This window comes from Ardenticatenales bacterium (assembly GCA_020634515.1).
Classification (GTDB): domain Bacteria; phylum Chloroflexota; class Anaerolineae; order Promineifilales; family Promineifilaceae; genus JAGVTM01.
Genome location: JACKBL010000002.1, coordinates 576,715 through 692,057 on the forward strand (window position 1 = coordinate 576,715; position 115,343 = coordinate 692,057).

Sequence of the window (115,343 nt, forward strand, 5' to 3'; positions counted from 1 at the left end):
GTAGGTCTTGTTCGTGACCGGGATGTGAATGCGCGCGTCTCCGTGCGTTCCCGCCTGGATTTCGTAGGGGACCATTTTCATGGTGCGTTTGGTTTCTTGTTCTTCAAACCGCCGCCCCATCAATCGTTTCACGGAATAGACGGTGTTTTCCGGGTTTACGACCGCCTGGCGCTTGGCTGTCTGACCGATCAGGCGTTCCTTCTTTTTGCTGAAGGCTACAATTGAAGGGCACAATTCCCCACCCTCAGCCGTGGGGATGACAACGGGGTCGCCCCCTTCCATCACGGCTACGACGGAGTTGGTTGTGCCCAAGTCAATTCCAATGATTTTAGACATTTTATCCTCCTCGGAGAATCAGGATTGTTCGTCCTGTTGGTTGACATTCTTCGCAGCAGGCTGGATGCGGGGGGGATTGTGCCGGCATTTGCGCTGCCTCTTCTCTTGTACTCTACTCATCCTATGCCAGGCGCGTAAAAAACATATATGACCCGTGTTAGCGTTGCGTATGAAATGGAGAAGTAGCGAGTGGCTGCCGCAGAAGCGGATTTGAGAAAAGAGAGACGGCTCTCCCAACGTTGTAGCAGGAGAGCCGTCTTTACCGGGCGATGTTGTCGCCGTTATCAAACTCGTGCAGCCGTTAGCTCGTTGCCGTTTCCGCCTTGAATACACTTTTGTGGCCGTTGGTCTTAATGGTAATCCGCTTCGGTTTCGCTTCCTCCGCTTTGGGGATGAAGAGAGAGAGGATGCCGTTGGTGTAGCTGGCTTCCACGGCGTCCGTGTTCACCAACTGCGGCAGCGTCAGGCTGCGGCTGAACGTCCCATAGCGGCGCTCACGCACATGATAGCGAGTCCCCTCGGCCAGTTCGTCCTTCTCTACCTGACCCTTGATGGTGAGGATGTTTTCATTAACGGTGATGTCGATCTGTTCGGCATCGACGCCGGGCAGCGAGGCTTTCACCATGTAACCGTCTTTGTTTTCCACCACGTCCAGCGCCAGCGGCCATTCGGCGGCGTCGTTCCAGCGCATCGCGGGGGGTTCCAGCGTGTCTTCGAAAGCGCGATCCATCGCTTCGCGCAGGGCCATCATTTCGCGTACCGGGTTCCAACGAGTTAAAGTAGCCATGTTTACGACCTCCATGATTTGTCGTTTGGTGAATGTCTTTTTTGAGGATGATGTTTTTGCTTTCACATGTGTTTGTTTGTGAATACGTCCCTAATTAAACTGAATGAGTGTAAGAGCAACGTATGACGAAAGTTAGAAATACGTCGGAATTTTCGGGGGGTGCGAGACGATGCGGGAGGGAAAATGCCGGCAGCAAAAAAGCCCCGGCTCAATGTGAACCGGGGCTTTCGAGCGACTCGTGAGGGTCAAATAGCTCTGTGCGCCTATTTGTTTGCCTTCGCCGTAATCACTTTGTGACCATCGGACTTGATGGCGATTCGCTTGGGTTTCACTTCTTCCGCCTTCGGGATACGTAGCTCCAGCACCCCTTTGGCATAGACCGCCTCAATTTTGTCCGCATTGATGAGGGTTGGCAGCGTTACGCTGCGCATGAAACTGCCAAACCGGCGCTCACGAACATGATATTGCTCCTCGTGAACCAGATTCTCGCCTTCTACTTCTCCCTTGATGGTGAGGATGTTGTCATTCACGGTGACGTCAATATCCTCCGGGTTCAGACCAGGCAGTGATGCCTTGACGATGTAATTGTCACCGTCTTCAATCACATCTAGAGCCACGGACCACATTTTCGCTTCCGGCCAACGAAAGCTGGGAAAATCAAAGGTGTCTTCGAACATACGATCAACGGCGTCGCGCAGACTCAACATCTCACGAACCGGATTCCAGCGTACAAGTGTAGACATAGTAGACCTCCTCGAAAGAAGTTTATGGTTGGTTGTTGCCAGTTAGTGGCTGCCCGCAATTAAATTAGCGGAAATGTGCGGGCAGCTTGACAGTAACCGCCCGTAAAAAGTGTGAAGTTGTTTTCGGGCGGTTACTTAGTGGCGCTCCCGGTGTTTGGTGAGTACGTTAAATATCTCACCTATGCGAGAATGGATTGTTCACCTTTAGGGAACGCCTTTCGCTTTGGCGGGATTTCTCAGGTGTGTTCCGCTCCCGAGACCCAGAATCTACCGGTAATTTAAGCACGGCAATGTAAGAGGCGTGTATGATCAAGATTAGAAATACGTAGGACAGCGCGCGTCGGTAGGACTACAACCAGCGCGGAGTGCCGCGGGCGGATGATCAATGACTCATCGTTTCATCGTCTGTAGCCGTTTGTTCTGGGGAGCAGGTGCGATGTTCGGATAGATCGCTGTACCGAATAGGGTTGCATAGTATTCCCGCTCATTTCGTCGGATTTGGACTTTGCCCCTACATCGCTTATAATCCCTTTCTGGCTCGGTAGCCTGACGTTCATTCGGCACGACGACTACCTGGCTCATCACAACCAATTACATCGGAGGATAAATAGATGTTGACTCAGACGGAAAAAGCCGAACTGATCACGAAATTCGGCCAACATGAAGGCGATTCTGGTTCGGCGGAAGTGCAGATCGCCATTTTTGACGCACGAATCCGCCAGTTGCAGGAGCACCTGCGGATGCACCGCCACGATGAAAGCTCCCGCCGCGGCCTGCTTAAGCTCGTGGGTAAGCGTCGTCGATTGCTTGCTTATTTGCGCAAGAATCACCCGGAACGCTACCAGAGCATTTTGGCGGAGCTGCAATTGCGTCGTTAGTAGAAGTTTCCGTAGGGGCATGGCGACTGCCATGCCTCTGCGCTTGCTTCTGAATTAACAGATAATAAACGTATAACGTCTGCGCGGCGGAACCAGGGTTTAGGAGTTGGGCATTGTCCCGTACTCGCCGGTACGGGCCAATGCCCAATCCCTAAACGTTCTTGCCCCAGACGAAGAATTAGCACGTAGCCTTGTTAACCACAGCCCATTTCTTGGGTCTGTGCTTTGTTGCGTTTGCGCGCAGGTAGGCCGAAGCCGCGCCAAAGCGAAACAGGTTACGCTATCATACCCTGGAGGTATAGAACAGTATGTCCGAAGAAAGAACTTTTACCACGCGAGTGGGCGCGCATGACGTTCACGTTGCCACGGGCCGGTTGGCTCCGCAGGCGGGGGGGGCCATTACCCTGACGATTGGGGATTCCATGCTGCTGGCGACGGCGACGATGTCGCGCTTTGCCCGCGAAGGACTGGATTTTTTCCCGCTTTCGGTTGATTTTGAGGAGAAGATGTACGCTGCCGGCAAAATTCCGGGCAGCTTCTTCCGTCGTGAGGGCAGACCTACGACCGAGGCCATCCTCACAGCGCGCCTCACGGACCGCCCCCTGCGCCCGCTTTTCCCCAAGAACATGCGCAACGAAGTCCAGGTCATTGTTACCACGCTTTCCTCTGACAGCGTGCACCACCTCGACATCATGTCCGTCAACGCCGCCAGCATGGCCCTGACGATTTCCGACATCCCCTGGAATGGTCCGGTGGGCGCGGTGCGCGTGGCGCGTATTGATGACCAGTTTGTCGTCAATCCCACGATTCAGGAAATGGCAAACAGCACGCTTGACCTGCGAATTGCCGGCACGCGTGATGCCATCATCATGGTAGAAGCCGGAGCGAAGGAAGTCCCCGAATCGCTGCTGGTGGAAGCACTGGCCTTTGGGCACGACGCTCTCCAGCCGTTGATTAATCTGCAACTGGAGATGCAACAGGCCGTTGGCAAACCCAAAGCCACGCCCATAACGGACGACACCGATCCGGAACTGGCAAAGGCCGTCGCGGACCGCCTCGGTAGCCGCGTGCGCGATCTGGTGCGCGAATATGAAGATCGCCATGAGCGCAATGAAGAAATGGATGAGATCCGCGAGGATACCGTCAACAGTTTCCTTGCCGAAGATGAAACGCTGGACCCGCGTCTTATTCGTGGCGTCATTGCCGATGAGCTGAAATACGCCGTGCGCGACCGCATTCTCTACGAAGGCATTCGCCCCGATGGACGTAACTACATTACCATTCGCCCGCTCTCGTCCGCGGTCGGCCTTAGCCCGCGCGCGCATGGGTCTGGTCTGTTTAAGCGGGGTGAAACCCAGGTACTCTCCATTGTGGCATTGGGCACGCCGCGCGAGGCGCAAAAACTGGACGGTTTGTACCCGGAAGACACGCGCCGCTTCATTCATCATTACAACTTCCCACCCTTTTCCACCGGCGAGACGTGGCCCTTGCGTGGCCCCAAACGGCGCGAGATTGGGCATGGGGCGCTGGCGCAGACGGCGCTGGAGCCGGTAATTCCGTCGGAAGAGTCCTTCCCGTACACGATTCGCGTGGTTTCGGAAGTGTTATCGTCGAATGGCAGTACGAGCCAGGCGAGCGTCTGCGCCGCCAGTCTGGCGCTGATGGATTGTGGTGTGCCTGTTAAACGTCCGGTGGCGGGCGTGGCGATGGGCCTGGTGACGGACGGGACCAAGTACGCGATTCTCACGGATATTCAGGGCGTGGAGGATCATCTGGGCGACATGGACTTCAAAGTTGCCGGCACTTCTCAGGGCGTCACGGCGCTGCAAATGGACATCAAGATCAGCGGTATCTCCAAAGAAATGATGGCCGAAGCGCTGGAGCAGGCGCGCCAGGGCCGCATGACTATCCTGGACTCCATGACGGCTACGTTGGCCGGGCCGCGCTCCGAGTTGAGCAAGTGGGCCCCGCGCATGGAAAGCATCAAGATCGACCCCAGCAAGATTGGCGCCGTCATCGGAAAGGGTGGGGCGACCATTCGTAGCCTGGAAGAAAACTATGATGTTTCCATTGACATTCAGGACGACGGAACCATTTACATTGCCGGCGTTGATGGTCTCAAGACAGATGAAGCCATTGATTACATCAACACCCTTACGCGCGGCCCAGAGCTGGGGCAAATCTACACGGGCAAGGTCGTGCGTATCGAGAGCTTTGGCGCGTTCGTCGAACTGCTGCCGGGGACAGACGGGATGGTCCACATCTCCCAACTGGCTTCGCAGCGGCTGGAACGTGTCGAGGACGCCGTGAAGTTGGGTGACGAAGTGATGGTGATGGTCACGGACGTTGACGAAAGCTCAGGAAAGATACGGCTCTCGCGCCAGGCCGTCCTCGAAGGTTGGACGCTGGAAGAAGCGCGTGACCGCGACATGCCAGGTGGCGGCAAACGCCCCAACGGCAGCGGTGGTCGCGGTGGTCGCAGCAGCGGTGGAGAACGCGGCGGACGGGGCGGCAGTCGTCCTCGTCGCGGCGGTGATCGCCGCGGCTAGTCGCCGCACCATGACAGTGCATGTAGTCGCCCCAGTCACCCGCGTGGCTGGGGCGTTTTTTGTGTCGAGACAGAGCGAGGTGGCGTGGCGTGTCTTTTTGCACCTTTTTTGCGTCAACTTGCCTGCACACAGCACGCGCCGGCTTTGGTATAATTTGCAAGAAGAAGTTTCTGGTTGCCACTGAGGAAATACAATATGAAAGGGAACCAAAAAGCAAAACAGCAAGAGCAGGACGGATTGCCTGATTTTGGCCCTTCGCCGCCGTGGAGTAGTCGCGGTAAACGGGCGGTTGCTTCTGGCCTGATCATTGTCCTGCTGCTGTTTATTTACCAGCTTCGCGGCGTCTTGCTACCCGTGATCATGGCTGTGGTGGTGGCGTACGTGGTCTTGCCAATCGTCAATTTGCTGCATCAGCGCACACGCCTGAACCGCAACCTTTCCATCGCCATTGTGTATCTCCTTTTTTTGGCGATTTTGCTGGCGATCCCCATCACCGCGATCCCATCCATCATCAATCAGGCGAATGCACTGATAGAACGCACCCCAGAATATCTGCAGAGCGCGGGCGAGTTTCTCAGCCGCCCCATTCACATTGCCGGCTTCACGATTCCCCTGGATCAGTATCCGGTATTGGACCAGATTTACGTTAACCTGGCGGATAACCTGGTGCAGATTGCCCAATCGATAGGGCGGGAATCGGTGAATGTCTTGGGCAACGTGGCCGGAGCCACGCTTTCGACCATCGCCTGGATTATTATCGTGCTGGTGTTGTCCTTCTATATGGTGAAGGATTTTCGGCAGCTTTTCGACTCGGCGGTGCATTTGATTCCGCAGCCGTATCAGGCGGATATGTACCGCCTGGGGTATGAGATCAGCGTGACGTGGAATGCGTTTCTGCGCGGACAGCTTCTGCTGTGCCTGGTGGTGGGGATTGCCACGTTTTGCGTGGCGCTGCTGGCCGGGCTGCCGAATGCGCTGGTGTTGGCGATTATTGCCGGCATTGCCGAATTCGTACCCAATCTTGGACCCACGCTGGCCGCTATCCCCGCCGTCCTGGTCGCCCTCTTCCAGAGCCACGGAAGCTGGCTGGGGGCCAATATGTCGCCACTGCTGTACGCGGCCATCATTTTGGGGCTGTATATCCTTATTCAACAGGTCGAGAACATCGTCCTGGTTCCCCGCATCATTGGTCGTAGCCTGAATCTGCACCCGTTTGTCGTTTTCCTGGGTGCGATCATCGGCGCCAACGTGGCCGGCATCCTGGGTATCCTCCTGGCCGCGCCCATCCTGGCCACGATGCGGCTGCTGCTGATTTATATGTTCCGCAAAATCTCCGATTTACCCCCTTTTCCCTTGAGCGAGCCGGCCGGGCGGCCACAATCCGAACCGGAGCCTGTGCCGGCATTATCCGCCGATACACCCGCTGGCGGCACATTAGGGGAGCAGGGATGAACGACCTGAACATTCGCCTGGCTTGCCTGGCGGACGAGGCCGCCGTGCGTGAACTCTCCTCCCACATTTGGGAGGGAGAAGATTACATCCCGGAAACCTTCGCCGATTGGGTAGCGGACCCCGTGGGGCGGTTCTATCTGGTGTTGGACGGGACGCGATTGGCGGGCTTTGGCAAATTGAGCCGCCTGACCGCGGGCGAGTGGTGGCTGGAGGGGCTGCGCGTGCATCCCGATTTTCGTGGGCGGGGCGTGGCGCGTGTGCTGCACGATTATGCCGTCGCGCTGGCCGACGAAATTGGCGCGGGCGTGCTGCGTTTTGCCACGGCTTCCACGAATCAGGCGACGCATCATCTGGCGACGTCTACCGGGTTTGCGCTGGTTTCTCGTTATTTGCTGGCGCGAGGGCCGGCGCTGCCGGCATTTTCGCCGCCACCGCTGCAAAGGGTCAAAATTGCGGAGACGGCCGCCGCGGCGGCATGGCTGGCGCAAACGGATGTGCGCCAGTGGACGGCGGATTTGTATGAGGATGGTTGGCAGTGGTTTTCGCTGCTGCCGGCATTGCCCCGACTGGTCGCGGCGGAAAGAGTATATTGGTGGAGGGGAAATGCCGGCATGACCATCACCGACACCACCCACGACCCCGAAGAACCGGAACGCGCCTGGATGAACCTGGCCGTTACCCGGCACGAAGCCGACATGCCCGCCCTGCTCGCCGATCTGCGCCGCCTCACCGCCCGCCTGGGCAAAGAAACCATGCACGGCAAACCCCCGGCCACGCCCCTCATGCACGAGTGGCTGGATGCCGCTGGCTGGTCACTCAGTGATGACATCGAAATGTTCGTGTTCGCCCGTCCTCTCCCAAACGCGGCGGCCACAACCTCAACTTCAGGAGTGTAAAATGGACCATGATCACAACGACGATACGTTAGCCCAGACTGACAACTTCATTGTCTGGCGCAGCCAGGAAGATGGCGATACTTTTTATCATGTTGAATTGGGCGGCATTACCCTCCATTTCCTGGGCGATGAGTGGGACGAGTTTATCGTCCTTATGCGGGAAGCCAGCGCCTCCAAACGACCCGCGAACAAGCGTTAGGCCCGCTGTCCGCGACAAAATCGGTAGCCATAGGTAGCACGCCGCCGGATTGGCGTTTGCATGGATAATCCGCCCGGCGCGACAGACTGTTGTTCTCGTGTGTCGCGCCGGCAAACGCTGCCGGCAGAATGCCAGGAGAGGAGCACCCTATTGTGTCTGAAAATGAAACCACACCGGCATATGTCCCCATGATCCGCGACCTGCCGGCGGAAGAACGACCGCGCGAGCGGCTCATGCACGCCGGCGCGCGTGCGGTCTCTTCGGCGGAACTGCTGGCCATCATCTTACGCACCGGCGTGGATGGCGAAAACGTGCTGCGGCTGGCGGAACGGCTGTTGGCGCAAATGAATGGCCTGCCCGGCCTGGCGCAGGCCACCGTGGCCGAAATCACGCAGGTGAAGGGTATTGGTCCGGCCAAAGCGGTGCAGATCAAGGCCGCCCTGGAGATGGGCCGCCGCCTGATGGCCGCCGCGCCGCAAGAGCGTCCTCGCGTGACTTCCCCCGGCGACGCCGCCAATTTGCTGATGTCGGAGATGACTTTTCTGGAGCAGGAGCATCTGCGCGTGATTTTGCTGAACACGCGCAACCACGTGCTGCGAATTGTCACGGTCTATATTGGCAGCCTGAACACATCCGTGGTGCGTATTGGGGAGCTATTTCGCCCGGCCATCAAAGAAAACGCCGCCGCCATCATCGTAGCGCACAATCACCCATCGGGCGACCCCACGCCTTCACCGGAGGACGTGCGCGTCACGCGGGAGATGGTGAAGGCGGGGAAGCTGTTGAGTATCGATGTGCTGGATCACATCGTTATTGGGCGGCAGCGGTTTGTGTCGTTAAAGGAAAGGGGGTTGGGCTTCGACAACTGACGGCGCGATGCCCTGATGCGCCAGGGCATCGCGCCGATGGTGACGTTATTTGGGGAGTTCGGAGCGGCGCAGCTTGATGGGGGCGGAGGCTTTGCGCACGCGCATGTTGACCAGCTCAACGGCAAAGGAGAAGGCCATCGCAAAATAGGCGTAATTTTTCAGGTGGAGTTCGTGCGCCAGTTCGGGGGACCAGCCTTCAATGACCAGCAACGTGCCGATGAGGATGAGGAAGGAGAGGGCCAGTATCTTCATGGTGGGGTGGGCTTCCACAAAATGGCTGACGGTTCCGGCAAACGTCATCATGATGATGGCGGCAATGAGGATGGCCGGAATCATGACGGCCAGGTTGCCGGAGATGCCCACCGCCGTGATAACGGAGTCGAGGGAGAAGACCACATCTATGATCATGATTTGCGCCACGACGCCCCAAAGGGAGACGGCTTGGCGGGCGGTGGTCGCCGGTTCTTCCAGCGATTCCAGTTTCTCGTGGATTTCGTAGGTGCTTTTGCCGATGAGGAAAGCGCCGCCCACGAGCAGGATCAGGTCGCGCCCGCTGAAGCCTTTGTCGGCAATTGCAAACAAATCCGCTGTCAGTCCCATCACCCAGGTTATGCTCAGCAGCAGCAAAATGCGCGTGACCACGGCCATGCCGATTCCTATTTGGCGGGCGCGTCCTTGCTCCGGTGCCGGCAATTTGCCGGCAATAATGGCAATGAAAATCACATTATCAATGCCCAAAACAATCTCCAGCGCCGTCAGCGTCAGCAGCGCCACCAGGTTTTGTGCGGTAAATAAATCGGACATGGTTTCCTCGGAAGATGGTTGATAGTTTTGATTGGTTCATGCTCCAAAAAAGAACCAATCTTAGGGAGAGTTGCCGGTCGTTTGCAAAACAAGGTCAGTACGGTAAACCGGGTTGGGGGTTGTGCCGCCGGACGGCTCAGCCGGGCAAATCACGCGGCTGCCAGAGCGCCAGCAGTTGGCCGATTGTCTCCTCGTTCACGTCCGCCCAATGGTCAATGGGCAGCGCCACATGCGCCACTGCCGCCGTGGGCATCTGCTCCCAGGCTTCCGTCAACTGTCCGACCAGTTCCGCAATGCCCGGATTATGCCCGACCATCATCACCCGCTGCACGGCGTCTGGAACCGCCGCCAGCAGCGCCAGATAATCCTCCGGGTCGCCGTGGTAGAGGGTACGGAACACCTGGATCTCCTTCTCGTAGCCGCAGGCCAGGGCCACGGCCTCCGCCGTCGCCAGCGCCCGCTCCGCCGAGGAGGAGATTATCAGGTCTGGAACCAGTTCTTGTTGGGCCAGCCATTGCCCCATGCGCGGGGCATTCACCTGGCCCCGTTTGTTTAGCGGGCGGTCGTAGTCGGATAGGTGGGCGTTGTCCCAACTGGATTTTGCGTGACGCATTAGAAGCAGGTTTTTCATGTGGCAGGACTCCAATGACGAGACGTCGCTTCGAGTGTCGCGGGCGTGAGGTCCGGGGCGGCCAGTTCGGGGGAGGTAACGCACATGCCGGCAGCCGCCGCGCCCAGGCGCAGGCTGTGCTGGAGGGTGTGGCCGTGGGCGATGCCGTAGTAGGTTCCCGCGAAGAAGGCATCCCCGGCTCCGTTGGTGTCCACCAGGCTCGTGACCGGCATGGCGGCGGTTTCCACCCATTCGCCGGTGGCGGTGAGGGCGGTGGCGCCTTGCTTGCCGTGGGTGCAGACGACAAGCTGCTTGCCCTGGGCGATTAGGCGCTGCATGAAGTCACGATAGGCCGGCATATTGGCGGAACTCATGAAGATGTAGTCGGCGGCGTTGATGAAGGCGTGGTGGTAGGGGTTCTGGCCGTCGTAGTCGTGGATGTCGCACCAGAGGGGTTTGTGGTGGGCGCGGATGAGGGGGATGAAATGCCGGCAATAATTCGTGATATTCAGCACCACATGATCGCGCGCGGCCACCAACCCATCCACTTCATCCAGGTCCAGCGGCGGCTCAAATGTGCCATCGGCAATGAAGATGGAAATACGCTCGCCCGCTTCGTCCATCAAGTTCACGTGGCGGCGTGTGCCGCCGGGGTCCAGCCCGGCGCAAAAGCGCACGCCCTGCTGCCGGAAGAATGTCTGCGCCTGTTCTCCCGCCGCGTCGTCCCCAATGAGGGCGTAGAGGGTCACGTTCAGCCCCAGCTTGTGCAGGTTGAGGGCCTTGCCCGCGCCGGAGGAGCCGACTGTTTCGTGGTAGCCGTGGCTAAAAATGGTTTGCGCGCGTGGTTGGGGAAATGCCGGCACATAAATCATCATATTGTAAGAAACGCCACCGAGGACGAGTACGCGTTGCATGATGTTCGCCGCCTCTCATGATTCCAAGACGCGCCAGCCACGCGCCAGCGCCGTCTCGCGCAGCGTCTCGTCAGGGTAGACGGCTACAGGGTGGCGGCTCATGGACAGCATAGGGATATCCCGCTTTGTATCGCCATAGGCGGCCTCGATCAGGCCATCGTCCGCGGCAAACGCCCGCAGTCGCGCGACCTTGCGCTCCCCTACATTCAGCCCGTCGCGGATTTCGCCGGTGAAGGTGTCGCCATCAAAGACGATGGATGTACCCATCGCCTCCATTTGCCCCAACTGGCGCACGAAAACATCCAGAATCGGTTCAAAAAGACCAGAAATGATGATGACGCGGCAGCCGCTTTGCTGGTAGCGGCGTAGTTCCGTTACCACGGCCTGCCGCCGCTGCGGCCAAAGTTCATTGGCGACCACCCATTCCGCCATGTCTTGGAACGCGGCCCGGCTAAATCCTCGGTAAAGGCGCAGGAGTTCGGTGAGCCACTGTTCTTTGAAGGCGCGTTCGTCAACCAGCCGCAGGCGATAGCGCAGCAGTTGTGGCAGGCGGGGCCAAAAAAAGGCGCGGTAGCGGCGGGCGTAGCCATGCGTGGTCAGATAGTTGCGCATGGCTCGCCAGATAATGCCGGCAGTTAACGTCCCCTCTAGATCAGAAGCCACCGCCGGCCCCGCTCCACCAGCCTGCTCAGCCATTCTGTTGCATCCGCGCCCACGTATCGCGCAGCCCTACCGTGCGATTAAACACCGGATTGCCCGGTGTACTGTCCGAATCGACCACAAAGTACCCCTGCCGCATAAACTGGAAACGGCTGCCCACTTCCGCCGCCGCCAGCGCCGGCTCCACCATCGCCGGATTAATCACCACCAGCGAATCAGGATTCAGGTTTACCGTAAAATCCTCGTCTTCGAGCGTCTCTTCGGGAAACTCGCGCAAGAAAAGGTGATCGTAGAGGCGTACTTCCACGGGAACCGCGTGCGCCGCCGATACCCAATGAATCGTGCCGCGCACCTTGCGTCCGTCCGACGTGGAACCGCCCCGCGACTCTGGATCGTAAGTGCAGCGTAGCTCCACCACATCCCCGGTTTCCTCATCCTTCACCACGCCGACACACGTGATGTAATACCCCTGGTTCAGGCGCACTTCTCGGCCTGGCGCGAGGCGGTAGTATTTGCGCGGCGGGTCTTCCATGAAGTCATCTCGTTCAATGTACAGCGTGCGCGAAAAGGGAACCAGCCGTGTGCCCATTGTCGGGTCCTGGGGATGATTGGCAACCTCCATCTGTTCCACCAGGTCTTCGGGATAGTTCTCGATCACCACGCGCAGGGGATTGAGGACGGTCATGGCGCGTGGCGCGGTCCGGTTTAGCTCGTCGCGGATGAAGAATTCCAACATGGCAATATCCGCCACGCTGTTGCTCTTGGACACACCCGTGCGTTCCGCGAATGTGCGGATGGCCACTGGCGGGTAGCCGCGACGACGCATCCCAGAGAGGGTGGGCATGCGCGGGTCATCCCAACCGCGTACGTACCCTTCGCCAACGAGTTTCCGCAGTTTGCGTTTGCTCATCACGGTGTAATTGATGTTGAGGCGGGCGAATTCAATCTGCTGTGGGTGGTAGATGCCTAACTGATCAATGAACCAGTCGTAGAGGGGGCGGTGGTCCTCGAACTCCAGCGTGCAGATGGAGTGGGTGATCCTCTCGATGGAATCGCACTGCCCGTGCGCCCAATCGTACATCGGGTAGATGCACCATTTGTCGCCGGTGCGGTGGTGGGATTCGTGCAGGATGCGGTACATGACCGGGTCGCGCATGTTCAGGTTGGGCGAACTCATGTCAATTTTGGCTCGCAGCACGCGCGCGCCATTGGGAAACTCGCCGGCGCGCATCCGCTCAAACAGGTCCAGGTTTTCGGCGACGGAGCGGTCACGGTAGGGGCTGTTGCGCCCCGGTTCCGTGAGCGTGCCCCGATAAGCGCGAATCTCCTCCGCGCTGAGGTCGTCCACGTACGCTTTGCCGGCCTTGATCAACTGCACGGCAAAATCATACAACTGGTCGAAATAGTCCGAGGCGAAAAAGAGGCGATCTTCCCAATCGAAGCCCAGCCAGCGGATGTCCTCGATGATGGCGTCCACGAATTCCTGCTCTTCTTTGGTGGGATTGGTGTCGTCGAAGCGCAGATTGTAAAGGCCGCCAAACTCCTCGGCGATGCCAAAGTTCAGGCAGATGGACTTGGCGTGGCCGATGTGCAGGTAGCCGTTTGGTTCTGGGGGAAAGCGGGTGTGGACGCGCCCGTCATACTTGCCCGTGGCGTTGTCGTCAACAATCATGTTGCGAATAAAATCGCTGGAAATCGTCGCTGCCTTGTCAGAGTTGTTGTCGTTGCTATTCATGGTGCTATTTGCGTCTCAGTTTATGTCGCATCGTGCGACAGTCCGTTCGTTGCGGTAGGGTGGGTACTCTGCCCGTTATGTTACCAGTAGAGGGGGGCAAGTGACAAACATTGTCCGATTTCTTCAAGGAATGGACACGGCTGGCAGTAGCAGTGGCGCGCCTAATGGTTCGCCTGTGGCTTGATTATAGAGGCCGACGCGAATCTGGTAGTGGCCGGCGGGGAGTTCCGTCAGGGGCAGGGTGTGTTCATCGGGGATGATGTCGCCGGTTTGCCAGCAGGTGGTGGGCAGGCGGCCTGCCTGGGGCATCACGTCTTGTTGCCGGGCGATGTTGCCTTGCGCGTTCAGGAGGTGGAGGAAAACGGTGTAGGCCGTTTGTGGCTGGCTATGTGCTTGCCAGTAGAGGGTGAGGTTGAGCGCGTCGTCCGTTTGCAGGTCGTAGCCGCGCAAGGTGATGTCCGGGCCAAAATCGGCCTGGAGGGGATGGGAGCCGGGGGGAGGGGCGGCGAGGGTGGCGTGTGGTGTGGGTGGAGGCCATTCGAGGGGGTTGACTTGCCAGCGTAGACCCATGGCCCAGGTGAGGCAAAGAAGGCTGAGGAGGAGCCAGCGGCGGGTGTGGTTGGTTTGGGGGCGGGCGGCGGCGAGGAGGGGGGGGATGCCGGCAATGATCAACCAAATCCGCCCCACTTCCGCCCGAATCTGCCCGGTGAGATTGAAGCCCAGCAGCGTTACCCAAAACGCCAATGCCAGCGGCAGCCAGGCGCGTCGTTTCCCCGGCGTGGGCCACGGCGCTGCCAGCCAGATCAGTGGCAGTCCCACAAACAGGGCGAAATCCACCAGATTCCAGCCCAGCCATAGGCCATAACCGCGGCGCAGATCGTTGCGTGCGGGCGCGGCGGCGTGGTAAATCGCCAGCGGCGACACGCCAAACCGCAGACCATACGCCGCCCATATGACCGCGCTGCCCAGGCCCAATGCCAGCCCATGAAGGAGGAGGAATCGCCGCCAGCGGGGCGATTTGATGGTTGCCCACCATGATTGTGCCGCGCTCTCGGTGGTGGTTTCCTGGTGATTCGACCAGGCGGCGAAGAACAGCAGGAACAGTCCCGCCAGCAATCCGGCCATGCCCGTCACCAGGCTGAAGAATGTTTCCAGGGAAAGGATCATGCCGGCAAAAAACGTCCAGACAACACGGCGGCGGCGCACTCCCGTATCCAGCAAATAGAGCGCCAGCAGCGTGAGCATGAGGTAAACGGTGTCGAAGTTGGGCGTGAAGAGGAAGCGTCCGGGGAGGATGGCCGTCAAGCCCGCCGCCAGCCAGCCCGCCGCCGCGCCCCAGCGCCGCGCCGCCAGGCCATAGGCGGGCCACAAAGCCAGCGCGGACAACAGGGGCGTGAGGACGCCGACGACGACTGCGCTGCTGAGGGCGACGTTCGATTGCGCCGCCAGCCAGAGGTCGCCGCAGCGGATGCCGCGCGCCCACGCGCCCAGTTGTTGCGCGAGGGTGGGGGATTTTGCTAAAGCCTGCTGCACGCCCCAGATGAAGAGGACGATGCCGGGTGGTTTGCTGCGTGGGTGCGGGTCGGCGGTGAAGGTGGGCATGCGCCATGGATAGTCGCGCAGGGCGGCGTCGATGGGGCCGAGTTCCTGGGCGGCGGTCCAGTAGCCGCTGACCTGGTTGGAGACGACGTATTCGTATTGCAGGGCCAGGGGGTTGGCGCGAAAGAGGCCGAGGTAGGCGGTTTGCAGGAGGGTAATGAGGAGGAAGAGGCCGGAGAGGGCGAGCCAGGCGCGCGCGCGCGTGGGGTGGTTGGCGAGCCAACGTCCCAGCCCCCACCAACCGAGGCCAAACAGGGCGGCGACGGCGGTGAAGCGCAGCAGGCGGTCGGCGGGGACCGGGTCTGCGAGCCACCAATGCCATTCCGCGGGTCCGCGTAATGCCGGCATCCAATCTCCCAGCACCACGCCTGCCAGCAAAAACCCCAACAGGCACGCCCACCAGACCCATCGTTCATTCCTCATCATGGCGCGATTCTACTGGACTCCACGAGCAAAGAAAAGCCACCCGCGGACCATGATCTGTTTTTTGGCGACTGGTATGACTTTCAGTACAATGAACCAGTTTGCCCTTTACCTTGCGCTCACGCAAACAGCAATCTGGCAACCCTTAGCCAGTCCCGTTCGCGGCCTTCCGTGGGACTCGTTTCAGGCTGCGTCGGCAGCCGTCGGCGGGAGCGCCAACACCCAAAAAACTGGAGATCAAACAAAAAGTTATGTCCACAGGAAAATTGCACCACGCTGCGAAACTTTCCTCCCTTCTACTTCTCATTTTACTCCTCAGTGGCGCGTTCTGGGTGCGACAGGCGCGCTCCGAAGTGCGTAACTTCGAGTTCGTCAGCATTGGCAACGGCGGTGTTGCCGCCAATGGCGACTCCTTCTCGCCTACGCTTTCCTACGACGGGCGCTACATTGCCTTCATGTCCTGGGATACGGGCTGGTTCCCGGAAGACGGCAACAACGCCTTGTGTTTGCCGGCCATCAACTGCATGGACATCTTCATGCGTGACCGGGTAACGGGCGAAACGCGCAAAGTGACTTTTGCCTATGATGGCGGCATGACTACCGACGACAGCGGCGAACCCAGCATCAGTTTCGATGGCAGCCGCCTCATTTACACCTCCTACGCCACCAACATCGTCCCCAACGACTCCAACCGCGAGGAATTTATCCGCGACGGCAACGATGTCTTCCTGTACGAATGGGGGAGCAACACGAATGTGCGCATCAGCGTGGACGTGTTCGGCCAGCAGGTGATTGGCAACAGCTTTGGCGGTGTCATTTCCGGCAACGGTCGGTACGCCTATTTTGTTTCCGAAGCGCCCAACCTCATTCCCGGTATTTCGCCCGACCCGACCAGTTGCAGCGACCCCATCCTCGTGGGCATTCACTGCGGCCTCATTTATCGCAAAGACCTGGACACCGGCGCGCTGGAAGTTCTGGACAATGACGCCTACGATGGCCTCCCCTCCAACGGTGTTCACGTCATGGGTAACGTCGATTACAGTGGTCGCTACCTCGTCTTCTACTCCTACGCCACCAATCTGGCTCCGGGGGCGCTGGGCGGCGGCGAATTCTACAACGTCTACCTCTACGATCACCAAACGGACAGCTTTACGTTGGTGAGCAAGAACCCCAACGGCGGCGGCGGTGGCAATGCGGACAGCGGGCAGACGCGCATCAGCCCTGATGGGAAATACATCATCTTCAAATCGGACGCCACCAATCTCGTCGCCGGTGACACCAACGACCAGCCCGACGCTTTCCTTTACGAGGTGGCAACGGGGCAAATTCGCCGCGTCAATATGACGCAGAGCGGTGATCAGACCAATGGCCTTTCGCGCGAGCTGTCCATTTGTGAGGGCGGGCGCATTGTCACTTTTAGCACGGACGCGAACAACGTGATCCCCAATGACACCAACGGCGTGCGCGACATCTTCTTCTATGACATGGTCAGCGACCAGGTGCGCGTCGTCAGTCAGGCTCCTGGCGGGCAGCTAGGCGATCTGGCTTCGCACAAGGCGGTGGTTTCCCCTGACTGCCACGGCATGGCGATTTCCTCGGAAGCGACCAACTTCATTCCCGGCGACGGCAACGGGAAACGGGACATCTTCTGGGCGGAGATTGTGCGTCCGGCCACGTTCCTGGCCTCCACGCTCACGGCGCCACCTTCCGCCGTGCCGGGCGAGACGATCAAGTACAAATTGCATGTGGTCAACAGCGGTGATGAGGCGGGCGCGGCGACGGTTTATGTGCCCATTCCTGCCGGTGCGACGTATGTTGCCGGCAGCGTGTCGTTGGGCGGCAGCTACAATGCGGCGCAGAATCGCATCGAATGGAGCGGTAGTCTGGATGGCGGCCTCAGCCTGACCATCTCCTACGACGTAGTGATAGACCCCGGATTGACGGCGTTTACGTTGGTGCGCAGCAGCGGCAGCGTCACCAGTGGCTCCGTCACGGGCAACGTCAGCAACACGGTTGCCGTGAATGCGACGAATTGGACTTTTCTGCCTGTGTCGGCGCAGTCAAGCGTTGTTTATCCTTGATGGATTTGTACTCGAGTGGTGAAATCCACTGATGGTGATTGGAGTCGAGGCTTTAGCCGGGTCAACCCTTATATCTGGGCCGGCTGAAGCTTCCACGCCAAAAACGCCAGAGTCCAGTTGCGTAAACGATTACATAAACGATTGCCTAAGGGTGTGTTTCATTTCAATTGACTGTTGCTTGCTGTAGGACAATTCGCTGAATTGTCCTCCGCCGTGAAGGGACAATTTAGGCAAATTGTCCTACGGCGCGGGCAGCCTGAGCAACCCATTTGAAACACACCCATTGCCTAAACCATTGCGAACCATTCGCCAGTTTGCCCATTCGCGCTCACTGCGCCAGGGAATGGTGCTCATCTTGGGCACAACCCTGGCCTACGGCCTCGACTACCTCTTTAACCTTGTCGCCGGGCGCATCCTCGCACCGCCCCAGTTCGGCACCCTTGTCGCCCTGGCGGGGGCCGGTCAGGTGCTGGTCGTGGCCTCCCGCGTCATCCAGACCGTCATCACCCGCTACGTCACCGAATTCCAGTCCGGGCCAGATGGCGCGACGCGCACCGCCGCCTTCTTTCGCCGCATCTTTCCCGCCGCCTGGGCGTGGGGCGGGGGCGTCACGGTGCTGTTGCTGCTATTGAGCGTACCATTTGCCCGTTTCCTGCGCACCGACGACGTACCCGCCGTGATGGCCCTGGTGATTGCCGCCGTGTTGATGGCCGTGCGCCCGGTGGTGGGGGGCGTGCTGCAAGGGACACAGCGATTTGCCGCTCTGGGCAGCGTGCAGATTGTGCAGGCGGGGCTGCGTCTGGTGGCGGGCGTTCTCTTGATGCTGGCGGGGTGGGGCGCGTTTGGGGCGATGGCGGCGCTGCCGGTTGCCAGCGGCGCGGCGCTGCTGTTTGGCCTGTGGCTGCTGGGCAAGGATGTGTGGCGACCCACGCCGGGCGCGCGTCATCAGGTGGCTTTCGCGGATCTGCTGCGCTACGGTTCCTACGCCGGCGCGGGCTTGATCGGGTACGCACTGCTGGCGAATATGGATGCGATCCTGGCGCGGCGCTTCTTTACGCCGGAGATGGCCGGCAATTATGGCGCGGCGGTGACGCTGGGGAAGGTGGTGCAGTTCTTCCCGCTGGCGATTGTGATGATCTTGTTCCCGAAGGCGGCGCAACGACGGGCGGAAAAACGGGATCCTGCCGGCATTCTCCTCCCGGCGATGTTGATTGTGGGCTTGCTCTGCGGCGGCGTGGCCCTCGTCTACTTTCTCTTTCCCGACGCCATCGTGCGCCTCACCCTCGGCAGCGAATATCAGGTGTCCGGGTTGCTTTTGGGGCTGCTGGGCGTGGCGATGACGCTGCTCTCCCTGGCGAATGTGTGGCTCAACTACTTCCTCTCGCTCAACCTGACCGGGTATGTGTACCTGGTGTGGGTGGCGATTGTGCTGCAGGCGGTGTTGATGGCGTTGTTTCATGGCGCGTTGTGGCATTTGCCGGCCATTGCCACCGGAACGGGGTTGTGGTTGACGCTGGCCGGGGGCGTGATGTTCTGGCGGGCGCGGCGGCGGGGGTTGGCGGGGATGGGGGACTGACGTGCATCCCAAGTTGCTCACTTTTCGCTATAAGTTGTTTCGTTATCGGGCGGTGGAGCGGGCGTTAGTTGCCGGCATTGGCGCGGGACGACTGCTGGACATTGGCTGTGGCGATGGCGAAAATCTGTTGCGTTTTGCCGGCCTGCCCGCCCGCCGCGTGGGCTTGGAGGTTTCCGGGCCGCGGCTGCGCCAGGCGCGCGCCCACGGCCTGGACGTGCTGCAAGCGACGGGCACGCGGCTACCCTTCCCGGACGCCGCCTTCGACATGATTTACGTGGCGCACGTGCTGCACCACGTCGCCGACTACCCCGCCGTCCTCGCGGAAATTCGCCGCTGCCTGGCCCCCGGCGGCGTGTTGTTCCTGGTGGAAACCGTCACCGACCACCCGCTGCTGCGCCTGGCGCGCCGCCTATATCCCGTCTGGCGCGGTGACGCGGTGGAGGCCGACTGGCGCTACGCGGACCTGGTGCAAATACTGGAGCGGGCCGGCTTCCAGGTGCGGCAAAGCGGGCGCTACAATCTGCTGTTCTTCCTCTGGGAGATGTTCCCCCTTGCCTTTTGGCCGCTGGAAATCTTCACGCCCATCTTCGTTTACCTGGACCTGCTGCTGGCGAAATTCCTCTCCCGCTATGCCGTACACTGCTATTTTGTCGCGGCGGTCAGCTAAAGAAAAGTCTGCATAGACAATAGACGGGTTGCAAGACGGATTGAAATCAGTATGATTGAGCCGAATTTAGGACTTGCGTTCCATAAAATGAGGAAATCATCATGACTTTACCCCTTTTCAGTGGCCCGGTAGAGGTTTCCGCGAAGTATGACGAAAGTGCGGACGTGGTCTTGTTTGGCGGCGACGTCAACGCATTTGTTGATACACTCCCCGCCGACTCCGTCAAACTCATTGTCACCTCACCGCCCTATAATCTGGGCAAGGCTTATGAGGATCGCGTTTCTATTGAGGCTTATCTCGACAAACAAGCGGAGACGATTGAGAAACTCTACCACGTATTGCATCCGCGAGGGAGCATTTGCTGGCAGGTCGGAAATTTCGTGGAGGATGGGGAAGTGTTCCCCCTGGACATTTACTACTATCCGATCTTTAAGCGTCTTGGGCTATACCTGCGCAACCGCATCGTCTGGCACTTTGGGCATGGCCTGCATACGAGCAAGCGGTTTTCGGGCCGTTATGAAACGATCCTCTGGTTCACAAAAGGGAAGGCGTATACGTTTAACCTCGACCCGGTGCGCGTGCCGTCCAAGTATCCGGGGAAACGGCATTATAAGGGGCGAAATAAGGGGAAGCCTTCCGGAAATCCCAAAGGGAAGAACCCGTCTGATGTCTGGCAAGGTTTGGCCGCGGAATGGGAGGGAGGGTTTTGGGAGATACCCAATGTGAAATCCAATCATCCTGAGAAAACGGTCCACCCGTGCCAGTTTCCGGTGGAATTGGTGGAACGGTGTGTGTTGGCGCTGACGGATGAGGGTGACTGGGTTTTTGACCCCTACGCCGGAGTGGGTTCGGCACTAATTGCGGCGATTAAGCAGGGGCGCAAGGCCATGGGAAGTGGAAAGGAACCGGCGTATGCGGAGATTGCCAGGGAACGAATTGCCGCTTACTACGGTGGCGCGTTGCGGTTGCGACCGATGGGGAAGCCGGTACACAAACCTTCCGGGAATGAAAAAGTGGCGCAGATTCCACCGGAATGGGATGCGGGCGAACAGCAGTGGCTTTTCGAGAAGAAGGAGTGGTATCAGTGAGAATTGGCGGTATCTATTCTTTCAAAGGCGGTAGGGAGACAATTGAAGCCCATTTCGCCGGGGAATTGCAAGAGATTGAGCAAACTATTGCTGATCTTGGGAGTCACAGTATGATCTTATTCGCAAAGCGATCATGATGCTGCTGCAAGTTGAACGATGACAAGATTACTTTTGATTGCCCTGGACGGAGCGACGTGGGATTTGTTGCGGCCGTGGATGAATGCCGGCAGATGCAAAAACCCCCGTTAGCGGAAATTGTCTAGCAAGGCGCGGATGCCGGCAAGATTGTCGTTCCAATCCGCGTCCGTATAACTGGGCAGTAGCACGGAGATGGCGGGGATGCCCTGATCGTCGAGCCAGTTGGTGTTGTCTCTCTGAGGCGCACGCTTCTCCAAGAACCACGGCGACCGGATTCCGCGCCAGGATGAAATCGCGCAATGTGGTGGTTTCCGGTTCGGAAAAGGTCTCCGCGCCGCCAGCCCCGGTAACGATCTGATTGTGCCATGTGGGATTGGCGGTCCAGCGACAGCCCCAGTTCCGATTCAGGTCTACGCCGCGGGCGTTGAAGCGACCGCGTAGTTCTCCGGGCGCGGAGGGACTGTTGACTGGCAGTTGGTAACTGCTAAGCCAGATTGGACCAATTTTCTCAGGGAGCGGGGGTGAATAGTTACCAAATATCCACCAGACGACCCAGAGACCGGGGAATACATGGAGTCGGTGGACAAGGTGGCGTTCGGTATATTGCCAGGTGAGCTTACAAGAATCAGCCGATGCAGAAGGGGGGGGGGATGAAGGCCATTGCGGCTTGTTTTTCGAGCCATATTCGGAGCCAAGAAGTAGGCAACTCAACCGATTGTTGGTACGGTTTTTGAGGAAGCCTGTGTCAGGTCTAATAGCGCCGCATCATACGTCGGGGCCACATGTCGCCAGTCGTAGTGCGCGGCGCTGCCGGCATTTTCCCCCGCCATCCCCCGAACATCATCCAGGTGCGTCAGCGCCCAGGTCAGTTTTTCCACCAACTGCGCCTGCGTATCATACAGGCACGCCTCGTGTGCCGTGGGCGGGAGCAGTTCCGGGTAGCTGAGGCGGCGCGGCAGCAGGGGGAATGTGTGGCAGTAGATGGCTTCCAGGATACTGATGCCGAAGAATTCATGATGGGCAGTGGAGATGGTGACGTCCGCCTGCCACAACAGGCGACGATAGTCGTCAGACTTCGCGTAGCCAAAATGAATGATGCGGGGGGCCAGCCGGGATCGGGCTTCATCAAACTCGGCGGGGCGGCGGCGGAAGTTTTCACCACAGAGGGCAAGGCGGAAGGGAATGCCGGCATCCACCACCCCATACAACGCCGCAAAAAAATCCGCCGGATTCTTGTCATACTCCCACCGCTGATTCCACAAAATCAGCGGCGGTTCGGCGGCGGACCGCGGCGCGGCAGGCGGCTGCAAACGCGCCAGATCAATCCCCACCGGCAGCACGCGGCTCTTATCGTGGATCGTCCCCACGGACGCCAACTCGTTCGCCTCTGGGAAATGCTTGAGGAAGTCGGGCAGCGCCGCGAGGAAGGCGTCGTGGTGATAATGGGAGTTGAACCAGACCTGATCGGCGGCCAGGGCGGAGGCGTAGTTGATGAAGGCGTAATGCTGGTCTCGCTGCCCCAACTGCCGCCGCCAGGGGCCGTCCTTGCCCGGACGTGGGGTGGGGTAGGTGAGTTGGTTTTCGTGGCAGTAGAGGATGGTGGGAATGCCGGCATTTCTCACCCGTGTCAGCGCCAGAAAAGTCGTCAGATCAAGCATGTCCGTTGCCATAAGAACGTCCGGCTGCCAGCTATGCGCCAGGAACCGGCGCGCCAGGGTGATGGCACCGCCATGCATGCGCCACTTCCAGTATCGTGCCGGCATCGTCAACAACCGCACCTCATGCCCACTGTGCCGCTGATACCCCTCCGCCCACGCCCGATGACTGCCGCCATGATACGGCGAAATGAGCATCACCTTCATAGCCGCCGCATCTTTTCGGCATTTCCGTCAAAATGATGATATAAATAGGGAAAATGCGGAATCGACTGCCGTGCTTCACTCGCACAAAGTGATATGCCGGCATTTGTGAAAATTATCATAAGACTAGCCACCATGCCCATTCTGTTGTATCATACCGCCGATTTGTGCTGTCTGAAGACACGCATCGTGCCACAAACCGCTTTGTTCACAAATGGAACATGAACTGTACTGGGATGCAACATACGCCATCGCCCGCGCGCTCATGCAACAGCACCCCAATCTCTCTCCCGAGGACGTCGGCCTGGAAGAACTCACGGACCTGGTCATCAAATTGCCCGGATTCGCCGATGATGAAGCCCTCGTCAACGAACAAATTCTACTCGACATCATCAAAGTCTGGTACGAGGAGGAAACAGAGTAAATGACAACAACCACTGGCATGTTAGCCCCCGATATGCCCATTCCAGACGAAGTGGCTAACAACATCTTCATCACCAGCCTGGACAAAATCTACAACTGGTCGCGGCGCAATTCCGTCTGGCCCATGGTTTTTGGCCTGGCCTGCTGCGCCATCGAAATGATCTGCACCGCTTCCAGCCGCTTTGACCTGGCCCGCTTTGGCATGGAGGTCTTCCGCGCCACGCCGCGCCAATCCGACCTGATGATCGTCTCCGGCACGGTGACGAAAAAGATGGTCCCCACCATCGTTCGCCTCTACAACCAGATGCCGGAACCGCGCTACGTCCTCAGCATGGGCGCGTGCGCCAGCGGCGGCGGTCCCTTCAAGGAAGGATACAACGTCGTGGACGGCATCGACAAATTCATTCCCGTAGACGTCTACGTGCCCGGCTGCCCGCCCACGCCGCAAGCCCTCATTAACGGCTTGATCGCCCTGCAAGAGAAGATTGACCAACAGTCGGTGACGACCGTACCCTGGTATCGTCGTGACACCCCCGCCGAATTCGTTCCCATCCCCGTGCTTGGCCCTGACCTGGTTGATGTGCGCCAACTGGAGATTATTCGGGAGCAAGCCCGGCAAGAAAGTTAACGGAGAAAGGTTTCAACATGAGCGATTCGGTGATGGAAGCAGAAGCAGTGGCCGTCGATCCGGTTGCGGATGCCATTGCTGCCTTAAAAGAGAAGTACGCGGATGTTTTGATGGATGATCCGCGTCAGAACTATACGGGTTTGATTGTGCCGGCAGATCACCTCCTGGACGTAGCTCAAACCCTGCGCGAAGACCTGGGATTTAACTACCTTTCCAGCGTCACCGGCGTGGACCTCATCGACGACAACAAAATGGAAGTCGTCTACCACACCTACAGCATCGACAAGGGCGGTAGCGCCGTCGTCCTCAAAGTCCAGGTAGACCGCGATGACCCCGTCGTCCCCTCCCTCACACCCGCCTGGCCCGGCGCTGATTTCCAGGAACGCGAGGCATGGGACCTGCTGGGCATTCGCTTTGACGGCCATCCCTACCTGAAGCGCATCCTCATGTGGGATGGCTTTGCCGGGCATCCGCTGCGCAAGGATTGGAAAGAAGCCTTCTACGAGGAAGAGAAAAAGCCCTTTGGCTCCCGCTGGCCCGGTGGTGACGTCTACCGCGCGGAAACCCTTAACCCCTACGGCAGAAACGTCAAATACCCCGGCGGATGGCTCCCCGATGACCTCGCCATCGACACGGACGCCGAAGTGTACGCCGGCCTCACCGTTTCTCATCCCTCCTACATGAAGACGGACACTGTCACCGTGAACCTGGGGCCGCAGCACCCTTCCACCCACGGCGTGTTCCGCATGGTCGTCACCCTGGACGGCGAGACCATCGTGGACCTCAAGCCCGTCATGGGGTATTTGCACCGCAACCACGAGAAAATCGGCGAACGAAACACCTGGCTGCAAAACATCCCCTACACGGACCGGCTCGACTACCTCGCCTCTATGTGCAACAACCACGGCTATGTCTTGGCCGTGGAGAAACTCCTCGGTTCTAGCGTGCCAGAGCGCGTCGAATGGATCCGCATCCTCATGGCGGAGTTGACGCGAATCGCCAACCATCTGTGGGCGTTGGGCTTCCTCCTCAACGACCTGGGCGCGCTGCAAACCCCCATGCTCTACTTCTACATTGAGCGCGAATTGATTCTGGACTTCTTTGAAGCTGCCGCCGGTTCACGCATGATGTGCAACTACATGCGCTTTGGCGGCCTCGCCTTTGACCTACCCAAAGTGGTGCGCGAACAGGAAACGATGTCTTTCTTGCGCGAACTGGTCGATGAGCGGCTGCCACGCGCAATGGAAGAGTGGCGTCGGTTGGTTGAAGGAAACGAGATCGTCCGCGCCCGCAGCATTGGCGTCGGCTACCTCTCGCCTGAGGATGCCATCGCCATGAGTTGCGCCGGTCCGCTGCTGCGCGCCAGCGGCGTCCCCTACGACGTGCGTCGCGCCGAACCGTATTCCTACTACGACAAACTCGATTGGGACGTGGCCGTTCGCTACAATGGCGACGTGTATGATCGACTGCTGGTGCGCCTGGATGAAATGGAGCAGAGTCTGCGTATTCTGCGCCAGGTGCTGCCCCACCTGCAAGCAACCGCCGGCGGCCCGATTTTCGATGGCAAGCCGCAATACTCTATTCGCGTTCCCAAAGGGGGCGATGCCTATGGTCGCGTGGAGAATCCCAAAGGGGAACTCGGCTACTACGTCACCGCCACGCCCAAGGGCAGCAACCCGGAGCGTTACCACATTCGCGCCCCATCTTTCATCAACCTGACAGCGCTGGGGCCGATGTGCTTGAATCACAAAGTGGCCGATGTTGTCACCATTTTGGGCAGCATCGACATCGTGTTGGGCGAAGTGGACAGGTGATTTGAAGGCGGAAACGAGAAGGCGGAAATTGGCAGGTGACTCGCGCAAATCCTTCACCCTTCCGCCCTCGTCCTTCTACCTATTTAGTAACCACTAACGCTCTCTGGAGATTGGACCAATTTCACCAGAAAAATTGGTCCAATCCGGCTTAGCAGTTACCCTTTTTAAGGAGTTTGTATGTACGGATCAGGAATTCTTAAGGGAATGGCGGTAACGATCAAGCACTTCGTGAATACATACCGCGAGGACCTGGCCTGGTATTTCAAAGGTGGCCGTTATTACAATGACGAGGCACTGAAAGTGCGGCAGAGTTTGAAGGGCACGGGCGCCATTACGGTGAATTACCCCGAAGAGAAACTGCCCGTGCCAGAGCGTTTCCGCTTCGTTCCCTTTCTTGTGTCTGACGATCCGGCTCCGGGTCAGCAGTGGGGGCATGATTGGTGTACGTCCTGTGGCATTTGCGCCAAGGTGTGCCCGCCCCAGTGCATCTGGATCAAGCGCGGGACGCTGCCGAATGGGCGACCGAAGCCGGAACCGGAAGAGTTTTACATTGACATTGACATTTGCATGAACTGCGGCTTTTGCGCCGAGTATTGCCCGTTCGACGCGATTAAGATGGACCACGACTATGAACTGGCCAGCTATGATCGCACGTCCGCGCACATTCATGACAAAGAGCGCCTGAGCAAGCCGCTCAGTTACTGGCAGTCGATTGCGCCGGAGCGGGCGCGTATGGAAGCGGAAGTCCGCGATGCGGAGAAGGCCGCCAAAGAAAAGAAAAAGGCTGAACGCGGGCGCTAGCGTTGTTTTGAGTTTGGCTCAATCAATGGGAACGAGCCAAATGCCGGCATGATATTCAGGGGTGGCTTATACAAGTCACCCTTTTGCTTTGCCCACCCACCAACCAACACAACGGTGCGTCGGGCAAATGGAGGCGTATTGGGATGTTCAAAAAGAACCCGGTGACCGAAGAGGCCGTGAAGGCGGCTTTGTCTACCGTGATTGAGCCGGAGCTTCATCGGGACCTCGTCTCGCTCAACATGATCCGGAATTTGCAGGTGAGTGGTGGAGATGTGACGTTCACGATTATGCTGACCACGCCGGCTTGCCCCCTGCGCGGCAAGATGGAGGCGGACGCGCGCGCGGCGCTGTCGCACGTGGCGGGCATCACCAACGTAACCATCAACTGGGATGCCAACGTGCCCCGCGACCGCCGCATTGGGGAGCAGGTAGGGCAGCAGTTCCGCAACACGATTGCCGTCACCAGCGGCAAGGGCGGCGTAGGGAAATCAACGGTGTCCGTGAATCTGGCGGTGGCATTGGCGCAGAAAGGGGCGCGTGTGGGGCTGCTGGATGCGGATATTTTGGGGCCGAATGTGCCTATGATGATGGGGGTGGACCATCTGCCGCCGCCACGTAATCGCAAACTGGTGCCGGCAGAAAAATACGGCGTCAAATTCATCTCCATGGCCTTTCTCGTCAAACCGGACCAGCCCCTCATCTGGCGTGGCCCCATGTTGCACAGCGCCATCAACCAACTCCTCACCGACGTGGAGTGGGGCGAACTGGACTACCTGGTCGTGGACCTGCCACCGGGCACGGGTGACGCGCAGTTGACGCTGGCGCAGGTGTTGCCCGTCACCGGCGCGCTAATCGTGACGCAGCCGATGGCCGTGGCCGCCGCCGATGCCCTGCGCAGCTATAAGATGTTCGAGAAGCTGGATGTCTCCATTATTGGCGTGGTGGAGAACATGAGCGGCGAGTTTTTTGGCACGGGTGCCGGCAAAAAACTGGCCGACGACCACAACCTCCCCTATCTGGGTAGCATTCCCCTGGACATGAACGTGCGTGTTGGTGGCGACAGCGGCGAACCCGTCGTGGCTGCCCATCCCGACTCCCCGGCGGCGCAGGCGCTGCGCGAAATCAGCCAGCAAGTGGCCGCCCGCGTCAGTGTCCTCACGCTGGCGAATCAGTCCGACTTCATTCCCATCCAGTTGATTGGTTGACCCACATCCATCCCAGAGGATGCCGCGGAATGAGGTTCCGCCACGGAACCTCATTCCGGCTCAATTCGTGTCATTGCGCGCTCGTGAGAAGATGCGGCCAGGAAGGCCAGCGAGAGGGCCATCATCGCCAGGCTGAGGCTGGCGGGGTTGAAGGGCGCGGCATAAAGATGTGGCTGCACGAGCAAGGGGGCCATTCCCAACCCGATCAGCACCGCGATGTTCAGCCAGTGTAGGGGGCGCGCCAGGCGCGGCCAGAGGAACAACAGGCCGAAGAGAATTTCCAGCCAGCCGAAGATGGTGACGTATGTTTCTGGGGCGATAAATGCCGGCATCATCGCCCCCACCAACGCCGTTTCCCCCATCTGCGGAAACATCAGCTTCGGTACCAGCCCCTGGTAAAGCCACAGCAGCGCCAGCGCCCCATGAATCACCGCCTGAAAAGGCGACAACACATCCTCGTCAGCCATGATCGGAGCCATCCCCGCCGGAAAACGGTAAGCATACGTCCCCATCGTCCCTTGCCCCCAACCCTCATCCTCCTCACGCTCGCCGCCACGGAGGGCCTGCTGCCTGTCCAGAAAACGTTCCGCCAACCTCAAGCCCACCTGCGCCTCCCGGTCCAGCGCCAGCGCATGAACCGTAAAAGCCGCCCGCGACGCTTGCCGCCGGGCGAACGCGCGCCGCAGCCGCTCATGCGCCTGCCAGCCCCGCCACCACTGCCGCGCCGCATGGAGGAAGGCCGCCGCCAGGCCCAACGTCAGCCCCACCAGCGGGGGCGCGTCGCGCAGGGCGGCCATCAGCACGGTGAAGATAAACAACGCCGCCACAATGGCTACGATTTCCAAACGATTCCGACAGGAGCCGGGAGGAGGATTGGTCTGCTGCATGGCTGGCGAACTCCACGGCTGGAGGTTGGCGTCGAACGGGATGCCAGCCCCTCAGTTTCTTGCCTTCCGGCGCGAGTGATAACGGTAACAGCGCGAACAAACGCCAGTATAACAATGACCTTCTCTTTTCTCCAGGTTCAATTGCCGGCATTACGCGAACCCAAGATTGAGTTCACTGAAAAAACCGGGTTTTTTGATTGTCCGGCTGAAATTACCAGAGTGGTTCATGTGTAAAAACCCGGTTTTTGACCTTTTTTCAGTAGAGCCAAGATTATTCGCGCGTGATTTCTGCTTTACGTAATACGATTCACACATTACAATAGACCCATGAGCCTGGATAATCCTTTCTTTCATCGTGGCGCCATCCGGCGGGCGCAAGAATTTCATGGCCGGGGCAAGGAGATTGCCCAGATTTTGGGTTTGCTGCGCAACGGACAGAGTGTCTCTCTCATTGGTCCGCGCCGTATTGGCAAAAGCTCACTGCTACTGCACCTGATGCGGGCGCGCACGCGGGCGGCGTTTCAACTCGCCCCGCCAGAGGCGTTGTTTGTGATGGTGGATTGCCAGGAACTGGGCGGTTCGCCGCCGGAGGAGGTGTACGAGGCGCTGTTGATGGGATTGTTGGATGCGGCGGAAGATGCCGGCATTCACCTCGAAAACGCCTCACATACCGGCAGCTACCGCACCCTTGACCGCACCCTCAGCCGCATCTACCGCCAGGACGTCCGCGTCGTCGTCCTCCTCGACGAATTCGAACTCCTTGCCGCCAACCCCCATCTCACCCCCTACTTCTTCGCTCGCCTGCGCGGCCTCACCACCAAATACGGCCTGGCCTACCTCACCGCCAGCCAGCGTCCCCTCTTCGACATCACCGCCGACGAGCAAATCCTCAGCTCCCCCTTCTTCAATATCTTCGTTACCCTCCCCCTCGGCCTCTACAGCGACGAAGAAGCGCGCAACCTGTTGCATGTGCGTCTGCAAGACAGCGGCATCACCCTTTCCCCGCGCCTTACCGACCATTTGCTCTACCTGGTGGGGCCGCATCCCTTCTTCTTGCACATCGCCGGTTACCACGCCGTACAAGCCCTCTCCCTCGGCGTCGATCTGAACCAGAACCCCGCCCTCGTTGACGAAGCCATCGAAGTGGAAGCCGATTCCCACCTCGGCTACCTCTGGCAAAACCTGGGACGCGAAGACCGTTACGCCCTGGCCATCGCCCACGGCCCCGTGGATAGTATGCGCCTGCTGGAACAACAATGCCTCATCCGTCCCGAAAACGGCAGCGGCTTTATTTACACCAGCGAGATTCTGCGCCGCTTTGTGCGTCGCCAGGAGGTTTCTGGTCTTGTGCAAGCCGGACCCTTTGTGATTGACCAGCAGCGGCATCAAGTCTGGGCCAACGGCCTGGAACTCAGCCTGACCACTTCCCAGTTTCAGCTTTTGTCTTGTCTCTGTGCCCAGGCGGGGCAGGTTGTGTCCAGTGATGACCTGGAAACCGTGGTTTGGGGAGAAGCATTGGTGGACGACCCGGACCGGCTCAAGACAATGATCAAGCGCTTGCGCCGCGCGATAGAACCATTTGACAACTGGATTGTCAGTGAACGTGGCGTTGGTTATGCTTTACGCTCACCTGATTAAAAAAACGACACCCTTTTCCCCAGGTCCGCGCCGCCTCCTCTGGCTCTTCTTCCTCCTCGGACTGCTGCTGTTCCCTGCCCACGCTCTGGCGCAATCTTCCCCCATCTACTGGCGTTACGAAGCATTTGGCAGTCTTGACTTGCTCGAAGTGGCCGATGTGAACCACGATGGTATGGATGAGTTTGTCCTCGTTGCCGAAAGCCTGAACGTGGCCCTGGTGCTATCCGATGGTAGCGAGGCGTGGACCTATCGCGCCCAATCCCCCATTTTGCAGCTCACCACCGCTGATATAGATGGCGCGGTCAATGCTGACCGCGAGATCGCCCTGGCCACGGCCTCCCACCTGATTTTGCTGGACAGCCACGGTAGTGTCCGCTGGGAGCAGCCCATCCCCGTGGAACCCGTCGCCCTGGCCGCCTTCCGCGTGGGGGGCAGCGAAGCGGAACAGGTGTTGCTGGCCGGGCGTGACGGTCGCCTTATTCTTTTTAACGCTGAGGGGGGCACTGTCTGGGAATATACCGTTAGCGGGGCCGTCTCCACGGATGTGCTGCCGCGCATCGTCGTTGATGACATCAATCAGGACGGTAATAGCGAAGTGACGCTAGGATATTTCCTCGCGCGGGGATTCAGCCAGCTTGCGACCATTGATAGCGGGGGGACCGAAATTTGGAAGCGCAGCGTGACAGGACGCATCACGGCCATGACTCATGTGCATTTCGACCCGGATGCCCCGCCTTTGATTGCCGTAGGGACGGTGCTGCAAACCAATCGCACCTTTGTTTACGTCTACGATGCCCTGGAGGGAGCGGAGCAATGGTATCGTACGCCCACGAAAACGGTGACCAGCCTGACGCCGGCGCAGCTTCCTGAGGGTCCGGCGCTGTTGGTGGGAACCAGTGTGGGGACGATTGTTGCCTATGATTTTCAGGGACGCCGTTACTGGACGCGCGCCTATGCCGCTCAACCTAATCGCCGCATCTCCACAATTTCGGCGCTGGCGGAGGGATTGCCCGTAGCCGGGGAGCCGGACGACGAGATTGGCGCGCCGCAGCGGTTTTCGCTGGCCGTGACCCTGGCCCCGGAGCCAGGGAGCACGACGGCCGATGTGCTGGTGTTGAATGGGGACGGACGGGTGCTGGAGACTTTCTCTTCCGCCATTTCCAGTGGCCTGACGCGCCTGACGGATGTGAATCGGGATAGCAAGGGGGAATTGCTGCTGGTCCGATTTGCGGCATTGGAACTATTGGACCCCGGCATTGGCACGCGGCAAAATCTGCCCGGCTGGAATTATAGCCTGGATGCGCAGCCGCAAGCGGCGCTGGTGGCCGATGTGGATGGCAGCGGGCAGGATGAGTTGTTGATTGGCGCGAATGATGGGCGGCTGCATATTCTCAGCAACGATGCCGGCAACAACACCCCCACCAGCCGCGTCGAAAACCTGGGCGGCGTCATCACCCAGATCGCCCTGGCGGACACCGGCCTCGACGGCCCCGCCGACATCGTCGTCGTCCACAACACCATCATTACGGACGAGGAGCAGCGCGAACGATCCGAAGGAGGCATCATGGTGTTGCGACCCGATGGCCGCCTCATCTGGCAGCAAACCTTGCCCACCATCATCAGCAGCCTCCTGGTCGCGGACATCAACAACAGCCGCCGCTCCGAAATCATCATCGGCACGAACGACGGCCAGATTTTGACCTACTCCCTGGCGGGAGAAGAGTTCTGGCGTGTCACCATTAACGGCAGCGTGGAGCATCTGGTGGCGCTGGATGGGCAGCGGGTGGGGCGGATTGAAATCGTAGCCACCACCAGCGCCGGCGAGCTGTATAAAATCAACAACAAGGGCACGGTCGTCACCCAGGAGATTACTTATCTGGCGGACATCACCAGTCTGCATCGGATTGACCAGACGGGCGAACTGCAGGCGCAGCTTTTGCTCACGGTGGATGATGGCACGGTGCGCGGATTGAACTGGCGCGGCATTGAGCTGCCCAACTGGGTGCGCCGGATGGATGGGCTGCCGACTTTGAGCGTGCCTGCCGGCAATTCGTTCCTCATAGCCACCGACGAAGCCCGCCTCATTCGCCTGGATTTTGACAACACCCTCCTCTGGCAGCTAGACGACCTGGGGCTGGTGAAGAGCCTTTACTGGGGCGACCTGGACGGAGACGTGCGCCCGGATATTGCCGTGGGCAATCGAGATGGCGACGTGCTGCTGTACACGGGCGATGGCAGCGGCCCCTGGGATCGCCTCTCCCTGGGTAGCGGTGTCTACTTCGTGGGGGCGCTGCGCACCGCCGTCGGCGACCAGGGCGAGCTGATCGTCGTTAATGACAATGGAGAGGTGCATCAGTTTCGGGCGCAGGTGAATCGCCCCCCCCTGCTTTCCAACCCGCAGACGGAAGCGGGGCAAAGCCAGTACAGCGTCTATGTCTCCGTGAAGGACGTGGAAAACGACCTTGTGCGCGTGCGATTGGACGTGTACGATGCGCAGACGGATGCCTGGCTGGACCAGGGAACGCGCACGGTCAACGGCGTGGGAACGATGTTTTGGAGCGTTGATCCGCTGTTGGCGACCAACGGGCTGCGCTACCGTTTCTCTTACACCGATGGCTCGCAGACGGGCGAGGTAGGGCCGCTGCCGGGGGTGGTTTCGTTGCCCCCGGAGGCGTCCTCGAACGTAGCCGCGGCTACGGTACTGCTGGGGACGCTCGTTATCTCCGGCGGCTTCATTTACCTGCGCTACAATCGCTCCGCTTCCTGGCAGGCGCGCCGCGTTTATCAACGATTGAAACAGCGCCCGCAGAAGACGCTGGACTTGCTGGCGGCGGAGTATAGCCATAGCAAGGGGTCGCCTGATTTCCTGCTCAATGTGGGCAATCAGGCGCGCCAGGATAGCAACCGCCTGGTTGCCAGTCTGGCGGATGGCTTGTTCTTGCTGGCGGACCGCCCGGAGGCGGCGTTGGCGATCATTAACGCGGCGCTGGAGGAGGCGGCGGCGCTGGACATGCGCTGGGATAATCTGCCGCTGTGGACGCAGAATTGCCGGCACGGACTCGCCCTCCTCGAAGCTCCCTCCATCACCGAAAGCAGCCTGCTGCGCCCGCAGTTGGTGCAGCTTTTGGAAATGCAGATGGACGCCAGCGAAAGCTCCCCCGACATGGCCGCCCTGCTGCCCATCCTCACGGCACTGCGCGACAGCGAACGGGTGGACCTCGCCGAAGACAGGCTCGTCTACCTGCACGAAGCGCAGGCCCTCATCCGCCAACTCCAGGAACAGTTGCTTGGCTCCCCCGTGCGCATTTCCACCCTCATCGCCGGCGCCATTGCCAACCGCTGGGATGGTCTCGTCAGCGCGGCCATTGAGGAACTGCGCGGGCAGGCGCGCATTTCCATTACATTGAAGACAAAACGGTTGGCGCCACAGCCCAGCGGCATTGTCGTGGCCCTGGAAGTGGGCAATTATGGCCGCGCCTCCGCCGAGAACATTACGCTGGCGCTGGCGGAAGACCCGGCTTACGAGTCACTAAACGGGGAGATTCACATCTCCATTCTGCCGCCTGGTCGCACGCGGCAGGTGGAGGTTGGCATCCGACCGCGTGTCGAAGACCGTTTCCGCGCTTTGTTTCGCGTTACTTACGATGACCGCCACCAGCAAGGCAAGTCAATCGCCTTTGGCGACATGGTGTATCTGTTGGCTCCGGCGCGCCCGTTCACGCCTATTTCCAACCCGTACTTGCCGGGTACGCCGTTGCGCCGTCATAGCGCCCTGTTTTTTGGGCGGGAAGACTTGTTCCAGTTTGTGGCGGAAAATGCCGGCAAACTCGTACAGCGCAACGTCCTCATCCTCATGGGGCAGCGGCGCACGGGCAAAACCTCCGCCCTGCTGCGGCTGGAGGCGTATTTGCCGCCGCACGTGCTACCTGTGTACATTGATTGCCAATCGTTGGGGGTGACGCCGGGCATGCCGGCATTTTTCCACGACATCGCCTGGTTGGTTTCCGACGCCCTGGCCGCGCGGGGGATCGATTTGCCCGTCCCCGAACCGGAAGCGTGGCAAGCCAATCCCACCGGCATGTTTGAGCGCCAGTTCTTGCCGGCGGCGCGCGCCGCCGTGCCTCCCCACACCACGTTTCTGATGGTGTTTGACGAGTTCGAGGCGTTTGAGAATCTGGTCGGCGATGGCCTGCTGCCGCCAACGTTATTCACGTATTTGCGTCATTTGATGCAGCATGGGGAAGGGATGGGGTTTGTTTTTGCCGGCACGCGCCGCCTGGAAGAGATGACCACCGACTACTGGTCCGTCCTCTTCAACATCGCCCTCTACCGCCAGATCGACTTCCTCGACCGCGACGCCGCCATCCGCCTGATCACCGAACCCGTGGCCCCCAACCTGATATACGACGACCTGGCCCTGGAAAAAATTCTGCGCGTTACCGCCGGGCATCCCTACTTCTTGCAGCTTGTCTGCTACACGCTGGTCAACCGCGCCAACGCCGAAGGCAGCGGCTACGTCACCATCAACGACGTCAACGCCGGGTTGGAAGAGATGCTGCGCCTGGGCGAAGTCCACTTTGCTTACATCTGGCAGCGTTCTACTCCCGTGGAACGCGCCCTCCTCACCGCCGTCGCTCACCTGATGGACCGCGATCTCCCCTTCCGCCCCGCCGAATTGCAGCAATACCTGGCCGATTACGGCATCCATCTGGCCCCGACGGAGGTGATCGCCGGGCTAAACCGGCTGGTGGAGCGAGACATCATGCGCCAGTTCAGCAGTGAGGCGACCACGCTCTATGAGCTAAAAATCGGTCTGGTGGGGTTGTGGACGGCGCAGAACAAGAGTTTGAGCAAACTCCTCGAAGAAAAAGCGTTCCGCGCCGCCGCGTGACCGGAAGTGAGGCGAGGTGCGACGCACTTCGAGCGTGCGTCGCACCTGTTACGCGCTACCGCGCCGCGTTGGCATTCATTGTGCTGTTGCGGCTGGCGTCTGTTGTCTGCCCGGGATCGCGCATCACCCAGGAGTCAATGTGGCACCAGCCCTCCTTGTGCCCCATATTGTGCGCGCCGGAGAGCTGCCCTGCCCACTTCTCCACCACGCCGTCGTCCGGGTCATCCAGGAAAATGGTCGTGACGGGATTACAGAAATCCCAACGCCACCACACGTCCTTATCCGATGTGGTGTAGTAGTATACGTCGCTGCGCGCCCAGGAGGGGATGCCCGACAGCCACCACGCCGAACCATCATACGTCAGGTCGAAATTCGTGCCGCAACCAACCCCAAAAATCTCGCCCAGCAATGCCAGATTCCCCGCCAACGCCGTGCCTTGATAAGGCGTGCCCACGCTCTGGATCAGGCGCGGCCCGGTGGCGTTGTCCAGGCCGCTCCAATAGTACGTGTACAGGTGCAGCGACGCATCGCCTCCCTGGCTGTGCGCCACCACGCCGAAGGAATCGTACTGTGCCCCAAAGTTGCCGATAAGCTGCGCGAATTCGTCATGTGTGCGGTTTTGGTTGAGGTCCAGGAACAGCGTGTAGTTGGTGAAATTGGCCGTCGGCCAGACGGAAGTGGAACAGTATCCGTGCACCAGCATGAGGACGCTGCCGGAGTCAGGGCTGGCAGGTAACGCTGCCGGGCGCGACCCCATAAGCATGTCGTTGGTGATGGCGGGGGCGATTTCGTAGGCGGATGCCGGCATTTCACGCGCCATCAGAGGGAGTACAGCAACCTGCGCCAGCGGGATGTGCGTGTTCAGGTCTTGCACGCGCACCTGGCGCAGTTCAAATGGCGCGCGCGCGCCGGCGCGGGCGATCCACCGTCCATCCAGCGCCAGGGATAACGATAACTGCGTGCCCGCGCTGCTGATGGTGGGATTGACGACGCCACCAATCCAGACTACGGGAACCATCTCGCCATCCGCTCCCGTGCCCCACACTTCCGCGAACGCTTTAACGCTGCTGACCGTGCCTGTGGCCGTCGCCGCCAGATCAATGCGCCACTGGTTGCTGTTGATGACGTGCGCCTGGGCGGGCGTGTTGTCAAGGGTGAGCATGGGCGCGACGATGGGGAAGGTGTGTTCGCTGGTGCGCGCGAAGGGGCGACCGGCGGGGGTGACGCCGCGGGCCAGCACCTGGGCGGTGTAGCTGCCCGTTTGCGCGGCGGTGAAGAGGCCGCCATAGACGCCGTCTTGCGCCGCGCCATCCGCGTGTCGGCCATCGTCGAACATGGCGATGGTTTGCCGGCCGCCATCAGGCAGGCGCAGCGTCATGGCGACTTCCTGCAGCAGGCCATTCAGCGGCGCGGGGCGTTCCGTGCCGGCGTTTTCGCGGAAGGCGTAGCTCACCAGCCCCACCTGTTCGCCCTGGATCAGATTGTAGCTGCTCAGGTGCGTGTAGAGGCGGTAGGCGCTGTCGCTGCTAACAGCAATGTAACCATGCGGCTGGCTGCCGTTGGTGGTGGGCGCGACGCTGGCGGCGATGCGCAGGCGGTAGGTTCCCGCCTGGATGCGGTCAAAGTGGTAAACGGTGGCCGGGAATTGCAGCTCGTTGATGCCCATGCTGCCGGATTGGCCGGAGCCGGTGAGCGATTGGGCTGTAGTCGCGCCTGGGGCTTGCCAGGAGAGGGTCCAGGCGGCGCTGTTCGGAGCGAAGAGGGCGAGGGTGACGTTGCGCCCGCTGTCCAGAGGGATGTCGGTTTGCCAGGACCAGCCACCGTCGGCATTTGGGGTGAGGTGGATGGGGAGCATGGCCGCGTGGGAGCGAATGCCGGCATCCGCCGCATTCGGCGGCGCCACGGTTCCATTGAGAATGTCCGCGGGAATGCCGGCAAGTTGCTTCGTCGGTAGTTGCTGCGTTGTGTCCGCCGTCGCCTGGCGGCTTGTAAAGGAAATAAGCATGACAATGAGAGCCAATAAGAGGGGGAAAGCGTGCTTTTTCATGATACTCCTGGTTGTGGTGGGAACGCCGCGGCAGCGCAGATGGCCGATTGTCCCGCTGTGCGCGCCCGTGTGGGGAATGTATCTAAAAATAGAAGAGAAACTGGCAACAAACGACAGACATTTGTAAGTATAAGCAACTCCGACGTCAGTTACAAGCGTGTCGAGAGGGAAAATAGTCCAGGATTGGGCACATCTGGACACAATAGCGCGAATTAATCGTCTATTCTGTGAGCGCGGTTTGAATTATCCGGTAAGTGGCTGTCCGCAATTAAGTTAGTGGAAATGTGCGGACATCGGCTATCCATGAGAGATAGCTTGTCAGTAACCGTCCGTAAAAACTCCGCGCCCCCAATCTATCAGGAGCATTTGCCTGCCACGGCAACCCATGATATGATCTTTACACTGTTATGGCGGGTATAGTGTAGTGGTTAACACGTCTGGTTGTGGCCCAGAAGATCGTGGGTTCGAGTCCCACTACTCGCCCCTCACTGAAAAGAACCAGCAGAGCGATGAGACTTGAAAAGCCACCTCATCGCTCGTTTTGTCTTTTCATCCTGCGCCCGTAGCTCAATGGACAGAGTAGCTGGCTTCGAACCAGTTGGTTGGGAGTTCGAGTCTCTCCGGGCGTATGCCGGCAAAGGCCATTCGTGAACGCGGATGGCCTTTTTTCTTGCAATGCCGGCATAACGCGCTTCCAGGTGTATCGTGTCTGTGCCGGCAGTCTGCTATAATCCCAGCCGAGATCTGACACCACGAGGGCCTTATGCACAAAGTTATTTCCGTATTTGGCGGCTCCTCCCCCCGCGCGGGAGAGCCGGCCTACGAACAGGCGCGGCAGGTGGGGCGGCTGCTGGCGCGGGCGGGACTGGCCGTGGCGACCGGCGGCTACAGCGGCACGATGTCCGCCGTTAGCCAGGGCGCGGCGGAAGCCAACGGCCACGTCATTGGCGTCACCAGCGCCCAGATTGAGCGGTTCCGCCCGCTGGCCGCCAATCCGTGGGTGCGCGAGGAAATTCGCTACGAAACGCTGCGCGACCGCCTGCTGCACCTGGTGACGCAAAACGACGGCATGATCGTGCTGCCCGGCGGCATTGGCACGCTCTCGGAAATGACGCTTGCCTGGAGCTTCTTGCAAGTCGGCGAAATCTCGCCGCGTCCGTTGGTGCTCCTGGGTGACTTGTGGCGGGCGACGATTGCCAGTTTCCACCAGCCGGAATATGTGCGCGAACCCCATTTGCACTTGCTGCAATTTGCGATGACGCCGGCGGAAGCGGTGCGGGCGGTGATGGAGGCTTGAAGCCGGCGATGGATGAAACGGTCTTTCTGAAACTGGGTGGCTCGCTGCTTACGGATAAGACGGGGGTGGAGGTGGTGCGCGCGGATGTGCTGGCGCGGCTGGCGGTGGAGATCGCGGCGGCGCGTCAAGCCCGGCCCGGCCTGCGCCTGGTGCTGGGGCATGGCAGTGGCTCTTTTGGTCACGTGGCGGCGGCGCGGTATGGGACGCGCCAGGGGGTGCATACGGCGGCGGAGTGGCATGGCTTTGCCGATGTGGCCCGGGCCGCGGCTGCGCTCAACCATCTCGTGATTTTGGCGTTGGTGGATGCCGGCATTCCCGCCATCCCCTTTCCTCCCTCAGCCTCTACACATTGCCGCGATGGCCGCATCCTCTCCCTGGCCGCCGCCCCCGTGCGCCGGGCGCTGGACGCCGGTCTGCTCCCCGTCGTCTACGGCGACGTAGCCTTCGACGACGTGCGCGGCGGCACCATCGTTTCCACCGAAGAAGTCATGGGCTACCTGGCGACCTACCTGGAACCACGCCGTTTTCTGCTCGCCGGCGAAGTGCCGGGCGTGCTGGACGCGCAGGGAAACGTCGTGCCCGTGATTACGCCGGCCAATGTGGACGACCTGCGGGCAGCTTTGGGCGGCTCGCGGGGCACGGACGTCACCGGCGGAATGGCCAGCAAGGTGCAAGAAATGCTGGACCTGACGCAGCGGATTTCGGGGCTGTCTGTGCGCATCTTTTCCGGGCTGGAGCCGGGTTTGTTGCAAGGGGTCTTGTTGGACCACATTATGGCCGGGACGATTATCCGAGGGGTGTCCTGAGGCGCGGCCACTGAATGGACTGGCGATGAGACAAGATGTGGGTTGCATCGCCAGTTTGACGGAGCGGGAAGGAAATGACTTCGTCATTGTATTGAATTTCCGCTCCGAAGTGCGGCGCACTTGAGACGTGCGGCGATCGTTGCCGGCTGGCTATTGGGGTGGAAAAAGGACGGCGGAAGTTCCCAGAAGCGCGTCCCAGACATCGCCCATGCTGTCGGCAAGGGCAACGGGGCGGCCAAGCCGGTTGGCAACATCCGCCGGGGAGAGGTCGTCCAGAGCGATCACGTCAGGGTGGTCAAACATGATGCGCGGCAGGATGATGAGGTCGCCGTACCCCTGAGCCTGCAACTGCGCCACCACGTCCCCGGCCATGAGCAGCCCGGCGACGGTGATGGTGTCACCCAGGCGTTGGTTGACCACGGGCAGCACTTCCAACGTGACGCCCGTGAGGGCGGCGAACGCCGCCGCCGTTTGGGCGAGGATGGGGGCAAAGAGCGTGCCCGTCACCAGCGTACAGGTGTGGCCTGTGGGTCGTGGGGTTTGATGGGGGTGGTTAGCCTGCCAGGCGCGGATTTCCGTTTGCAGTTCGGCCCAATCGTCCAGGAAACGGCGCACCATTCCCAGACCGTTTTCGTGCAGTTCCAGGTCGTCATAGAACGAGTGCGGCGGCGTTTCTCGTCCCGCTACCAGGAACCATTCGTCCGTAGGATAGACGAAGCGGCTGCCGAACTCCCGTAGATAATGGTTTTGCAGCGTTAGCACATCATCCAGCGTGGCCGCCGCTTCCGCCGGCGTGTGGACGCGCATCTGGTATTTGTGATGGCGGGTGAGGCCGACGGGGACGACGCTGATGCTCTGCACGGCGGGCCAGAGGGTGGCGAGGTCGCTAATGGAGCGCCGCAGCCAGGGGCCATCATTGAAATCGGGCACAGTGACCAGTTGGGTGTGCATGTCGATACCGCGTTGAGCCAGCCAGCGAAGCTGCGTCATGATGTCTGGGGCGGTGGGGTTGCGCAGGAATTGCCGCCGTTTTTCCAGGTCGGTGACGTGGACGGAGATGTACAGCGGGGAGAGGCGCATTTGTTCGATGCGCTGCCAGTCGTGGTCGTTGAGGTTTGTGAGGGTGACGAAGTGGCCGAAGAGGAAGGAATAGCGGTAGTCGTCGTCCTTGATGTACAGGGTGCGGCGAAAACGGGGGGCCATTTGCAGCACGAAGCAGAATTCGCACAGGTTGTTGCAACGGCGAATGTCGGTGTCGAAGGTGGGATGAACGAAGGTCAGGCCGAGTTCTTGCCCATAGTCGCGTTCCGCTTCCAGGAGGTGGTACGCTTCTCCACGACGAATGAGGAGTTCCAGGGATTCGTCAGCGCCGTGGTACTGGACGTCGATGACATCCTGCACGGGGTTGTTGTTGATCGCCAGGAGTTCGTCGCCCGCTTGCAGGCCAATGCCGGCAGCGACGGAGCGGGCGGCGACGGCGGCAATTATCCCGCCTGTGCGGGTGGTCCAATCAATTTCCGCGTACAGTGTCATGTGTCCAACCCGTCTTTGTGCGCCGAGGCACTCTCTGGGTCTCTTTTTTCATAGCAGAGGCCGAGGATCTTTTGTACCACGGACTCCGGGGAGTGCGTGGTCGTATCTAGCAAGATGGCGTCGGTGGCGGCGCGAAGTGGGGAGTATTCGCGGCTGCTGTCGATGCGGTCGCGCCGTTTCATGTCCGCCAGCACCGCTTCGTAGCTGTCCTGGCTGCCACGTCCCTGGCGTTCCTGCCAGCGGCGGCGGGCGCGTTCGTTAACGGAGGCGGTGACGTATAATTTTAGCGGGGCATCGGGGACGACGACGGTGCCGATGTCGCGCCCGACCATGACGATTCTCCCCTGGCGCGCCAGCAGCCGCTGCTGCCGTACCATCTCCTCGCGCACTTCTCTGTAGGCGGAGACTTGGGAGACATGGGCATCCACGGCGGCGGTGCGCAGTTCCCAGGTAACGTCGCGGCCATCAAGCAGTACGGTGAAGAGACGGCCATCCTGGTGGGGGAATGCCGGCATTACCTCCACCACCACCGCGCGCGCCAATGCCACCACCGCCGCCTCATCATCAATATGAACCCGCTGCTGCAAAGCCGCCAGCGTCACCGCCCGGTACATCGAACCCGTATCTAGCAAGAGAAAACCCAGCGCCTCGGCCAACAGTCGTCCCACTGTCGTTTTGCCCGATGCCGCTGGGCCGTCAATAGCGATCACCTGCGGAGGATTTATGGCACTCAATCCGTTCTCCTTCGTTTGAGGTTAGCATTTTCCCGTCGTTTGTCGTGCCAGGGTTTGCCGTGCCGTCGTTTCTTCTCCTGCCGCCGTACGTCGCGGCGCAGCGCCGCCACCTCGCCCGCCGTCAGTCGCCGCCATTCTCCAGGCTTCAGGTCACCCAGGTGCAGGGGGCCAATCGCCGTGCGGTGCAGGCTGCGCACTTCCAGCCCCAGCAGCGCGGCCACGCGCCGGATTTGCCGCTTGCGCCCCTCGCGCATGACGATGCGCAGCCGCGCGCCATCTTCTGTTTGCCGCCGCACCTTGATCTCCGCCGGGGCTGTCATTTCGCCGTCCAGTAGCATACCTTGCTGCCATTGCGCCAATCCTTCTGGCGTTAACTGGCCCACCACCTGCACGGAGTACACTTTGGGATGTTCGTAGCGCGGGTGGGTGAGGCGGTTTGCCAGCTCGCCGTCGTTGGTGAGCAGAATCAGGCCCGTGCTGTTGCGGTCCAGCCGCCCCACGGGATAGAGGTGACCGGGCAGGTCAACAAGATCGCGCACGGTGCGCCGTCCTTCGCTCAACTCGTCTTCGGTGGAGGAGAGGACATTGCGCGGTTTGTGCAACATGATGTAGATGGGCTTTTGCGGTTCGATGATCTGCCCATCTACTTCTATTTTGTCCGTTTCCGGGTCGGCGCTTTCCCCCAACTGGGCGATTCTGCCGTTGACGCGCACTCTGCCGGCACGGATTAGTTCTTCGTTATGGCGGCGGGAGCCGAGGCCAGCCTGGGCCATGAGTTTTTGCAATCGTTCGTTCATTCTTCTTCGTCGGGCGTGAGTGCCGGCATTTCCGCCAGCGAACCCAATCCAAAATACTGTAAAAACGCCAGCGTCGTACCGTACAAAATGGGACGGCCCGGCGTTTCCTGCCGTCCCACCTCCTCAATCAATCCCTTGCTCAGCAGCGTGCGCAGCGCCCCATCTGAATTCACGCCGCGAATCTGGTCCACCTGTGGGCGCGTCGTCGGCTGCAAATAGGCCACAATCGCCAGCACCTCCAGCGCCGCCTGGCTCAACCGCGAAGTCACCTCCAGGCCCAAAAAACGCTCCACCACGCCGCTGGTGGCCGGCGCGGTCGTCAACTGCACGGCGTCATCCGTCCACTGCAAGCGCAGCCCACGCCGCCGATAATCCACTTCCAGGTCGCGCAGCAGCGTGCGCGTTGCCTCTGGGCTTATCTCCAGCGCACCGGCCAGGCGGGAGACGCTGGATGGTCCGCTGGCGACGAACAAGATGCTTTCCAGCAGGTTGGTCGCATCCGGCATTTCATTTGTCAGGGCAGCATTCGCGTCTGGCGTCATGACTTCCTAATCATCAACATCAGATGGGTGACATGCCGGCATGGCACGTCGCGCCACAGAAAATCGAGTATAATCACGGCGGCGGGCAGACCAGCCCGCCTCACGTAAAAACCAATCGATTATACCTGAAAAACCAGGTCGTCGAGATTAAAATTTTCCGCGCCTGCAAAAAACCTATGAAACCCTAAAGGTCTTCATGGCCCATAGGGTTTGCCCAAAAGGAGTCGCCAACCCATGAACCAACCCGTCATCGATCTTTCCGCCGTACTCGCCTATGCGCGCGCGCAAAATGATGCCTCTCTGGCGGAACTGGATGCGTTTCTGCGCATTCCCAGTGTCAGCACCCAGCGGGAACACGACAGCGACACCCGCGCCGCGGCGGCGTGGCTGGCGACGGCTATGCGCGACGCTGGCCTGGAAAACGTGCGCTTGTTTGAAACGCCCCGGCATCCGCTCGTCTATGGCGACTGGCTGCATGCCGGCCCCGACGCCCCCACGGTCCTCATTTACGGCCATTACGACGTACAGCCGCCCGATCCCCTGGAGGAGTGGCAATCCCCTCCCTTCGCGCCAACGCGCCGGGGCGACTACCTGTACGCGCGTGGGGCGTGCGACGACAAGGGGCAGACGTACATTCACGTGAAGGCGATTGCCGCTTACCTGGCGCAGGCGGGGCGGTTGCCCGTCAATGTCAAGTTCCTCTCCGAAGGAGAAGAGGAAATTGGCGGCCCCAGCTTGACGGCGTTCATTCCCGCGCATACAGATTTGCTGGCGGCGGATGTGGCCGTGGTGTCTGATACGGCCATTCTCGGCCCGGAGCAGCCGGCCATTGTTTATGGGCTGCGCGGCATGTGCTATGTGCTGATGGACATTACGGGGCCGGATCATGACCTGCATTCGGGCGGTTTTGGTGGGGCGATTGACAATCCGTTTAACGTGCTGGCGCACATTATTGCTCGTTTGAAGGATATGGATGGGCACATTCTCATTCCGGGCTTTTATGATAAGGTGCGCCCGTTGTCGGCGGAGGAGCGGGAGATGCTGGCGCAACTGCCGCTGACGGAGGAGCGTGTGCTGGCGGAAACGGGTGCGCCACAGGTGTGGGGCGAGCCGGGTTATACGCTGGCGGAGCGGTTGGGGGCGCGCCCGACGTTGGATGTGCATGGGATTGTCGGAGGGTATATGCTGCCTGGTCGCAAGACGGTGCTGCCGGCAAAAGCGCACGCCAAAATCTCCATGCGACTCGTGCCAGACCAGGACCCGCAAGAAATCGGCGAGTTGTTCCGCCAATATGTGACGCAGATTGCCCCGCCCACGGTGAAGATTAGCATGACCTTTGAGGGTGCGCCGGCCAGTATCACGAATTGGAAAATGCCGGCCATGCAGGCAGCGATTGCCGCGTATCGTGATGTCTTTGGCCGCGAACCGATTTTCATGCGCGAAGGCGGCTCCATCCCTGTCGTCGGGCAGTTTCAGGCGCACCTGGGCATCGAAACCGTCCTGATGGGTTTTGGCCTCCATGACGACCGCATCCATTCCCCAAATGAGCGCTTCTACCTGCCCAACTTCTTCCGTGGCATCGAGACCGCCATCCGCTTCCTCGCCTACTACGGCGGGGGTGAGACGGGAGCATGATCCGGCGGGTGGTGGTTGGCTTGGGCAGCGTGCTGCTGCCGCTGTTGCTGCTGGTGGGCGTATTATCCGCCTGGCTCCCCGCCGCCCCCGTGGACGCGCCGCTGACGGAGTTTGCCTGGAGCGGCGCGATCAGCGTCGGCAGCGTCACCATCGTCACGCGCATGGTGGCCGATGGCTGCGACGTGCGCGTTGTCCTCAGCACCAGCGCCGACTACAGCAATCCCATCTACTCGCCGACCCAGGTCGCCAATACGGCCACCAACAATCGCGTGCTGCGCTTCGTCATGAGCGGCCTGCAACCCGACACGCTGTACTATTACGTGCTGGAATGCATGGGACAGCGGGACAGCGCCCATCCCGGCCAGTTTCGTACGTTCAACAGCGTGCCTTTCCCCTTCACGTTTGCCGTGGGTTGCTGCGTGGAAAGCAACTTCGAGAACCAGGTCTTTACGACGATTGGCAGCCGTGGTCCTCGCTTTTTCCTCATGCTGGGAGACATTTACCGCAACCTCGTGAACGAAAACGATCCGGACCTGTTCCGCGGCGCGTATGACAATCTGCTTGGCTCTCCCACGCAGGCGGCGCTTTACAACCATACGCCCGTCGTTTACGTGTGGGACGACGCGGACTATGGCGTGATAGGTGGCGACCGTACCGCGCCGGGGCGAGAGGCGGCCCGCCGGGTGTACCAGGAGTATGTACCGCATTATGCGCTGCCTGCCGGCAGTGGCGACGTGCCCATCTACCAGGCGTTTAGCGTTGGGCGCGTGCGTTTCATTGTCACCGACCTGCGTTCGGAGCGGGACCCGAACGGCGACCCGGACGACGCGGATAAGAGCATGATGGGGGAGGCGCAGAAGCAGTGGTTTTTCCAGCAGCTTTTGGCGGCGAAGGAGCGGTATCCGGCTATCATTTGGGTCAGCAGCGTGCCCTGGATTGACGACAGCGGCGTCAGCAATGATACATGGTATGGTTTTCGTCATGAACGGGCGGAGATTGCCAACTTCATTGCTGGCAATGGCATTAAGGGGGTGATCATGCTCATGGGGCACGCGCGCATGTTGGCAATTGATGATGGGCGTAATAACCGGTATGCGAGCGGCGGCGGCAACGGCTTCCCGGTGATGAGCGTCGGGTCGTTGGAGCAGCCGGGGGAAATTTTGGGCGGACCTTATAGCGAAGGGGTGTTCCCTGGCAGCGGGCAATTCGGGCTGATTTCAGTCATTGACAGCGGCGGATCGCAGATAACGGTGACGTTGAGCGGGCGTTCGGTGAGCAATCAGGAGTTGGTGCGTCTGGATGTGCCCATCGTGGCGGCGTCTACGGTCGATTACGGGGATTTGCCGGACAGTTACCAGATGACGACGCTGGCGCAAAATGGCGCGGGGCACGTGCTGGGAACGGTGTATCTGGGCAGCCGCATTGACGCCGAGGATGACGGTCAGCCCTCAGAGGCGGCGGCGGGGGATGATTTGTGGGGGCAGGGGGATGAGGACGGGGTTTTGCCGTCGGGACGCTGGCGGGATGGCGTGGATGGGGGCGAGGTGGAGGTGCTGGCGCACGGGCGAGGCTACTTGAATGCGTGGGTGGACTGGAACCACGACAATCTCTTCCAGCCGTCTGAGCATGTGATCTCGAACACGCTATTGAACAATGGGGTACAGACCATCACCATGGATTTGCCGGCAGGAACTATTCCCACCGGCGATCAAGCCAACACCTTCTACGCCCGCTTTCGTTATTTCCAGCAACCGGCCACCAATCCCGCCGCCGCTTATCGCGGCATCGTAGACAACGGTGAAGTGGAAGATTATCGTTGGGCCATCACCCGTTCCGCCGTCGGCTTCAGCCGTATAGCGGCGGGCACGCATTCTCCCTGGTGGGCATGGGCGCTGGCGGCGGGGCTGCTGGGCCTGGGGACGGGGCTGCATCTCTGGAGTCGGCGCGCTACCGCCCGACCGTGACGCCCCCGCTGCCAACCGTGTAGGCGTAGGGCATGGCGTCCGTGTTGAAGGCGATGCCGATTTGCCCCTGGCGGTCCACGGCGACCAGCCCGCCACGACCATCGACCCGCCGCGCCAATACGTCCAGGGCCGCCTGACAGGCGGCGGCGGCGTTCATGCCCGCGCCGACGAAATCGCACACCTGCTTGCTCAATAGTACCTTCATAATGGCTTCCCCGTATCCGGTGGCGCTGACGGCGGCGGTGGTGTTGTCGGCGTAGCCACCGGCGCCGGGGATGGGGCTGTCGCCGACGCGCCCCGGCAGCTTTTGCCGTGTGCCGCCGGTGGAAGTGGCGCAGGCCAGATTGCCGGCATTGTCCAAAGCAACCGCGCCGACCGTGTCCCCCATGGCCCCCGGTTCCACGAAGATGGAGACGGTCTGGTAGTCAGGGACCTGGCTAAGTTCGTCGTGGCGGGTCAACTCTTCGTTGACGAGGAGTTCTTCCTGGGGGCAGCGAGGAAAGCCGATGTCGTCGGCGAAGGCGTCCGCGCCCGCGCCGACGAGGAAGGCGTGTTCGGAGTCGGTCATGACGTGGCGGGCGAGGCTGATGGGGTGGCGCATTTGCCGCACGGCTCCCACGGCGCCGAGGTCGAGGGTGCGCCCGTCCATGATGAGGGCGTCCATTTCGATGTCGCCATGGGTGTTGAGGTAGCTGCCAATGCCGGCATCCAGCGCCGGGCAATCCTCCAAAATCCACACCGCCTGCTCCACCGCATCCAAAGCCGTCCCCCCGGCTTGCAAGATCGCCTGCCCCCTGGCGGCGGCGGCGGCGCAGGCCTCCATGCCCGCCGCCAACCGCCGTGAATCCAGTTTCCACGCTCCCGCCCCGCCGTGAACGATGATGACCGTGTCCATGATGCCGCCTCCGTGAGAAGTTTGTGGGATCAAAACCGTGTTTCCAGACGAAACGCGGACGCGGCGAATTGTATCCGTTTTGCAGGAAGCGGCGATGGGCGAACGTATGAGACGGTCAATGGGTGTCGGCGTGGGGGAAGGGGGATCACGTTTTGTGGGGGAATTTGCCGGCAACGTCTCGAAAAATCGCGCGCAAATCCTCTATATCCCCTTCCAGGTCGCCGGTGGGGATAAACACGGGGTGCAGATTGACACGTCTCTTCGCGTAGTCAAGAGAGATGGGGCAGATAGGCACGCCGGCTCCGTGGGCGATGTGGTAGAAACCCGTCTTCCAGCGCGTCACCTTCTGGCGCGTTCCTTCCGGGGACACGACCAGAACCAGGCCATCGCGCTTCGTGAATTCGGCGATGGTTTGGGCGACGGTTCCCTGCGCGACGTTGCGTTTGATGGGCATGCCCCCGAACCAGCGCATGATGGGGGCCACTGGGCCACGAAACAGGGCGTCCTTGCCCATCCAGGCGATGCGGATGCTGAGGGCGAACATGCTCATCATGCCGAGGACCCAATCCCAGTTTGAGGTGTGCGGGGCGAAGATGACGACGACTTTGGCGGTGTCGGGGAGTTCGCCGGTTAGTTGCCAACGGCTGAGGCGGAAGGCGGTACGGCCAAGCGCGGCGGTGAACCGGTTGCCGCGACGAGGGAGAGGGCTGCCAGGGGGTACAGTGATCATGTGGGCTGTCCTTGTGGTGGTAGAGGGAGGGGTTGGAAATATGCCGGCACTTTCAGCGCCGCCGCCAGCCGTTGATGATAAGCCCGGCGGGGAATCTCTATTGCACCTAAACGTCGGAGATGCTCCGTCATAAACTGCACATCAAATAGCGTAAAGCCGCGCTCGCGCAAATGAGAAACGAGGTGAACCAACGCCACCTTGCTCGCGTCGCGTTCCGCGCTAAACATGCTTTCCCCCGCAAACAGGCCATGTATCGCCACGCCGTAGAGTCCCCCAACGAGGCGTTCCTCCTGCCACACTTCCACGCTGTGCGCCAGCCCCCAGCGATGCAGTTCGCTGTAGGCCGTCACAAAATCTTCGCTGATCCACGTGCTTTCCCGTCCGGGCGCGGGACGGGCGCAGGCACGCATTACGGCGGCGAACGCGGCATTCCGGCTGAGGGTGAACGTCCCCTTTTTTATCGTGCGCTGCAAGGAGCGTGACACGTGCAGGGCTTCCAGGGGCAAGATGGCGCGGGGATGGGGGTCGTGCCAGTAGACCCTGCCGTTGTGGGCCATGGGGAAAATGCCACGGGTGTAGGCGTGGAGGAGTTGGTGTGGATCCAGGTGCATCAGGTTCTTTACATAATGAGATAGGTGGCGCGATGCTGGTTGCCGGCATCAGGTGTCTTGCCGAGGTTTCCTGCGCCGATTCCGACATGTTTTTAACCCAATTAGCCCGACCTGGCAACCGCATCCGCCAACGGACGCGAAACGCCAAGAACCCGCAAAACCGCGGCAGTTTTCATCTTAGCGCTTCTTGTGGTGGCATCTGGGGGAGACAGCGGCGGAGGAGAAGCCGCGTGTTTGGCGACAGGGATTTCACGGCGAGATTTGCCGGCAAACCGCCGCTTGACAGTAAAATCGGCTTTGATATAATCTGCAACGCTTCACAAAACGAACATTCCTCAGTAGCTCAATGGCAGAGCATGCGGCTGTTAACCGCAGGGTTGTTGGTTCGAGTCCAACCTGAGGAGCCTTTTTTGTATCTTTTCAATAAAGTGGTGCGAAGTTGGTTGAGCCTGTCGAAACCAATGGCCTTCAACAAGCTCAGGCTGCGGTTTCCCCAAAATATTGAGAAGTTACCCTTTTAGTAACTATTCACGTCTCCGAGAGATTGGACCAATTTTGTAGACATCAATAAGATTCAACCAGAGCAAATTGGTCTAATCTGGGCAGATGACCTGTATAGTCACCCCTTTTTTTCCTAAAATCTGAGAGCCTTGTGCGTGCTTTGCCGTTGCAAAAGTGCGTTTGGATATGAGGCCCTGCCCGTCATTTCGAGTGAGCGCGGCAGGGCCTCGCCTTTTTCCCCTGCCCGACAACTCCTAACCCTGACGATTTTCCGGTGTCTTCATGGCGAAGAAGACGGTCCGTGTCAGTCCTTAGCCGGCATTTCGTACCCCCCACCGCGCCAGCCGCAACAAACCAGCCTGCGCCGGTCCCGTCAAGGAAAGCGCCCACAGCAGCCAGCCGGCGCGGCTGCCCAACGCAATCAACCGGCGGATTTTGGGTCGCGCCGCACGTCCCTGACCCGCCGCCAGCAGCGTGAGAATATCGTCGCGCAGCAGATGGGCCTGGCGCTGGGGCACATTCGCCGCCAACCAGGGAAACTGAGCCGCCATCATCTCCATTCCTTGCCACAATCCCTGGTTTCTTTCTAATCGTTGCCGCGCGGACACGTTTTCGCCGTGTAGCCGTCGGTCCACCAGTGGCTGCGCCAGATGCGCGAAGCCATACCCTGCCGCCGCCAGCCGCACCCACAAGCCCCAATCCTCGGCGCCAAATGGCAACCCCGTGAACCCTTCTACCTGCATGAATGCTTCCCGCCGCACCGCTGCGGACACGAGGCGGATAGAATTGCGCAGGAACAGGTGTTGGGTGAGGGTTTGTGCCGGCATTTCCTCATACAAAATCGTCGCCCGAAACGCATTCTCCCGCCGCGCCGCGCCCGCCAGCACCTGCCCCGCGCCATCAATGTGCCGCACATCCGTATGTACTAACTGCACCGTCGGCGCGGCCCGCAAGCGCGCCACCTGTCGCGCCAACTTCTCCCGATGCCACACGTCATCCTGGTCCAGGAAGGCAACCACCTCCCCCCGCGCCAGCGCCAGCCCCGCCATGCGCGCACCGGGCGCGCGCCGGCCAGCCGCCAGTCGCAAAAAGCTGACCCGCTCTTCCGCGCCCGCCGTCAGCGCCCGCGCGTAAGCAAGCGTATCGTCCGGGGAGGCGTCATCGACCACGATCAAGTGCCACCCGTCATACGTCTGCGCCCGCACGGAATCTATCGCTTCTCGCAGCCACCGTTTTCCTTGATATGCCGGCAGAATCACGTCAACCAGCATCACCCTTTCTCCCCCGGCGCAGCGTGCGGCGCGCCAGCGCCATTTCCGGAAAGCGGAAAAGCGCCGCGCCCCCCACGTACACCACCAGCCCCACCAACCCGGTCACGACCACCAGCAGCCAATCCTGCCGCACGCCAACCGCCGCCAGCAGCCACTGTGCCCCATATGCACCGCCGGCCATCACCAGGGACAGCAGCGTATACCGCGCAAACGCGCCGCCCAGACTGACCAGCCCCAGCCTTCCCAGCCGCCGCCGCAGGTAAAGCAGATGCCAGGGCCAGGTGAGGTTGACGGAATCCGCCAGGGCGATCCCCAAATAGCCGAAGCGGGGCATGAACAGGCGGGAGAGCAGCACCAACCCCACGATATTGATGATGGAGAGGAACGCCAGAAACCAGACCGCCTTCAACGAGTAGAGGGCTTTGGACGTGACCGTGCCCACCATGGAGTTGATCAGCAGCCCGCTGGAGAAAAGCAGGGCCAGGGAAACCTGCGCCGTGTTTTCCGGAGAGAACGCGCCCCGTTGCAACAGCAGCCGCACCACCGGTTCGCGCACGACGGCAATGCCAAACACGGCGGGAATAATTATGAAGGCGTTCAGGCGCACGGCCAGCATCAGGTTGTTTTTGGCGCTTTCGCGGTCCCCCACGGAGATGTCGCGGGCAATGGTCGGGAACAGCACCGTGGCCACGCTGTTGAGGAGAAGCTGATCAATTGCCCGCACCATCTGGCTGCCGTAGGAGAGATAGGAGACGCTGCCCGCGCCCGTTTGCGAGGCTAGCGCCCGCTGCACGGCGGGGTTGAGGCGGCGGAAAATGCTGGTGGAGAACAAAACGCTCCACAAGCCCAGCAGCTTGCGGAAGCGTGCGTCGGCGAAGCCGAAGCGGGGCCGCCACAGAGGCAGCTTGTCGCGCAGGGCGAAGAGGACGCCGATGCAAATGAATACGTGGTTGAGAACGAGGGCGACCGCCAGCCCGTCAACGCCAAATCCGCGCGCCAGAAAAATGAGGCTGACGATGTAGGCGGCATTGCCGAACGCCAGCCCGGCCACGGCGGCATTGAAGCGGTCCAACGCTTGCAGCAGACTGGTGGCGATGGTCCAGATGGCGTTAAAGAGGATCATGGGCGTGAGAAGCTGGTTCAGGCGGGCGGCGAGGGCTTGCGTGGGGGCATCGTAGCCGTATCCCACCAGGCGAACGATGGCCGGGGAGAAGGCGTACAGCCCCAGCGAGAGCAGCAGGAGCAGGGTAATCAAGTTGGTGGAGAGGTAGCTGACCATGCGCCAGGCCACTTCTTCGCCGTGCTGCTCGCGGGCGTCGATGAAGACGGGTATGAAGATGAGATTGAGGCTGACGAGGAAGATGCTGACGAGGGTGCTGGGGATGACGAGGGCGGTGAAATAGGCGTCCACCGCCGGTCCCGCGCCAAACTGGGCGGCAATGACGGCTTGGGCGACCAGACCGACGATGAGGTTGGTCAGGGAGCCGATGCTGACGATGATGGTGGATTTGAGTTTGCTTTGCCTGGGCATCGGTTTACCAACCCGGATCGTACCCCAGCAGGTGCGCAAGCTGCCGGTTATGGGAGGCGAAATAGGCTTCTAACTGGTGGCGCAGGGCGGGGGGGATGTCCTCGTAGTTCCCGTGGAAGTTGCGCCGGGCAAATTGCGCGGGCCGCCAATCTGGGTCGGGCGCGCCCAAAAAAGCCAGCGCCGCCGCCAACGTCGTCGCCGGCTGCGCGAAAAACGATTCGCTGATGATAATCAACATTTGCGCGGGCGCAAAATGTTGCCGCCACGCTTGTAGTTGCGTTGCGTAGTGGCCGCGTTGCAGGTAGCTGAAATGGTGATGGGCGGGGTCGTAGGCGGCGGGGTCGGCGAGGGTGGCAGGAGCGATGTTGACGCGCTCGCGCTCGCGGGCAACCGCCGCGGCAAAGGGAAGCGTTTCATGTCCGCGACGGACTTCGTGTAGATAGTGGGAGTAGGCGCGGTCCACGGGGTTCCGCAGCATGACGATGAGGCGGGCGCGGGGCAGCGTGGCCGCCAGGCGGGCGGGCGTGTGGGGATGGAAGAGGTAGTAGGGGGTGGCTTCGCCGGTGAGGCAGGGGCGGAAGGGGCGGCGCAGGGCGGCGGGGTAGAAGAAGGCGCGATACCAGGCGGGGCTGCGGTCAAAATGGTTGTCGAAGTAGTGGATTTCCTTGCGTAGGGCGGGTTGGATGGACGGGTGTTGGCTCAGGTAGTCATACAACGACGTGGTGCCGCACCGCTGCGCGCCGATGATGATGAAATCAGGCCAGGCGCCCAGGTGGGCGGCCTGGGCGGCCCGCTGGCGCAGCATGAGCAGCCGTGTCTGCCAGTTGCTGTCGCGCCAGGTGGTCATGGTAGTTGGTAGCCGCTGGCTTTCAGGGTGGGATGGTTGCCGATGGCTGCGTCGAAAGCCGGCGGCGGCGATTGGCGGCGATGGGCGAAGGCGCGGGTGGGATCGGCGGCGGCGATGGCGCGGGCCACGGCGGCGGGGGGGAAGGGGTGGCGCAAGAATTGCCGCAGGCGGTCGAGGTGGGCGGCGGGTTCGTGCAGGAAGTCTTCGTAGCGCAGCGCGAATTGGCGGTCTGGGGGGAGCGTTTGGGCGAGCTGTTGGCTTCTGGTTTCGTATTCCAACCAGAGGGAGAGGGCGCCGTTGAGGTCCAGGCAGCGGAGGGAGAGGAGGGGGTTGTGCAGGGGATCGCGGCGGTTTTGTTCCCGTTTTTGCAGGCTGAGGGCGACGTCGAGGGGATGCCGGCATACGCGCACCACCCGCGCCTCTGGAAACACCTCCAACCAGAGCGGCAGCGTGAACAGCGTGCGGGGGTCTTTCCAACCCCAGGCGCCGGTCAGCCGCCGCCCGCCGGTGAAGGACCAGGCGCGCCAGGAGCGCACCACGTGCCGCAGTTCGGCCACGACCTGGGGACGGAGGGAGTCGTTTTGGGGGAGGGCCAGCGCGGGGGCGGGTTGGTCCCAGGCGGCGTGCGCCAGGCGAAAGAGCTTTTCGTTTTGGTTCAGGAAGAAGAGGGATTCGTCGTGGACGTTGCGCCGCCAGCCCATGAAAATGCCGGCATCGTGCAACACGCGCGCCAGCAGACTTGTACCGGAACGGTGCATACCGAGGATGATGACGGGTGGGGGATCAGGAGGCAACATGAGGCGGCTTGCGGAAGAAGGGCCGTTGGTTATGGGTGAGGGTGTGGGCGGTGAAGAGGAGGAGGAGGGGGATGAAGGGGAGGGTGTAGCGGGGCAGGGGGCGGCGCAGGAAGAGGCCAATGCCGGTGATGATGAGGAGGGTGAGGAGGTGGAGGAGAATGCCGGCATTTCGCCGCCCCGCCAACGCCGCCATCCCCCACGCCGCCAATCCTACCAGAACCGCATGAAACGCCACGTACCCCCCTTGCAAGACCAACACATGCGGCAGTGACTCCAGGCCAACTGGGTGCAGCCAGAACTCCGCCAGCCTGCGCCCCAAAAACGTGACATAATCGCCCGGATGCGCCAGCAAGTAAGCGGGGCTGCGCATATCGGCGGCCCGGCCATAGTACAGCAGATAAGCGTAATTGCGCGCGTCCTCCGCCAGTGGCGCTTCGTTTTCCCGCACCCACGTCTGGAACTCCGACGAGAGGTAACCCGCGCCGGTCAGGGAGAAGCGCAGCGCGTCCGTGCGCTCCGTGAAGAACACCACGCCAAACGTGCGCGCATTCCGCGCCAGCCACGGCGTGAGGCACAGCAGCGCCACGCCCGTGAAGACGAGCAGGAAACGCAGCCCGGCGCGCCAGCCGATGCGCCCCCACCAAAAGAGCAGCGGGAAGGCCAGCGGCAGGATGATCAACGTCTCCCGCGTGAGCAGGGCCAGGGCAAAGCCGGCTCCCGCCAGCGCCGCCAGCCGCGCGCGCGGCTGCGCGAACCAGCGGGCGCAGCCGTAGAAAAAGAGGAGGGCGCAGCAGGTGTACAGCGTTTCCGTGAGGTAAAAGGTGACGTACAGCACCAGCGGCGGATAAATGGCCGCCAGCCCCGCCGCCAGCAATCCTTCTCGTTCGGACAGGAGTTCGCGGGTGAGGCGGTAGGTGAGCCAGACGACGCCCACGCCCAGGAGCGCCTGCGCCAGGCGCACGGCCAGCAGGCTGCCGCCGGTGGCCGCGAAGATGGCTGCCAGGAATGCGGGGAAAGCGGGGGGGATGACGGCGTAGGGAATGCCGGCATTTTCGCCAAACACCCCCGTTTGCAACCAGTTCTGCGCCACGGCGATGTACTCCGCCGCGTCCGCGCGCATGCCAAAGCTATCCGGCACGGCCAGCGCCAACCCCAGGCGCAGCGCCGCCGCCAGCAGCAGGATGCCCCACAGCCCATACTTCGCTTTCATGATTCCGCCCCCTCGCTCGGTTGTGCGGCCACGGCGGCGCGGCTGAGCAGATAACTGTAGATGACGCCCACAATGATCACGACCAGGGTGGACACGAGTCGCTCCAGCCCGACGGCGACCACGCTGGCCCCGACGTCGAATCCCAGGATGGCGGCCATGCCGCCGACGATGCCCTCGCGTACGCCCAACCCGCCCGGTGCCAAACTCACGAGGCGGCTGAGAACGGTAGCGGCGGCAAAGAGCAGGCAATCGGCGTAGGAGACGGGTTGTGATAGCATGTGGAAGGCGAGCCAGAAACGGGCGGCGAATAGGGCCGTCATCACGATTTGCAGCCCGGTCAGTTGCCGCACCAGTTGGCCGTTTCGTCCCAGAATGCCCCAACCCTCGACCAATTGCGCCGACCGTTGTCGCCAGCGGGTGGGAATCCAGCCGGGGCGCGGCGGCAGCCAGAGCGTCGCCAGCACCGCCGTCATCAGGGCGAAGCCGGCCCAGAGGATGGCGGGGACCGTTGCGCCGCGCCACTGCATATAGCCCAGGACGAACAGGCCCAGCGCGCCGTTGGCGGCGACGAAGCAGACGTACAGGGCGGCGGTGGCGCTCAGGTAGCGGGCATAGGTTAGGCGATACCGCTGCTTCAGGTAGATGCCTTTGGCGACCAACCCGCCGGCGAAGGGGAGTTGGTTGGCCAGGGTGTTCACGGCGGCCAGTCCCAGCCCTTCGTGCAGGGTGACGGGGGTGTTCAGGCCACGGTAGAAGAGGGTGTTGATGAGGCCGTTGACGACCCAGAAGAGGAGGGAGAGGAGGATGAGGTAGAAAATGCCGGCAACGGACAAATCCAGCAGCGCGCGATAACGGTCGGCATTCGCGGCCAGATAGAGGCCGAAAATGACCAGCGCCGCCAGCAGGATCAGATAAGGGAGAAGCCGCCTCGCTCTAGCCATGCCGCGCCTCCATGTCGTACCCCAATTGGGCCATCAAGGGGCCGCAAATCTGGCGAAACCGCGCCTGCCGCGGGGCGGTCCAGCCCGACCAGGCGGGAAAGCTGCCCGCGCTGGCGTGAATGGGACGCTCCAACCAGCCGGCGAACGAGGTGGCGGGCCGCGCGCCGGGCAGGTCCGTGGCGAAGGCGACGAGGTCCGCCAGATGTTCGTCGCGGTCGGCGGCGCGGAAAATTTGCTCGAAATGGAAGACGCGGGCGTGGGGGTTGGCGGTCACTGTTTGCAGCGCATACGCATTGAGGCGGCTCCAGGCCCAACAGACGCGCTCAAACCGCGTCATGCGCGCCCATTGGTCCACATAGGGATCGCCAGGGAGTTCGGGCGCGGTGGGCCATTGACGCGCCCATCGCCCGCGCCAGCCGCGATTTCCATACAACTCGCCCCAGTTCATGTGTGAGCGCACCCAGTCGCGCCCATCCCGCACCAGATAGATGAGCCGATGGTGGGCGAATGCGCTGGCGGCAACGTCGATCAGTCCGTAAAAGGCGACGTTGGCCTCCACGTAAACGGGGCCAGGGCGCGTGGCGATGAAGCGGGCGCGCTGCCGCCGTAGTTCCTGGGCGGCGCTGGCGTAGGCGAGATGGCCGCGTAGACGGGCGTCCGCCACCTGGGCCAGCCCCCAGTGGCCGCTGGCCTTGCCCACGGTCATGTTCCAGAGGCCCGATTCGGCCAACTGCCGCCGGATCTGGCGCAGCCGTTCCCCCATGTGGGGGTACTGCATCACGTTCCACACGTCTGGCTCGTGCAGCGCGGTGGCCGCCGGCAGCAGGTGGGCGAAAAGCTGGCTGAAGAACTGCGTGCCGGTGCGCCCCAGGGAGGTGACGAGGATGGTGGGCTTGTCGATCACGCGATGACCTCCTGGTAGACATCGAGAATCTGGCGTGCCTTGACTTCCCAGGCGAAATGGGTGATGACGCGCTGTCGCCCTTTGCGCCCCATTTCGCGCCGCTGCCGCGGATCGTCCAGCAGCCGCCTGATTTGCGTGGCCAGGTCGGCGGGGTCGGCGGGGCGGGCGAGATAGCCGTTTTCGCCATCAACGATCACGTCCACGATGCCGCCGATGGCGGAAGCGACGCAGGGGGTTTCGCAGGCGTTGGCCTCCAGCAGCACCATGCCCAACCCTTCCGTGTCTCCCTGGCTGTCGATGACGGAGGGGGAGACGAAGATGTCCGCCAGGGTGTAGTAGGCGGGCAGGTCGGCGTCGGGGATGTAGTCGAGGAAGAAGACGCGGTCGGCGATGCCCAGGTCGGCGGCTTGTTGGCGCAGGGTGTCTTTCAAGGGGCCGCGCCCGCCGATCATGAGCTGCGCGGGATGCTGTTTTTGCAGGGTGGCGATGGCCGTGATCAGGTGGGCAAACCCTTTGCGCTCGATGAATTTGCCCAGCGCCATGATGAGGGGGCGGGAAAAGTCAATGCCACGGGCGGCAAGTTGGGCGCGGATGGCGCTGACGTCGGCGGCGGGGTGGAAGCGGTGGATGTCCAGGCCGGGGGGGATGAGGGTGTAGGCGCGGGGTTGATGTACGGCGAGGGTTTTGTCCAGGGTGTATTGGCTGATGGCGATGACGTGGTCGGCGTGGCGCAGGATGAATTTGAGCAGGGGGTTGCGCCCGAGGACGAAGATTTCCGCGCCGTACATGACGAGGACGAGGGGTTTGCGCAGGAGTTTGCCGAGGAAGATGCCGGCAAAACCGGCAATAGACCAGTTTGCTTGAATCACATCACAGTGGCGGGCGTGGCGAATGCCGGCAAAAAAGAAAGCGGCGACGAGGAAAGGCAATTGCAGCCGCGCCCACCAGCTACGGCGCAAATTCGTGGGGATGCCCGCGCCGTAGCAGAGCGTTTGCGCCGGGGCGGGCCACATGTAGCGGAAACGGCGCACGCGGATGCCGTCTATCGTTTCGGCGGCGGGCGCGCCCTGGTGGTGCGGGGCCAACACCGTCACGTCCTGGCCGAGTTTGACGAGGTGGCGCGCCTGTTCAATGACGTGGATGCCCACGGCAATGCCTTCGTAGAGGGGGAATGAGGTGGTGAGGATACAAACACGCATGAGATGAATGGGCGGAATTCAGCGGACGGCAGGCAGGTAGCCATACCGTTGCATCAGGTCACCGCAGAGGGTGAGTAGTTGCTGTTGGCGTTTTGGCGGCCAATCGGGCCAGGTAGGGAAGGCGTCGCGGCGGCTCTGGTTTTTGGGTTGGCGCATGATGTTGGCGTAGTGTGGTTGGTAGGGAATGCCGGCATTCGCCAACACCAACTCTAACACGCCCGCGCCATTCGAGCCAAACAGCGCCTCGAAATGGACCTGCTGGTAGCCGGGATAGTCGTAGAACAGCGACGCCAGCAACTCATTCTTGTACGTCCAGTGCCAGCAGATGCGCTGGAAAGTGTCCATGCGCAGCCACTCCCCCGGCGGGATTTCGCCCGTCCACAAGCCGGACGGATGCCAGCCCACAATCAGCCGATTGGCGATTGCGCTTTGCCAGCGCGTGTGCATCCAATTTACATAAGAAGGGACCCAGGTGCGCGGGTCGCGGATGATGTGCAGGACATGCACGTGCGGCAGGCGTTGGGAGAGGATGTAGGCCGGCCAATAGTCGAGCGAGAAGACCTGGATGTAGTAGCGGCAGGGAGCGTTCGTGATTTGCGGGGCGCGCCAGCGCATGGCGGCGGCCTCCAGGGCGCGGCGTGGCAGCCAGCCGTGCAGGTGAAAATTGCCCAAAATCGTCAAAATGCGCGAATTGGGTGGCTGGTGCGGGCTGAGAACGTCGCCGCCGGCCAACCCTTCCGCCAGGGCTTTTGTGCCGGTGCGGGCTGTGGAGAGGATGAAGAGAATGCGGTCGGGCATGGGGAGGGGCGGGGGGATCAGGGGCGGAAGAGGGCGCGGTAGAGGAGGGCGAGCAGGAATTTGGCGCTGTTGGCGGTCCAGTCGGTGAGGAGGCTGGCGAACCAGGCGCGGTCGGTGTGCGCCCAGCGGTTGGGGTGGGCGTTGATGATGACGGGAGCGGCGGGGCGCGTGCGCAGGAAGGCGATCAGGTCCGGCGTGCCGTGAACGGGGTCCGGCGGGCGGCGGCAGACGACACGGTCCCGAATGTTAAAACGGTGGGCGTCCCACCCGCGCCCCGTGTCCGTGAAATAGTAGACGCGGCGGTAATCCACGCTCAAGTAGGCTTCTCCCAGCAGCCCATAATCCGACCAGTCAAGCGTTTGCCACAGTTCCAGGTTGTGCCAGGGCAGCAGGGGACTGCCGTGCATGCTGATGGTGTCCACGGGGGCCATCTGGCGAAAGACGTTGAGTTCGTGTTGGAAGAGGATGGCGGCCCGCCGCCGGTCGCCGCGCGCTTTGCTCAGCACTTCGTAGTGGTAGCCGACTTCGTGGTTGAGGAGCCGCACGCGCTGGATGGCGTCCCGTTGAAAGACGGCGGGCGTGGTGCGGAAGTAGTAGGTGGCGGAGAAGCCATAGTCGGCTTCCAGGGCGGCCAGGCGCAGGGCACTGTCCAGATTGCGGTCTACGTCGTGCCGCAGGATGATGGCGAATCCGGGCGGCTGACCGAGGCGCAGATAATCGCGCAGCGGCCAGACGGGGCAGCGCAGTTCCTGGATGGCGGCGCAAAGCCGATTATACGTGCCGATGGTGAAGTCTCGCACGGTTCAGCGCAGCTCCTTGTTGTAGTCCATGTCGAACCACATGGCGAAGAGGATGAATTGCAGCCCCATGATGGCCAGGAAGGCGGCGAAGAGGGCGCTTGTGCCGGCAACTGGCCCCACCATCACTCGCTTGATCACCAGATACAGGCCAAACAACACCCCGCCGGGGAACAGGACGCCGCCGAGGGCGTAGAAGAACAGCAGCGGGTGAAAATCGCGGATGACGTACTTCTCCTTCATGCGGAACAGGAACAGCTTCCACAGCAGCCAGGAGAGGCGGGGGATCATGCGCAACGGCTTGATGCCCGACTGTTCGCCGATATTGTAGACGGGGCGCACGGGCACGTCGCGCACGCGAAAATTGTACACGTTCAGGCGCACCAGCAGGTCATTGGGTTGGCCGTATCGCCGGTACATGGCGTCCCAATCCAGCGTGTGCAGTGCCTTGCGGTTGATGGCCGTGTACCCGCTTTGGGAGTCCGCCACGTGCCAGTAGCCGGAAGCGATCTTGGTGAGGAGCGACATCATGGAGTTGCCCAGGTAGCGTACGCGGGGGATGATGTTCCAGGCGTCGCCGGTGAAAAGCCTGTTTCCTTTCGTATAGTCAACATCGCCAAGAACCACGGGATCGAGGACGGTAGGCAGGTCGTCCGGGTCCATTTGCGCGTCGCCGGCCATGACCACGGCCACGTCCACCTCATGGTCGCGGCACCACTTGTAGCCGGTGGCAATGGCTCCGCCGACGCCCTGGTTGGTCTGGTGGGGCAGGAGGACGAGGCCGGGCCGCCGCGCCAGGCGTTCTTGTACGTGGGCGATGGTCTGGTCGCGGCTGCAATCGTCCACAACGACGATGTCGTCCACGAAGTCGGGCATGGTGTCAATGGTGATGCCGATGAGGGTTTCTTCGTTAAATGCCGGCACAACCACGGCAACGCGCTTTCCTTTGTACATCAGCCTCCTGAGTCACAATCAACCAATAACGGAAAACGAAAAACGGCCATACTCAGCCGATGCCGACGCCGCGGAAGATGAGGCCGGCGTCTCGCGCCGCTTGCGGGTCAAAGATGTGCCGCCCATCTACCAGCACAGGCGCGCGCAGCGTGGTCGCCAGCCGCGCCGGAGAGAGGGCGCGGTATTCATCGTGGGCGACCATGAGGACGGCGGCGTCGCTGCCGGCCAGGGCGTCCCACACGTCCCCCTGGTAGGGAGCCACCCAGGGATCGTGAATGATGACGCGCGCGCCCTGGGCCTGCAAGTGGGGGGCAAGGACGCTGCTGGGGCTGTTGCGGGTGTCGTCGCTGTTTTCCAGGTAGGCGTAGCCGAGAATGGTGACGCGGGCGGTGGAGAGGGAAATGCCGGCATCCGCCAACGCCGCCGCCAACAATTCCGCCATATGGTAGGGCATCGCCTCGTTCACCGCGCGCGCCGCGGGCAGCAGTCGCGCCGTCACCCGCTCCCGCCCGCCATACGCCAGCAGCCACGGGTCTTTGGGAATGCAGTGGCCGCCCACCCCCGCGCCCGGCAGCAGCATGTGCCGCCCCGGACTCTTGTTCACCAGCTCGCGCACGCGCCACACATCCGCCCCCACCGCCGCGCAAATCAAGGCCACCTCGTTGGCGAAGGCGATCTGCACGTCGCGGTACGCATTTTCCGCCGTCTTCACCAGTTCCGCCGTTACCATGTCCGCCTCATCCAGGTCCGCGTCCACGATGTGGCGATAGAGCGCGACCATGGTGGCCGCCGTGGCCGGGGAATCGCCGCCGCAGACGCGGCTCATCTCCCGCAGATTCGCCAGCAGTTTGCCGGGCATGACGCGCTCCGGGCAGGTTCCGAGGAAGAAGTCCACGCCCATCTTGCGCCCCGAGGTGGCTTCCAACAGCGGGCGCACTACGCTTGCCATTGTTCCGGGGGCAATGGTGGATTCCACGATGACGAGCGCGCCTGGTTGCAGCACGGCCCCGAGGCTGTGGCAGGCGGCTTTGAGCGCCGTGTAGCGGGGTTGATGGTTGGCGTCCACGGGGGTTTCCACGTTGATCAGGACCACGTCGGCGGCGGTCAGGGGGGCGTAGTCGGTGGTGGCCTGCAGTTGGCCTGCGCGCACGACTTGCGCGAGCAATTCAGCCAGGCCGGGTTCGTGGCCGTGGATGGGGCAAATGCCGGCATTGATCAATCCCACCCGCTCTTTCTGCAAATCCACCCCCGTCACCGAGAAACCCGCCCGCGCCAGCGTCGCCGCCACCGGCAGCCCCACGTAGCCGAGACCGATGACGCCAACCGTAGCTTCCTTTGCCGCAATTTTCCGTCGTAGGGCCGTGATCTCCATAGGGGTAATTTTCTCGAGAAATCGGGTTTTTGCCAAAAACCCGGTTTCTATTGACGGGAGCGGCGCGCCAGGTCCAGCGCCTCCTCCGGCGTGCTAATTTCGCCCGCCGCCTGCGCTTCCTCGATCAGGCGCAGCAGTCGTCCCACTTCCGGGCCGCTGGGCAGGTGCAGCGCCTGCATCAATCGGCGGCCATTGAGCAGCGGCGGGGATTGGATCGATTGCTCGAACTGCTGGAAGTAGTGCGCGTGGAGTTGGGCGACGACGCGCAGCAGGCGTTCGCCGGCTTCGCGCCCGCTCTCCAGGTGGCCGGACGGTCCGTCGTAGGTTGCCAGGTGGTCGGCCAGGCTGAGGAGGGTGATGTCAAGGCCGTTTGGGCCGACATCGCGGAAGAAGCGATAGGCGGCGCGGCGGCTGACCGTTCCCTGCTGGCTGAAGAGCAGCGGGCGCATGTGCCCGGCGACGATGGTCTGGACGTGACTGATGGCTTCGTTGCTGAAGCGCAGATGGCGCAGGCGCGGCTCCACCAGGGCGGCCCCGGCGCTGTCGTGGTCGAAGAAACGGATGCGGCCATCGGGTTCGACGGTGCGGGTGACGGCTTTGCCGGCATCGTGGAACAGACCCGCCCAGCGCAGCACCTGCCAGCCGTCCAGTGCGCCCGTGACGGCGCGGTCCAGGTGGGCCTGGATTTGCGCCACATACGGGGCCGCATTTTCTCCCGCCTGGCGCAGGAATTGGCGGGTCGGCGGCGGCATGTCGTTCGGCGGCCGGTGGCGGACGACAACCTGTTCCACGCGGACCAACCAGCGCAAAACGCGGGCGGTATGGGCGAATACGTCCTCGTGGTGCGGCCGGGATTGCGTGACCTCGCGGAGGGCGGCGATTTCCGGCAGGGTGTGGGGAAGCAGGTCCAGCGCGGCCAGCAGGCGCAGGGCGTCGTCGGGGGCGTCCGTTTTCAGGCATTTGAGGAGTTCGTCGCGCACCCGCTCCGGGGAGATGGCGTCCAGCAGGGGGGCAGCCTGGCGGACGGCGGCGGCGGTTTCTGCTTCGATGTGGAAGCCAAAGCGGACGGCCAGGCGGGCGGCGCGCAGGGTGCGCACGGGGTCGTTGGCCAGGGCCTGGGGGGAGGCGTGGCGGATGCGGCGGGCGCGCAGGTCGGCCCAGCCGTTGAGGGGGTCAATGAGGCTGGCGGTGGTGCGGGCGGATGCCGGCATGGCCAGGGCATTGATCGTAAAATCGCGGTCTCGCAAATCCGCCTCCAGGTTTGGGCCGCGCAGCCGGGCGAAGTCCAGCATCGTTTCCGCTTGCGGCAGCATCACCCGCCCCGTATCCCGCTTCTTGTCCAGCACATAAGCGGGCGCGCCCAGGGCGTTGCCCACACGGAATGCCAGTTTGATGGCGTTTGCCGGCACGACAAAGTCCAAATCGTGGCTTTCCCGACCCAGCAGCGCATCCCGTACCACGCCACCCACCAGGTAGACGGGTATATCCTCCTGCTGCAGCACCGGTTGCAGCGATTGCAGCAGCGGCGGCAGCGACAGCGGCGCGCCGCCGGGTGGTTCCACGTAGCGCAGCGTGAAGCGTTCGCGGGGGCGATTGTGGCGGGCCTGGTGCGCGGCCTCCACGGGGGTCAGCCCTACACCGGCTACCTGCCCATCCAGAGACAGGGCCACCCAATGACGCGCATAGGCGGTCAAATCCACATTTTCTGGGGGTGGCGGGGTGTCTGTCGTCATGATGTCGGTTGTGGCGTTGCCGGCATTGGCTTACGCCGGCGGCGCGAACAGGTGCGCGAAGACGCTGGGCTTGAGCACGGCGATGTAGGGTAAATTGCGGTAATCTTCGGCGAAATCTAGCCCATAGCCGACGACAAACTCGTCGGGGATGTCGAAGCCAAGATAGCGCACAGGCACGTCCACCTCGCGGCGGGAGGGCTTGTTCAGCAGGGTGCAGATGTGCAGGGAGGCGGGTTGGCGTGCCAGCAGGGTGCGGTACATGTATGCCAGCGTGCGCCCGCTGTCGATGATGTCTTCTACGATGAGAATGTGGCGCCCCTGGATGTCCTGCTTCAGGTCCATGATGATTTGCACGGCCCCGCTGCTGGTTGTGCCGCTGCCGTAGCTGGAGATGGCCATGAAATCGACGTGGTGGGGACGGGTGACGGCGCGGCTGAGGTCGGCGAGGAAGATGAAGGCGCCTTTGAGGACGCAGATGAGGAGCAGGTCGTCGTGTTGGGCGAAGTCGGCGTCAATCTGGGCGGCGAGTTCTTGTATGCGCGTTTGTAGTTGTTGGGAGTTTATGAGGATGCGGTCAACGTCGTCGGCGAGGGGACGGTTTTGGGCGGTCATGCGTTTGCTCCATTTTGGCGTGGCGGTAGGACGGTGTGGCATTGCCGGCATCTGGCCTCATACACCTCCGCCGCGCCCACTAAAACAATCGGATCATCGAAGGCGGCGGGCTGGCCGTCAATCAATCGCTGTGTGCGGCTGGCGTCTTCGCCGCAGCGGACGCAGATGGCGTGCAGTTTTTCCACCATTTCCGCCCGCGCCAGCAGGTCGGGTATGGGTCCAAATGGTTCGCCGCGAAAGTCCGTATCCAACCCGGCGCAGATGACGCGAATGCCGGCATTTGCCAACTTCTGGCACACCGCTACGATTTCCTGGTCAAAAAACTGCACTTCGTCTACCGCCACCACCGTTGTCTCCGGCTCCAGGTGCGTCAGAATGTCCTGCGCCGACGCCACGGGCTGCGCTTCTACGCCCAGGCCGTTGTGCGAAGTGACCTGGCGGTGGTGGTAGCGGGTGTCCAGGGTGGGTTTGAATACCTGGACGCTCTGGCGGGCGATAATGGCCCGCCGCACGCGACGGATCAGTTCCTCCGTCTTGCCACTAAACATGCTGCCGCAAATGAGTTCGATACGGCCCCGTGTGTGCGTTCCCATTGTTGCTCCGGTTCAGAAGTGGTCAGGGATCGGTGGCCAGTGGTCTGGGGGTAACGACCAGTCCGCTGCCTGAGTCTGCCGCCGGTCACATTGGCTTCGACAAGCTCAGCCCACGCGAGATCGGCCATTACGTACAGATTGGACCAATTTTCTCTGGCGAAAATGGCCATTGAGCGCGTAAAATGGGTCCAATCTCCAGAGAGCGTCAGGTTACCCGGGAAAGATGATCCCTGTGTAGAAACGTGAAAACAGAAAGGGCAGATACGCTGGCGCATCTGCCCTTGAAATTCCGATAAGGGAATGGGGTGGAGGTGGCTACTCGGCGAGGCCCTGCGCTCTCAGGTGTTTTTTGATGTCGATGAGGGCCATCTGGCCGACGCCGACGATAGCCAGCAGCGCGTCATCGCCGCCTTCATTGTATTTGGCTGCGAGGTCGCCGACGGTGAGAATGCCGGCATCCAGCAAAGCAGCCTCCGCGCGCCGTCCCAATTCCAATTCCTGCAGTGGCATTGATTCCGGCGAAGAAGCAACAATTTGCTCTTCTTGCGCGGCCATAATCTCTTCCCGCTTTTGCAGGCGGCGCATGAAGCGGTCCACCTGGCCTTCCGTATCCACCAGCCGCTGCTGCCCGGTAAAGAACGGGTGCGTGCCGGACCAGATTTCCACGTTCATCTCCGGCACCGTGGAGCCAACCGTCATTACCACTTCACCGTTTACGATGACTTTGGCTTCAGGATACCATTCAGGATGGGTTTCTTTCTTCATGCCGTCTTACTCCGTGGGGTAGACGCTGATGTATTTGCGTCCATGCTTCGTCTCAAACGTCACGCGGCCCTCGGCCACGGCGAAAATGGTGTAATCGCGCCCCAGGCCGACGTTTGTGCCAGGGTGGAACCGCGTGCCTTTTTGACGCACGATGATGTTGCCGGGAATGACCATTTCGCCGCCATAGCGTTTGATGCCCAGACGTTTGGAATTGCTATCGCGACCATTTCGGGTGGAACCGCCACCTTTCTTATGTGCCATTTCGTTCTCTCCTCACTTTGAATGAGTCTGATCACCTGCGGGAGATCAGGCTTATCCGGCGATAATCTCGTCGATGTGCAGGCGGGTGTAATGCTGGCGGTGACCCCTGCGATGACGATACCGGTTCTTCGGGCGATACTTCCAGACGAAGATTTTCTTGCCGCGATACTGGTCCATGACGGTGGCTTTCACACTGGCGCCAGCCACGGAGGGTTGACCAATGTTTACCTGATCGCCGTCGGCCAGGAGCAGGACATTGTCCAAAACGATTTGTTCACCGACTTCATAGGGCAACTTCTCCACGGAGAAGCTATGACCCTCTTCGGCGCGGTATTGCCGGCCGCCGCATTCTACAATTGCGTACACGTTAATCCTCCAAAAAAAACCAGCATTTTGCAATGCCGGCGGGGTCAAATGTTATTTGTCGCCTGGTCGTGCGGTAACCAGAGCGACGGACTACGAATTATAGCCCGCGCCCGGGTCCGTGTCAAAAAGATGGTATCTTTTGTCTTTCCCGTGTCTTTCCGCGGATATTTAGGGACATATGTTATGTAAATGGACTCGCGCTACCAAAGATATTCTCATCGCGTAACTGCTAAGCCAGATTGGACCAATTTTCTCCGGTGAATAGGGTCATTGAGCGCCGGAAATTGGTCCAATCTCCAGAGAGCGTTCGTTAGTAGTTACCTCATCGCTTACCTATGAAGGTGGTTCTACCTCTGGGAAGCTGTAAAAAATCATGCTGTCAAAGCCAAAAAACACCGGACTTTAGTCTCTGAGGTTTGTTAACTGAATGTTGGCGATGACTTTGCCTGCCAGGTGGGTACGTTCTCGTACGACCAAAATATGGACTGAAAGGTTAGCAACTGGGGTGGAATATAAGTCAGGAAACGCGCGGCTGGAATGAAGGACAGTGGGTAACATTCTCGCAGCGGATCAAAGAAGAGGCGGAAGATTATCGTTACTTTCCGGAGCCGGATTTGCCGGCATTAGACATTGACGACGCCTGGATCGAACAAGTCCGCGCGGCTCTGCCTGAACTCCCCGACGCCAAGATTGCCCGCTATCTGGCGGATTTTGACCTGCCAGCATACGACGCTCACGTTCTCACCGATGAACACCCGTAACTGCCTGGTTTGAACAGGCAGTGGCAGCAGACGGCAATCCCAGGCAGGTCACCAACTTGATGATCAATAGCCTGTTCAACCTGATGGCGGCGCGTGGCCTGGCTCAGATTTCCGACGAATCCGCCCTGGCAGGCATTGTGGCGCAGATTCTGGCGCAAAATGAGGATCAGGTGGCGGTGTATCGTGCCGGCAAAACCAGAATTCGTGGCTGGTTTGTGGGGCAGGTGATGCAAGCCACTGGCGGCAAAGCCAACCCGACCCTGGTAAACAAACTGCTGGATGAGCAGCTCTATAAGGAAGTGTGAAGAACTATTCGCCCGAAGCAAAAAAGAACATGGCCTCCTGTTCCGTCGAAGCTTCTAAGATGCTAATGTAATTGTTAAACTCATCTATTTCCTGGTTGCTCTGAGGGGAAATTTTGGGCCAGACACTTTGTGGGAAAATGGCTTTGATATCCTCTCCATAATATGACCCATCTCTGGGAATAGTATATTCTATAATCTGCCTGCTGTCGCCTTTGTTTTCTAAAGTAACAGAAACAGGCACACTCACGCCTGTCCCCTTTCTTAATTGCTGCTGTTCTTGATAGAACTCTTGACACAAAGTCCAAAGATAAAGGGTAGTTATTTCCTCTTGCTGCTGAGTACCTAAAACATTGTAAGCACAAAATACTTTGCCACCGAATGCCACTGCACCCACATTGACAGCCAAATAGCTTTTTAATTCTTCAATCTGAATCGTTGGCTCTATCTGGTTTCGTTGTGATGTATCTGCTGTCGTTGTATTTTGGCACCCCATTGTTGCCGTGCCAATAAACATGAAGAAGATAAAGAATTTATTCAGCATCATCCTTAACCTCTACCTGTGAAACATCAGAACACCGTGCTACGAATTTGACTAACTTTACTCCTGTAGGAACCCCGGTTTTTTCACACGATGTTGTGATGTACGACATCTACCTGTTACCCTTCAGCCAATACCCCATAATATGGATACGGCGCAGTTAGACTTTTCTCTCTAACCGCGCCGAATAATACACATGAACTTTCCAAGCCCATGACAAGGTTTTGTCAGTCGGCTCTTGGGAATTTGAATGAGAGTGGGGCGAGCAACATATCTGATAAAGGCACAAGACCTTACGCCCCACTTAGTGATCGTCTAAATATTACTTCTCTTCGAGAGATTGGACCAATTATGTAGACATTAACAGGGTTTAACCAGAGCAAATTGGTCCAATCTGGGCAGATGACCTGTATAGTCACTCCTGTTTTACCTGCTGTAAAGTGCCGCAAATTGAGAAGTTGTTTCTAGACACTCACTTGATTACTTAAGTCAACTCCACGAACGCGCATTGATCGTATTTCATGGAAACCTGACTAGAACGTACCGTTGTGTAGCGCCCGCAGGTATGTCACGCAATCTTTTGTCCCTGGTATCCGTTGAATGATATGTGAGCAAAAGGTCAGTGGCATTTTCCGCAGTGACCAGCATATTATGGTAACTTACCCAGTTGCCGTTCTGCAACTGTTGTAACTGCACAATATCTCCTGGAGACAAAAGGTCTTTAGCAGTAGCATAGCTGGTCGTCCAACCAAGCTCAGTGGCGTAACTGTGATAATAGACTCTAATTGCTAAGCTCTGGGGTAAGGGCCTCGGCCAAAAAGAAACTGATCGTGTGGGCCAGAATCTTGGTCGTTATCCGATTGATCAACCCAGGCATTGAACGCGAGCGCGGTTGCTCAAAATTGAAGACGGTGGTCAGAACGCTGAAAGCCGTTTCGATGCGGTGGCGTAAATAGCCCAAGACTTTCCGAATATCCCGCGGCCATTGCTCTTTCTGATTGTCGCGCTTGAGACTAAGGAGGAGATGTTCCCCCGCATCCCATAGGCGGTCTTCCAGTTCTTGGGACACGTACCCTTTGTCACCGATCACACCCAGCCCTCTTCGATTTTCAAGCTGGGCAATCATGACGCTTCCGAAAAAAGCCTTGTTCATTGAACGTCGCCCCACAGTGGGGCGATTCTCTGAGCAAATCTGCCTTCTAAAATGTTTTCTAATTTTGGCGAAGGTATTGCTTTGAGTTATGGCTCAAAGTCTTTTGTCAATGCCGCGTTAACGGAAACCAAAGTGAGAATACCTTTGCGATGTTGAGGCAAGGGCCGGGTTCAAAAAGCTGTGCGGAGGCGGTTGCCGTGGTTGATGTGAGCCATGAACTCGGCGCGGGTCTTTTCGCAGGATTTGAACGTTCCGCGCATGGCGCTGGTGATCATGCGCGATTGTTCTTGTTTGATGCCGCGCATGATGGCGCACAGGTGGGAGCCTTCGATGACGACGGCCACGCCGGCGGGGTCGAGAATGGCCGTGATGGCGTCCGCGATTTCTTGCGTCAGGCGCTCCTGCACTTGCAGGCGGCGGGCGTACATCTCCACGATGCGCGGCAGCTTGGAAAGGCCGATCACCTGCTTGCCGGGGATGTAGGCGACATGCGCGAGGCCAAAGAAGGGGAGCAGGTGGTGTTCGCACAGGCTGTAGAAGCTGATGTCGCGCACAACGATCATTTCGTCGTAGGCCACGTCAAACAAGGCTCCGTTGATGAGTTCGTTCAGGTTGGTGTGGTAGCCGGCCAGCAGCTCCGCGTACATTTTTGCCACGCGCTCCGGTGTGCGCCGCAAGCCCTGGCGCGTGGGGTCCTGGACCAGGTTTTGCAGCATGGCGCGCACGGCGGCGGCGACGTTGGCCTGGTGTTGCGCGGTGTAGGCGTCGTGGCCGCTTTCCTGGAAGTCGGCGGCGTCATATACTTGAATGTGATTGCCGTTGCCGGCATTTTCTCTATTCATTACCAGACACATCTCCGCAAAAGAATCGACTAGAAAACGAAACCGCATTCCGGGCAGCTATCCGCATCGGCGGCGACCACGGCGTCGCATTGCGGGCAATACAACTCGAAATCAATGCCACATTGGGGGCAGGAGAGATCATCGGCGGAGACGGGGGCCAGGCATTCGGGGCAGAGCAGTTGCTGGCAGTGGGGGCATTGGTCCATGCCGGCATTGATCAATTGCCGGCACATGGGACACCTTAACACGGGATCAGGCGGGCGTATCACCTTCTCCGGGTCCTCCCCGCAGCGGGGGCAAATCGCCTCCTCCGGCTCCAGGTGAATCTGGCAGTTGGGGCAGAGGCGAAAAGAGCAGTTGGGGCAGGTGCTGATGCCGGCATTAAACTGCTCCCCACACGCCGGACAGGCCACAATCTGCACCATTCCCTCCGCCATCCGAATCGCATGTACCACCCGCGCCGACTTCCGTTGCATGATCGTCACCGGCTCCTCGCAGTAGAGGCAGATCACGTCGCCATGTTGTAGTGGTTGCCGGCAGTGCGTGCAGTAGTTGGGAAACAACGCCCCGCAGTTGGGGCAAATCTCCGTGCCCGCCGTCAACTCAAAATCACACAATGGGCAGTCAAAAAACAGATCCGCGCCGCAATGGGGGCAAACCTCATCCTCGTCATCCACCGCCTGGTTGCAGCGCGTGCAAAACGCCTGCCCACACTCGCGGCAAAAGCCATCTTCCAGGCTCACCGGCGCCTCGCAGGTAGGGCAGCGCGCGTCCTCATGAAACGGACGCGCCACCGTGCCCCCCACCACCGCCGGCGCCGCCGCGCCCAGAGCCACGCTGACGGGAGAGGTTGTTACTTCCATTTCTTCCGCCGCTTCCTCGTCAAAGACGAAGCCACACGTCGGGCAAACATTCACGTTGGCGGGCACGATTTCTTCGCATTCCGGGCACACCAGGTCAAATTCCACGCCGCAGGCATCGCAGCGTGTGGCTGAATCCGCCAGCGCCGCCAAACAGACCGGGCAAAACTCTTGCTCGCATTCGGGGCAAATTTCCGCGTCGGCTTCCAGGTGGGTATGGCAGGTGGGGCACGTTCTCGTTTCTTTCATGGGTCTTTCCTGACTGTATGATGGGTTCGTTGACGCAGCGTGTGCGCTTTGTGAATTCGGGTGGATTGATGGCGCGATAATGCCGGCACGCCCGCACCCTATTCTACTGGAATCCGCCAAAATCCCCATACCAGCCAATTATCACCCTTTTCCCATGAGAATGTCACCAGTTGCCGATTCAAGACCTGGAATTACTGGAGAATTAGCCTGTTCAGCGTTACAATTAGCATATAGTCTGCCTCGCCGCGGACCATAGAGGCAGCCGCTCACTTATCCGTAACGGTTGGCTGTCCGAACGAGAGGCAATAGGAAACAGCCCCCCCGGTCTGTTTGTATGCCTCGTTTTCGCCTGTTTGTTCTCCCCAAACGCAGACGTACATTTCCAGTAATCCCTTTCACATCCTTCCCCGTCCTGGCACAGGGGGCCAGGCGCATCTTGGAGGCAAAATGAGTATGGAAACCCTGACCGTAACCGACAATCGTACCGGTCACACCTATGAACTGCCCATTCAGAATGGCACGATCAAGGCAATGGACTTGCGTCAGATCAAGGTCAATAGTGATGACTTCGGACTGATGAGCTATGATCCGGCGTTTAAGAACACGGCCTCGACAAAGAGTACCATCACATTCATCGATGGTGACAAAGGCATTCTGCGGTACCGTGGCTATCCGATTGAGCAGTTGGCCGAACACAGTACGTTTCTGGAAGTCGCCTACCTGATTTTGTACGGCGAACTACCGACACAGGAAAAACTGGCTGAATGGAAACACACCATCACCCACCACACGCTGGTTCATGAGAATCTTAAAAGCGTCATAGACGGTTTTCGCTACGACGCGCACCCGATGAGCATCCTCATCAGCAGCGTTTCCGCTCTGGGCACGTTCTACCCGGAAGCAAAGAACGTGGAGGACCGGGCCAACCGGCAATTGCAGATCGCCCGCCTCATCGCCAAAATGCCTACCCTGGCCGCGCTCGCCTTTCGTCACAGCATGGGGCAGCCCTACGCCTACCCGGACAATGCCCTCGGCTACACGGGCAACTTCCTGAACATGATGTTCAAGTTGGTGGAGCCGCGCTACGATCCGAATCCCATTCTGGAGCGTGCGCTGGACATTCTCTTCATCCTGCACGCGGATCACGAACAAAACTGCGGGACAAACGCCATGCGTTCCGTCGGCAGTTCCCTCGTCGATCCCTACAGCTCCATCGCCGCGGCCACGGCGGCCCTGTTTGGCCCCCGCCACGGTGGCGCGAACGAGGCCGTTTTGCACATGTTGATGGAGATCGGCGACGCGAAGCGCGTACCGGAGTACGTGGAGCGCGTCAAACGGCGCGAATTCCGCCTCATGGGTTTCGGCCACCGCGTTTACAAGAACTATGACCCGCGCGCCGCTTTGGTTAAGGCCACGGCGCATGACGTGTTCAAGGTGACGGGAGCCAACCCGCTGCTGGATATTGCACTGGAATTGGAGCGCGTGGCGCTGGAAGACAGCTACTTCGTTGAGCGCAATCTCTACCCGAACGTGGACTTCTATTCCGGCATCATCTACCAGGCCATGGGGTTGCCGCTGGCCATGTTCCCCGTCATGTTCGCCATCCCCCGCACGGTTGGCTGGCTGGCGCAGTGGGAAGAGATGTTGAACGACTCGGAGCAGGCGATTGCCCGTCCGCGCCAGGTCTACCTCGGCTACGACGCCCGCGATTACGTCCCCGCGGACCAACGCTAAACGCTAGGAAAAACCGGGTTTTTACAAAAAACCCGGTTTTTGCCGTTTTAAATCAGGTATGGCTCCAACACAGCAACAGCCACACCGCGTCGTGATTGTTGGGGGCGGATTTGGCGGACTGTATGCGGCGCGGGCGCTGCGTAGCGCGCCGGTGGCGGTCACGTTGATAGACCGGCGCAATTTTCACCTGTTTCAACCACTGCTCTACCAGGTGGCAACGGGTGGCCTTTCTCCCGGTGACATTGCCTCACCGCTGCGGGCCGTGTTGGCGCGACAAAAGAACTGCGCTGTTGTGCAGGCGGAGGTGGTGGATGTGGACCCGCGGCGGCGGCGGGTGGTGCTACGTGATGGCGTTGTGCCGTATGACACGCTGATTCTGGCGCCGGGCGTGCGTCATCACTATTTCGGCCATGATGCGTGGGAGGAGTCGGCTCCTGGATTGAAAAGCATTGAAGAGGCGTTGACGATTCGCCGCCGCATCTTTTTGGCTTTTGAGACAGCGGAACGGGAGGGTGATCCGGCGCGGCGGGCGGCGTGGATGACGTTTGTTGTCGTCGGCGGTGGCCCGACGGGTGTGGAGTTGGCCGGGGCGTTGGGGGAGCTGGCGCGACGTACGCTGCGTGATGATTTCCGCCACATTGATCCGCGAAAGGCGCGTATTTTTCTGTTGGAGGGGCAGGAGCGCATTTTGCCGGCATATCACCCCACCTCCGCCACGCAAGCAACAACAGCCCTACAGCGGCTGGGTGTGACCGTGCGCACGCGCACGCTGCTGACGAACATGGGGCCGGATGGCGTGACGTTGGTGGAGAATGGGGTGGAAGCGTTTGTGCCGGCAAAAACCATTCTCTGGGCCGCGGGTATCAAAGCCTCGCCCCTGGGTCAACGCATCGCCAAACACACCGGCGCTTCCCTGGATAATGCCGGCAGATTACTTGTCCAACCCGACCTCACCCTCCCTGAATATCCCGAGATCCTCGTCATCGGCGATCTGGCGCACGTCGTCGGCGCGGATGGCCGGTCCCTGCCCGGCGTGGCTCCCGTTGCCATGCAGCAGGGAAAATACGCCGCCGACCTCATCAAGGCCCGCCTCCAAGCCCGCCCAATCCCCCCCTTCCGCTACCGCGACAAAGGTAACCTGGCCGTCATCGGGCGCAACAAAGCCGTGGCCGAGATTGGCCGCTGGCGCTTCTCCGGCATCATCGCCTGGCTTATCTGGGTCTTCGTCCACATTGCCTACCTCATCGAATTCGACAGTCGCCTGCTTGTCTTGCTGCAATGGGCTATTGACTACTTCACACGCAAGCGCGGCGCGCGCCTGATCACCGGAGACAACGCCTTTCCTCTTCTGGAGTCATTTGAACGGGAGAACGAATAATGCCCGGTCTACAGAATCCCCATGACCGTTTTTTCAAGAAGACTTTTACACAGCCGGACGTATCCCGTTCTGTTCTATCATGGACGGGAGGCGTGGCCTTTCCCGTCGCGCCTGAATAGTCTGTTCAATGCCCCGGAACCATTCGTGGAATTCGTGCCCAACTTTCGTTATCAACTGATAGATTTGAGCCAATACGCTGATGAAACGATCAAAGGTCAGGCTCTATTGTCCGTTGGCTTGCTCATCATGAAGTACATCTTCCGGTCAGACCTGGCGCAGCGACTCCCCGGCATTTTGGCGCTTCTGAGTGAGTTGGCGGAGCAGCAAACGGGTATACAATATCTTTACACGATCCTTCGCTATCTATCCGTTTCCGCTACATCGCTAAATGTGGCGGATTTGCGGCAGACGGTACGAAATCTGTTTGCCACACGTGGAGAGGAAATCATGGCTACAATAGCAGAGCAATGGCTGGAGCAAGGTCAGCAAGAAGGCCGGCAGGAGGGCCGGCAGGAAGGCTTGCTGGCGGGAATTGAACTGGCTTTGGAGTTGAAGTTCGGGTTAGAGGGTCTGGCACTGTGGCCGGAAATCGCGCGGATTTCATCGTTGCCACAGTTGCAGGCGATTGTTGCGGCTTTGCGCCAGGTAGATACCGCGGGAGAACTGCGGGAGATTGTCCATCGACTGGCAAGTGATGAGGTGGAAGCGTCATAGATGCATCAGCGACTTTGCCGGAAACGCTTTGCGCGACCTGGCTTCCTTGCCGCAATGCCTGCCGGCATTTTCAATGACCAGTATCGCACGACATCGAGTGAAAATATGAAACATACCAGGAATACATCCCAACGACCCTTTTTTGTCTGCTTTCTGTTATTTGTGCTATTTGTCGGTCCGTTGCCGGCATTTTCCGCCGCCGCGCAGCAAGAAACCCCCGATCTTCCCACGCCCAAAATCGTGGCGATTGCCGGGGATTTTCAGTCGGAGCTGGGTTGCTCCGGCGATTGGAATACAGATTGTGACGTGACTTTCTTGCAGTACGATGCCGGCAGCGACCTCTGGCGCGCCAAATTTACCTTGCCGGCAGGCGAGTGGGAATACAAAGCCGCCCTCAACGGAACCTGGGAAGACAACTTCGGTCTCAACGCCGAATACTATGGCCCTAATATCCCCCTCAAACTGGACGAAGAGCAATCCGTCACCTTCTTCTATGACCACAACACCCATTGGGTCACGGACAACGTGAACAGCATCGTCGCCAACGTACCTGGCAGCTTTCAGGACGCTGTTGGCTGTGCCGGCGACTGGGCACCCGACTGCCTGCGCACGCGGCTGCAAGACCCCGATGGCGATGGCATTTACACGTACATCACCACCTACATCCCCGCCGGCGACTATGAGGCAAAAGTAGCCGTCAATGAAAGCTGGGATGAAAACTACGGGGCGGACGGCATCGCCGGCGGGGGCAACATCCCCTTTACCGTGCCGGATAAGGCTCAGGTGACGTTTACCTGGGACCCGGCGAGCAAGCTGCTGACGATTACGACCGCCGCCGCGCCGGAGGGTGCGCCCACCAGCCCGCCCGTTGTCGCCACCGCGCCGGTCAACATCAACCCCGATTATGTGACGATTCCGGGCACGATCCAAAGCGTGCTGGGCTGTTCCGGCGATTGGCAGCCGGACTGCGGCAATACGTTTCTCACGCTGGACGAGGAAGATGATGTATGGCAAGGGGCGTGGGAATTGCCGGCAGGCAACTACGAATACAAGGTTGCCATTGACCAGAGTTGGAGCGTCAACTATGGCTTGAATGCGCAGAAAGACGGCCCCAACATCCCCCTGACCGTGCCCGAAGGGGGAGCCGTGGTCAAGTTTTACTATGATAACAAGACCAAATGGGTCACGGATAACGTGAACAGCCGCATTCCCACCGTGTTTGGCAGTTTCCAGGATGAGCTGGGCTGCGCCGCGGATGATGATCCGTCCTGCCTGCGCGCCTGGCTGGAAGACCCGGATGGAAATGGGGTGTACGCGGCAACGGTGCCGGCATTTGCCCTCGCCACCACCGGAGAAACCTACACCGCCCGCGTCGCCCTTAACGAAACCGCCGACGAAATCTACGGCGTCGATGGCGCGCCGGGCGGCGATCCCCTCACCTTCACCGTCCCCCCCGACGCCGCCGAAATCTTCTTTGAATACAACGCGGAGACTCACGTGCTTACCATCAACACCGCCGGCGCGCCCAAAGGCGACCTCGGTCTGGCGCAGGCCCATTGGGTCACGCGGGACACCATCGCCTGGGACATTGATCCCGCCGCCGCCACCACCTTTACCTTGCACTACGCCGTCAACGGCGGCCTCACCCTCAAAGCCGATGGCGACTTCGGCGGCGAGACAATCCCCCTCACCGTGGACGCAGCCGGACTCAGCGACGACATCATCGCCCGCTTCCCCCAACTGCGCACCTTCACCGCCCTGAAGATCGGCCCCAACGCCCTGCGCCAGGTGCGTATCGCCCTCAAGGGGCAGTTCGTCGTCTCCGCGCAAGATGCCGAGGGCACGGTCGTTGACGCCACCGGGCTGCAAATTCCGGGCGTCCTGGATGATCTCTACACCTACGAAGGTCCCCTCGGCGCGACCATCGCCGACGGCGCGCCCACGCTGCGCCTGTGGGCTCCCACGGCCCGCGCCGTGCGCCTCCTCCTCTACCCCGACGCGGCCGCCAACACCCGCCCCCAACCGCAGACGATGCGCGTAGACCCGGATACGGGCGTCTGGACGGCGGCGGGCGCGCCCGATTGGATGGGACAGTATTACTTGTATGAGGTGCAAGTGTACGTCCCCTTCACCGGCAAAGTGGAGACGAACCTGGTCACGGACCCGTATTCCATTAGCCTGGCCATGAACAGCACGCGCAGCCAGATTGTGGACCTGAATGACCCGGCGCTTATGCCGGCAGATTGGACCACCCTCGCCAAACCAGACCTGGCCGCGCCGGAAGACATCGTCCTTTACGAACTGCACGTGCGCGACTTCAGCGTCAATGACCCCAGCGTGCCCGCCGACCTGCGCGGAACCTACCTGGCCTTCACCTTGCCCGATTCCAACGGCATGAAGCACCTGCAAAACCTGGCCGCCGCCGGTCTGACGCACATTCACCTCCTCCCCGTTTTTGACATTGCCACCATCAACGAAGACAAATCTACCTGGGAGCAGGTGGACTTTGGCGAACTGGCGGCGTTGCCCCCCGATTCGGAAGAGCAGCAGGCTCTCCTCGCGCCCACGCGGGGCAAAGATGGCTTCAACTGGGGGTACGATCCCTACCATTACAGCACGCCGGAAGGCAGCTACAGCACCGACCCCAACGGTCCCGCCCGCATCCTGGAGTTTCGCCAGATGGTCGAAGCCCTGAACAAAACGGGCTTGCGTGTGGTCATGGACGTGGTTTACAACCACACCAACGCCAGCGGACAAAGCGAACGCTCCGTGCTGGACCGCATCGTGCCCGGTTATTACCATCGCCTCGATGGCAAAGGGCGCGTCGCCAACAGCACCTGCTGCGCCAACACGGCCACCGAACATAACATGATGCACAAGCTGATGGTGGATTCCGTCGTCATGTGGGCCACGGTCTACAAGATCGACGGCTTCCGCTTCGACTTGATGGGCCACCACATGCGCGACGATATGCTGGCGGTGCAGTCGGCGCTGCGCGCGCTCACGACAGACGCCGATGGCGTGGATGGGGCGCAAATCTACGTTTATGGCGAAGGGTGGAACTTCGGCGAAGTGGCAGACAACGCCCGCGGCGTCAATGCCACGCAGCTAAACATGGCGGGCACGGGCATTGGCACGTTTAACGACCGCGTGCGCGACGCGGCGCGCGGCGGCAGCCCGTTCGGCGGCTACCAGGAGCAGGGTTTCATTGATGGCTTGTACACGAACCCGAACGAGGTGGAAGCGCGCCCCGAAGGCGTACAGAAGGTGCAGTTGTTGCACTTTGCGGACCAGATTCGCGTGGCGCTGGCCGGAAATCTGGCCGATTACAGTTTTGTGGACATGACGGGGGAGACGGTAACGGGCGCAGAGGTGGATTACAACGGCTCACCCGCGGGTTACACCCAGGACCCACAGGAGCAAATCGTCTACATTTCCGCGCACGACAATGAGACGCTGTTCGACGCGGTGCAGTACAAAGCACCGGCCACGGCCACGACAGCGGACCGCGCGCGCATGCAGCAGATGGGGTTGAGTCTGGTGGCTTTGTCGCAGGGGGTTCCTTTCTTCCATGCCGGCAGCGACATGCTGCGCTCCAAGTCGTTTGATCGGGATAGCTACGACTCCGGCGACTGGTTCAACCGGCTGGACTTCACTTACCAGGACGCCGGCTTTGGCAGTGGCCTGCCCCCGGCGGACAAGAACAAAGAGAACTGGCCCATTATGCAGCCGCTGCTGGCGAATACCGATTTGCGCCCCACTTCCGCCGACATCTTGAGCACGGAGGCCCACTTCCAGGAAATGCTGCGCGTGCGCCAAAGCTCGCCGCTCTTCCGCTTGCAGACGGCGGCGGATGTGCAGCAGCGTCTTACTTTCCAGAATACCGGCCCGGATCAGATTCCCGGCCTGATTGTGATGACGCTCTCCGACGTGGGCGGCGCGCTTGACCCCCAATACGACGCGATTGTGGTTCTGTTCAATGCCACAAACGTGGCGCAGGATTACGTTGATGCGGAGATGGCGGGGGCGACGTTTGCCCTGCATCCTGTGCAGGCGGCGTCTGCCGACTCGCTGGTACGGACGGCGGGGTTTGATAGTGGCACGGGGACTTTTTCCGTGCCGGCATTAACCACGGCCGTGTTCGTTGCGGAGAAAGGAACCATGCTGGCGGCCAGACCCGCGCCGACGCCGGAGCCACAGCCGACGCCACCCGCGCCAGAAGCGACGCCGCCCGCACCAGAAGCGCCCGGCGCGGATTCTCAGCCGAGTCCAGGCGTCATCTGGGGGATTGCCGCCGCGGCGGTCGCCATCCTCGGCGGCGCGGTTTTATTCCTCATCCGCCGACGCTGACGTGAGTCAGGGACGAAGTTCCGCGCCGGAACTTCGTCCCTGCTCCCGTTTCCGGGAGCTATTCGCCCAGTTCCAGGATTACCGTGCCCACCCCGGTGTCGATATTGATGTCCAGAGTCACATCTGACTCCCCGTAGGCGTCGTTGACGTAGGCGTCGTCCTGGATACGGAAGCCGTTGGCCTTTACGTCGCCCAGCCCGGTATTTGCCCGGACGCGCACACCCACGTCGCGGGGGAGCTTCAGGGTTAAGTCGCCCAGGCCGCCGCCGATGGTGGCGTTCATGTTGCTTTCCCATGTGCCGCGCAGGTCAATGAGCACGGAGCCTGTTCCCATCTTAACGTTCAAATCGTCGAGGCGACCGCCGCCAAACTGGATGTTTGTTTCTCCCAGTCCGGTTTCAATGCCGGCATAATCCAAAGCCTGTGCCCCGATCTTCATCGTTATATCCCCGGTTCCCGTTTTGACTTGAAGGTCCGTGAGCGTCAACTCGCTGAAGTCGAGCGTACTTTTGCCCACACCCATCGTCACGTTCATATCCAGGGGTATTTCGTTGTTAAACCGCAGTGTCCAGCGGTTCGTAATTTTGTCGTCGGGAATGCCATTGATATTGCCGCTGGGCTGCGCCACCCGCAGCCGCCCGTTGTTATTAGTGACCTGATAATCCAATTCGGGTTTCCAATCCGCGACGTTGTACGAGAAATCGGCTTGTAGCAGCGATTCCGCGCCGCCGCTCAGGTTGAGTTCTCCGACACCCATGTTCACCGTGACGCGCACTTCCGTGGCGTCCGCCGGTTCAATGGTGTGTGTGTCGGTTTGCAGCGCGCCTACTTTGGTTGTGACGACGTTGCAGGCCAATGCGGCCAACAGCAGGCCGGAAAGCAACCATGTGATGCTGCTTCTCCTTTGATGGTTCCCAGATGAAATTGGCGCGCGCGTTCCATCCGAGCTGCTGCCGGTTACTTGTGTTTGCGTTAATTGCTTCATTCCGTTTTCCTTTCAATTCGGTAATTGCCCGGCGAGCGTCCGAAATTTAGTTCCCCTCCAGGTTGGTTCGTTCTCCTTGAGCGTTAAGAAAATACGTAACTACTAACGCTCTCTGAATGAACCAATCGGAAAGGGGGGGTGTCGCCCTGGCCCGAGACGGCTACGGGCTTCACCCAAACGTTACGGACGAGGTATGAGGTTGGGAAATGGTGTGGGCTGGTCGAGAGGCTTTGCAGCCTGGTGACACTAGTCAATACGACCAGGGACGGAATTTGTTGCGTGGGGGAGGAAAGGAAAATCGTCTATTCAGCTTTTGAGGGTACATCTGCCAACATGACAGCTTCTGGGAAGGTGTATATTTTGCTCCGGCGTGGACGTGGTAAAATGGCGAATGGGCATTTGGCGTTTCGTTGCTTTTGCCTGCATCCCCACACTCATTTTGGAGGCGATATGTCATTAACCTATACGAGTTATTTGCAAATTGAAGGATTGTTAGACCTGCAAGCACCCCAGTCGGGCGGTCCTGAACATGACGAAATGCTGTTCATTATCATTCATCAGGTATACGAATTGTGGTTTAAGCAGGTGCTGCACGAGATGGACTACCTGTACGCGCGGCTGTTGGAGAACGACGCGGCGCGCGCGCTGCCCACGCTGCGTCGCATCTTGACGATTTTCAAGACGCTGGTTTCGCAGATTGATGTTTTGGAGACGATGACGCCGTTGGAGTTTTTGTCGTTCCGCGACCGGCTGGAGTCGGCGAGTGGTTTTCAATCGTACCAGTTTCGGGAGCTGGAATTTGCGCTGGGGCATAAGCGGCGCAATGTGCTTGTGCATTATCCGCAGGGGACGGTGCCGCGAGAACGGTTGGAGATGCGGTATGCGCAGCCGACGTTGTGGGATGGTTTCCTGCGTTTTTTGGCGCTGAATGGGTATGATGTGCCGGCATTTCTCCTCCAGCGCGACGTGACAAAACCGCTGGAGCCGTCACCGGAAGTGCAGACCATCCTGATTAGCGTTTACCGCGACAATCCCGACGTCATGCGCGTCTGCGAGCGGTTGGTGGACCTGGATGAAGGCTTGCAGGAGTGGCGCTACCGCCACATCCAGATGGTGCAGCGCACCATTGGCAACAAGCAGGGCACGGGGGGATCCACAGGCGTGGGCTACCTCACATCTACCCTGTTCCATCCTCTTTTCCCTGACTTGTGGGCTATTCGGACGGGTCTGTAAAGCAAGATTGGAGATAACGGATGCGTTGGAAGGGTTCTTGCTTGTCGGCTAGTCCCCGGTCGATTTTGCACGAACCCTTCTGTCACGTCAGGCGCGACGTTACCACGGGAGCGCGGTCCGTCAGGCTTGATTTTGGGTCCTCAGGGTAAGAAAGACGGTTGTGCCCTGGCCGCGCTCGCTCTCGACCCAGATACGCTCGTGGTGGGCTTCCACGGCCATCTTGCAAAAGGCCAGGCCGAGGCCGCTTCCCTGACCGACCGCGTTACCCGTGCTGAATTTTTGGAAGAGGGTGGTCTGTTGTTCGGGGGGAATGCCCGGACCATTGTCGTGAACGGCAACGAGGAGCTTCTGGGGGTCGGCGGCCAGTGGTTGGGCGCTGATGCGGACGTAGCCGCCGTAGGGGGTGAATTTGATGGCGTTTCCGAGCAGGTTTTGCAGCACGCGCTCAATAAGTTCACGGTCGGCATAGGCGGGGGAAATGCCGGCAATCTCCCGTACCAAACGCAACTTTTTTTCATGAGCGATAACCGCGTACCGCTTCAAGAGTCCGTCGGCCATCTCTTGCAGGGTGAATGAAGAGTAATGAATCGGCATCATACCGCTTTCTATGCGGTTAATGTCCAGGATCGAGGAGACCAGCAGGAGCATTTGCTCCGCGCTGTGACGAGCAACGTGCAGAATCTCCTGATTGGCCTCCGTCATCTGCGCCGCCGTCGTTTCTTCCAGCCAGGTCAATGTGGTATGGATCGCGCCGAGCGGCGTACGCAGATCATGCACAATCGTGGAGGTGAGGTCCTCGCGCAACTGCTGCAACCGCTGGCGTTCGGTGATGTCGTGTAGGAGCAGCAAATAGCCTTGGTGTTGCTGCACGCGGTCCATTACCGGCGACAGGCGCGCTTCGTAGCCGTACGTGGTGTTTCCTTGCCGCAGGCGCAATTCCGTGACAAAGGCTTCTGGTGTTCCATTCTCCGTGAGTGGTGGAAGTTGGTGACGCAGTTCATCAGGCAGCATCTGACCAAAGCTGTTTTCTTCGCGCCAATTGAAGATAGTGCGCGCGGCCTGGTTCAGATCCAGAACGCGCTGGTGGTGATCGAACACAATCATGCCGTCGTTCATGCTGTTGATCACGCTGCCGCGGGCAATGGGCACGATGTCCAACAAGCGAAAGCGGTAAAGCCCGATAGAGAGAAGAAAAGTGCTGATGCCGAAGGCAAACGGGGTAGGATCGAGGCGGACGATGCGGAAGATGTAGAGGATATTGCCAATCCAGGGGATCATGAGGCCTGAAAACAGAATGAATGCCTGCAACTGGAACATTTTGACCAGGTTGCGCCAGATAACGCGGAGCAATAAGCTGGAGCCGATGAAGACGTAGCTGTAGCTGACGAGGACGTGAAACCAGAACCAGGGGCCGTAGGTGTTCGCCAGAAGGATGCCGTCCGGGCTGAGTTCGTTGGTGCGCCAGAGGAGGTAGTGCCAGTTGTTGGTGAAGGCGAGGAGGATGGTCAATGCCGGCACAATCGTCAATACCACCACATTCCGTCGCCGCAACCAGTCCTCATGATTGGTATGCCGCAGCACCAACAACAGCCAGGCCAGCGGCGTCGCGGCAATACCCACATACTCCAACCTGGCCCAAAACAACTTTGCGCTCAGGCCCGTAGCGGACAGTTCCAACCCGTAGGTGACCGCCCACCAACTGGCCGCCAGTCCCAGTAGTGTAAAGTAACGTGTTTCGTTGTTGTCCCGCCACTGCTGCGCATAAAGCCCCAGCAGGATGAGTGCGCCGGCAATCGTGAAGAGCAGCAGGGAGTGAGGCGTATAGTGCCAGTTCATTTCCTGGTATAATGATGATGTGTGAGGCTCGCTATTGGGTACTGCCAGCAAGCGGTACAATGGCAATGCCGCAATAGTAATGGCTCTTGCGGCGGCAACCAATGGTACTTGTGTATTTGTCCGCCCTGTTTTTTGGTTGGCAAGACCATGATTCATTTCCTATTTTTGCTGCTCAACGCACTCATCATGATGGCGCTTCCATTTGTGCTCGGCCACTTTCTGAGCCAGAGGCTGCGTTTCGACTGGGGGCTGTTTGGCGTGGGCGCGATCACGTTCATCTTGTCGCAGGTGGGGCACATTCCCTTTAACCAGTTTGTGTTTGCGCGTGTGCCGGCATTGTCGGCAAATCTGATCTTGTTGGCGTTGTTTGGGGGACTGTCCGCCGGCGTTTTTGAAGAAGTTGCCCGTTATCTCATGTACCGTTTCTGGGTGCGGGACGCGCGCGACGGCCCCAGCGCCCTCATCCTCGGCCTGGGGCATGGCGGCATTGAGTCCTTCCTCCTTGGATTACTTGTCGGCATCAACGGCTACTTCCTCTTTCTGGTTCACCAGGGAGGGACAACCGTACTCGTGCCGGAGGCGCAAATGCCGGCATTGCAGCAAGCCACCGCCACCCTCCTCCAATCCCCGCCCTACCTCCTCCTCCTCGGAGCCATCGAACGTCTTTTCGCCATCGCGCTGCACATCTCCCTTTCACTCATCGTCCTGCAAACCTTCACCCGCCGCCAGGGGCGCTGGCTCCTTCTCGCCATTGGCCTACACGCCTTGTTTGATGCTGCCGCCGTCTACGCCGCCACCACCTGGAGCGCCATCGTCGCCGAACTGATCATTGGCCTCATGGCCGCGCTCCTTCTCGCATTTGCCTGGCGGCTCCGCCATACCGGACCCGCGCCGGCGGCGGAGGAACCTTTGCCCAACCTGTCGCCGGCGCCGATCCGTCCCGTGGAATTGTCCGCCGACAGGCTGGATGATTCCCGCTATCAATAAAGCCGTATCCCGGTTACCTGGAATTGACCCTCATGATTCATACCGAAAATCTGACAAAGAAGTTTGACGAGTTCGTAGCTGTGGATCGCCTGTCGCTGGACGTGGCCGAGGGGGAGGTTTTTGGCTTTTTGGGGCCAAATGGCGCGGGCAAGACGACGACCGTGCGCATGTTGACCAGTTTGATTGGCCCAACTGCCGGCAGCGGCACCGTCCTCAACTACCGCATCGGCCAGGATGATCAAGAAATCCGGCGGCATGTCGGCATCCTCACCGAATCCCCCGGCCATTATGATCGCCTCAGCGCCTACCGCAACATGGCCATCTTCGCCAGCCTCTACGAAGTACAGGACGTAGCCGGGCAGGTGGAGAAATACTTGCGCTTGCTTGGCCTCTGGGCGCGCCGCGACGATGCCGTGGGAACCTTCAGCAAGGGGATGCGGCAAAAACTGGCGATTGCCCGCAGCTTGCTGCACGAGCCGCGCATCCTCTTCCTCGACGAGCCGACGTCTGGCCTCGACCCGGAAATGGCAAAGCTGGTGCGCGATTTTATCGCCGAACTGCGGCAGGAGGGGCGCACTATCTTCATGTGCACCCACAACTTGGATGAAGCCGAGCGATTGTGTGATCGCGTGGCGGTGTTTAATACCCATCTGCGGGTGGTGGACACGCCGACCCGTTTGCGCCAGCAGTTGTACGGGCGGCAGGTGGTCTTTCACCTGGCCGGAACTGCCGCCGACTTCGCCCCTACGCTGGCGGAATTGCCTTATTTGAAGCGCGTGCAGGCCGTGGATAACAAGCTGGTTGTGGCCCTGGACGAGCCGGAAGCGCATAATCCTGAGTTGATCCGCCTGTTGGTGAATGCCGGCGCCGATTTGCAGTTTGTCGGCGAACTGCGGCACTCGCTGGAGGATGTTTATCTGCAATTGGTGAAGGATAGCTGAGGCGATAATGCCGGCATCCGCTTTTCCGATAGATTCAAATTCCAAGAACGATCCCATCTTGGGGAGAACCAAATCCTGGACGCGGCGTCTGCCTGTTGAGAAAAACACATGAACAAGATCAAAACCATCATCCTCAAGGAATGGGCCGAAGTATTTAAGCAGCGACTGGTCCTCTTCACCGTCATCTTCATCCCCCTCCTGTTCACCGGGATGGCCCTGGGCATCATCCTGGCAACCGGCGATACCGTCGTCGATGCCGCGTCCATGCAGGATTTCCCCGGAGACGTGGCCGCGACGATATGCGCGGGCGTGGCGGAAAAGGACTGCTTCTCCGTCTACCTGGCGACGCAGTTCATGTTCATGTTCATGATGATTCCCGTGATCATTCCCGTAACCATTGCCGCCTACAGCATCGTCGGCGAGAAGACGACGCGCAGCCTGGAGCCGCTGCTGGCGACGCCCATCACCACGGGAGAACTGTTGGCGGGTAAGGCGTTGGCGGCGATTTTGCCGGCAGTGGCCGCCACGTGGTTGGGATTTATCATTTTTCTTGTGGGCATGTTCATCAAAGGCGGGACCAGCCTGTTTACCAGTCTGACGCAACCGCTGTGGCTGGTGGCAATCCTGGCGGTGGGGCCGCTGCTGGCTCTACTGTCCGTGGCTTCGGCGCTGATGGTGTCCTCGCGGGTGAGCGATCCGCGGGTGGCGGAGCAGTTGTCGGCGGTGGTGGTGGTCCCGCTGGTGCTGCTGGCCTTTGGGCAGATGGCCGGCCTGATCATTCTAGATCGGAATATGGTGCTGTTGATTGCCGGCATTCTCCTCATCCTCGACGCCGCCGCCATCTACGTTGCCGTGCGTATTTTCCAGCGCGAAACCATTCTGACAAAATGGAAATAACCGTCGCAAACACCGGATCCGCCGTCGCGCCTTCGCGTTTCCGTTTGCGCAAAACGTCACATTCGCTATAATCCACACGCTGTTTACGCGCCCGATTTGGTAGACCTACACATGGGCGCGCATCCCGCCCCTTTTGTTTTTCCATCAAACACACGTTTGGACCGGCTGGGTGTGCTGAACCGTGCGCAAGAAGCGCACGCTTGAGTTCCAGCCCGGATTGAAGAACGTGGAAGCACAAAACACAACTGAAGGAGTTACCATGCGAGTCGTTTCAATGAAAGCCTTGCTGGAGACGGGCGTGCATTTTGGTCATCGCACCCGTCGTTGGCATCCCCATATGAAGCCGTACATCTTTACCGAGCGCAACGGCATTCACATCCTTGACCTGCAACAAACCCTCTACATGATTGAAGAAGCTTACAGCCTGGTGCGCGATACCGTGGCGGAGGGCGGCTCCGTCCTGTTCGTGGGAACCAAGCGTCAGGCGCAGGACACCGTCGCCAAGGAAGCGGAACGCGCTCACCAGCCCTACGTTAACCAGCGCTGGCTCGGCGGAACCCTGACCAACTGGCAGACGATCCGCCAGCGTATCAAGTACCTGGAGAAGCTGGAAAAGCGGCGGGACGAGGGCGAATTTGACCTGTTGAAGAAGAAAGAACGCCTGACCCTGGAGCGGGAAATCGAAAAGCTCAATACCCGCCTCGGTGGTATCCGCACGATGGACCGCCTCCCTGACTTGCTTTTTGTTGTAGACATCAGCAACGAAGAAACCGCCGTACGCGAGGCCAACATCCTGCAAATCCCCATCATTGCCATGGTGGATACCAACTGCGACCCCGATCCGATTGATTTTGTCATTCCGTCTAACGACGATGCGATTCGCGCCATCAAGCTCATTTGCGGTAAGATGGCGGATGCGGCGCTCGAAGGGATGTCGCTGCGAAAAGAGTCCATGGACGAAGCTGTGGGCGAATTCGAAGAGTACGACTACGAGGACGATGATCGCCTGCATGAGGCCACGGATGAAGACCTGCTGGGTCGCTCGACACTGGCGAAGATCCGTGAGACGGAAGAGCCGTCCGACGATGAAGACAATGAAGACGAGTACAACGACGAGGACTAGAGCCTGTCATTGAGATGCGCGTAAGGGCAGACGTTCGTGTCTGCCCTTTTGCCGCGTATACGTCGCGGTATCGGTAAAAACCCACTGTATACGAACAAAAGCAAATTTGCGGGCGGTCGCGTAATACGCGGCGGCCTGATGTGTCTGGGTGATTATGGCCGAATTATCCCGGAGACAGATTGCCTCGTAGCCGAGGAAACAGGAGATATGACGCATGAAGATTACGACCGATATGATCAGAGAGCTGCGCCAGGTAACGGGCGCGGGTGTGCTGGAAGCCAAGAAGATTCTGACGGAAACGAACGGCGATTTTGAGAAAGCCGTGGATGCGCTGCGCGAAAAGGGGCTGGCGAAGGCCGCCAAACGCTCCGCGCGTGACGCGAATGAAGGGGTGATTGAACTGTATGCGCATCCGGGGAACCGGGTTGGCGTTATTTTGGAGCTGAATTGTGAGACAGATTTCGTGGGACGTAATGAGCAGTTCCGCGAACTGGCGCACGATCTGGCGCTGCACATCGCGGCGATGTCCCCAAGCTACGTGAATATTGAAGATGTGCCGGCAGCCGAGCTGGAGCGCGAGATGAGTGTGCTGCGCGCGCAAGCCTTGAGTGAAGGCAAGCCGGAGGCGGTGGCGGAAAAGATCATCGCCGGCCGTATGAACAAATTCTATGAAGACACCTGTCTCATGGAACAGCCTTTCGTGAAGGATGACAAGGTCAAGATTAAGGACATGATCACGGATGCCATTCGCGTGATGGGTGAAAACATCATGGTGCGCCGTTTCTCGCGTTATGAACTTGGCGAGGGGCTGTAAAGGATTGGTAACCGGAAGAGGGGCAGCGTCAAAACTGCCCCTTTTTGCTATCACGTCCCCGTCGCGGTGATGCCGGCATCACCCCATAAGAGACAATGATGGAGTCAAGTTTGATGCCAGAGATCAAATACAGACGCATTCTGCTGAAGTTGGGGGGCGAAGCAATGGCCGGACCCGATGGGTTCGGCATTGACCCCATGCGCGCGGCGGAAGTTGCCGCGATAATCAAGAGCGTTTATGATTTAGGCGTGCAAGTCGCTGTCGTCATTGGCGCGGGCAACTTGTGGCGTGGTTCGGTCGGAATGCGTTTTGGCATGGAGCAGAGTACAGCCGACCACATGGGTATGATTGCCACCGTCATGAATGCGCTGGCCTTGCAAGATGCGCTGGAGCGCACGGGCATTGTCACCCGCGTGCAAACAGCGATTGAAATGCGTGCCGTAGCGGAACCGTACATCCGGCTGCGCGCGATGCGCCACCTGGACAAAGGTCGAGTCGTGATCATCGGCGGCGGCACGGGGAATCCATACTTCACCACGGACACGGCGGGCGCACTGCGCGCCATGGAAATTGGCGCGGATGTGCTGGTCAAGGCCACGAAGGTGGATGCGGTGTATGACAAAGACCCACATACCTACCCGGATGCGCGCCGTTTTCATCATTTGTCTTACATCGATTTTCTCAACCAGCGTTTGCGCGTGATGGATGGAACGGCTATTTCTCTTTGCATGGAGCACAACCTGCCGATTGTCGTGCTCAACTTGTGGGACGAGGGCAGCGTGGAAAAACTGATCAGAGGAGAAGTCGTCGGCACGACTATTTCCAATTAACAAACAGGGACCGCGCGCGCCGCTTCTGGCCGCTGCCCACTATTTTTATTGTTGTTTTTTTCGCGTTTTTCCGCGTCATTTTTGAACGCGGGGTGCGAGTTAGAAATTCGCCCGACAAGGTGTTTTCGAAGGAGGCTCTGATGATTCTTGAACTTCTACAGGACGCGGAAGAACGAATGAAGGGTGCTATTAAATCTCTGGAGGATGATCTGGCTTCTTATCGCACCGGACGCGCCTCCCCGCATTTGTTGGACCGTCTGATGGTTGAGGTTTATGGCATGGAAATGCCCCTCAACCAGCTCGCGTTGGTTTCCGTGCCTGAGCCGCAGCAATTGGGCATTCGTCCTTTCGATGCCCGTACGTTGTCAGCCATCGAACGCGCCATTTTCAAGTCCGATCTGGGTTTGACGCCCAACAATGATGGCAAAATCATTCGGCTGAACATTCCCATGTTGACGGAAGAGCGCCGGCGGCAATTAACGCGGCTGGTAGGGGGGCGGGTCGAGGACGCCAAGGTGGCGGTGCGGAATGTGCGACGCGACGTGCTGAATGATTTCCGCGACTTGAAAAACGAATCGGATATCACCGAGGATGAATTCTTCAGGGCGCAGGATCAACTGGATGAACTGACGAAGAAGTTCGTGGAAAAGATTGATCAACTGGGACGAGCCAAAAACGCTGAAATTATGGAAGTCTAGTCGCGTTCCCTCTCCGTTATGTTCTGGCAGCGATTACTTGTAACACTCGCGCTTGGTCCGCTGGCTCTCTACCTGGTCTACCTGGGGGGCTGGTTCTATTTTCTGCCGCTGCTGCTTATGCTGCTGCTGGCAACGGTTGAGTATTGCCATTTGTTGCAGCATTTGGGTTGGAAGCCGCTGGTGTGGTTGTTGCTGCCGGCAAATCTCCTCTTCTTCGTTGATGGTCAATGGCCGGACCTGGGGCTGCTGAACGTGGCGTTTGCCATCACCCTGTTTGCCACGATGCTGTATGGTCTCTGGTTGTATGAGGGCCGGCATAGTGAGACAGCAGCGGCGGATTGGTTGACGATGAATGCCGGCATTCTTATCGTCGGCTGGCTTGGCAGTCACTTCTTTCGCCTGCGCAACGTGCTCACGCAGCCCTGGCAATGGACCGCATTGGCCCTGGTTGCCATCTGGGTCGCCGATTCCGCCGCTTATGCTTTTGGCAAACGCTTTGGACGGCGCAAACTCGCCCCTCGCCTCAGCCCTAACAAGACCGTCGAAGGGTACATCAGTGGCATCATTGCCGGCACGGCCCTGTCCGTCATCGCCGCCTCCCTACTGCATCTCCCTGTTGGCCTGGCCGGCCTCTTCGGCCTGCTCACCTGCACATTCAGCCCCGCGGGCGACCTGGCAATCTCTCTCCTAAAAAGGCAGGCCGGCGTCAAGGATTCCGGCAATTTGCTTCCGGGGCATGGCGGCGCGCTGGACCGCGTGGACAGCCTGCTCTGGTCCGTGACAATTGCTTACTACTTTGTCATATTTCTCGCTTGAAGGAATCGCTCGTTATCTTGCATCCGGCGCGCCGCACCTCGTGCCCGTCCATCTATCCCACTTCCCACTGTTCACGCTTTTCCCAGGAGCTGCGCATGTCCAAAATTGTGACAATTGAACGTTTCGTCTACGATAACCAGCCTACTCATGCGCGTGGCGAATTCACCAACCTGTTGTACGACATCGCCCTCGCCGCCAAAGTGATTGCCCACAAAACCAATCGCGCCGGTCTTACGGATATTCTCGGGCGGGCGGGCGCCGTCAACATTCAAGGTGAAGAACAGCAGAAACTGGACGTCTACGCTGACGACATCATTTTTCGCCTGTGCGACCATACCGGGCGCTTGTGCGTCATGGCCTCGGAGGAGCAAGAAGATATCCTGGAGATTCCCCCACAGTTTCAGAAAGGTTCGTACGTCCTCATCTACGACCCCCTTGACGGCTCCTCCAACATTGACGTTAATGTGAGTATTGGCACGATCTTCGCTATCTATCGTTGCCTCGATTGGGCCAACCGCGGGCGTCTGGAAGACTGTTTGCAGCCAGGGCGCAAGCTCGTCGCGGCGGGGTATGTGCTCTATGGCTCCAGCACCATGCTGGTCTACAGTACGGGACACGGCGTCCACGGATTTACGCTCGATCCGGAGTTGGGTGAGTTTCTCCTTTCACACGAAAACATGACTTTGCCCAACCCGCCCAGGTTCTACAGCGTCAACCATGCGTACTATCGCCACTGGACGCCCGGTGTGCAAAAATATGTGCGCTGGCTGCAAGGTGTGGAACCGGACGCGCCCCCATCGCCTGCCCTGTCTGAACGATACATTGGCTCCATGGTTGCGGATTTCCACCGGAACCTCCTGCGCGGCGGCGTTTTCCTTTATCCGGCGGAGGCGCAGAAGCCGCAGGGGAAGATCCGCTTGTTATATGAAGCCGCTCCCTTGAGCTACCTGGCGGAGCAGGCAGGCGGATATGGCTCCACAGGATGCGGGCCGATTCTCGACGTTGTTCCTACGGCTTTGCACCAGCGGACGCCGCTTTTCATTGGCAATCGTGCTCTCGTGGAACAGGCCGAAGCATTTATCGCCGCGGAAATGGCGCCCGTCAAGGGGGCCGTCTGAAACGACTTTCTCGATGTCCTGGAGCCGGGAAGCAGAGCGGCACGAATATCATTCGGTTGACCGGGCGGCGAACGGTCATTATGTCGGAGAAGGGGAATGGTTGATGCCGGCATCATACAGTACAGCTACCGACGCGCAACTATTCACGACCACCTTCCCGGAAGTTGTATTGAGGCGAAATGACTTCAATGAGACGTATTTGGCCGGAAAGCGAGCTTCTGGGAAGGTTTGTGGGGGCATATCCCCTGAGGCTGAACAGCCCACCGACGAAAGACTTTGACGAGACCAGGCAGGCGTGTTATACTTCAGGCTGCCTGGTAATTCTCGCAAACGCACTTTTCCCTTGACCTCAGCAACCAACCAATTTTCTTCCCACAAGTCGGCATTACTTGGCTCCCCAACGTTTACTTCAAGATTCAACGATTGCTATTCCAGTATGCTGGCTTTGTCCGTTTGCGATCCGAAGGTGGGGGTTTGTTCGGATTTCTTCTTTCGAGTCAACCTGATGGCAGCGTAATTCATGCCAGAGACTCCGCCTGATTTAGGCGGTGATTCAGCCTATTAAATCACCCAGGTTCTGTCGGGCTGCTGCACCAAGTAAACGACCCGCTAACGCTGTTACACGCTTCGCAGTCCGCTTCCTGCTGACCCCGCTCCGAGGAAGACGCCTCTTGCGAACTGGTTTTCAGCACACAGCGCGCCATTCTGAGCCATGTTGGCTCCGGCGTCGCCTCTTTTTTGATTAGTTGGCAGCAGTCGCTTCCCTGTAAACAGGAGATAGCGGAATTAGCGTGGCAAGGGTACTCTGTTCGTAACTGCTGACGTTGCCATTCCGTAGTTCTTTGCATCGTCACTCCTAAGCCAGATTGGCCCCATTTTCTCTGGTGAAATGGGTCCAATCTCCAGAGAGCGTTAGTAGTTACCTCTGTTCATGAATTGATGGAGAAGCGCACGCTGACTTGTTTTACTGTTCTGCCGGTAAGTGTCAGTATTGGCAGATAGGCTTCCCCGCTTACCAGAAGGCCAGGAAAGTAGGGAAATGTCTTTGATAGTCACTCAGGCCAGGGGCGGCAAAGTGGGCCAGTCTCCCGTTGCGCGTGGTGGCAAAACCCTGAATCTGATAAGAAATGAATAATGACAATCGGCATGATTTGTGCCGGCATTTCGTGGTTGGCCTCCGCGCGCGCCGCCTGGTGTGCATCGCCCCAACCATAGACTTTCACGTGGAGATTGATAAACAATGATGGACATTGTGCAACTTGAGGCCAAGAAAGTTGGCGAACTACGTAACATCGCCCGCGAACTGACCGTTAACGGCTTCAGTACGATGAAAAAACAGCGCCTCGTCTACGAGATATTGCGCGCACAGGCTAAAGCACAGGGGCTTGATTTCCGCGGCGGCGTGTTGGAAATCATCGAAGATGACAAACAACCCATTGGCTTCCTGCGCACCAACCCCAATTACACCGCCGGCCCTGACGACATCTACGTTTCCAATTCCCAGATTCGTCGCCTCGGCCTGCGTACTGGCGACATGGTGATCGGCCAGGTACGGATTCCCAAAGAGAACGAAAAGTACCACAGCCTCTTGCGCGTCGAGTCCGTAAACGCCAGTAACCCGGAAGAAGCCAAACGCCGTCCCCACTACGAGGACCTCACCCCCATCTTCCCTCTGGAAAAATTGAAGCTGGAAACCCTGCCGAACGTTCTTTCCACCCGGATGCTCGATCTTGTCGCACCCATCGGTCGAGGACAGCGCGGTCTCATCGTTTCTCCGCCCAAAGCAGGCAAGACGACCGTACTCAAAGAAATCGCCAACGGCATTTCCGAGAACTACACCGACATCTATCTCCTCGTCGCCCTTATCGGTGAGCGTCCCGAGGAAGTGACCGACATGGAGCGTTCCGTCGAAGGCGAAGTAGTCAGCTCAACCTTCGATGAACCCGTGAAGAGCCACTGCCGCGTTGCTGAGATGGCTCTGGAGCGCGCCCGCCGCCTGGTGGAATCCGGCAAAGATGTGGTCATACTGCTGGACTCTATCACCCGCCTCGCCCGTGCCTATAACCTCACAGTGCCTCCCAGCGGGCGCACGCTCTCCGGCGGTCTGGACCCCACGGCCCTCTACCCGCCCAAGCGCTTCTTTGGCGCTGCCCGCAACCTGGAAGAAGGTGGCAGCCTCACCATCATCGGCACCTGCCTGGTGGACACCGGTAGCCGCATGGACGACGTGATCTACGAGGAATTCAAGGGCACGGGCAACATGGAACTGGTCCTGAGCCGCCGCCTGCAAGAGCGTCGCATCTTCCCCGCCTACGATATTGAACGTTCCAGCACCCGCCGCGAGGAACTGTTGCTCTCGGGGGATGAGTTGCAGCGCGTCTACACGATGCGGCGTATGTTGGCGCACCTTATGGACACGCCTGGCTACGACATCAGCAGCGCCACAGGGGCCGTGTTGCAACGGATGCGCGAAACTCGCAACAATTACGAGTTCCTGGAAAACCTGACCAAAGATATGATGTAACCCTATTCGACGTCAAGGGGACATGTACTGGAACCTCCCCGGAAGCTCAATGCAAAACGGCTTCCGGAAAGGTGCGGTAGAATGAGCCTGAACGCAGCCTTTTGGCTGTTTCACGGTGGTCTGTCGCCCGGCAGGCCGTGTATTGATGGTGTCTCTCGCCGCGCGGCGGGAGGCCCCTATCTTTCCCTTCTCAAGTCTGGCGAAATCCACCCATCGTGATCGGCGTCGAGGCTTTAGCCGGGTCAAAGCCCCCCCGTGGGCCGACTGAAGCCCCTACTCCCAAAACGCCGCTGCCCTGTTCCCTTTCTCCTTCCCCGTTGGCGCAAAATCCGCTTGTTTGTGCACGCAGCATGGCCGGCGCGCGTCAGGCGTCAGGCGTGGATACGCCGGTTCATGAGGGGCGGCTTGGAAAAGTCGCCCCGGTCAGCGACCCTGTTTTTGTCCCTGGTGGTCTTTATGATACGATCTGGTAGAGGCAAAACGTTATGAATAAAGGTACAAACGGTTTCTGGCAGCGTTATGGCGGGCACCTGGTGCTGTTCGTAGTGGCTCTGCTTGTATTTGTGTGGGCGCGAACCAGCGCGGCCAAAACACTGTTTGATTTTGGCTGGAATAGTGAGCCGGCAGCGGAGCAGGTATCGGAGCAAAGCGTGCCGGATACCGCGCTGCCGTCCGCCACAATCACGCCGCTGGACGATGACATGGTCGTGGACATGGACCAACTGCCCATTATGAACAATACGGGTCTCTCGCCCGAACTCAATCCGATTACTTTTGCCGGCAAAAAACCCACCGTTACCTACGAAACATACACCGTTAAGCAGTACGACACGCCAAATGGCATTGCCCAGAAGTTTGGCATCAACGCGGAAACCTTATTGGGTGGCAACCCCCAACTAAGTCAGGAAGCCAGCCTGCTCCAGGTAGGCATGGAACTAAAAATCCTGCCAATCGACGGCGTTCTTCATGATGTGCAGGCAGGTGATACGGTCGAAACCGTGGCCGCCAAGTACAGCGTCTCCGTGGACGACATTATTAACTATGCGCCCAACAACCTGGAATTCCCCTACCGCCTTTACCCCGATACGCAAATCATGGTTCCCGGCGCGGTGCGTGAGGTGTTTGTCTGGAATCCACCCACCATTTCTACTTCGACATCTTCCAGCAGCGGAAACGGCTTTGGTATTAAGCCCCTGGTTGTCGGCACAGGCACATTTGTCTGGCCGGTAAATGGGCGGCGCATCACCCAGTACTACTGGTACGGGCATCGCGGCATTGATGTTGCCCTGGCGCAAGGCTCGCCCGTTTTTGCGTCCGATACGGGTACGGTGGTTTGGGCAGATTGGAACATTCACTGCTATGGCAACCTGATCGTCGTTGATCACGGCAATGGCTTTGTCACGTTCTATGCTCACCTTAGCGCTATCAACGTCTATCCCGGACAGATTGTGACCCAGGGGCAGGTGATGGGCGCGGTGGGCACGACGGGTTGCTCCTCCGGTCCCCATTTGCACTTTGAGATTCGTCTGAACGGCGTGCAGCAAGACCCGTTTTGGGCCGGCTATCTCTCGAATTAGCCCCTGTTTTCCCTGCTTCAACCTGCATTGAGCAAAGCCGAACGGTTCAGCCTGATCTGCGTAAAGCCCCACCGCGTTCTTGGGGATGGTTGTGCTGCGCTCGTGGCGCGCCAATTCGTCAGGCATGGCAACCTGTGGCACAATGGAATAGCTTTTCGCGGCCAGGTTTTGCCCAAAATCAGCTTCGGATCACCCCGCAAGCAAGACACCGTGGCCTAATTCCATTTCATGCCTGTTGCGCCCGTCACCCAGAGGCCGTTGCCATGTTAGCCGTCATCTCTGATTTGCATATGGAAGAAGAGGCCAGCAATCACGTTGATGCTGACCCCAATTTGCCCCCTATCCATTTTTCCCGCAATCTCTCGCCCAAAGCGTATCGCAAGGTCTTCGCGGATCTGGCGAACGAGGCGCGGCGGAATGAGGCGCAGGTGCTGCGCCTGGTGTTGGCGGGGGACATTTTTGAACTGCATCGCACGGGGGTGTGGTTTTGGGAGAACCCGCTGCGGACGCGCCCTTATGTGAGTGTGCGGGAGGTGGATGAGTCGTTGGAGCGCGTGTTGTTGGCGATACTTGCCGGCATTCTCGCTGAACCCGAAAACGGCAAATCACTGGAAGTCATCCGCCTGCTGGCGCAGGGGCAATACTGGGACGAAGGCGAGTTGCGCCCATTTCCCGTCCCCGTGGAACTGCACTACCTGCCCGGAAACCACGACCGCCTCGCCAACAGCACGCCCGCCGTGCGCCGCCAGGTGCGGCAAATGCTTGGCCTGCCGGCCACGCCCGAACCCTTTCCTCACGTTCTTTACTTTCCCGAAGAACAGACGTTGGTGCGCCACGGGCAGGAATATGACCACTACAACTTCGCCACCGATCTGCGTCAGCGGGAAACCGTGCCCACTTATTTACCCCCAAACGCCTATGGCGAAGCCCCATTTGGCGACTTCATCACCGTAGACGTGGCCTCAGCACTACCCTTTCTCATTCGCTCCAAGTTTGGCGACGGCGGCGTGCAAGCCGACCCCGTGCTGCGGGCGGTCTATGAGCGTTCGATTGCCTTTGACGATTTGCGCCCACAGCAGGCGATGCTGCAATACTTGTTGCACATGCCGGAGAAGAATATCACGCCTGCCGCTGTCTGGTCCGTAATCGACAAAGTCATTGATGACTTGCTCGAGGGGATTTACGACGACCCATTCCTGCGAGAGTGGATGCGGCGCATGAACCAGACGTTGCGGCCTGACTTACTGGATGCGGTGGAGATCGTTTTGGGGTTGCGGGTGTGGCGGTGGACAAACATTCCTTTGCCACTGGTGCAGTTTCTTTCGCGCAAGGCGGCTGTAGGGTCGGGGGATTCTCACCCGGAGCAGTTTGCGGCGCGGGAAGAGATGATTCAGCACGGAGAAGCCCGCTACGTGATTGCCGGGCACACGCATCATCCCAAGATTGAGCTGCTGCGGCACGACCAGTTGGGCGAGCGGTATTATATTGATACGGGGACTTGGCGGAATCGCGTGCCGGCAAATCCCGATTACACCGCGTTCGGCAGCCTGAAAACACTCACCTATGTGGTCGTCTATGGGGCGGAGGAGGACCGGGGCGGCATGGCCCTGGGCGCGAAAATGTCCTCCGTGGACATCTGGTCCGGCTTCACGCAGCGCTGGTGAAAGACAAAAGTGATTGGTCCAGTCTCAAAGACTGGACCAATCTGGATGCTATCCGCAAATTTATCCCGCTCGTTCCGCGGCCTTTGTCAAGGCGCGCTTCACGAACACGGGAGCCATCTCATAGCGATAAGCAGCGCTGGCGTGGATATCGCCCAGCAACTCTTCCAGATTCAGATCATTTTGTACGGCCTGAGCGGCGGCGGCAATGGTTTCCGCGTTCAACGGCTGGCCGACGAGGGCGGCTTCCACGGACGCAGCGCGGGTGGCGCAAGGCGTAAGCCCGCCGACGGCGACGCTGGCCGCGGTGCATGTGCCATTTTCCACCATGACCACGGCGGCGGCCCCGACCATGGCGTAGCGGGAGGCGGGATTAAACAGCTTCGCATAGCCAGAACCCGTGCCGGCATGTTCCGCGCCTATCTCCACCGCCGTCAACACCTCTCCGTCCGCCAGGTCCGTTGCGAACAAGTCCACGAAGAAATCATCCGCCTCCACCACCCGCTGCCCTTGCGCGCCGGCGATGTGGAAGCGGGCGTGTAACGCCGTAAACACCGTGGGCAGGTCGGACGCGGGATCGGCGTGGGCCACATTGCCGCCGACCGTGCCGCGATTGCGCACCTGCGGATCGCCAATTCCACCGGCAGCCTCCGTGAGGACGGCAGGCAGCCCTTCCGCGGCCGCCACCATGGCGTGCGTGGTGAGCGCGCCAATCAGAATACGGTTGCCTTCGTGGCGAATACCTTTGATCCCCGGCAGACGCCCGATGTCAATCAGGGCCGTGGGTTGCGCCAGACGCAGCTTCATAGTCGGCAGTAGGCTGTGACCGCCCGCCAGCAGTTTGGCGTCCTCGTTTTGGCTCAACAGCGTAATTGCTTCCGCTACGGAATGGGCGCGGTGATAGTCAAACTTGGGTGGATACATCAGTCACCTCCTCCATTACTGGCGTGCATGGCACGATATACTTTTTCGGCAGTATAAGGCATTTCCAGGTGGCGAGTGCCGTAGGGCTTGAGCGCATCCATCACGGCGTTGGCGATCACGGCAGTGCCGGCAATCGTGCCCATCTCACCCGCGCCTTTCACGCCCAGCGGATTGTGGGGCGAGGGCGTCTCCACCCGATCTACCTCAATCGTGGGGAAGCCATCGGCGCGCGGCATGGTGTAGTCCAGCAGCGAGCCGCTGAGAAGCTGGCCCGATTCATTGTAATAACCATGTTCCCACAACGCCTGTCCCACGCCCTGCACAATGCCGCCCACGATTTGCCCGCGCACAATGAGCGGGTTAATCACCTTGCCCACGTCGTCCACGGCATAGTAGCGCAGCACCTTCACCTCGCCCGTTTCCTTGTCAATCTCCACCATGGCGATGTGCGCGCTGTTGGGGAAGGTGAAGTTGGCCGGATCGTAGAAGGATGTTTCCTCCAGGCCCGGTTCCAGTCCTGCCGGCAAATTGTGAGCCGTATACGCCGCAAAAGAAACCTCGCCCACTGCCAGCGCCTTGTCCGGGGAGCCTTGTACGTACAACTTCCCGTCCGCCCGGTCGTAGACAATATCCTCCTCCGCCGCCTCCAACTGATGCGCGGCGATCTTCTTCATCTTCGCCCGCAGCTTCTCTGCGCTACGCACCAGCGCGCTGCCGCCGACGGACGCGCTGCGGCTGCCATACGTGCCCATGCCAAACGGCACGCTGGCCGTGTCTCCGTGGACGATTTCCACGTCGGCCACATTCACGCCCAACTCGTCCGCCACGATCTGCGCGAAGGTCGTTTCATGCCCCTGTCCATGCGTGTGTGAACCGGTGAAGACGGAGACTTTGCCCGTGGGATGGATGCGTACCTTGCCGCTTTCCCAGAAGCCCACGGCGGACCCCAGCGAACCGGCGACCGCCGACGGCGCGGGACCGCTGGCCTCAATGCAGCCGGCAATGCCCACGCCGACGACGCGCCCTGCCGCGCGCGCCGCTGCCTGCTCCGCGCGCAGATTATCGTAGTCCGCCATGCCCACCACTTTGTCGAACAGGCGGTGGTAATCGCCGCTGTCGTAGAGGAAGGCCACGGGCGTCTGGTACGGGAACGCTTCCGTGGGGATGAAGTTTTTGCGCCGAATCGCCAGCGGATCCATGCCCACCGCATCCGCGCACAGGTCCACCAGACGCTCAATGAGGTAGCTGGCTTCCGGGCGACCGGCGCCGCGGTAGGCGTCCACGGGAACAGTATTCGTCATGGTGCCCCACATTTCGCCATAGACGCCGCGCAGCTTGTACAGACCGGAGAGCAGCGTAATGTACAGCGCCGTGGGGATCAGCGGGGCAAAGGTGGAGATGTATGCGCCTTGATTGGACCACGTTCTTACGTAGACGCCGGTGAGTGTGCCATCGTTCATCACGCCCATGCGGCAGTTGGTGACGTGATCGCGCCCTTGCGAGTCGGTCATCATGGCTTCGGTGCGCGTACTCACCCATTTCACCGGGCGGTTAATGGCCCGCGCCACCCACGGCGTGATGATTTCTTCGGGATAATGGAAGATTTTGCTGCCAAATCCGCCGCCCACGTCCGGGGAGATGACGCGCAGCTTGTTTTCCGGGATGCCCAGGGTGAAGGCGCTGAGGAGCAGGCGGATGGGATGCGGGTTCTGGCTGGTCGTCCAGACCGTCATCTCCTCCATGGCCGCGTTCCACTGCGCGGCGCAGGCGCGAGGTTCCATGGCGTTGGGGATGAGGCGCTGGTTGACCAGGTCCAGTTCGATCACATGGTCTGATTCCGCCAGGGCCTGTTCCGTTTCTTCTTTGTTGCCTAAGGCCCAGGTGTAGCTGATGTTGTTCGGCAGGTCGTCGTGGACCAGCGGCGCACCATCCAACGTGGTTCCGCGCGCGTCCACGACGGCATCCAGCGGTTCATATTCCACTTCAATCAGGTCCAGGGCGTCATGGGCGGTGTAAACGTCTTCCGCCACCACAGCGACCACGCCGTCTCCCACGTGTCGTACCTTGTCAACCGTGAGTGGGTAGCGCGTAGGAACCTTGATGTCGGGGACGTTCCAACCGCAGGGCATGGCCCCGACGCCGCCGTCCAGCAGGTCTTGCCCGACATAAACGGCAATCACGCCGGGCAGCGCTTTGGCCGCGGCTGTGTTGATGCTCAGGATACGGGCGTGTCCATACGGGCTGCGCTTGATAGCCAGGTAGGCGGCATTAGGAAGATTTAAGTTGGCGACGTATTTGCCTTGACCCTGGATGAAGCGTGGGTCTTCGACGCGCTTCATGCTTTTACCGATATAGTTGCCCATTAGTCACCTCCTGCCATAATGCCAGCGGCGGACTGGATCGCCTTTACGATGTTTTCGTAGCCCGTGCAGCGGCAGATGTTGCCTTCCAGGCCGTGGCGGATGTCGGCTTCGGTGAGATTGGGGTTGTTTTCCACCAACTTGACGGCGGCCATGATCATACCGGGCGTGCAGTAGCCGCACTGGAGGCCGTGGTTATCCCAGAATGCCTGCTGCATCGGATGCAGTTGACCATCTTGCGCCAGGCCTTCAATCGTAGTGATGTTGGCCCCATCCGCCTGCACGGCAAGGACGGTGCAGGCTTTCACGGCCATGCCATCCATGTGGACGGTGCAGGCTCCACATTGGCTGGTGTCGCAGCCGATGTTTGTTCCGGTGAAGGAAAGATGGTCGCGCAGGAAGTCAACGAGTAGTAAGCGCGGCTCCACGTCCCGTGTGTAGGTTTTCCCATTGACGGTTACGGATATGTTCATAGTGACATACTCCTTCGAAAATAGTGGTCAGTGGATAGTTGACAGTCATTAGAAGCACCATCCCCCAGTTATCGTCAAGAAATCGTAACGGCTAGGCCAGATTGGACCAATTTTCTCCGGTGAAAACGGGCATTGAGTACGTGAAATGGGTCCAATCTCCAGAGAGCGTCACTAGTTACCAGAAATCCGCGAAATCTGTGATTGTGTTCTTGCATGATGACGCGCCGCGGCTCATCGTGTCTCCTTCAGGAACGGCTGCCGATTGGGGATTGTGAGTGGGTGGTGCATTCCGTGCAAGGGGATTTCGGGAAGGTTGGGACAACGATGGATCGTTGGGCTTGTTTGGGTCTGTTCACCTCCTTTTTCGTGGAAGGTTGGAGGGCCATGGGACGTGTTGAGGGTTTGTGCTGCGTGGTTGGGGAGCGGCGATGCCGGCATTAACCCTGCCGCTTCATCTCCTCCACAATGTGGCGCGCCAGTTTCCGCGCCCACCAATTGACGACCAGGTTAAACACCAGATACACGCCTGCCAGGCCAACCAGGCCGAAGAGTATCCGCTGGCTTTTATCTTCCGGGAGCAGGTCTTGGGCCACTTCTCTGGCGACGCCGAGGGCGAACGCTCTTTGCGAAGGCGGTGGCAGGGGGGCCGCCGCCGGTAGGGGGGGAGGGGCGGCGGGAGCGGGGCCGATCGTTTCGACTTGAGGTTCCGCCGGTTGTGGTTGTAGGCGCGCCTGCACTTGCGCGTCCAGGTTTTGCAGGCTCTGGCGCGTTATGGCTCTGGCCGAGCTGTCCATCAACCGCTGGCCGACGCTGGCGATGCGCCCGCTAACCTGGGCGACTCCGTTGTAGAACATGACCGTGCCTGCGTCGGTTTCCTCCAGGCGCACTTCTCCGCTGCCATCAACTATTCCTTGCGGCCCCTTGCCTTTGATTTTCATATGGTAAATTTCCGGCGCGTTGAGGTGGGAAAGTTCCACGACGCCTTGAAAGACGCCTTGCACGGGGCCTACTTTCAGCTTCATTTCCCCTTCGAAGACGTTTTCGCCGACGCGCTCCAGGCGTTCGCAGCCGGGCATAATTGCAGCGAGGATGACGGGGTCGAGGAACATGTCCCAGACGAGGGTGCGGGGGGCGTTGGCAAAAGTGTAGTTGCCTTCTAGGTTCACGGAGTTACTCCCTTTTGATTTGATGATGGACCGGGCGCACCCACGATGGGGGTGGGGGCGTCGTGGGTGGCAAGAAACGACAACGCCAGCGCGGGCGACGCTGGCGTTCAGGTGTTGATAGGGATGTGGTGGGCAGGAATGCCGGCATTTTGGCATACCGGGCAACAATCAACAAGCACTTGTGCTTTGAGCATGGATTCTTTGTCAGTGGTATTGGCGTGGGTCTGGTAGGAATGACCAGAAATGGGCAGACGATTTGGCACAAACTATACAATTGAATGCCGCGAATGGCAAATGTGGGTGGTGTTTGCCGTGGCCGTGGGGGGAGTCATCTTATGTGGTGGAGGGGAAAATGCCGGCACGTTTCCACAACAGCATCCCCCCCGCCTACACGGGAGCGCGAGACCGTTACGGTGCAGCCGTATCCAGGGCTTTACAGAACGGCGGGCAGACTAGTACTATAATGACCCCCAGAAACTAGACCACAAGCTAAGGTGGATAGAGGTATCATTTCATTAGCTTGTGGAGGCAACAAATGACACAAAAACGTAAACAGTACAACGAATAAGGATTCATACGGCGCGTTCAAAAGGAGCCTTCAAGAACCAGCCAGTAAGCCGCCGTATGATGGGCATTCTCCGAATGCCTCAGTTGAACTAAGCCGGTGGGGAGAGCGCAAGTCGGTGGTCTATTTGGCGTTTGATTTAAACGGTAACCGTGAGGAAACGACCCGGTTCACCCTGAAGAACTGCGACAAGTATAATGGGGAAGGGAGATGTAGGCAAAAAAGTTGCGCTGTGCGTGTGCATAAGACAAGTGCGGGTACTGTTTTAGAGCTTGTCGCCTTCTTTTGGACTGCCATCTGTCACAAAATGGGCAGGGGGCAACGGATGCTGTTCGCTAGCACATCTAAGAACAAGGTCAACAGAAGCCAGTATGACCCGATTAGGGCGGTTGCCAGGGACGAGGGGGCACTCTTTTGAGCAACTGCATTTGCTGTCCACAAGTAGGACAGGATGGCGGCTCTGATGTGACGGTATCCGGCGCGGCTGTGGCCCGGTGCGGGTCCGTTGTGGCCTCATCCATCTGTTGTCTGATCGCCGTCAAGTAATGACGGTTGCAGGACGCAAACAGGCCATAGTAGCGCACTTTGACAAAGCCTTTGGGCAAAACGTGCTGTAGAAAGCGGTGGATGAACTGCTCTGCTGACAGTTGGCACGTTTGCCAACGACCGGTGTCCGTTTCCCGGTAGCGAAAAGTGACCTGACCCTCAACCAACTTGATGATGCGCCGGTTACTGATAGCCACACGAAAGATATAGGGAGCCAGATAGCGCAAGGCGGCGCGACCATCGCCGACCGGTTTGCAGTGTACAACCCAATCGTCTGTCCACGTCTCAGTGGGAACAGCGCCAAATAAGTCACTTCCCCGTAGCGCATCACGGAACCTGGCGCGAAAGATAGGGGACAGTGCCTTGACGGGGACAAAGAAGTTGTGCTTGCCCGGCAACCAACTCTGGTTGGCACTGTCCCAGCCGCCAGAAGGAACGAGAAAATGAACGTGGGGATGGTAGCTTAAGTTGCGTCCCCAAGTATGGAGAACCCCAACCATGCCGATTTTGCCGCCGACAAAGCGCGGGTCTTGCGCCAATATTTGGGTGGCTGCCGCCGCACTGCGAAAGAGAAGGTCATAGAGCAAACGTTGGTTACCGCGGGCCAGCGGGCGCAGTGCGGCGGGCAGGGTGAAGGTGAGCAAGAAGGTGGGCACAGGCAAGAGCAGGGCTTGTTGCATTTCCAGCCATTGCTGCCCCGTCTGGTGTTGGCATTGGGGACAATGTCTGTTGCGGCAGGAGTGATAACGATAGTAGTCATCGTGGCAGTCAGGACAGCGATAAACGTGTCCCCCCAAAACCTGCGTGCGGCACTGCTCAATGGCCCGCATGGCTTGCCAATGGGAGGGCAACATCTTTGCGCCATATTTTTCACGGTAGGCAGGTCCATGCTGCCGCAGGATGTCAGCCAATGTTACCATGGCCCCTCCGGCAACGGCGTAAACACTTCGCCCATCAGTTGGTTGATGACGACGCCTGCTCGTTCCGCGGCCGGGCGGGTCAGATGCAGATAACGCGCGGTGGTCTGCAGCGAGCGGTGGCCCAGCCACTGCTGAATCAGACGCAGATTGATGCCGCCGTCCAACAGGTGGGTAGCCCAGGAATGACGCAGGGTATGCACCGTGGCCGGCTTCTGAATGCCACTTGCTTGTAACGCCGCCTTGAAGGCCCGCTGCACGCTGCTGTCGCCCACAGGCTTTGTCGCATCGGCAGCGTTACGCGCCGGAAACATCAAAATGGGGTGACGGTGGCTTGACCAGTGGCGGCGCAGCAGCGCCAGTGTCGGCTGCGGCAAAGGGACGCCACGGTCTTTGTTTCCTTTCCCCTGGCGGACCCAGAGCGTCATCCTGGCGCTGTCGACGTCCTCCACCCGCAGGTGAGTACCTTCTTGCAGACGCAGGCCACAAGCGTAGAGCGTACTCAGACAGGCCCGGTACTGCGGCAGGCGAACGTGATTGAGGATGGCGCTGACTTCCTCCTGACTGAGAATGACTGGCAGCTTCTGCTCTTTGGCTGGTCGCATCAGGTCGAAGACGCCCCACTCTCGTTGTAGCGTCCGCTGATAGAAAAACTTGAGTCCACAGAGGGCAATCGTGCAAGCGCTGCGGGAGGCTTTCTTTTCGTTTTTCAGATAGAGGAAGTAGGCCCGTATTTCCTCCTCGTCTATCTGGTCGGGCGATTTGTGGTAATATTCCGCCAACTGACGCACGGCGCGTAGATACGCTTCTTGCGTCTTGACGGCCAGGCCACGCAATTGCATGTCGGCCAACATGCGTTGTCGTAAAACGGTCATGAGTCTATCTCCTTTAGTTGTTAAGGGGTTAACGAGCTATAGGAGATAGTACTCTTTCTAATTCAATTGCAAAACGTTACATTGGGGGGGGAATACTGGCTCGACCGGCTACCTGCGCGGAGCGCTTAGTTCAACGCCACCGTAAGCTGCGCTGGAGCGGGTGACCAACGCCTTTGCCATTCACCAAGTCGCAAGCTGTCCAAGGCATCGCGCCAGCGTCAGCTGCATGGGTTGTTAGGACTTCTTTTTCTGAGCAATAATTTCCAACGCCTTTGCTAAAAGCGACTACCAGTGACTAGGTCTTTTTTAATATTATGGCTCAATCCTTCTTAGGGAAAATTCGATACTTACAATATCATCTGGATCAATACCATCAAATTTGTCCCTGCTCATCAAATCCTTTTTATTAGAGGTTTAGCATCTATCTCGACTGCTAATTCACGACCTTGTTTAAGTAATTAAAATCTTTATGTACATTTCCGGCCAACTATATATGCAAGATTATGCATTGTCACCGCAGCCTGGTAACGATTGTTAACTTTCAGGAAGCTTCAAGTTCTTTTTCATATAATATTGATTGGTCTAACGCGTGACTTCCGGGGAGGAGGCTCATAACGCCATAGGCGCTTACCTGTTTGCAGGTCGAAACAATCCGTATATTTTCCAGAAACAACGAGTTGTTCTGGTGAAAAAGCAGCGCAAATAACACCCAATTCCAGACTTTGAAGTTCAATACTGACCTCACTCAATTCTAAATCACGAATCTCAGATTGGTGCTTGTAAAGAAAGACTTTCGGCCCGTAAGAACTTTCAAAGGCCCCAGAGATTACAATCGATATTTTTGTAGCGTCCGACCATCCTGAAGGTCTACAACATGACAGGGTTTATCTCCAAAACAGCAATAGATATAATCATGATTGGGGAAGCATGTATTCTTTGGACTTTTGTAAGATCCTTTCTTTTCCACGTAACTTGCCCTGTATATGTGTTATAGCTTTGTACTCCATAACGGTGGTAGAAAAGCCCTACACAAATGCCCTTCTCTACTAAGAGCAAGCCTGGGTTTCCACCAAAATCTAGTACCGTGTTAAAATCTTAATCTGTTGTCCGGTATGCATATCCCAAATAGCGACTGTCTTTTCAAACAAAGCAGTAGCCACATAGAATTTGTTAGTCGCCACGGACAGGTGTCTTATTTTAGAATCATTTTGTTTCATCATTACACCGTCTGGTTTATTTGCTGGCAAAACTAAGGGAGGTAAATATCAAATCCGTATTCCTCAGACAGGTCTTTGGCAAAATTTAGCACTTGTTCCATCGTCGGGTTGGTGTGGTCTACAAAGAATTTTTTCCCATCTATCTTGGTAGGCACGGGCCCAACTTTGGTGATCGCCTTTTGCACCCACGTGCCAAATATGGGGTTATGAATACACTGTTCTCACCAATAAACCCGGCTTTTCAAATCTATTGGCGAACTTGTTGGGCAAGATATGATGCGCTTCAAAATCAAATCCATTGGTGGGCATGAAACCATCTTTCTCATGAAACGAGATAGGTTTTTCGGAAATTGCCATAGGTCAGGTTGCGGAAGGTGGGATTATCACCAGTCGCACGGACTGTAAGAACTCATCGCCATATCTGGCGGCAAAGCGCCCCAAGTTATCGCCCCACGAAGCAGGAATTAAGGGCAGCATCCCCAAACCGTCATACCATTGAGAGGCCATCGCTTGCGGCAATTGCCCAGTCGGCTGGTTCCCAGAGCATACCTGCGGCCGTTTCTGCCGTCCTCGGAAAAATGCTTCCGCTCTGGCGGCATTGGCACGTTGCTGATCAACATCCCACGGCCCAGCGTAATTGGCCTTATGAACTGCCCCTGTACCGGGTCATAGGTTTCTTGTGGACAGTACATGTAACAGGGAATATGGCCTGTTGGGTCGGACAGTGTGACGGGATTGTTATAGACATAACTGTAACGATTCCAGGCTTGCGGGTTGGCAGGATTGGGTACAAACCGGGTCAGGGCTGACAAAAAAACTGCCGATGGCACGTAGTAACGGCCGTTCATATAAATCAACCCCAACTCAGCATCATGCGGTGTCCGCCGAACCCCGATCTGTGATTTGACCACCAGAGGAGGTGGTATTTGCTGCGCTGCTGGTGTAGCTAATATTTGCCTGAGAATTAACATCTGAAGCAATGCTTTCATTTGCGTATGCGATTGTTTCAGCTTGTGGAGCAGGGTATGCTTCTGTGTTTGCTGCACTCGATGAGTTTTCACCCATCGTTGAGCGCACAGAAACGAAAGCGAGTAAGAGTGTAAGAATACCAATGACTGCCAGGATTCGGTTCGATACTTGTTCAGTTGACAGGTGTTTTTTGTCCTCCGATTCTGGCACATTTTCCCACTGGCTCTGTAACCTCGATGATTCCTTTTTACTATTTTGCTCACTGTGAACTCCTCCATGATGTTTTGATTGTGGCCTTACGCTGTGGCATCAGGCCGTCTAACGAATAAGGATTCATACGGCGCGTCAGAAGAAGTCTGTAAGAACCAGCCAGTAAGCCGCCATATGAATCCTGTTGAACTAATGGCCGGTTGGAGGAGCGAGTCGATTATCTATTTGGCGTTTGAGCTAGCCAGTGGCAACGATGAAACGGCTCGATTTACCCTAACGAATAAGGATTCATACGGCGCGTCCAAAAGGAGCCTTCAAGAACCAGCCAGTAAGCCGCCGTATGATGGGCATTCTCCGAATGCCTCAGTTGAACTAAGCCGGTGAGGGGAGCGAGTCGGTGGTCTATTTGGCGTTTGATTTAAACGGTAAACGTGAGGAAGCGACCCGGTTCACCCTGAAGAACTGCGACAAGTATAATGGGGAAGGGAGACAGGGGCAAAAAAGCGACGCAGTGGGGGTGTATTAGACATGTGTGGTCCTGTTTCGGAGATTATCATCCTCTTTTGGACAGCTACCTGTCACAGAATGGGCAGGGGGCAACGGATGCTGTTCGCTAGCACATCTAAGAACAAGGTCAACAGAAGCCAGTATGACCCGATTAGGGCGGTTGCCAGGGACGAGGGGGCACTCTTTTGAGCAACTGCATTTGCCGTCCACAAGTAGGACAGGATGGCGGCTCTGATGTGACGGTATCCGGTGCGGCTGTGGCCCGGTGCGGGTCCGTTGTGGCCTCATCCATCTGTTGTCTGATCGCCGTCAAGTAATGACGGTTGCAGGACGCAAACAGGCCATAATAGCGTACTTTGACAAAGCCTTTGGGCAAAACGTGCTGTAGAAAGCGGTGGATGAACTGCTCTGCTGACAGTTGGCACGTTTGCCAACGACCGGTGTCCGTTTCCCGGTAGCGAAAAGTGACCTGACCCTCAACCAACTTGATGATGCGGCGGTTGCTGATAGCCACGCGAAAGATGTAAGGGGCCAGATAGCGCAAGGCGGCGCGACCATCGCCGACCGGTTTGCAGTGTACAACCCAATCGTCTGTCCACGTCTCAGTGGGAACAGCGCCAAATAAGTCGCTTCCCCGTAGCGCATCACGGAACCTGGCGCGAAAGATAGGGGACAGTGCCTTGACGGGGACAAAGAAGTTGTGCTTGCCCGGCAACCAACTCTGGTTGGCACTGTCCCAGCCGCCAGAAGGAACGAGAAAATGAACGTGGGGATGGTAGCTTAAGTTGCGTCCCCAAGTATGGAGAACCCCAACCATGCCGATTTTGCCGCCGACAAAGCGCGGGTCTTGCGCCAATATTTGGGTGGCTGCCGCCGCACTGCGAAAGAGAAGGTCATAGAGCAAACGTTGGTTACCGCGGGCCAGCGGGCGCAGTGCGGCGGGCAGGGTGAAGGTGAGCAAGAAGGTGGGCACAGGCAAGAGCAGGGCTTGTTGCATTTCCAGCCATTGCTGCCCCGTCTGGTGTTGGCATTGGGGACAATGTCTGTTGCGGCAGGAGTGATAACGGTAGTCATCGTGGGCACAGTCAGGACAGCGATAAACGTGTCCCCCCAAAACCTGCGTGCGGCACTGCTCAATGGCGCGCATGGCTTGCCAATGGGAGGGCAACATCTTTGCGCCATATTTTTCACGGTAGGCAGGTCCATGCTGCCGCAGGATGTCGGCCAACGTCACCATGGCTCCTCCTGCATCGGTGCGAACACTGCATCCATCAGTTGGTTGATGACGACGCCTGCTCGTTCCGCGGCCGGGCGGGTCAGATGCAGATAACGCGCGGTGGTCTGCAGCGAGCGGTGGCCCAGCCACTGCTGAATCAGACGCAGATTGATGCCGCCGTCCAACAGGTGGGTAGCCCAGGAATGGCGCAGGGTATGCACCGTGGCCGGCTTCTGAATGCCACTTGCTTGTAACGCCGCCTTGAAGGCCCGCTGCACGCTGCTGTCGCCCACAGGCTTTGTCGCATCGGCAGCGTTACGCGCCGGAAACATCAAAATGGGGTGACGGTGGCTTGACCAGTGGCGGCGCAGCAGCGCCAGTGTTAGTTGCGGCAAAGGGACGCCACGGTCTTTGTTTCCTTTCCCCTGGCGGACCCAGAGCGTCATCCTGGCGCTGTCGACGTCCTCCACCCGCAGGTGAGTACCTTCTTGCAGACGCAGGCCACAAGCGTAGAGCGTACTCAGACAGGCCCGGTACTGCGGCAGGCGAACGTGATTGAGGATGGCGCTGACTTCCTCCTGACTGAGAATGACTGGCAGCTTCTGCTCTTTGGCTGGTCGCACCAGGTCGAAGACGCCCCACTCTCGTTGTAGCGTCCGCTGATAGAAAAACTTGAGTCCACAGAGGGCAATCGTGCAAGCGCTGCGGGAGGCTTTCTTTTCGTTTTTCAGATAGAGGAAGTAGGCCCGTATTTCCTCCTCGTCTATCTGGTCGGGCGATTTGTGGTAATATTCCGCCAACTGACGCACGGCGCGTAGATACGCTTCTTGCGTCTTGACGGCCAGACCACGCAATTGCATGTCGGCCAACATGCGTTGTCGTAAAACGGTCATGAGTCTATCTCCTTTAGTTGTTAAGGGGTTAACGAGCTATAGGAGATAGTTCACTGAAAAAACCGGGTTTTTCGAGTGCCCGGCCAAAATTACCAGAGTGGTTCATGTGTAAAAACCCGGTTTTTGGCCTTTTTTCAGTAGAGTCAAACGTTACATTGGGGGGGAATACTGGCTCGACCGGCTACCTGCGCGGAGCGCTTAGTTCAACTATCCCACAAGAGGGAGATGACATGACGACCAAACCAAAATGACTCGATCAGGTGCGACATGCGTTGCGTTTACCGAAAAAAAACATTACTCGTATGCCACTGAAAAAGCATATGTGCATTGGGCGAAGCGGTTCATTCTTCACTATGATAAACGCCATCCGGCCGAAATGGGCAAGGAAGAAGTGGAGGCATTTCTGATTTATCTGGCTGTGGATCAGCATGTTGCCGCTTCCACCCAAAACCAGGCGCTTAGCGCACTGTTATTCCTTTATAATGAGGTGCTGGACAAACCCCTTGGCTGGGTAGATGTCACTTGGGCCAAAAAACCAGAGCGATTGCCAATTGTCTTAACCAGAGAAGAAGTGCGGGCAGTGCTGGCGCAGTTATCAGGTGATATTCTGCTGATTGTACAGCTTCTGTATGGGGCTGGACTGCGTTTGAAAGAGTGCCTCGGGTTACGGGTGCAAGATATCGATTTTGGGCAGCGCTTGATTGTTGTGCGCAACGGCAAGGGACAGAAAGATCGCACAACGACGCTGCCAGATCGCATTGTGCCCGATCTACGAAAACACCTGGCGACTGTACAAAAACAACACCACACTGACCTGCAGAAGGGTTATGGGCGCGCCCCTCTCCCTGACGCGCTTGACCGCAAATACGTCAATGCCGAATGCGAATGGGTCTGGCAGTTTGTCTTCCCTTCCCAAACTCTATCCAGGAACCCCCGCGCCGACCACGACACCCTGTATCGCTTCCATTTGCATGAAAGCCGTGTGCAGCGGGCGGTGCAAGCAGCCGCCCGCAAAGCCGGTATCGCCAGGCGGGTTAGCCCACACGTGTTCCGACACAGTTTTGCCACCCATCTGCTCGAAAGCGGGCATGACATTCGAACTATTCAGGCATTATTGGGACACAAAGACGTCAAGACGACAATGATTTACACCCATGTCTTAAACAAAGGCCCCTTGGGGGTACGGAGTCCGCTGGACCAGGATTGACAGGTTTGCATTTGCATTGAATTGGGCATATTGCTTGTATTGAGCGAGATAACCAATCGGCGGACGGTCACGAGGAATTTTGCAATGGCGAAGACACGAAGCCAGTTTGTCTGTCAGAACTGTGGGCGGGTGACGCCGGCATTTATGGGACGCTGCCCCCAGTGTCATGAGTTTGGCACGATGGTGGAGCAGGTGATTGAGCCGCCGGCAGCCAGTGGGCGGGCGCGCCCGCGCCCGGGCGGATTGGAGAGCGTGCCGCAGCGGCTGCCGGAGGTGACGTCGGATGGCGTGGCGCGCATGGCGGTCGAGCCGGGGGAATTTGCCCGTGTGCTGGGCGGGGGGATCGTCCCCGGATCGCTGATTTTGTTGGGCGGGGACCCCGGCATTGGCAAATCCACGCTGCTGCTGGAGGTGGCGGCGCGGGTGGCGAATACGCACGGTCCCACGCTATACGTCTCCGGGGAGGAGAGCGTGCGCCAGATCAAGATGCGGGCGGACCGCTTGGGGCTGCAGGCACATGACCTGTTCCTGGTGACGGAGACGAGCATGGCCTCCATCCTGGCGCACGTGGATACACTTAAGCCCGTACTGATGATTGTGGACAGTATCCAGACGACGCACTTGGAGGAGTTAACGTCCGCTGCCGGCAGCGTCAGCCAGATACGCGGGTGCGCCGGACGTTTTCAAGAGCTGGCCAAGCTCGTGGGTGTGCCCATTTTCCTCGTCGGCCACGTCACCAAAGAGGGCGCGATTGCCGGACCGCGCGTGCTGGAACACATCGTGGACACTGTGCTGTACCTGGAAGGGGACCCGTTCCATCAGTACCGCCTGTTGCGTAGCGTGAAGAACCGCTTTGGGGCGACCAGCGAGGTGGGCGTCTTTGAGATGCAGGAGCAGGGCATGGTGGAGGTGGCGAATCCGTCGGAGGCGTTCCTGGCGGAGCGGCAGATCAGTGCCCCGGGGTCGGCCATTGCCGTGACGATTGAGGGCACGCGGCCGCTGCTGGTGGAAATCCAGGCGCTGGCCAGCGAGACGGCGTTCGCCAACCCGCGGCGCACGGCCAACGGCGTGGACTACAACCGCCTGCTGCTGCTGACGGCGGTGCTAACGAAGCGGGTGCGGGCGCGTCTGTTTGATAAGGACGTGTTCGTGAACGTTATCGGCGGGCTGCAAATTGACGAGCCAGCGGCGGACCTGGCGATTGCCGTGGCTATTGCCAGCAGTCTGAAGGACCAACTGGTGCGGGCGGATATGGCTTTTGTGGGGGAGGTGGGGCTGGGTGGAGAACTACGGGCGGTGAGCCAGCTAGACGTGCGTTTGCGGGAGGCGGCGAAGTTGGGGTTCAAGCGGTGCGCCACGCCCCACTATAGGCGGCGGCAGGTGGACTCGTTCCCGGCAGGCCTGGAGGTGATCGGCTGCCGCTCGCTGCAAGATGTGCTGGAAGTGGCGCTGCTGCCGCAGGGGGAGTGAGGGGAGCGGGGCATTATTTGCGGCTGAGGAAGAGGAAGAGGCCACCCACCAGGATAAGGAGAACGACAATGCCGGCAGCTAACCGCGCCAGCGACGTCACACCCTCCTCATTTTCCGGCGGCGTGGGCGCTGTCAGGCTGGCCGTGGGCGCGGGCGTCAGCGTGGGAGCCATCACCGCCGTGGCCGTGGGCGCGGTTGTGGGTGCCGTGGTTGCCGTTGCCGGCATTTCCGCCGATGTGGGCGTCAGCGTGGGTGTGGCCGATGGCTCCGGGGCAAACGCGGAGCCGCCCACCTCTTGCGGGTGAGGCGTGCGCGCGATGACGACCTCCTGGTTGATTTGCAGCACCGCGTCCTGATTCAGCCCACTCACCGCGTACAACTCCTCCAGGGTCAGGCCATAGGTGACGGCAATGCCCACCAGCGTGTCCCCCGTCGTCACCACATGCACCACCGTGCCATCCGCGTCCACCCGCTTTTGCGGTTGGTCGGCGACAAACGTCGTGCCGGAGTACGCCTCCGTCGCCCCCAGCATCAGCGGCTGCCCGATGCTCAGGAGAGAGGTGGGTTCCAGGTTGTTGTAGGCATACAGAAGTTGCAAATCGACGTCGAAACGACTGGCGATGCCGATCAGGGTGTCCCCTGTCTGCACGGTGTAGATGATGCGGCCATCCGCTTGCGGCGTGGGGGAAGGATAGGGGGATGGCGTGACGGTAGGGGTGGGGGTGTCGCTGGGCGTGGGGGAGGGGCCGGGCGTGAAGGTGGGCGGCGGGGGTTGCTGTACGGCGGGGGCTTCTGGCGCGGGCGGGGCAATGGGGGCGATGCTGCCGGACTTGAAAGCGGCGGACAACTGCGCCGTCAGGTCGAGGTAGGCGCTGCCGTATTCCGCGCTGGGTTCAATCTGGCTGCCTTCGACCCATTCGTTGAAGGAGGTGATGATGAGCATGTCCGGGGCGCTGGCCGCCGCGCCGCTGAAGCTGGCCTGATAGTAGCTGCCGCCGCCGCGGTCGCGGCGAAAGGCGTTGCTGCCGCGAGCGGTGAGGTGCGTGTCGTCAAAGCCGGGCATGGCGGTAGCGACCCAGTATTTGTAGCCGCCGTAGATGCCGGCAGCGGCGCGTGTGTTGCCGCCCCAGGTAGCCGCCGTGCCCGCCGGGTTGGCGGACCAGGCGGTGTTGTAGAGATGGAGGCCGTCGAACACGCTGAGGTATTCGGTATTGCCTCCCTCGGCGATCCAGATGCTGTTGTGGTTGGGGTCCGCCTGCCCGCGAATATAGGCCCAATCGTCCACGGAGAAAAGCCAGTTGGCCCAGAAGAAGATGACGGGGCGACCATCGACGCGCAGGTAGGCAGGGTGGTTGGCGTGGGTGGCAAGGAGGGTTTGCAGGGCGCTGATGCGGTCGTTGTGGTTGGCGAAGAGGGGGCCGCCGCTCTCGAAATCAACGGCGGCTTTGAAGCCGCCGCCGGCGGCGATGTCCAGCAGGGTGCGGAAGTTGCTTTCGGTCTGGTTGGGGCTGGGACCATACCAGCTCTGTACGAAGCCGTCGATGCCGGCATTTCGCGCTTCGCTGACGTGGCGTTGGATTGTGCCGGCATTACTTGATGAGTAAGGCTCCACCGGATTGTACGGCGTCTTCCCCGCGCCAAACGAGTCCGGGCTGTACCAGGCATAGTAAAACGCCAGCACCAGCCGCGTCTGCCCCTGTGCCGCGACGGGCTGAGACCCGCGCCCCAGACCCAGCAGGCAGGCGGTGAGCAGCAAGGTCCAACCAAGACGAGGCAGCCACTGTTTTGCCGGCATTACCCGTCTCCTATTGCCCATCCGTACCGGTCACGCGCAGGAAGTGTCGCTTGCCTACCTGCACGATTTGCTCCGGCAGCGGGTGCAAATTCAAGTAGGTGTCGGTCACTTTTTCGCCGTCCAGGCGCACGCCCCCTTGTTTGATCAGGCGGCGGATTTGTCCTTTGCTGGGGATAATGCCGGCATCAAAAATCACATCCACCAGACTCGTCTCCCCCGCAATCGCGTAAGAAGGCATCTCGTCCGGTAGCTCCTTGCGCTGGAACACCTGCACAAAATGCGCTTCCGCCGCCTGCGCCGCCTCCGCCCCATGGAAGAAAGAAACAATCGCCCGCGCCAACTCCATCTTCACGTCCCGCGGATGGCGCGTGCCGCTCTCCCAGGCCGCAACCACCTCCGCCACCTGTGGCGGCTCATACCGCGTCACCAATTTGAAGAACATCGGCATCACGTGGTCCGGCAGGCTCATCACCTTCCCATACATATCCTCCGGCGCGGACTTGATCGGAATGTGATTGCCCGTACTCTTGGACATCTTTAACTCGCCGTCCGTTCCCGGCAAAATGTCCAGAATGACGGCAACCTGTGGCGGCTGCTCATGCGCCGTCTGCAGCTTGCGCCCCGCCGTGACAATGTTAAAAAGCTGATCCGTCCCCCCCACTTGCACGTCCGTCTCCAAAGCAACCGCGTCATACCCCTGCATCAGCGCGTAAAAGAACTCATGCAAGTAAATGGGTTCCCCATTCTCCAGGCGCAGCTTAAAATTCTCCCGCGTCAAGAACTGCTGCACCGTAAAATTGCTCGCTAGATTAATCACATCGCTGAAGGAAAGCTCCGACAACCAGGTATGATTGTATTTGATCGTCGTTTTTGCCCTGTCCAACACCACAAACGCCTGCTCCGCATAAGTAGCAGC

Annotated in this window: 97 protein-coding genes, 3 tRNA genes and 1 pseudogene (2 of these 101 only partly in view); 45 read left to right on the forward strand and 56 right to left on the reverse strand. The window is 59.5% G+C overall.

Annotation, left to right across the window (positions count from 1 at the left end; genetic code table 11):
• The 3 genes from dnaK to H6650_06925 all read right to left on the reverse strand — a co-directional run.
• Positions 1 to 336, reverse strand: the 5' end (the start) of a protein-coding gene (gene dnaK / locus H6650_06915; GenBank protein ID MCB8951728.1) for a molecular chaperone DnaK. It extends 1,563 nt beyond the left edge of the window; 336 of the gene's 1,899 nt are visible here — the first part of the coding sequence; the start codon lies at positions 334 to 336; its stop codon lies off the left edge, out of view.
• Positions 337 to 637: 301 nt separating this feature from the next.
• Positions 638 to 1,123, reverse strand: a complete 486-nt coding sequence (locus H6650_06920; protein MCB8951729.1) for an Hsp20/alpha crystallin family protein — start codon at positions 1,121 to 1,123, stop codon at positions 638 to 640.
• A gap of 263 nt (positions 1,124 to 1,386) precedes the next feature.
• Complete coding sequence (locus tag H6650_06925) at positions 1,387 to 1,866, reverse strand: Hsp20/alpha crystallin family protein (protein ID MCB8951730.1); 480 nt, start codon at positions 1,864 to 1,866, stop codon at positions 1,387 to 1,389.
• Positions 1,867 to 2,477: 611 nt separating this feature from the next.
• On the opposite strand from H6650_06925, the gene rpsO reads away from it, so the two are divergent.
• The 6 genes from rpsO (at position 2,478) to radC (ending at position 8,709) form a co-directional block, all read left to right on the forward strand.
• On the forward strand, positions 2,478 to 2,744 hold the full coding sequence (gene rpsO, locus H6650_06930; GenBank protein ID MCB8951731.1) for a 30S ribosomal protein S15: 267 nt from the start codon (positions 2,478 to 2,480) through the stop codon (positions 2,742 to 2,744).
• A 308-nt stretch (positions 2,745 to 3,052) separates the two neighbouring features.
• Entirely contained in the window at positions 3,053 to 5,293 is a 2,241-nt protein-coding gene (locus tag H6650_06935; protein ID MCB8951732.1) for a polyribonucleotide nucleotidyltransferase, read from the forward strand.
• Between the two features lie 195 nt (positions 5,294 to 5,488).
• On the forward strand, positions 5,489 to 6,745 hold the full coding sequence (locus H6650_06940; protein ID MCB8951733.1) for an AI-2E family transporter: 1,257 nt from the start codon (positions 5,489 to 5,491) through the stop codon (positions 6,743 to 6,745).
• Positions 6,742 to 7,641, forward strand: a complete 900-nt coding sequence (locus tag H6650_06945; protein ID MCB8951734.1) for a GNAT family N-acetyltransferase — start codon at positions 6,742 to 6,744, stop codon at positions 7,639 to 7,641. The genes H6650_06940 and H6650_06945 overlap by 4 nt, the downstream gene beginning before the upstream one ends.
• A gap of 1 nt (position 7,642) precedes the next feature.
• Positions 7,643 to 7,840: a hypothetical protein gene (locus tag H6650_06950; protein MCB8951735.1), complete on the forward strand. Its 198-nt coding sequence runs from the start codon at positions 7,643 to 7,645 to the stop codon at positions 7,838 to 7,840.
• 188 nt (positions 7,841 to 8,028) lie between these two features.
• Positions 8,029 to 8,709 carry a DNA repair protein RadC gene (gene radC / locus H6650_06955; protein MCB8951736.1) on the forward strand — a complete coding sequence of 227 codons (681 nt, stop codon included), beginning with the start codon at positions 8,029 to 8,031 and terminating at the stop codon, positions 8,707 to 8,709.
• A 45-nt stretch (positions 8,710 to 8,754) separates the two neighbouring features.
• Here radC and H6650_06960 read toward each other — a convergent pair whose 3' ends face one another.
• From H6650_06960 to H6650_06985, 6 genes are all read right to left on the reverse strand, one after another.
• The gene (locus H6650_06960; GenBank protein ID MCB8951737.1) at positions 8,755 to 9,513 is read right to left on the reverse strand and encodes a TerC family protein; all 759 of its coding nucleotides are present in this window, start codon (positions 9,511 to 9,513) and stop codon (positions 8,755 to 8,757) included.
• Positions 9,514 to 9,649: 136 nt separating this feature from the next.
• Positions 9,650 to 10,144: a histidine phosphatase family protein gene (locus H6650_06965; protein MCB8951738.1), complete on the reverse strand. Its 495-nt coding sequence runs from the start codon at positions 10,142 to 10,144 to the stop codon at positions 9,650 to 9,652.
• The gene (locus H6650_06970) at positions 10,141 to 11,037 is read right to left on the reverse strand and encodes a carbohydrate kinase family protein (protein ID MCB8951739.1); all 897 of its coding nucleotides are present in this window, start codon (positions 11,035 to 11,037) and stop codon (positions 10,141 to 10,143) included. Before H6650_06970 ends, H6650_06965 begins: the two co-directional genes overlap by 4 nt.
• 15 nt (positions 11,038 to 11,052) lie before the next feature.
• On the reverse strand, positions 11,053 to 11,733 hold the full coding sequence (locus tag H6650_06975) for an HAD-IB family phosphatase (protein ID MCB8951740.1): 681 nt from the start codon (positions 11,731 to 11,733) through the stop codon (positions 11,053 to 11,055).
• Positions 11,726 to 13,432 carry a glutamine--tRNA ligase/YqeY domain fusion protein gene (locus H6650_06980; GenBank protein MCB8951741.1) on the reverse strand — a complete coding sequence of 569 codons (1,707 nt, stop codon included), beginning with the start codon at positions 13,430 to 13,432 and terminating at the stop codon, positions 11,726 to 11,728. The genes H6650_06975 and H6650_06980 overlap by 8 nt, the downstream gene beginning before the upstream one ends.
• A 123-nt stretch (positions 13,433 to 13,555) precedes the next feature.
• Positions 13,556 to 15,457 (reverse strand): hypothetical protein, encoded by a 1,902-nt coding sequence (locus H6650_06985; GenBank protein ID MCB8951742.1) that lies wholly within the window; start codon positions 15,455 to 15,457, stop codon positions 13,556 to 13,558.
• Between the two features lie 248 nt (positions 15,458 to 15,705).
• Here H6650_06985 and H6650_06990 point away from each other — a divergent pair, with 248 nt between their 5' ends.
• The 4 genes from H6650_06990 to H6650_07005 all read left to right on the forward strand — a co-directional run bounded on the left by H6650_06990 (position 15,706) and on the right by H6650_07005 (position 20,866).
• Complete coding sequence (locus tag H6650_06990; GenBank protein ID MCB8951743.1) at positions 15,706 to 17,535, forward strand: PD40 domain-containing protein; 1,830 nt, start codon at positions 15,706 to 15,708, stop codon at positions 17,533 to 17,535.
• Between the two features lie 283 nt (positions 17,536 to 17,818).
• Entirely contained in the window at positions 17,819 to 19,111 is a 1,293-nt protein-coding gene (locus H6650_06995; GenBank protein MCB8951744.1) for an oligosaccharide flippase family protein, read from the forward strand.
• Position 19,112: 1 nt separating this feature from the next.
• On the forward strand, positions 19,113 to 19,778 hold the full coding sequence (locus H6650_07000; protein ID MCB8951745.1) for a class I SAM-dependent methyltransferase: 666 nt from the start codon (positions 19,113 to 19,115) through the stop codon (positions 19,776 to 19,778).
• A gap of 101 nt (positions 19,779 to 19,879) precedes the next feature.
• A complete protein-coding gene (locus tag H6650_07005) occupies positions 19,880 to 20,866 on the forward strand; it encodes a site-specific DNA-methyltransferase (GenBank protein ID MCB8951746.1) in 987 nt (328 codons plus the stop codon).
• A 165-nt stretch (positions 20,867 to 21,031) separates the two neighbouring features.
• On the opposite strand, the gene H6650_07010 is transcribed toward H6650_07005, so the two are convergent.
• Both H6650_07010 and H6650_07015 read right to left on the reverse strand, forming a co-directional pair.
• Positions 21,032 to 21,715 carry a hypothetical protein gene (locus tag H6650_07010; GenBank protein ID MCB8951747.1) on the reverse strand — a complete coding sequence of 228 codons (684 nt, stop codon included), beginning with the start codon at positions 21,713 to 21,715 and terminating at the stop codon, positions 21,032 to 21,034.
• Positions 21,712 to 22,866, reverse strand: a complete 1,155-nt coding sequence (locus H6650_07015) for a DUF3524 domain-containing protein (GenBank protein ID MCB8951748.1) — start codon at positions 22,864 to 22,866, stop codon at positions 21,712 to 21,714. The genes H6650_07010 and H6650_07015 overlap by 4 nt, the downstream gene beginning before the upstream one ends.
• A gap of 211 nt (positions 22,867 to 23,077) precedes the next feature.
• Here H6650_07015 and iscX point away from each other — a divergent pair, with 211 nt between their 5' ends.
• From iscX to H6650_07040, 5 genes are all read left to right on the forward strand, one after another.
• Positions 23,078 to 23,287: a Fe-S cluster assembly protein IscX gene (gene iscX / locus H6650_07020; protein ID MCB8951749.1), complete on the forward strand. Its 210-nt coding sequence runs from the start codon at positions 23,078 to 23,080 to the stop codon at positions 23,285 to 23,287.
• An 18-nt stretch (positions 23,288 to 23,305) separates the two neighbouring features.
• The gene (gene nuoB / locus H6650_07025) at positions 23,306 to 23,914 is read left to right on the forward strand and encodes an NADH-quinone oxidoreductase subunit NuoB (GenBank protein ID MCB8951750.1); all 609 of its coding nucleotides are present in this window, start codon (positions 23,306 to 23,308) and stop codon (positions 23,912 to 23,914) included.
• 110 nt (positions 23,915 to 24,024) lie between these two features.
• Positions 24,025 to 25,728 carry an NADH-quinone oxidoreductase subunit D gene (locus tag H6650_07030; protein ID MCB8951751.1) on the forward strand — a complete coding sequence of 568 codons (1,704 nt, stop codon included), beginning with the start codon at positions 24,025 to 24,027 and terminating at the stop codon, positions 25,726 to 25,728.
• A 204-nt stretch (positions 25,729 to 25,932) separates the two neighbouring features.
• Positions 25,933 to 26,529 (forward strand): 4Fe-4S binding protein, encoded by a 597-nt coding sequence (locus H6650_07035; protein MCB8951752.1) that lies wholly within the window; start codon positions 25,933 to 25,935, stop codon positions 26,527 to 26,529.
• A gap of 143 nt (positions 26,530 to 26,672) precedes the next feature.
• Complete coding sequence (locus tag H6650_07040; protein MCB8951753.1) at positions 26,673 to 27,734, forward strand: Mrp/NBP35 family ATP-binding protein; 1,062 nt, start codon at positions 26,673 to 26,675, stop codon at positions 27,732 to 27,734.
• Positions 27,735 to 27,784: 50 nt separating this feature from the next.
• On the opposite strand, the gene H6650_07045 is transcribed toward H6650_07040, so the two are convergent.
• Positions 27,785 to 28,621, reverse strand: coding sequence for a DoxX-like family protein (locus H6650_07045; GenBank protein ID MCB8951754.1), 837 nt, complete (start codon positions 28,619 to 28,621; stop codon positions 27,785 to 27,787).
• Between the two features lie 327 nt (positions 28,622 to 28,948).
• Between H6650_07045 and H6650_07050 the strand changes: the two genes are divergently transcribed.
• Both H6650_07050 and H6650_07055 read left to right on the forward strand, forming a co-directional pair.
• The gene (locus tag H6650_07050; protein MCB8951755.1) at positions 28,949 to 30,259 is read left to right on the forward strand and encodes a winged helix-turn-helix domain-containing protein; all 1,311 of its coding nucleotides are present in this window, start codon (positions 28,949 to 28,951) and stop codon (positions 30,257 to 30,259) included.
• Positions 30,237 to 35,150, forward strand: a complete 4,914-nt coding sequence (locus H6650_07055; protein ID MCB8951756.1) for a PQQ-binding-like beta-propeller repeat protein — start codon at positions 30,237 to 30,239, stop codon at positions 35,148 to 35,150. Before H6650_07050 ends, H6650_07055 begins: the two co-directional genes overlap by 23 nt.
• Positions 35,151 to 35,205: 55 nt before the next feature.
• Here H6650_07055 and H6650_07060 read toward each other — a convergent pair whose 3' ends face one another.
• Positions 35,206 to 37,197 carry a conditioned medium factor gene (locus H6650_07060; GenBank protein MCB8951757.1) on the reverse strand — a complete coding sequence of 664 codons (1,992 nt, stop codon included), beginning with the start codon at positions 37,195 to 37,197 and terminating at the stop codon, positions 35,206 to 35,208.
• A 410-nt stretch (positions 37,198 to 37,607) separates the two neighbouring features.
• Here H6650_07060 and H6650_07065 point away from each other — a divergent pair.
• The 4 genes from H6650_07065 (at position 37,608) to H6650_07080 (ending at position 39,300) form a co-directional block, all read left to right on the forward strand.
• Positions 37,608 to 37,680 (forward strand) — tRNA-His (locus H6650_07065).
• A 73-nt stretch (positions 37,681 to 37,753) separates the two neighbouring features.
• Positions 37,754 to 37,826, forward strand: a tRNA-Arg gene (locus tag H6650_07070).
• Between the two features lie 134 nt (positions 37,827 to 37,960).
• Positions 37,961 to 38,494, forward strand: a complete 534-nt coding sequence (locus tag H6650_07075) for an LOG family protein (GenBank protein MCB8951758.1) — start codon at positions 37,961 to 37,963, stop codon at positions 38,492 to 38,494.
• Between the two features lie 8 nt (positions 38,495 to 38,502).
• On the forward strand, positions 38,503 to 39,300 hold the full coding sequence (locus H6650_07080; GenBank protein ID MCB8951759.1) for an isopentenyl phosphate kinase family protein: 798 nt from the start codon (positions 38,503 to 38,505) through the stop codon (positions 39,298 to 39,300).
• Between the two features lie 150 nt (positions 39,301 to 39,450).
• On the opposite strand, the gene H6650_07085 is transcribed toward H6650_07080, so the two are convergent.
• Genes H6650_07085 through scpB form a run of 4 tightly spaced genes read right to left on the reverse strand, consistent with a single transcriptional unit; the run spans position 39,451 to position 42,906 of the window.
• The gene (locus H6650_07085; GenBank protein MCB8951760.1) at positions 39,451 to 40,833 is read right to left on the reverse strand and encodes a DUF512 domain-containing protein; all 1,383 of its coding nucleotides are present in this window, start codon (positions 40,831 to 40,833) and stop codon (positions 39,451 to 39,453) included.
• Positions 40,830 to 41,558, reverse strand: a complete 729-nt coding sequence (locus tag H6650_07090; protein ID MCB8951761.1) for a (d)CMP kinase — start codon at positions 41,556 to 41,558, stop codon at positions 40,830 to 40,832. Before H6650_07090 ends, H6650_07085 begins: the two co-directional genes overlap by 4 nt.
• Before the next feature lie 5 nt (positions 41,559 to 41,563).
• Complete coding sequence (locus H6650_07095) at positions 41,564 to 42,364, reverse strand: rRNA pseudouridine synthase (protein ID MCB8951762.1); 801 nt, start codon at positions 42,362 to 42,364, stop codon at positions 41,564 to 41,566.
• The gene (scpB, locus tag H6650_07100) at positions 42,361 to 42,906 is read right to left on the reverse strand and encodes an SMC-Scp complex subunit ScpB (protein MCB8951763.1); all 546 of its coding nucleotides are present in this window, start codon (positions 42,904 to 42,906) and stop codon (positions 42,361 to 42,363) included. Before scpB ends, H6650_07095 begins: the two co-directional genes overlap by 4 nt.
• A 234-nt stretch (positions 42,907 to 43,140) precedes the next feature.
• On the opposite strand from scpB, the gene H6650_07105 reads away from it, so the two are divergent.
• Together H6650_07105 and H6650_07110 are read left to right on the forward strand one after the other, a co-directional pair.
• Complete coding sequence (locus tag H6650_07105) at positions 43,141 to 44,541, forward strand: dipeptidase (GenBank protein MCB8951764.1); 1,401 nt, start codon at positions 43,141 to 43,143, stop codon at positions 44,539 to 44,541.
• The gene (locus H6650_07110; protein MCB8951765.1) at positions 44,538 to 46,505 is read left to right on the forward strand and encodes an alkaline phosphatase D family protein; all 1,968 of its coding nucleotides are present in this window, start codon (positions 44,538 to 44,540) and stop codon (positions 46,503 to 46,505) included. The genes H6650_07105 and H6650_07110 overlap by 4 nt, the downstream gene beginning before the upstream one ends.
• Here H6650_07110 and H6650_07115 read toward each other — a convergent pair.
• From H6650_07115 to H6650_07125, 3 genes are all read right to left on the reverse strand, one after another.
• Positions 46,489 to 47,400: an isoaspartyl peptidase/L-asparaginase gene (locus tag H6650_07115; GenBank protein MCB8951766.1), complete on the reverse strand. Its 912-nt coding sequence runs from the start codon at positions 47,398 to 47,400 to the stop codon at positions 46,489 to 46,491. The genes H6650_07110 and H6650_07115 overlap by 17 nt on opposite strands.
• A gap of 145 nt (positions 47,401 to 47,545) precedes the next feature.
• The gene (locus H6650_07120) at positions 47,546 to 48,130 is read right to left on the reverse strand and encodes a lysophospholipid acyltransferase family protein (protein MCB8951767.1); all 585 of its coding nucleotides are present in this window, start codon (positions 48,128 to 48,130) and stop codon (positions 47,546 to 47,548) included.
• Positions 48,127 to 48,741 (reverse strand): leucyl/phenylalanyl-tRNA--protein transferase, encoded by a 615-nt coding sequence (locus H6650_07125; protein MCB8951768.1) that lies wholly within the window; start codon positions 48,739 to 48,741, stop codon positions 48,127 to 48,129. Before H6650_07125 ends, H6650_07120 begins: the two co-directional genes overlap by 4 nt.
• Positions 48,742 to 49,073: 332 nt before the next feature.
• On the opposite strand from H6650_07125, the gene H6650_07130 reads away from it, so the two are divergent.
• Positions 49,074 to 49,145: transfer RNA gene (locus H6650_07130), tRNA-Asn, on the forward strand.
• A gap of 408 nt (positions 49,146 to 49,553) precedes the next feature.
• On the opposite strand, the gene H6650_07135 is transcribed toward H6650_07130, so the two are convergent.
• The 18 genes and pseudogenes from H6650_07135 to rplU all read right to left on the reverse strand — a co-directional run bounded on the left by H6650_07135 (position 49,554) and on the right by rplU (position 66,193).
• Positions 49,554 to 50,516, reverse strand: a complete 963-nt coding sequence (locus H6650_07135; GenBank protein MCB8951769.1) for a glycosyltransferase — start codon at positions 50,514 to 50,516, stop codon at positions 49,554 to 49,556.
• Positions 50,503 to 52,044 carry an oligosaccharide flippase family protein gene (locus H6650_07140; protein ID MCB8951770.1) on the reverse strand — a complete coding sequence of 514 codons (1,542 nt, stop codon included), beginning with the start codon at positions 52,042 to 52,044 and terminating at the stop codon, positions 50,503 to 50,505. Before H6650_07140 ends, H6650_07135 begins: the two co-directional genes overlap by 14 nt.
• A gap of 4 nt (positions 52,045 to 52,048) precedes the next feature.
• Complete coding sequence (locus H6650_07145; GenBank protein ID MCB8951771.1) at positions 52,049 to 52,891, reverse strand: sulfotransferase; 843 nt, start codon at positions 52,889 to 52,891, stop codon at positions 52,049 to 52,051.
• Positions 52,888 to 53,688: a sulfotransferase gene (locus H6650_07150; GenBank protein MCB8951772.1), complete on the reverse strand. Its 801-nt coding sequence runs from the start codon at positions 53,686 to 53,688 to the stop codon at positions 52,888 to 52,890. The genes H6650_07145 and H6650_07150 overlap by 4 nt, the downstream gene beginning before the upstream one ends.
• Positions 53,675 to 54,898, reverse strand: coding sequence for a glycosyltransferase family 39 protein (locus tag H6650_07155; protein MCB8951773.1), 1,224 nt, complete (start codon positions 54,896 to 54,898; stop codon positions 53,675 to 53,677). Before H6650_07155 ends, H6650_07150 begins: the two co-directional genes overlap by 14 nt.
• Positions 54,895 to 55,839: a flippase-like domain-containing protein gene (locus H6650_07160; GenBank protein MCB8951774.1), complete on the reverse strand. Its 945-nt coding sequence runs from the start codon at positions 55,837 to 55,839 to the stop codon at positions 54,895 to 54,897. Before H6650_07160 ends, H6650_07155 begins: the two co-directional genes overlap by 4 nt.
• Positions 55,832 to 56,743 (reverse strand): hypothetical protein, encoded by a 912-nt coding sequence (locus H6650_07165; GenBank protein MCB8951775.1) that lies wholly within the window; start codon positions 56,741 to 56,743, stop codon positions 55,832 to 55,834. The genes H6650_07160 and H6650_07165 overlap by 8 nt, the downstream gene beginning before the upstream one ends.
• On the reverse strand, positions 56,740 to 57,942 hold the full coding sequence (locus H6650_07170) for a glycosyltransferase family 4 protein (GenBank protein MCB8951776.1): 1,203 nt from the start codon (positions 57,940 to 57,942) through the stop codon (positions 56,740 to 56,742). Before H6650_07170 ends, H6650_07165 begins: the two co-directional genes overlap by 4 nt.
• A gap of 18 nt (positions 57,943 to 57,960) precedes the next feature.
• Positions 57,961 to 58,740, reverse strand: a complete 780-nt coding sequence (locus H6650_07175; GenBank protein ID MCB8951777.1) for a hypothetical protein — start codon at positions 58,738 to 58,740, stop codon at positions 57,961 to 57,963.
• Positions 58,741 to 58,757: 17 nt separating this feature from the next.
• Positions 58,758 to 59,540, reverse strand: a complete 783-nt coding sequence (locus H6650_07180; GenBank protein ID MCB8951778.1) for a hypothetical protein — start codon at positions 59,538 to 59,540, stop codon at positions 58,758 to 58,760.
• A 3-nt stretch (positions 59,541 to 59,543) separates the two neighbouring features.
• Positions 59,544 to 60,491, reverse strand: coding sequence for a glycosyltransferase family 2 protein (locus H6650_07185; protein ID MCB8951779.1), 948 nt, complete (start codon positions 60,489 to 60,491; stop codon positions 59,544 to 59,546).
• A gap of 52 nt (positions 60,492 to 60,543) precedes the next feature.
• The gene (locus tag H6650_07190; protein ID MCB8951780.1) at positions 60,544 to 61,863 is read right to left on the reverse strand and encodes a nucleotide sugar dehydrogenase; all 1,320 of its coding nucleotides are present in this window, start codon (positions 61,861 to 61,863) and stop codon (positions 60,544 to 60,546) included.
• A gap of 47 nt (positions 61,864 to 61,910) precedes the next feature.
• Positions 61,911 to 63,596 carry an HDIG domain-containing protein gene (locus tag H6650_07195; GenBank protein ID MCB8951781.1) on the reverse strand — a complete coding sequence of 562 codons (1,686 nt, stop codon included), beginning with the start codon at positions 63,594 to 63,596 and terminating at the stop codon, positions 61,911 to 61,913.
• Positions 63,597 to 63,626: 30 nt separating this feature from the next.
• Complete coding sequence (gene hpt / locus H6650_07200) at positions 63,627 to 64,208, reverse strand: hypoxanthine phosphoribosyltransferase (GenBank protein ID MCB8951782.1); 582 nt, start codon at positions 64,206 to 64,208, stop codon at positions 63,627 to 63,629.
• A complete protein-coding gene (locus H6650_07205; GenBank protein MCB8951783.1) occupies positions 64,205 to 64,801 on the reverse strand; it encodes a thymidine kinase in 597 nt (198 codons plus the stop codon). The genes hpt and H6650_07205 overlap by 4 nt, the downstream gene beginning before the upstream one ends.
• 561 nt (positions 64,802 to 65,362) lie before the next feature.
• Positions 65,363 to 65,566: pseudogene (rpmE, locus tag H6650_07210) on the reverse strand (50S ribosomal protein L31).
• 6 nt (positions 65,567 to 65,572) lie between these two features.
• Entirely contained in the window at positions 65,573 to 65,827 is a 255-nt protein-coding gene (gene rpmA, locus H6650_07215) for a 50S ribosomal protein L27 (protein MCB8951784.1), read from the reverse strand.
• A gap of 51 nt (positions 65,828 to 65,878) precedes the next feature.
• Positions 65,879 to 66,193 (reverse strand): 50S ribosomal protein L21, encoded by a 315-nt coding sequence (gene rplU / locus H6650_07220; GenBank protein ID MCB8951785.1) that lies wholly within the window; start codon positions 66,191 to 66,193, stop codon positions 65,879 to 65,881.
• 500 nt (positions 66,194 to 66,693) lie between these two features.
• Between rplU and H6650_07225 the strand changes: the two genes are divergently transcribed.
• A complete protein-coding gene (locus H6650_07225; GenBank protein MCB8951786.1) occupies positions 66,694 to 66,954 on the forward strand; it encodes a hypothetical protein in 261 nt (86 codons plus the stop codon).
• 56 nt (positions 66,955 to 67,010) lie between these two features.
• Positions 67,011 to 67,259, forward strand: a complete 249-nt coding sequence (locus H6650_07230; GenBank protein ID MCB8951787.1) for a hypothetical protein — start codon at positions 67,011 to 67,013, stop codon at positions 67,257 to 67,259.
• A 4-nt stretch (positions 67,260 to 67,263) separates the two neighbouring features.
• On the opposite strand, the gene H6650_07235 is transcribed toward H6650_07230, so the two are convergent.
• The 5 genes from H6650_07235 to H6650_07255 form a co-directional block, all read right to left on the reverse strand.
• A complete protein-coding gene (locus H6650_07235; protein ID MCB8951788.1) occupies positions 67,264 to 67,803 on the reverse strand; it encodes a hypothetical protein in 540 nt (179 codons plus the stop codon).
• A 513-nt stretch (positions 67,804 to 68,316) separates the two neighbouring features.
• Positions 68,317 to 68,493, reverse strand: coding sequence for a hypothetical protein (locus tag H6650_07240; protein ID MCB8951789.1), 177 nt, complete (start codon positions 68,491 to 68,493; stop codon positions 68,317 to 68,319).
• 85 nt (positions 68,494 to 68,578) lie between these two features.
• Positions 68,579 to 68,950, reverse strand: coding sequence for a hypothetical protein (locus H6650_07245; protein MCB8951790.1), 372 nt, complete (start codon positions 68,948 to 68,950; stop codon positions 68,579 to 68,581).
• A gap of 170 nt (positions 68,951 to 69,120) precedes the next feature.
• The gene (folE, locus tag H6650_07250) at positions 69,121 to 69,792 is read right to left on the reverse strand and encodes a GTP cyclohydrolase I FolE (GenBank protein ID MCB8951791.1); all 672 of its coding nucleotides are present in this window, start codon (positions 69,790 to 69,792) and stop codon (positions 69,121 to 69,123) included.
• Between the two features lie 29 nt (positions 69,793 to 69,821).
• Positions 69,822 to 70,901: a zinc ribbon domain-containing protein gene (locus H6650_07255; GenBank protein ID MCB8951792.1), complete on the reverse strand. Its 1,080-nt coding sequence runs from the start codon at positions 70,899 to 70,901 to the stop codon at positions 69,822 to 69,824.
• A gap of 447 nt (positions 70,902 to 71,348) precedes the next feature.
• On the opposite strand from H6650_07255, the gene H6650_07260 reads away from it, so the two are divergent.
• The 4 genes from H6650_07260 to pulA all read left to right on the forward strand — a co-directional run bounded on the left by H6650_07260 (position 71,349) and on the right by pulA (position 79,077).
• Complete coding sequence (locus tag H6650_07260; protein ID MCB8951793.1) at positions 71,349 to 72,635, forward strand: citrate synthase; 1,287 nt, start codon at positions 71,349 to 71,351, stop codon at positions 72,633 to 72,635.
• A 58-nt stretch (positions 72,636 to 72,693) separates the two neighbouring features.
• Positions 72,694 to 74,013 carry an NAD(P)/FAD-dependent oxidoreductase gene (locus H6650_07265; GenBank protein ID MCB8951794.1) on the forward strand — a complete coding sequence of 440 codons (1,320 nt, stop codon included), beginning with the start codon at positions 72,694 to 72,696 and terminating at the stop codon, positions 74,011 to 74,013.
• Positions 74,014 to 74,034: 21 nt separating this feature from the next.
• Positions 74,035 to 74,727, forward strand: a complete 693-nt coding sequence (locus H6650_07270; protein ID MCB8951795.1) for an Rpn family recombination-promoting nuclease/putative transposase — start codon at positions 74,035 to 74,037, stop codon at positions 74,725 to 74,727.
• 1,122 nt (positions 74,728 to 75,849) lie between these two features.
• Complete coding sequence (gene pulA / locus H6650_07275) at positions 75,850 to 79,077, forward strand: pullulanase-type alpha-1,6-glucosidase (GenBank protein ID MCB8951796.1); 3,228 nt, start codon at positions 75,850 to 75,852, stop codon at positions 79,075 to 79,077.
• Positions 79,078 to 79,135: 58 nt separating this feature from the next.
• Here the strand turns inward: pulA and H6650_07280 are convergent, their stop codons facing one another.
• Positions 79,136 to 80,062, reverse strand: a complete 927-nt coding sequence (locus H6650_07280; protein ID MCB8951797.1) for a DUF4097 family beta strand repeat protein — start codon at positions 80,060 to 80,062, stop codon at positions 79,136 to 79,138.
• Between the two features lie 450 nt (positions 80,063 to 80,512).
• Between H6650_07280 and H6650_07285 the strand changes: the two genes are divergently transcribed.
• A complete protein-coding gene (locus H6650_07285) occupies positions 80,513 to 81,295 on the forward strand; it encodes a tryptophan 2,3-dioxygenase (protein ID MCB8951798.1) in 783 nt (260 codons plus the stop codon).
• 120 nt (positions 81,296 to 81,415) lie between these two features.
• On the opposite strand, the gene H6650_07290 is transcribed toward H6650_07285, so the two are convergent.
• The gene (locus H6650_07290; protein MCB8951799.1) at positions 81,416 to 83,131 is read right to left on the reverse strand and encodes a PAS domain-containing protein; all 1,716 of its coding nucleotides are present in this window, start codon (positions 83,129 to 83,131) and stop codon (positions 81,416 to 81,418) included.
• A 147-nt stretch (positions 83,132 to 83,278) separates the two neighbouring features.
• Between H6650_07290 and H6650_07295 the strand changes: the two genes are divergently transcribed.
• From H6650_07295 to H6650_07350, 12 genes are all read left to right on the forward strand, one after another.
• A complete protein-coding gene (locus H6650_07295; GenBank protein ID MCB8951800.1) occupies positions 83,279 to 84,118 on the forward strand; it encodes a YhfC family intramembrane metalloprotease in 840 nt (279 codons plus the stop codon).
• A gap of 32 nt (positions 84,119 to 84,150) precedes the next feature.
• Positions 84,151 to 85,059, forward strand: coding sequence for an ABC transporter ATP-binding protein (locus H6650_07300; protein ID MCB8951801.1), 909 nt, complete (start codon positions 84,151 to 84,153; stop codon positions 85,057 to 85,059).
• Positions 85,060 to 85,167: 108 nt separating this feature from the next.
• Positions 85,168 to 85,956, forward strand: coding sequence for an ABC transporter permease subunit (locus tag H6650_07305; protein MCB8951802.1), 789 nt, complete (start codon positions 85,168 to 85,170; stop codon positions 85,954 to 85,956).
• 259 nt (positions 85,957 to 86,215) lie between these two features.
• On the forward strand, positions 86,216 to 87,079 hold the full coding sequence (gene rpsB / locus H6650_07310) for a 30S ribosomal protein S2 (GenBank protein ID MCB8951803.1): 864 nt from the start codon (positions 86,216 to 86,218) through the stop codon (positions 87,077 to 87,079).
• 214 nt (positions 87,080 to 87,293) lie between these two features.
• Positions 87,294 to 87,893, forward strand: coding sequence for a translation elongation factor Ts (gene tsf, locus H6650_07315; GenBank protein MCB8951804.1), 600 nt, complete (start codon positions 87,294 to 87,296; stop codon positions 87,891 to 87,893).
• 113 nt (positions 87,894 to 88,006) lie between these two features.
• Entirely contained in the window at positions 88,007 to 88,723 is a 717-nt protein-coding gene (locus tag H6650_07320) for a UMP kinase (protein MCB8951805.1), read from the forward strand.
• 140 nt (positions 88,724 to 88,863) lie between these two features.
• Positions 88,864 to 89,421, forward strand: coding sequence for a ribosome recycling factor (gene frr, locus H6650_07325; GenBank protein MCB8951806.1), 558 nt, complete (start codon positions 88,864 to 88,866; stop codon positions 89,419 to 89,421).
• A gap of 18 nt (positions 89,422 to 89,439) precedes the next feature.
• Positions 89,440 to 90,237 (forward strand): phosphatidate cytidylyltransferase, encoded by a 798-nt coding sequence (locus H6650_07330; protein MCB8951807.1) that lies wholly within the window; start codon positions 89,440 to 89,442, stop codon positions 90,235 to 90,237.
• 95 nt (positions 90,238 to 90,332) lie between these two features.
• Positions 90,333 to 91,355 carry a class 1 fructose-bisphosphatase gene (gene fbp / locus H6650_07335; GenBank protein ID MCB8951808.1) on the forward strand — a complete coding sequence of 341 codons (1,023 nt, stop codon included), beginning with the start codon at positions 90,333 to 90,335 and terminating at the stop codon, positions 91,353 to 91,355.
• Between the two features lie 1,243 nt (positions 91,356 to 92,598).
• Positions 92,599 to 93,879: a transcription termination factor Rho gene (gene rho / locus H6650_07340; GenBank protein ID MCB8951809.1), complete on the forward strand. Its 1,281-nt coding sequence runs from the start codon at positions 92,599 to 92,601 to the stop codon at positions 93,877 to 93,879.
• 485 nt (positions 93,880 to 94,364) lie between these two features.
• Entirely contained in the window at positions 94,365 to 95,456 is a 1,092-nt protein-coding gene (locus H6650_07345; protein ID MCB8951810.1) for a peptidoglycan DD-metalloendopeptidase family protein, read from the forward strand.
• Between the two features lie 263 nt (positions 95,457 to 95,719).
• The gene (locus H6650_07350; GenBank protein ID MCB8951811.1) at positions 95,720 to 97,120 is read left to right on the forward strand and encodes a hypothetical protein; all 1,401 of its coding nucleotides are present in this window, start codon (positions 95,720 to 95,722) and stop codon (positions 97,118 to 97,120) included.
• 60 nt (positions 97,121 to 97,180) lie between these two features.
• Here H6650_07350 and H6650_07355 read toward each other — a convergent pair whose 3' ends face one another.
• The 9 genes from H6650_07355 to H6650_07395 form a co-directional block, all read right to left on the reverse strand.
• Positions 97,181 to 98,041, reverse strand: a complete 861-nt coding sequence (locus H6650_07355) for a xanthine dehydrogenase family protein subunit M (GenBank protein MCB8951812.1) — start codon at positions 98,039 to 98,041, stop codon at positions 97,181 to 97,183.
• The gene (locus tag H6650_07360) at positions 98,041 to 100,404 is read right to left on the reverse strand and encodes a xanthine dehydrogenase family protein molybdopterin-binding subunit (GenBank protein MCB8951813.1); all 2,364 of its coding nucleotides are present in this window, start codon (positions 100,402 to 100,404) and stop codon (positions 98,041 to 98,043) included. Before H6650_07360 ends, H6650_07355 begins: the two co-directional genes overlap by 1 nt.
• The gene (locus H6650_07365) at positions 100,404 to 100,874 is read right to left on the reverse strand and encodes a (2Fe-2S)-binding protein (GenBank protein ID MCB8951814.1); all 471 of its coding nucleotides are present in this window, start codon (positions 100,872 to 100,874) and stop codon (positions 100,404 to 100,406) included. Before H6650_07365 ends, H6650_07360 begins: the two co-directional genes overlap by 1 nt.
• A gap of 437 nt (positions 100,875 to 101,311) precedes the next feature.
• A complete protein-coding gene (locus H6650_07370) occupies positions 101,312 to 102,040 on the reverse strand; it encodes a carbon monoxide dehydrogenase subunit G (protein ID MCB8951815.1) in 729 nt (242 codons plus the stop codon).
• A 945-nt stretch (positions 102,041 to 102,985) separates the two neighbouring features.
• Positions 102,986 to 104,071 carry an IS91 family transposase gene (locus tag H6650_07375; GenBank protein ID MCB8951816.1) on the reverse strand — a complete coding sequence of 362 codons (1,086 nt, stop codon included), beginning with the start codon at positions 104,069 to 104,071 and terminating at the stop codon, positions 102,986 to 102,988.
• On the reverse strand, positions 104,065 to 104,943 hold the full coding sequence (locus H6650_07380) for a site-specific integrase (protein MCB8951817.1): 879 nt from the start codon (positions 104,941 to 104,943) through the stop codon (positions 104,065 to 104,067). The genes H6650_07375 and H6650_07380 overlap by 7 nt, the downstream gene beginning before the upstream one ends.
• A 1,681-nt stretch (positions 104,944 to 106,624) precedes the next feature.
• The gene (locus H6650_07385) at positions 106,625 to 107,149 is read right to left on the reverse strand and encodes a hypothetical protein (protein ID MCB8951818.1); all 525 of its coding nucleotides are present in this window, start codon (positions 107,147 to 107,149) and stop codon (positions 106,625 to 106,627) included.
• Positions 107,150 to 107,997: 848 nt separating this feature from the next.
• A complete protein-coding gene (locus H6650_07390) occupies positions 107,998 to 109,083 on the reverse strand; it encodes an IS91 family transposase (protein MCB8951819.1) in 1,086 nt (361 codons plus the stop codon).
• Entirely contained in the window at positions 109,077 to 109,955 is an 879-nt protein-coding gene (locus H6650_07395; protein ID MCB8951820.1) for a site-specific integrase, read from the reverse strand. The genes H6650_07390 and H6650_07395 overlap by 7 nt, the downstream gene beginning before the upstream one ends.
• A gap of 247 nt (positions 109,956 to 110,202) precedes the next feature.
• On the opposite strand from H6650_07395, the gene H6650_07400 reads away from it, so the two are divergent.
• Positions 110,203 to 111,162 (forward strand): integron integrase, encoded by a 960-nt coding sequence (locus tag H6650_07400; protein MCB8951821.1) that lies wholly within the window; start codon positions 110,203 to 110,205, stop codon positions 111,160 to 111,162.
• An 84-nt stretch (positions 111,163 to 111,246) separates the two neighbouring features.
• The gene (gene radA / locus H6650_07405; protein ID MCB8951822.1) at positions 111,247 to 112,632 is read left to right on the forward strand and encodes a DNA repair protein RadA; all 1,386 of its coding nucleotides are present in this window, start codon (positions 111,247 to 111,249) and stop codon (positions 112,630 to 112,632) included.
• A 13-nt stretch (positions 112,633 to 112,645) separates the two neighbouring features.
• Here radA and H6650_07410 read toward each other — a convergent pair whose 3' ends face one another.
• Positions 112,646 to 114,427 carry a LysM peptidoglycan-binding domain-containing protein gene (locus H6650_07410; GenBank protein MCB8951823.1) on the reverse strand — a complete coding sequence of 594 codons (1,782 nt, stop codon included), beginning with the start codon at positions 114,425 to 114,427 and terminating at the stop codon, positions 112,646 to 112,648.
• Between the two features lie 10 nt (positions 114,428 to 114,437).
• Positions 114,438 to 115,343, reverse strand: the 3' portion of a protein-coding gene (locus tag H6650_07415) for a tyrosine--tRNA ligase (GenBank protein ID MCB8951824.1). Its footprint extends 330 nt past the window's final position; only the last 906 of its 1,236 coding nucleotides appear in the window; the start codon falls outside the window, past its right edge; its stop codon occupies positions 114,438 to 114,440.

What these genes read in the sequence shown, in the direction of transcription:
- H6650_06920 (MCB8951729.1), bottom strand. Translation starts at nt 1,123, where the DNA reads ATGGCTACTTTAACTCGTTGGAACCCGGTACGCGAAATGATGGCCCTG.
- H6650_06925 (MCB8951730.1), bottom strand. Translation starts at nt 1,866, where the DNA reads ATGTCTACACTTGTACGCTGGAATCCGGTTCGTGAGATGTTGAGTCTG.
- rpsO (MCB8951731.1), top strand. Translation starts at nt 2,478, where the DNA reads ATGTTGACTCAGACGGAAAAAGCCGAACTGATCACGAAATTCGGCCAA.
- H6650_06935 (MCB8951732.1), top strand. Translation starts at nt 3,053, where the DNA reads ATGTCCGAAGAAAGAACTTTTACCACGCGAGTGGGCGCGCATGACGTT.
- H6650_06940 (MCB8951733.1), top strand. Translation starts at nt 5,489, where the DNA reads ATGAAAGGGAACCAAAAAGCAAAACAGCAAGAGCAGGACGGATTGCCT.
- H6650_06945 (MCB8951734.1), top strand. Translation starts at nt 6,742, where the DNA reads ATGAACGACCTGAACATTCGCCTGGCTTGCCTGGCGGACGAGGCCGCC.
- H6650_06950 (MCB8951735.1), top strand. Translation starts at nt 7,643, where the DNA reads ATGGACCATGATCACAACGACGATACGTTAGCCCAGACTGACAACTTC.
- radC (MCB8951736.1), top strand. Translation starts at nt 8,029, where the DNA reads ATGATCCGCGACCTGCCGGCGGAAGAACGACCGCGCGAGCGGCTCATG.
- H6650_06960 (MCB8951737.1), bottom strand. Translation starts at nt 9,513, where the DNA reads ATGTCCGATTTATTTACCGCACAAAACCTGGTGGCGCTGCTGACGCTG.
- H6650_06965 (MCB8951738.1), bottom strand. Translation starts at nt 10,144, where the DNA reads ATGAAAAACCTGCTTCTAATGCGTCACGCAAAATCCAGTTGGGACAAC.
- H6650_06970 (MCB8951739.1), bottom strand. Translation starts at nt 11,037, where the DNA reads ATGCAACGCGTACTCGTCCTCGGTGGCGTTTCTTACAATATGATGATT.
- H6650_06975 (MCB8951740.1), bottom strand. Translation starts at nt 11,733, where the DNA reads ATGGCTGAGCAGGCTGGTGGAGCGGGGCCGGCGGTGGCTTCTGATCTA.
- H6650_06980 (MCB8951741.1), bottom strand. Translation starts at nt 13,432, where the DNA reads ATGAATAGCAACGACAACAACTCTGACAAGGCAGCGACGATTTCCAGC.
- H6650_06985 (MCB8951742.1), bottom strand. Translation starts at nt 15,457, where the DNA reads ATGATGAGGAATGAACGATGGGTCTGGTGGGCGTGCCTGTTGGGGTTT.
- H6650_06990 (MCB8951743.1), top strand. Translation starts at nt 15,706, where the DNA reads ATGTCCACAGGAAAATTGCACCACGCTGCGAAACTTTCCTCCCTTCTA.
- H6650_07005 (MCB8951746.1), top strand. Translation starts at nt 19,880, where the DNA reads ATGACTTTACCCCTTTTCAGTGGCCCGGTAGAGGTTTCCGCGAAGTAT.
- H6650_07015 (MCB8951748.1), bottom strand. Translation starts at nt 22,866, where the DNA reads ATGAAGGTGATGCTCATTTCGCCGTATCATGGCGGCAGTCATCGGGCG.
- iscX (MCB8951749.1), top strand. Translation starts at nt 23,078, where the DNA reads ATGGAACATGAACTGTACTGGGATGCAACATACGCCATCGCCCGCGCG.
- nuoB (MCB8951750.1), top strand. Translation starts at nt 23,306, where the DNA reads ATGTTAGCCCCCGATATGCCCATTCCAGACGAAGTGGCTAACAACATC.
- H6650_07030 (MCB8951751.1), top strand. Translation starts at nt 24,025, where the DNA reads ATGGATGATCCGCGTCAGAACTATACGGGTTTGATTGTGCCGGCAGAT.
- H6650_07035 (MCB8951752.1), top strand. Translation starts at nt 25,933, where the DNA reads ATGGCGGTAACGATCAAGCACTTCGTGAATACATACCGCGAGGACCTG.
- H6650_07040 (MCB8951753.1), top strand. Translation starts at nt 26,673, where the DNA reads ATGTTCAAAAAGAACCCGGTGACCGAAGAGGCCGTGAAGGCGGCTTTG.
- H6650_07045 (MCB8951754.1), bottom strand. Translation starts at nt 28,621, where the DNA reads ATGCAGCAGACCAATCCTCCTCCCGGCTCCTGTCGGAATCGTTTGGAA.
- H6650_07050 (MCB8951755.1), top strand. Translation starts at nt 28,949, where the DNA reads ATGAGCCTGGATAATCCTTTCTTTCATCGTGGCGCCATCCGGCGGGCG.
- H6650_07055 (MCB8951756.1), top strand. Translation starts at nt 30,237, where the DNA reads ATGCTTTACGCTCACCTGATTAAAAAAACGACACCCTTTTCCCCAGGT.
- H6650_07060 (MCB8951757.1), bottom strand. Translation starts at nt 37,197, where the DNA reads ATGAAAAAGCACGCTTTCCCCCTCTTATTGGCTCTCATTGTCATGCTT.
- H6650_07075 (MCB8951758.1), top strand. Translation starts at nt 37,961, where the DNA reads ATGCACAAAGTTATTTCCGTATTTGGCGGCTCCTCCCCCCGCGCGGGA.
- H6650_07080 (MCB8951759.1), top strand. Translation starts at nt 38,503, where the DNA reads ATGGATGAAACGGTCTTTCTGAAACTGGGTGGCTCGCTGCTTACGGAT.
- H6650_07085 (MCB8951760.1), bottom strand. Translation starts at nt 40,833, where the DNA reads ATGACACTGTACGCGGAAATTGATTGGACCACCCGCACAGGCGGGATA.
- H6650_07095 (MCB8951762.1), bottom strand. Translation starts at nt 42,364, where the DNA reads ATGAACGAACGATTGCAAAAACTCATGGCCCAGGCTGGCCTCGGCTCC.
- scpB (MCB8951763.1), bottom strand. Translation starts at nt 42,906, where the DNA reads ATGACGCCAGACGCGAATGCTGCCCTGACAAATGAAATGCCGGATGCG.
- H6650_07105 (MCB8951764.1), top strand. Translation starts at nt 43,141, where the DNA reads ATGAACCAACCCGTCATCGATCTTTCCGCCGTACTCGCCTATGCGCGC.
- H6650_07110 (MCB8951765.1), top strand. Translation starts at nt 44,538, where the DNA reads ATGATCCGGCGGGTGGTGGTTGGCTTGGGCAGCGTGCTGCTGCCGCTG.
- H6650_07115 (MCB8951766.1), bottom strand. Translation starts at nt 47,400, where the DNA reads ATGGACACGGTCATCATCGTTCACGGCGGGGCGGGAGCGTGGAAACTG.
- H6650_07120 (MCB8951767.1), bottom strand. Translation starts at nt 48,130, where the DNA reads ATGATCACTGTACCCCCTGGCAGCCCTCTCCCTCGTCGCGGCAACCGG.
- H6650_07125 (MCB8951768.1), bottom strand. Translation starts at nt 48,741, where the DNA reads ATGCACCTGGATCCACACCAACTCCTCCACGCCTACACCCGTGGCATT.
- H6650_07140 (MCB8951770.1), bottom strand. Translation starts at nt 52,044, where the DNA reads ATGCCCAGGCAAAGCAAACTCAAATCCACCATCATCGTCAGCATCGGC.
- H6650_07145 (MCB8951771.1), bottom strand. Translation starts at nt 52,891, where the DNA reads ATGACCACCTGGCGCGACAGCAACTGGCAGACACGGCTGCTCATGCTG.
- H6650_07150 (MCB8951772.1), bottom strand. Translation starts at nt 53,688, where the DNA reads ATGTTGCCTCCTGATCCCCCACCCGTCATCATCCTCGGTATGCACCGT.
- H6650_07155 (MCB8951773.1), bottom strand. Translation starts at nt 54,898, where the DNA reads ATGAAAGCGAAGTATGGGCTGTGGGGCATCCTGCTGCTGGCGGCGGCG.
- H6650_07160 (MCB8951774.1), bottom strand. Translation starts at nt 55,839, where the DNA reads ATGGCTAGAGCGAGGCGGCTTCTCCCTTATCTGATCCTGCTGGCGGCG.
- H6650_07170 (MCB8951776.1), bottom strand. Translation starts at nt 57,942, where the DNA reads ATGCGTGTTTGTATCCTCACCACCTCATTCCCCCTCTACGAAGGCATT.
- H6650_07175 (MCB8951777.1), bottom strand. Translation starts at nt 58,740, where the DNA reads ATGCCCGACCGCATTCTCTTCATCCTCTCCACAGCCCGCACCGGCACA.
- H6650_07185 (MCB8951779.1), bottom strand. Translation starts at nt 60,491, where the DNA reads ATGTACAAAGGAAAGCGCGTTGCCGTGGTTGTGCCGGCATTTAACGAA.
- H6650_07190 (MCB8951780.1), bottom strand. Translation starts at nt 61,863, where the DNA reads ATGGAGATCACGGCCCTACGACGGAAAATTGCGGCAAAGGAAGCTACG.
- H6650_07195 (MCB8951781.1), bottom strand. Translation starts at nt 63,596, where the DNA reads ATGACGACAGACACCCCGCCACCCCCAGAAAATGTGGATTTGACCGCC.
- hpt (MCB8951782.1), bottom strand. Translation starts at nt 64,208, where the DNA reads ATGACCGCCCAAAACCGTCCCCTCGCCGACGACGTTGACCGCATCCTC.
- H6650_07205 (MCB8951783.1), bottom strand. Translation starts at nt 64,801, where the DNA reads ATGGGAACGCACACACGGGGCCGTATCGAACTCATTTGCGGCAGCATG.
- rpmA (MCB8951784.1), bottom strand. Translation starts at nt 65,827, where the DNA reads ATGGCACATAAGAAAGGTGGCGGTTCCACCCGAAATGGTCGCGATAGC.
- H6650_07235 (MCB8951788.1), bottom strand. Translation starts at nt 67,803, where the DNA reads ATGATGCTGAATAAATTCTTTATCTTCTTCATGTTTATTGGCACGGCA.
- H6650_07245 (MCB8951790.1), bottom strand. Translation starts at nt 68,950, where the DNA reads ATGAACAAGGCTTTTTTCGGAAGCGTCATGATTGCCCAGCTTGAAAAT.
- folE (MCB8951791.1), bottom strand. Translation starts at nt 69,792, where the DNA reads ATGAATAGAGAAAATGCCGGCAACGGCAATCACATTCAAGTATATGAC.
- H6650_07255 (MCB8951792.1), bottom strand. Translation starts at nt 70,901, where the DNA reads ATGAAAGAAACGAGAACGTGCCCCACCTGCCATACCCACCTGGAAGCC.
- H6650_07260 (MCB8951793.1), top strand. Translation starts at nt 71,349, where the DNA reads ATGAGTATGGAAACCCTGACCGTAACCGACAATCGTACCGGTCACACC.
- H6650_07265 (MCB8951794.1), top strand. Translation starts at nt 72,694, where the DNA reads ATGGCTCCAACACAGCAACAGCCACACCGCGTCGTGATTGTTGGGGGC.
- H6650_07270 (MCB8951795.1), top strand. Translation starts at nt 74,035, where the DNA reads ATGACCGTTTTTTCAAGAAGACTTTTACACAGCCGGACGTATCCCGTT.
- H6650_07280 (MCB8951797.1), bottom strand. Translation starts at nt 80,062, where the DNA reads ATGAAGCAATTAACGCAAACACAAGTAACCGGCAGCAGCTCGGATGGA.
- H6650_07285 (MCB8951798.1), top strand. Translation starts at nt 80,513, where the DNA reads ATGTCATTAACCTATACGAGTTATTTGCAAATTGAAGGATTGTTAGAC.
- H6650_07290 (MCB8951799.1), bottom strand. Translation starts at nt 83,131, where the DNA reads ATGAACTGGCACTATACGCCTCACTCCCTGCTGCTCTTCACGATTGCC.
- H6650_07295 (MCB8951800.1), top strand. Translation starts at nt 83,279, where the DNA reads ATGATTCATTTCCTATTTTTGCTGCTCAACGCACTCATCATGATGGCG.
- H6650_07300 (MCB8951801.1), top strand. Translation starts at nt 84,151, where the DNA reads ATGATTCATACCGAAAATCTGACAAAGAAGTTTGACGAGTTCGTAGCT.
- H6650_07305 (MCB8951802.1), top strand. Translation starts at nt 85,168, where the DNA reads ATGAACAAGATCAAAACCATCATCCTCAAGGAATGGGCCGAAGTATTT.
- rpsB (MCB8951803.1), top strand. Translation starts at nt 86,216, where the DNA reads ATGCGAGTCGTTTCAATGAAAGCCTTGCTGGAGACGGGCGTGCATTTT.
- tsf (MCB8951804.1), top strand. Translation starts at nt 87,294, where the DNA reads ATGAAGATTACGACCGATATGATCAGAGAGCTGCGCCAGGTAACGGGC.
- H6650_07320 (MCB8951805.1), top strand. Translation starts at nt 88,007, where the DNA reads ATGCCAGAGATCAAATACAGACGCATTCTGCTGAAGTTGGGGGGCGAA.
- frr (MCB8951806.1), top strand. Translation starts at nt 88,864, where the DNA reads ATGATTCTTGAACTTCTACAGGACGCGGAAGAACGAATGAAGGGTGCT.
- H6650_07330 (MCB8951807.1), top strand. Translation starts at nt 89,440, where the DNA reads ATGTTCTGGCAGCGATTACTTGTAACACTCGCGCTTGGTCCGCTGGCT.
- fbp (MCB8951808.1), top strand. Translation starts at nt 90,333, where the DNA reads ATGTCCAAAATTGTGACAATTGAACGTTTCGTCTACGATAACCAGCCT.
- rho (MCB8951809.1), top strand. Translation starts at nt 92,599, where the DNA reads ATGGACATTGTGCAACTTGAGGCCAAGAAAGTTGGCGAACTACGTAAC.
- H6650_07345 (MCB8951810.1), top strand. Translation starts at nt 94,365, where the DNA reads ATGAATAAAGGTACAAACGGTTTCTGGCAGCGTTATGGCGGGCACCTG.
- H6650_07350 (MCB8951811.1), top strand. Translation starts at nt 95,720, where the DNA reads ATGTTAGCCGTCATCTCTGATTTGCATATGGAAGAAGAGGCCAGCAAT.
- H6650_07355 (MCB8951812.1), bottom strand. Translation starts at nt 98,041, where the DNA reads ATGTATCCACCCAAGTTTGACTATCACCGCGCCCATTCCGTAGCGGAA.
- H6650_07360 (MCB8951813.1), bottom strand. Translation starts at nt 100,404, where the DNA reads ATGGGCAACTATATCGGTAAAAGCATGAAGCGCGTCGAAGACCCACGC.
- H6650_07365 (MCB8951814.1), bottom strand. Translation starts at nt 100,874, where the DNA reads ATGAACATATCCGTAACCGTCAATGGGAAAACCTACACACGGGACGTG.
- H6650_07375 (MCB8951816.1), bottom strand. Translation starts at nt 104,071, where the DNA reads ATGGTAACATTGGCTGACATCCTGCGGCAGCATGGACCTGCCTACCGT.
- H6650_07380 (MCB8951817.1), bottom strand. Translation starts at nt 104,943, where the DNA reads ATGACCGTTTTACGACAACGCATGTTGGCCGACATGCAATTGCGTGGC.
- H6650_07385 (MCB8951818.1), bottom strand. Translation starts at nt 107,149, where the DNA reads ATGAAAGCATTGCTTCAGATGTTAATTCTCAGGCAAATATTAGCTACA.
- H6650_07390 (MCB8951819.1), bottom strand. Translation starts at nt 109,083, where the DNA reads ATGGTGACGTTGGCCGACATCCTGCGGCAGCATGGACCTGCCTACCGT.
- H6650_07395 (MCB8951820.1), bottom strand. Translation starts at nt 109,955, where the DNA reads ATGACCGTTTTACGACAACGCATGTTGGCCGACATGCAATTGCGTGGT.
- H6650_07400 (MCB8951821.1), top strand. Translation starts at nt 110,203, where the DNA reads ATGACTCGATCAGGTGCGACATGCGTTGCGTTTACCGAAAAAAAACAT.
- radA (MCB8951822.1), top strand. Translation starts at nt 111,247, where the DNA reads ATGGCGAAGACACGAAGCCAGTTTGTCTGTCAGAACTGTGGGCGGGTG.
- H6650_07410 (MCB8951823.1), bottom strand. Translation starts at nt 114,427, where the DNA reads ATGCCGGCAAAACAGTGGCTGCCTCGTCTTGGTTGGACCTTGCTGCTC.